Origin of the sequence: Bacillus sp. M6-12 (assembly GCF_002860285.1) — a bacterium.
Classification (GTDB): Bacteria; Bacillota; Bacilli; order Bacillales; family DSM-1321; genus Peribacillus.
The window spans coordinates 57,672-173,014 of the sequence record NZ_PGVF01000016.1 but is presented as its reverse complement, the minus strand read 5'-3'; the positions used below and the strand labels follow the sequence as shown (position 1 = coordinate 173,014).

Annotated in this window: 99 protein-coding genes and 6 pseudogenes (2 of these 105 cut by a window edge); 21 read left to right on the top strand and 84 right to left on the bottom strand. The window is 39.4% G+C overall.

Annotation, left to right across the window (positions count from 1 at the left end; genetic code table 11):
* From murQ to CVD28_RS19040, 9 genes are all read right to left on the bottom strand, one after another.
* Positions 1 to 255, bottom strand: partial view of an N-acetylmuramic acid 6-phosphate etherase gene (gene murQ / locus CVD28_RS19080; protein ID WP_101595236.1) — the start only. The gene continues 636 nt to the left of window position 1, outside the view; only the first 255 of its 891 coding nucleotides appear in the window; the start codon lies at positions 253 to 255; its stop codon lies off the left edge, out of view.
* A 20-nt stretch (positions 256 to 275) separates the two neighbouring features.
* Positions 276 to 1,127 carry a MurR/RpiR family transcriptional regulator gene (locus CVD28_RS19075; RefSeq protein ID WP_101595232.1) on the bottom strand — a complete coding sequence of 284 codons (852 nt, stop codon included), beginning with the start codon at positions 1,125 to 1,127 and terminating at the stop codon, positions 276 to 278.
* A gap of 29 nt (positions 1,128 to 1,156) precedes the next feature.
* On the bottom strand, positions 1,157 to 2,161 hold the full coding sequence (locus CVD28_RS19070) for an ABC transporter ATP-binding protein (RefSeq protein ID WP_101595228.1): 1,005 nt from the start codon (positions 2,159 to 2,161) through the stop codon (positions 1,157 to 1,159).
* Positions 2,133 to 3,131, bottom strand: a complete 999-nt coding sequence (locus tag CVD28_RS19065; protein ID WP_101595224.1) for an ABC transporter ATP-binding protein — start codon at positions 3,129 to 3,131, stop codon at positions 2,133 to 2,135. The genes CVD28_RS19070 and CVD28_RS19065 overlap by 29 nt, the downstream gene beginning before the upstream one ends.
* Before the next feature lie 12 nt (positions 3,132 to 3,143).
* The gene (locus CVD28_RS19060) at positions 3,144 to 4,355 is read right to left on the bottom strand and encodes a serine hydrolase domain-containing protein (protein ID WP_101595221.1); all 1,212 of its coding nucleotides are present in this window, start codon (positions 4,353 to 4,355) and stop codon (positions 3,144 to 3,146) included.
* Between the two features lie 21 nt (positions 4,356 to 4,376).
* Positions 4,377 to 5,210: an ABC transporter permease gene (locus CVD28_RS19055; protein ID WP_101595217.1), complete on the bottom strand. Its 834-nt coding sequence runs from the start codon at positions 5,208 to 5,210 to the stop codon at positions 4,377 to 4,379.
* A gap of 14 nt (positions 5,211 to 5,224) precedes the next feature.
* Entirely contained in the window at positions 5,225 to 6,166 is a 942-nt protein-coding gene (locus tag CVD28_RS19050; protein ID WP_101595214.1) for an ABC transporter permease, read from the bottom strand.
* A 65-nt stretch (positions 6,167 to 6,231) separates the two neighbouring features.
* On the bottom strand, positions 6,232 to 7,770 hold the full coding sequence (locus tag CVD28_RS19045) for an ABC transporter substrate-binding protein (protein WP_101595210.1): 1,539 nt from the start codon (positions 7,768 to 7,770) through the stop codon (positions 6,232 to 6,234).
* 61 nt (positions 7,771 to 7,831) lie between these two features.
* Complete coding sequence (locus CVD28_RS19040) at positions 7,832 to 9,052, bottom strand: anhydro-N-acetylmuramic acid kinase (RefSeq protein WP_257985920.1); 1,221 nt, start codon at positions 9,050 to 9,052, stop codon at positions 7,832 to 7,834.
* Between the two features lie 935 nt (positions 9,053 to 9,987).
* Here CVD28_RS19040 and CVD28_RS19030 point away from each other — a divergent pair.
* Positions 9,988 to 11,208 (top strand): DUF418 domain-containing protein, encoded by a 1,221-nt coding sequence (locus tag CVD28_RS19030; RefSeq protein ID WP_101595203.1) that lies wholly within the window; start codon positions 9,988 to 9,990, stop codon positions 11,206 to 11,208.
* A gap of 144 nt (positions 11,209 to 11,352) precedes the next feature.
* Here the strand turns inward: CVD28_RS19030 and CVD28_RS19025 are convergent.
* A pseudogene (locus tag CVD28_RS19025) lies at positions 11,353 to 12,740 on the bottom strand (IS1182 family transposase).
* A gap of 758 nt (positions 12,741 to 13,498) precedes the next feature.
* Between CVD28_RS19025 and CVD28_RS19020 the strand changes: the two are divergent.
* Positions 13,499 to 14,557, top strand: a complete 1,059-nt coding sequence (locus CVD28_RS19020) for a glycoside hydrolase family 88 protein (protein ID WP_101595201.1) — start codon at positions 13,499 to 13,501, stop codon at positions 14,555 to 14,557.
* A 167-nt stretch (positions 14,558 to 14,724) separates the two neighbouring features.
* Here CVD28_RS19020 and CVD28_RS19015 read toward each other — a convergent pair whose 3' ends face one another.
* From CVD28_RS19015 to CVD28_RS18945, 15 genes and pseudogenes are all read right to left on the bottom strand, one after another.
* A complete protein-coding gene (locus CVD28_RS19015; protein WP_101595199.1) occupies positions 14,725 to 15,456 on the bottom strand; it encodes a FadR/GntR family transcriptional regulator in 732 nt (243 codons plus the stop codon).
* A 196-nt stretch (positions 15,457 to 15,652) separates the two neighbouring features.
* Complete coding sequence (gene gucD, locus CVD28_RS19010) at positions 15,653 to 17,116, bottom strand: alpha-ketoglutaric semialdehyde dehydrogenase GucD (RefSeq protein WP_101595195.1); 1,464 nt, start codon at positions 17,114 to 17,116, stop codon at positions 15,653 to 15,655.
* Positions 17,117 to 17,232: 116 nt separating this feature from the next.
* Complete coding sequence (locus tag CVD28_RS19005) at positions 17,233 to 18,153, bottom strand: carbohydrate ABC transporter permease (protein WP_101595192.1); 921 nt, start codon at positions 18,151 to 18,153, stop codon at positions 17,233 to 17,235.
* A 70-nt stretch (positions 18,154 to 18,223) separates the two neighbouring features.
* Positions 18,224 to 19,645 carry an ABC transporter substrate-binding protein gene (locus CVD28_RS19000; RefSeq protein ID WP_101595188.1) on the bottom strand — a complete coding sequence of 474 codons (1,422 nt, stop codon included), beginning with the start codon at positions 19,643 to 19,645 and terminating at the stop codon, positions 18,224 to 18,226.
* A gap of 73 nt (positions 19,646 to 19,718) precedes the next feature.
* Positions 19,719 to 20,549 carry a carbohydrate ABC transporter permease gene (locus CVD28_RS18995; RefSeq protein WP_101595185.1) on the bottom strand — a complete coding sequence of 277 codons (831 nt, stop codon included), beginning with the start codon at positions 20,547 to 20,549 and terminating at the stop codon, positions 19,719 to 19,721.
* Between the two features lie 54 nt (positions 20,550 to 20,603).
* On the bottom strand, positions 20,604 to 22,307 hold the full coding sequence (locus CVD28_RS18990) for an FAD-binding protein (protein WP_257985924.1): 1,704 nt from the start codon (positions 22,305 to 22,307) through the stop codon (positions 20,604 to 20,606).
* Between the two features lie 89 nt (positions 22,308 to 22,396).
* A complete protein-coding gene (locus CVD28_RS18985; RefSeq protein WP_180954225.1) occupies positions 22,397 to 23,323 on the bottom strand; it encodes a dihydrodipicolinate synthase family protein in 927 nt (308 codons plus the stop codon).
* 57 nt (positions 23,324 to 23,380) lie between these two features.
* Positions 23,381 to 24,109: a FadR/GntR family transcriptional regulator gene (locus CVD28_RS18980; protein WP_101595176.1), complete on the bottom strand. Its 729-nt coding sequence runs from the start codon at positions 24,107 to 24,109 to the stop codon at positions 23,381 to 23,383.
* Positions 24,110 to 24,137: 28 nt separating this feature from the next.
* Positions 24,138 to 24,767: a dihydroxyacetone kinase subunit L gene (locus tag CVD28_RS18975; RefSeq protein ID WP_101595172.1), complete on the bottom strand. Its 630-nt coding sequence runs from the start codon at positions 24,765 to 24,767 to the stop codon at positions 24,138 to 24,140.
* A gap of 2 nt (positions 24,768 to 24,769) precedes the next feature.
* Entirely contained in the window at positions 24,770 to 25,780 is a 1,011-nt protein-coding gene (locus CVD28_RS18970; RefSeq protein WP_101595168.1) for a dihydroxyacetone kinase subunit DhaK, read from the bottom strand.
* Positions 25,781 to 26,156: 376 nt separating this feature from the next.
* The gene (locus CVD28_RS18965) at positions 26,157 to 27,149 is read right to left on the bottom strand and encodes a transposase (protein ID WP_101595165.1); all 993 of its coding nucleotides are present in this window, start codon (positions 27,147 to 27,149) and stop codon (positions 26,157 to 26,159) included.
* Positions 27,150 to 27,254: 105 nt separating this feature from the next.
* Positions 27,255 to 27,956: a transposase gene (locus tag CVD28_RS18960; protein WP_101595162.1), complete on the bottom strand. Its 702-nt coding sequence runs from the start codon at positions 27,954 to 27,956 to the stop codon at positions 27,255 to 27,257.
* A 299-nt stretch (positions 27,957 to 28,255) separates the two neighbouring features.
* On the bottom strand, positions 28,256 to 29,476 hold the full coding sequence (locus tag CVD28_RS18955) for an IS110 family transposase (protein ID WP_101595158.1): 1,221 nt from the start codon (positions 29,474 to 29,476) through the stop codon (positions 28,256 to 28,258).
* 316 nt (positions 29,477 to 29,792) lie between these two features.
* Positions 29,793 to 30,854 (bottom strand): annotated as a pseudogene (locus CVD28_RS18950) (transposase).
* Positions 30,855 to 31,181: 327 nt separating this feature from the next.
* Positions 31,182 to 32,381, bottom strand: coding sequence for a sensor histidine kinase (locus CVD28_RS18945; RefSeq protein ID WP_180954224.1), 1,200 nt, complete (start codon positions 32,379 to 32,381; stop codon positions 31,182 to 31,184).
* A 191-nt stretch (positions 32,382 to 32,572) separates the two neighbouring features.
* On the opposite strand from CVD28_RS18945, the gene CVD28_RS18940 reads away from it, so the two are divergent.
* On the top strand, positions 32,573 to 32,851 hold the full coding sequence (locus tag CVD28_RS18940; RefSeq protein ID WP_101595150.1) for a hypothetical protein: 279 nt from the start codon (positions 32,573 to 32,575) through the stop codon (positions 32,849 to 32,851).
* A 236-nt stretch (positions 32,852 to 33,087) separates the two neighbouring features.
* On the opposite strand, the gene CVD28_RS18935 is transcribed toward CVD28_RS18940, so the two are convergent.
* The 5 genes from CVD28_RS18935 to CVD28_RS18915 form a co-directional block, all read right to left on the bottom strand.
* Positions 33,088 to 34,248 carry an ABC transporter permease gene (locus CVD28_RS18935; protein ID WP_101595147.1) on the bottom strand — a complete coding sequence of 387 codons (1,161 nt, stop codon included), beginning with the start codon at positions 34,246 to 34,248 and terminating at the stop codon, positions 33,088 to 33,090.
* Between the two features lie 12 nt (positions 34,249 to 34,260).
* A complete protein-coding gene (locus tag CVD28_RS18930; protein WP_101595143.1) occupies positions 34,261 to 35,463 on the bottom strand; it encodes an ABC transporter permease in 1,203 nt (400 codons plus the stop codon).
* Between the two features lie 12 nt (positions 35,464 to 35,475).
* Positions 35,476 to 36,411, bottom strand: a complete 936-nt coding sequence (locus CVD28_RS18925) for an ABC transporter ATP-binding protein (RefSeq protein ID WP_101595139.1) — start codon at positions 36,409 to 36,411, stop codon at positions 35,476 to 35,478.
* Between the two features lie 149 nt (positions 36,412 to 36,560).
* Entirely contained in the window at positions 36,561 to 37,232 is a 672-nt protein-coding gene (locus tag CVD28_RS18920) for a response regulator (RefSeq protein ID WP_101595137.1), read from the bottom strand.
* On the bottom strand, positions 37,229 to 38,419 hold the full coding sequence (locus tag CVD28_RS18915) for a sensor histidine kinase (RefSeq protein WP_101595134.1): 1,191 nt from the start codon (positions 38,417 to 38,419) through the stop codon (positions 37,229 to 37,231). Before CVD28_RS18915 ends, CVD28_RS18920 begins: the two co-directional genes overlap by 4 nt.
* 340 nt (positions 38,420 to 38,759) lie before the next feature.
* On the opposite strand from CVD28_RS18915, the gene CVD28_RS18910 reads away from it, so the two are divergent.
* Positions 38,760 to 39,068: a hypothetical protein gene (locus CVD28_RS18910; protein WP_101595131.1), complete on the top strand. Its 309-nt coding sequence runs from the start codon at positions 38,760 to 38,762 to the stop codon at positions 39,066 to 39,068.
* 261 nt (positions 39,069 to 39,329) lie between these two features.
* Here the strand turns inward: CVD28_RS18910 and CVD28_RS18905 are convergent, their stop codons facing one another.
* From CVD28_RS18905 to CVD28_RS18875, 7 genes are all read right to left on the bottom strand, one after another.
* The gene (locus tag CVD28_RS18905) at positions 39,330 to 40,298 is read right to left on the bottom strand and encodes an ABC transporter permease (RefSeq protein WP_101595127.1); all 969 of its coding nucleotides are present in this window, start codon (positions 40,296 to 40,298) and stop codon (positions 39,330 to 39,332) included.
* Complete coding sequence (locus tag CVD28_RS18900; RefSeq protein ID WP_101595123.1) at positions 40,291 to 41,217, bottom strand: ABC transporter ATP-binding protein; 927 nt, start codon at positions 41,215 to 41,217, stop codon at positions 40,291 to 40,293. The genes CVD28_RS18905 and CVD28_RS18900 overlap by 8 nt, the downstream gene beginning before the upstream one ends.
* A 238-nt stretch (positions 41,218 to 41,455) precedes the next feature.
* On the bottom strand, positions 41,456 to 42,118 hold the full coding sequence (locus tag CVD28_RS18895; RefSeq protein WP_101595120.1) for a response regulator transcription factor: 663 nt from the start codon (positions 42,116 to 42,118) through the stop codon (positions 41,456 to 41,458).
* Positions 42,115 to 43,299, bottom strand: coding sequence for a sensor histidine kinase (locus tag CVD28_RS18890; protein WP_101595117.1), 1,185 nt, complete (start codon positions 43,297 to 43,299; stop codon positions 42,115 to 42,117). The genes CVD28_RS18895 and CVD28_RS18890 overlap by 4 nt, the downstream gene beginning before the upstream one ends.
* 183 nt (positions 43,300 to 43,482) lie before the next feature.
* Complete coding sequence (locus tag CVD28_RS18885) at positions 43,483 to 44,751, bottom strand: amidohydrolase family protein (RefSeq protein ID WP_101595112.1); 1,269 nt, start codon at positions 44,749 to 44,751, stop codon at positions 43,483 to 43,485.
* 135 nt (positions 44,752 to 44,886) lie between these two features.
* Positions 44,887 to 45,327 carry a hypothetical protein gene (locus CVD28_RS18880; RefSeq protein WP_101595108.1) on the bottom strand — a complete coding sequence of 147 codons (441 nt, stop codon included), beginning with the start codon at positions 45,325 to 45,327 and terminating at the stop codon, positions 44,887 to 44,889.
* A 335-nt stretch (positions 45,328 to 45,662) separates the two neighbouring features.
* Complete coding sequence (locus tag CVD28_RS18875) at positions 45,663 to 46,265, bottom strand: hypothetical protein (RefSeq protein WP_101595104.1); 603 nt, start codon at positions 46,263 to 46,265, stop codon at positions 45,663 to 45,665.
* A gap of 488 nt (positions 46,266 to 46,753) precedes the next feature.
* On the opposite strand from CVD28_RS18875, the gene CVD28_RS18870 reads away from it, so the two are divergent.
* Together CVD28_RS18870 and CVD28_RS18865 are read left to right on the top strand one after the other, a co-directional pair.
* The gene (locus CVD28_RS18870) at positions 46,754 to 47,326 is read left to right on the top strand and encodes a DUF2087 domain-containing protein (protein ID WP_101595100.1); all 573 of its coding nucleotides are present in this window, start codon (positions 46,754 to 46,756) and stop codon (positions 47,324 to 47,326) included.
* A 66-nt stretch (positions 47,327 to 47,392) separates the two neighbouring features.
* Positions 47,393 to 48,616: an MFS transporter gene (locus tag CVD28_RS18865; RefSeq protein WP_101595096.1), complete on the top strand. Its 1,224-nt coding sequence runs from the start codon at positions 47,393 to 47,395 to the stop codon at positions 48,614 to 48,616.
* A gap of 75 nt (positions 48,617 to 48,691) precedes the next feature.
* Here CVD28_RS18865 and CVD28_RS18860 read toward each other — a convergent pair whose 3' ends face one another.
* The 5 genes from CVD28_RS18860 to CVD28_RS18835 all read right to left on the bottom strand — a co-directional run bounded on the left by CVD28_RS18860 (position 48,692) and on the right by CVD28_RS18835 (position 55,005).
* Entirely contained in the window at positions 48,692 to 49,327 is a 636-nt protein-coding gene (locus tag CVD28_RS18860; protein ID WP_101595092.1) for an NUDIX hydrolase, read from the bottom strand.
* A gap of 194 nt (positions 49,328 to 49,521) precedes the next feature.
* Entirely contained in the window at positions 49,522 to 51,288 is a 1,767-nt protein-coding gene (locus tag CVD28_RS18855; protein WP_101595088.1) for an FTR1 family iron permease, read from the bottom strand.
* 30 nt (positions 51,289 to 51,318) lie between these two features.
* Positions 51,319 to 52,563, bottom strand: coding sequence for an iron uptake transporter deferrochelatase/peroxidase subunit (efeB, locus tag CVD28_RS18850; RefSeq protein WP_101595505.1), 1,245 nt, complete (start codon positions 52,561 to 52,563; stop codon positions 51,319 to 51,321).
* 57 nt (positions 52,564 to 52,620) lie between these two features.
* Entirely contained in the window at positions 52,621 to 53,475 is an 855-nt protein-coding gene (gene efeO / locus CVD28_RS18845) for an iron uptake system protein EfeO (protein ID WP_101595084.1), read from the bottom strand.
* Positions 53,476 to 54,021: 546 nt separating this feature from the next.
* Positions 54,022 to 55,005 (bottom strand): Gfo/Idh/MocA family protein, encoded by a 984-nt coding sequence (locus tag CVD28_RS18835; RefSeq protein ID WP_101595077.1) that lies wholly within the window; start codon positions 55,003 to 55,005, stop codon positions 54,022 to 54,024.
* A gap of 155 nt (positions 55,006 to 55,160) precedes the next feature.
* Here CVD28_RS18835 and CVD28_RS18830 point away from each other — a divergent pair, with 155 nt between their 5' ends.
* Positions 55,161 to 55,943 (top strand): SDR family oxidoreductase, encoded by a 783-nt coding sequence (locus CVD28_RS18830; protein ID WP_257985919.1) that lies wholly within the window; start codon positions 55,161 to 55,163, stop codon positions 55,941 to 55,943.
* A gap of 74 nt (positions 55,944 to 56,017) precedes the next feature.
* Here the strand turns inward: CVD28_RS18830 and CVD28_RS18825 are convergent.
* Positions 56,018 to 56,549 (bottom strand): annotated as a pseudogene (locus tag CVD28_RS18825) (DUF523 domain-containing protein).
* Between the two features lie 253 nt (positions 56,550 to 56,802).
* Here CVD28_RS18825 and CVD28_RS18820 point away from each other — a divergent pair.
* The 3 genes from CVD28_RS18820 (at position 56,803) to CVD28_RS18810 (ending at position 59,872) form a co-directional block, all read left to right on the top strand.
* On the top strand, positions 56,803 to 57,492 hold the full coding sequence (locus CVD28_RS18820) for a response regulator transcription factor (RefSeq protein ID WP_101595074.1): 690 nt from the start codon (positions 56,803 to 56,805) through the stop codon (positions 57,490 to 57,492).
* Complete coding sequence (locus tag CVD28_RS18815) at positions 57,489 to 58,724, top strand: sensor histidine kinase (RefSeq protein WP_101595071.1); 1,236 nt, start codon at positions 57,489 to 57,491, stop codon at positions 58,722 to 58,724. Before CVD28_RS18820 ends, CVD28_RS18815 begins: the two co-directional genes overlap by 4 nt.
* A gap of 116 nt (positions 58,725 to 58,840) precedes the next feature.
* Entirely contained in the window at positions 58,841 to 59,872 is a 1,032-nt protein-coding gene (locus CVD28_RS18810; protein ID WP_257985918.1) for an alpha/beta hydrolase, read from the top strand.
* Positions 59,873 to 60,631: 759 nt separating this feature from the next.
* On the opposite strand, the gene CVD28_RS18800 is transcribed toward CVD28_RS18810, so the two are convergent.
* Positions 60,632 to 61,180 carry a 2TM domain-containing protein gene (locus CVD28_RS18800; RefSeq protein WP_101595064.1) on the bottom strand — a complete coding sequence of 183 codons (549 nt, stop codon included), beginning with the start codon at positions 61,178 to 61,180 and terminating at the stop codon, positions 60,632 to 60,634.
* Between the two features lie 86 nt (positions 61,181 to 61,266).
* On the opposite strand from CVD28_RS18800, the gene CVD28_RS18795 reads away from it, so the two are divergent.
* Positions 61,267 to 61,857: a TetR/AcrR family transcriptional regulator gene (locus tag CVD28_RS18795; protein ID WP_101595060.1), complete on the top strand. Its 591-nt coding sequence runs from the start codon at positions 61,267 to 61,269 to the stop codon at positions 61,855 to 61,857.
* A gap of 592 nt (positions 61,858 to 62,449) precedes the next feature.
* Here the strand turns inward: CVD28_RS18795 and CVD28_RS28230 are convergent.
* The 6 genes from CVD28_RS28230 to CVD28_RS18770 all read right to left on the bottom strand — a co-directional run bounded on the left by CVD28_RS28230 (position 62,450) and on the right by CVD28_RS18770 (position 68,727).
* Complete coding sequence (locus CVD28_RS28230; RefSeq protein ID WP_180954223.1) at positions 62,450 to 62,596, bottom strand: hypothetical protein; 147 nt, start codon at positions 62,594 to 62,596, stop codon at positions 62,450 to 62,452.
* Between the two features lie 302 nt (positions 62,597 to 62,898).
* Complete coding sequence (locus CVD28_RS18790) at positions 62,899 to 63,609, bottom strand: type 1 glutamine amidotransferase (RefSeq protein WP_180954222.1); 711 nt, start codon at positions 63,607 to 63,609, stop codon at positions 62,899 to 62,901.
* 34 nt (positions 63,610 to 63,643) lie between these two features.
* On the bottom strand, positions 63,644 to 64,990 hold the full coding sequence (locus CVD28_RS18785) for a glutamine synthetase family protein (RefSeq protein WP_101595053.1): 1,347 nt from the start codon (positions 64,988 to 64,990) through the stop codon (positions 63,644 to 63,646).
* Positions 64,984 to 66,183 carry a M20 metallopeptidase family protein gene (locus tag CVD28_RS18780; RefSeq protein ID WP_257985917.1) on the bottom strand — a complete coding sequence of 400 codons (1,200 nt, stop codon included), beginning with the start codon at positions 66,181 to 66,183 and terminating at the stop codon, positions 64,984 to 64,986. Before CVD28_RS18780 ends, CVD28_RS18785 begins: the two co-directional genes overlap by 7 nt.
* 13 nt (positions 66,184 to 66,196) lie before the next feature.
* Complete coding sequence (locus CVD28_RS18775) at positions 66,197 to 67,561, bottom strand: APC family permease (RefSeq protein WP_101595049.1); 1,365 nt, start codon at positions 67,559 to 67,561, stop codon at positions 66,197 to 66,199.
* Positions 67,561 to 68,727, bottom strand: coding sequence for an amidohydrolase family protein (locus tag CVD28_RS18770; protein WP_101595046.1), 1,167 nt, complete (start codon positions 68,725 to 68,727; stop codon positions 67,561 to 67,563). Before CVD28_RS18770 ends, CVD28_RS18775 begins: the two co-directional genes overlap by 1 nt.
* A 307-nt stretch (positions 68,728 to 69,034) precedes the next feature.
* Here CVD28_RS18770 and CVD28_RS18760 point away from each other — a divergent pair, with 307 nt between their 5' ends.
* Together CVD28_RS18760 and CVD28_RS18755 are read left to right on the top strand one after the other, a co-directional pair.
* The gene (locus CVD28_RS18760; protein ID WP_257985916.1) at positions 69,035 to 70,801 is read left to right on the top strand and encodes a sigma 54-interacting transcriptional regulator; all 1,767 of its coding nucleotides are present in this window, start codon (positions 69,035 to 69,037) and stop codon (positions 70,799 to 70,801) included.
* A gap of 13 nt (positions 70,802 to 70,814) precedes the next feature.
* Positions 70,815 to 72,143, top strand: coding sequence for an aspartate aminotransferase family protein (locus CVD28_RS18755; protein WP_101595040.1), 1,329 nt, complete (start codon positions 70,815 to 70,817; stop codon positions 72,141 to 72,143).
* Positions 72,144 to 72,554: 411 nt separating this feature from the next.
* Here CVD28_RS18755 and CVD28_RS18750 read toward each other — a convergent pair whose 3' ends face one another.
* From CVD28_RS18750 to CVD28_RS18740, 4 genes and pseudogenes are all read right to left on the bottom strand, one after another.
* Positions 72,555 to 73,589, bottom strand: a complete 1,035-nt coding sequence (locus CVD28_RS18750; protein ID WP_101595037.1) for an aromatic acid exporter family protein — start codon at positions 73,587 to 73,589, stop codon at positions 72,555 to 72,557.
* A 157-nt stretch (positions 73,590 to 73,746) separates the two neighbouring features.
* On the bottom strand, positions 73,747 to 74,556 hold the full coding sequence (locus tag CVD28_RS29340; protein ID WP_374702553.1) for a methyl-accepting chemotaxis protein: 810 nt from the start codon (positions 74,554 to 74,556) through the stop codon (positions 73,747 to 73,749).
* A gap of 132 nt (positions 74,557 to 74,688) precedes the next feature.
* Positions 74,689 to 75,699 (bottom strand): annotated as a pseudogene (locus CVD28_RS29335) (HAMP domain-containing protein); the annotation flags it as partial.
* Positions 75,700 to 76,589: 890 nt separating this feature from the next.
* Positions 76,590 to 76,853: a hypothetical protein gene (locus CVD28_RS18740; protein WP_101595030.1), complete on the bottom strand. Its 264-nt coding sequence runs from the start codon at positions 76,851 to 76,853 to the stop codon at positions 76,590 to 76,592.
* A 506-nt stretch (positions 76,854 to 77,359) separates the two neighbouring features.
* Here CVD28_RS18740 and CVD28_RS18735 point away from each other — a divergent pair.
* From CVD28_RS18735 to tatA, 3 genes are read left to right on the top strand one after another with little or no spacing between them, the layout of a single operon-like run.
* Positions 77,360 to 78,124, top strand: a complete 765-nt coding sequence (locus tag CVD28_RS18735; protein WP_257985915.1) for a gluconate 2-dehydrogenase subunit 3 family protein — start codon at positions 77,360 to 77,362, stop codon at positions 78,122 to 78,124.
* 18 nt (positions 78,125 to 78,142) lie between these two features.
* Positions 78,143 to 79,861, top strand: coding sequence for a GMC family oxidoreductase (locus tag CVD28_RS18730; protein WP_101595025.1), 1,719 nt, complete (start codon positions 78,143 to 78,145; stop codon positions 79,859 to 79,861).
* Between the two features lie 36 nt (positions 79,862 to 79,897).
* Positions 79,898 to 80,107: a twin-arginine translocase TatA/TatE family subunit gene (gene tatA / locus CVD28_RS18725; RefSeq protein ID WP_101595022.1), complete on the top strand. Its 210-nt coding sequence runs from the start codon at positions 79,898 to 79,900 to the stop codon at positions 80,105 to 80,107.
* Between the two features lie 644 nt (positions 80,108 to 80,751).
* On the opposite strand, the gene CVD28_RS18720 is transcribed toward tatA, so the two are convergent.
* From CVD28_RS18720 to CVD28_RS18705, 4 genes are all read right to left on the bottom strand, one after another.
* Positions 80,752 to 81,759, bottom strand: coding sequence for an aliphatic sulfonate ABC transporter substrate-binding protein (locus tag CVD28_RS18720; protein ID WP_101595018.1), 1,008 nt, complete (start codon positions 81,757 to 81,759; stop codon positions 80,752 to 80,754).
* A 54-nt stretch (positions 81,760 to 81,813) separates the two neighbouring features.
* Positions 81,814 to 82,569, bottom strand: a complete 756-nt coding sequence (locus tag CVD28_RS18715) for an ABC transporter permease (protein WP_101595015.1) — start codon at positions 82,567 to 82,569, stop codon at positions 81,814 to 81,816.
* Positions 82,502 to 83,344 carry an ABC transporter ATP-binding protein gene (locus CVD28_RS18710; protein WP_101595011.1) on the bottom strand — a complete coding sequence of 281 codons (843 nt, stop codon included), beginning with the start codon at positions 83,342 to 83,344 and terminating at the stop codon, positions 82,502 to 82,504. The genes CVD28_RS18715 and CVD28_RS18710 overlap by 68 nt, the downstream gene beginning before the upstream one ends.
* A 201-nt stretch (positions 83,345 to 83,545) precedes the next feature.
* Positions 83,546 to 84,925 (bottom strand): DL-endopeptidase inhibitor IseA family protein, encoded by a 1,380-nt coding sequence (locus CVD28_RS18705; protein WP_101595008.1) that lies wholly within the window; start codon positions 84,923 to 84,925, stop codon positions 83,546 to 83,548.
* A 237-nt stretch (positions 84,926 to 85,162) separates the two neighbouring features.
* On the opposite strand from CVD28_RS18705, the gene CVD28_RS18700 reads away from it, so the two are divergent.
* On the top strand, positions 85,163 to 86,914 hold the full coding sequence (locus CVD28_RS18700; protein WP_101595004.1) for an alpha-glycosidase: 1,752 nt from the start codon (positions 85,163 to 85,165) through the stop codon (positions 86,912 to 86,914).
* Positions 86,915 to 87,081: 167 nt separating this feature from the next.
* Here CVD28_RS18700 and CVD28_RS18695 read toward each other — a convergent pair whose 3' ends face one another.
* The 4 genes from CVD28_RS18695 to CVD28_RS18680 form a co-directional block, all read right to left on the bottom strand.
* Positions 87,082 to 87,423 carry a DUF962 domain-containing protein gene (locus CVD28_RS18695; protein WP_101595493.1) on the bottom strand — a complete coding sequence of 114 codons (342 nt, stop codon included), beginning with the start codon at positions 87,421 to 87,423 and terminating at the stop codon, positions 87,082 to 87,084.
* 277 nt (positions 87,424 to 87,700) lie between these two features.
* Positions 87,701 to 88,027 (bottom strand): hypothetical protein, encoded by a 327-nt coding sequence (locus tag CVD28_RS18690; protein WP_101595001.1) that lies wholly within the window; start codon positions 88,025 to 88,027, stop codon positions 87,701 to 87,703.
* A gap of 449 nt (positions 88,028 to 88,476) precedes the next feature.
* Entirely contained in the window at positions 88,477 to 89,979 is a 1,503-nt protein-coding gene (locus CVD28_RS18685; protein WP_101594998.1) for a malate:quinone oxidoreductase, read from the bottom strand.
* Positions 89,980 to 90,480: 501 nt separating this feature from the next.
* On the bottom strand, positions 90,481 to 91,365 hold the full coding sequence (locus tag CVD28_RS18680; RefSeq protein ID WP_101594994.1) for a DMT family transporter: 885 nt from the start codon (positions 91,363 to 91,365) through the stop codon (positions 90,481 to 90,483).
* A gap of 145 nt (positions 91,366 to 91,510) precedes the next feature.
* Here CVD28_RS18680 and CVD28_RS18675 point away from each other — a divergent pair, with 145 nt between their 5' ends.
* Positions 91,511 to 92,911: an aminotransferase-like domain-containing protein gene (locus CVD28_RS18675; protein ID WP_101594991.1), complete on the top strand. Its 1,401-nt coding sequence runs from the start codon at positions 91,511 to 91,513 to the stop codon at positions 92,909 to 92,911.
* A 350-nt stretch (positions 92,912 to 93,261) separates the two neighbouring features.
* On the opposite strand, the gene CVD28_RS28225 is transcribed toward CVD28_RS18675, so the two are convergent.
* Entirely contained in the window at positions 93,262 to 93,417 is a 156-nt protein-coding gene (locus CVD28_RS28225) for a hypothetical protein (RefSeq protein WP_180954221.1), read from the bottom strand.
* 234 nt (positions 93,418 to 93,651) lie between these two features.
* Between CVD28_RS28225 and CVD28_RS18665 the strand changes: the two genes are divergently transcribed.
* The gene (locus tag CVD28_RS18665) at positions 93,652 to 94,749 is read left to right on the top strand and encodes an L-dopachrome tautomerase-related protein (protein WP_101594984.1); all 1,098 of its coding nucleotides are present in this window, start codon (positions 93,652 to 93,654) and stop codon (positions 94,747 to 94,749) included.
* A 180-nt stretch (positions 94,750 to 94,929) separates the two neighbouring features.
* Here the strand turns inward: CVD28_RS18665 and CVD28_RS18660 are convergent, their stop codons facing one another.
* From CVD28_RS18660 to CVD28_RS18620, 9 genes and pseudogenes are all read right to left on the bottom strand, one after another.
* Positions 94,930 to 95,229: a spore coat protein gene (locus CVD28_RS18660; RefSeq protein ID WP_101594980.1), complete on the bottom strand. Its 300-nt coding sequence runs from the start codon at positions 95,227 to 95,229 to the stop codon at positions 94,930 to 94,932.
* A 17-nt stretch (positions 95,230 to 95,246) separates the two neighbouring features.
* A complete protein-coding gene (locus tag CVD28_RS18655) occupies positions 95,247 to 95,441 on the bottom strand; it encodes a hypothetical protein (RefSeq protein ID WP_101594976.1) in 195 nt (64 codons plus the stop codon).
* 18 nt (positions 95,442 to 95,459) lie between these two features.
* Positions 95,460 to 96,596: a zinc-dependent alcohol dehydrogenase gene (locus tag CVD28_RS18650; RefSeq protein ID WP_101594972.1), complete on the bottom strand. Its 1,137-nt coding sequence runs from the start codon at positions 96,594 to 96,596 to the stop codon at positions 95,460 to 95,462.
* A gap of 15 nt (positions 96,597 to 96,611) precedes the next feature.
* Complete coding sequence (locus CVD28_RS18645) at positions 96,612 to 96,983, bottom strand: spore coat protein (protein ID WP_101594968.1); 372 nt, start codon at positions 96,981 to 96,983, stop codon at positions 96,612 to 96,614.
* A gap of 16 nt (positions 96,984 to 96,999) precedes the next feature.
* Positions 97,000 to 97,245: a spore gernimation protein GerQ gene (locus tag CVD28_RS18640; RefSeq protein WP_101594966.1), complete on the bottom strand. Its 246-nt coding sequence runs from the start codon at positions 97,243 to 97,245 to the stop codon at positions 97,000 to 97,002.
* A 791-nt stretch (positions 97,246 to 98,036) separates the two neighbouring features.
* Positions 98,037 to 98,384 carry a DUF805 domain-containing protein gene (locus tag CVD28_RS18635; protein ID WP_101594963.1) on the bottom strand — a complete coding sequence of 116 codons (348 nt, stop codon included), beginning with the start codon at positions 98,382 to 98,384 and terminating at the stop codon, positions 98,037 to 98,039.
* 268 nt (positions 98,385 to 98,652) lie between these two features.
* Positions 98,653 to 98,913: a hypothetical protein gene (locus CVD28_RS29125; protein WP_101594960.1), complete on the bottom strand. Its 261-nt coding sequence runs from the start codon at positions 98,911 to 98,913 to the stop codon at positions 98,653 to 98,655.
* A gap of 31 nt (positions 98,914 to 98,944) precedes the next feature.
* A pseudogene (locus tag CVD28_RS18625) lies at positions 98,945 to 99,241 on the bottom strand (amino acid ABC transporter ATP-binding protein); the annotation flags it as partial.
* Between the two features lie 67 nt (positions 99,242 to 99,308).
* A complete protein-coding gene (locus CVD28_RS18620) occupies positions 99,309 to 99,731 on the bottom strand; it encodes an Lrp/AsnC family transcriptional regulator (protein WP_101594957.1) in 423 nt (140 codons plus the stop codon).
* A gap of 161 nt (positions 99,732 to 99,892) precedes the next feature.
* On the opposite strand from CVD28_RS18620, the gene CVD28_RS18615 reads away from it, so the two are divergent.
* A complete protein-coding gene (locus CVD28_RS18615; protein WP_374702552.1) occupies positions 99,893 to 100,447 on the top strand; it encodes a cysteine hydrolase family protein in 555 nt (184 codons plus the stop codon).
* A 265-nt stretch (positions 100,448 to 100,712) separates the two neighbouring features.
* On the opposite strand, the pseudogene CVD28_RS28875 reads toward CVD28_RS18615, so the two are convergent.
* From CVD28_RS28875 to CVD28_RS18560, 12 genes and pseudogenes are all read right to left on the bottom strand, one after another.
* Positions 100,713 to 100,879: pseudogene (locus CVD28_RS28875) on the bottom strand (IS3 family transposase); the annotation flags it as partial.
* Between the two features lie 237 nt (positions 100,880 to 101,116).
* Entirely contained in the window at positions 101,117 to 102,397 is a 1,281-nt protein-coding gene (locus CVD28_RS18610; RefSeq protein ID WP_101594949.1) for an MFS transporter, read from the bottom strand.
* Positions 102,398 to 102,912: 515 nt separating this feature from the next.
* Complete coding sequence (locus CVD28_RS18605) at positions 102,913 to 104,076, bottom strand: Gfo/Idh/MocA family protein (protein WP_101594946.1); 1,164 nt, start codon at positions 104,074 to 104,076, stop codon at positions 102,913 to 102,915.
* Between the two features lie 76 nt (positions 104,077 to 104,152).
* The gene (locus CVD28_RS18600; protein ID WP_101594942.1) at positions 104,153 to 104,959 is read right to left on the bottom strand and encodes a sugar phosphate isomerase/epimerase family protein; all 807 of its coding nucleotides are present in this window, start codon (positions 104,957 to 104,959) and stop codon (positions 104,153 to 104,155) included.
* A 441-nt stretch (positions 104,960 to 105,400) separates the two neighbouring features.
* Positions 105,401 to 106,372, bottom strand: coding sequence for a sugar phosphate isomerase/epimerase family protein (locus CVD28_RS18595; protein ID WP_101594938.1), 972 nt, complete (start codon positions 106,370 to 106,372; stop codon positions 105,401 to 105,403).
* A complete protein-coding gene (locus CVD28_RS18590) occupies positions 106,369 to 107,541 on the bottom strand; it encodes a Gfo/Idh/MocA family protein (RefSeq protein ID WP_101594934.1) in 1,173 nt (390 codons plus the stop codon). Before CVD28_RS18590 ends, CVD28_RS18595 begins: the two co-directional genes overlap by 4 nt.
* A gap of 370 nt (positions 107,542 to 107,911) precedes the next feature.
* Positions 107,912 to 108,712, bottom strand: coding sequence for an SDR family NAD(P)-dependent oxidoreductase (locus tag CVD28_RS18585; protein WP_101594930.1), 801 nt, complete (start codon positions 108,710 to 108,712; stop codon positions 107,912 to 107,914).
* Between the two features lie 25 nt (positions 108,713 to 108,737).
* The gene (locus tag CVD28_RS18580; RefSeq protein ID WP_101594927.1) at positions 108,738 to 109,031 is read right to left on the bottom strand and encodes a putative quinol monooxygenase; all 294 of its coding nucleotides are present in this window, start codon (positions 109,029 to 109,031) and stop codon (positions 108,738 to 108,740) included.
* A 456-nt stretch (positions 109,032 to 109,487) separates the two neighbouring features.
* On the bottom strand, positions 109,488 to 110,480 hold the full coding sequence (locus CVD28_RS18575) for an ABC transporter permease (RefSeq protein WP_101594924.1): 993 nt from the start codon (positions 110,478 to 110,480) through the stop codon (positions 109,488 to 109,490).
* On the bottom strand, positions 110,461 to 111,969 hold the full coding sequence (locus CVD28_RS18570; protein WP_308315104.1) for a sugar ABC transporter ATP-binding protein: 1,509 nt from the start codon (positions 111,967 to 111,969) through the stop codon (positions 110,461 to 110,463). Before CVD28_RS18570 ends, CVD28_RS18575 begins: the two co-directional genes overlap by 20 nt.
* A 167-nt stretch (positions 111,970 to 112,136) precedes the next feature.
* Complete coding sequence (locus CVD28_RS18565) at positions 112,137 to 113,309, bottom strand: substrate-binding domain-containing protein (RefSeq protein ID WP_101594920.1); 1,173 nt, start codon at positions 113,307 to 113,309, stop codon at positions 112,137 to 112,139.
* A 414-nt stretch (positions 113,310 to 113,723) separates the two neighbouring features.
* Positions 113,724 to 114,731, bottom strand: a complete 1,008-nt coding sequence (locus CVD28_RS18560) for a LacI family DNA-binding transcriptional regulator (RefSeq protein WP_101594917.1) — start codon at positions 114,729 to 114,731, stop codon at positions 113,724 to 113,726.
* 483 nt (positions 114,732 to 115,214) lie between these two features.
* Here CVD28_RS18560 and CVD28_RS18555 point away from each other — a divergent pair, with 483 nt between their 5' ends.
* A protein-coding gene (locus tag CVD28_RS18555; protein WP_180954219.1) for a cation diffusion facilitator family transporter crosses the window boundary here: on the top strand, positions 115,215 to 115,343 show its 5' portion. Its footprint extends 711 nt past the window's final position; only the first 129 of its 840 coding nucleotides appear in the window; its start codon is at positions 115,215 to 115,217; its stop codon lies beyond the right edge, outside the window.

The following is a 115,343-nucleotide window of genomic DNA, read 5'->3' as shown; positions in this document are numbered from 1 at the left end:
AGGGCACTCTGATGCGTCTAATATTCCCAGCCTTCCGCTCGTTCCAGCTCCAATATAGAATAGCCGTCCCCCATTATTAAGTTTCTCTGTTATTAAATCTACAGCTTTTGCAATTTTGGGCAGCTCTTTTTCTACTGCAAATGCAACCTTTTTATCTTCTTCGTTCATATACTTAACTATTTCAAGAGAAGACAAAGTATCTAACTCGATATCTTCCATTCTCATTTCTGTTGTAAGCTGACTTAGGTTTTCCAATCATAACATCCTTCCTACTATTAAGCTCGTTTGGTGTTTTTAACAATAAGGCGTGTTTTTTCTAAAAGCGGAATCACATCATGATGTTTATGGCTGGCGATTGAAACGAAAAGAATATCGATTACGTTAAGCTGAGCAATCCTGGAAGCCATAGCACCGCTTCGAATACTTTTCTCAACAGAACTTGTAAATAATTTTATATCGGAAAGATCAGCTATTGGTGAAGGTCCAAACCTCGTGAGTGTGATAATTTGGGCACCCTGTTTCTTTGCTTCAGTTAATGAACTGAAGATTTCTTCTGTTTGGCCAGAGTATGAAACTCCAAAAGCAACATCCTGCTCAGTTAAAATAGTTGCAGAAGTCATTTGAGAATGGTAATCGGAATAGGCATCACACCACCAGCCTATTCGGGTAAATTTCTGCTTTATATCTTCTGCAATTACAGCAGAAGCTCCTACCCCGTAAACAGCAATTTTTCTTGCAGAACACAAGGCTTTCACCGCTTTTTCAACTTCAATTGGTGACAATACAGCCACAGTATCCTCGATAGACTGTTTATTATTACTGCTTACAGCCTGGATTAATGATTCTGTGGATCCACCTATATTAATATCCTGATATTGTTCATCTTTCAGGTTATTGGTCAAATCACCCATCAATCGAAGTTTAAGTTCTTTGTATCCTTTCATATTTAGGGACCTTGTCAATCGAATGATTGATGCCTCTGACACACCAGTTAATTCTGCTAACCTCTGAATGGATAAATCGACTACCTTTTGAGGATTAGCTAAAATGAATTCTGCTACCTTCCGCTCAGAAGGATTTAAACCCTCCATTAATTCCCTAATACTAACTAGTCCGCCATTAAACATATCAAACAATCTCCTTCAATACATTCCTTCTAATTTACAATTTTTTTCATTGCGGATTCCGCATTATCGTGTGCCAAGTGACAAGAGACTTTATGCTGGTTAAAGTTTAATTCCAGCAAATCAGGCACAGCCGTTCTGCATGCTTCAACAGCAATGGGACAGCGCGGATGAAACTTACAACCTGAAGGAGGATTGGAAGGACTCGGCAGGTCACCCTGCAAGATGATTCTTTCCTTTATATGCTCAGGATCAGGCACAGGCACACTTGATAACAGCGCCTTGGTATATGGGTGTGCAGGGTTCTCATATAAACTTTTTTTATCAGCCACTTCCACTATTTTTCCCAAATACATGACTGCTACACGGTCAGAGATATGCCGAACAACACTAAGATCATGAGAAATAAACAAATAAGTAAGTTTAAATTCCTTCTGTAGGTCCTGCATGAGATTTAAGATTTGAGCCTGTATTGAAACGTCAAGAGCAGAAACCGGCTCATCTGCAATAATCATTTTAGGTCGTAATATCAGTGCTCTGGCAATGCCGATCCGCTGGCGCTGCCCCCCTGAAAACTGGTGAGGATACCGCTCTAACTGCTGTTTAGATAAGCCTACAATCTCAATCATCTCTTCTACCATTTTTCTTCTTTCCTTCGGAGTCTCTATGTTGTGAACTATTAAAGGAGTCATCAAGATTTCCCTTATCGTTTTTCTAGGATTTAAAGAAGCGAACGGATCTTGAAAAACAAACTGCATTTCACGGCGCAGTTTTCTTAATTCTTTATTATTTTGGGCCATTACATCTTTGCCCTGGAAAAGAATCTTCCCTTCTGATGGCTCAATTAACTTTAAAATGCATCTTCCAGTTGTTGATTTCCCGCATCCCGATTCTCCAACTAAACTGACCGTTTCCCCTTCATAAATCGTTAAATCTACACCGTCGACCGCATGGACCATCTTCGATTGGCCAAAAAAACCACTTTTGACAGGAAAATGTTTCTTAAGATTAGATATTTCCAGCAAAGGCTTCTTCACGTGCTTCTTCCTCCTTCATCAGCCAGCAGCGTACTTGATGCTTTTGTCCAGACGAAAATAAATCAGGCATTTTTTCTTGGCAGATATCCATAGCGTGGGGGCAGCGTGGAGCAAAACGGCAGCCTTGTGGCATTTCATGAAACATTGGAACATTGCCTGGAATGGCTTGAAGCCGTTCATGGTCGTTAATGATATCAGGCATTGAGTTCATTAAACCAATCGTATATGGATGCTTAGGGTTTCTAAACAAAGTGAGTACATCTGTATTTTCAATAACTTTGCCTGCGTACATGACAATAACACGGTCACACATTTCTGCAACCACACCGAGGTCGTGGGTGATTAGCATGATAGCAGTGTTGTTTTCACTTTTAACTTTTTTCATTAAGTCTAGTATTTGTGCCTGTATCGTTACATCAAGAGCTGTTGTCGGTTCATCAGCAATAATTAGTTTTGGCTGGCATGCCATGGCGATTGCAATCATGATACGCTGGCGCATTCCCCCAGAAAGCTGATGGGGGTAAGAGGAGAATACCTCTTCGGCTCTTGGAATACCTACCTCATTAAGAAGCTGGATCGCTCTTGCTTTTGCCTTGTCTTTTGAATAATTCAGATGTTTTCGCAATGGCTCTGAAATTTGTTTACCCACTTTATGGAGGGGGTTGAGTGAAGTCATAGGTTCTTGAAAAATCATAGCAATATCATTGCCGCGTATTTTCCTCATGTCTTTTTCATCTAGCTTCAGCAGGTCATTTTCTTCGAACAGAATTTCTCCATTAATTTCGGCTTTTTTTCCCAAGAGCTGAATTATCGACATACTGGTAACACTTTTTCCGCAGCCGGATTCTCCGACAATACCCAATGTCTCTCCGCTTTTTACATAGAAATCTACTCCATCAACCACAGTTACAATGTCATTTCCCTGTTTAAACTTAGTTTTAAGATTTTTCACTTCTAATAGCTGTGCCATCTCTTACTCTCCTTACTTTTCTGTAAAACTGCTGTTAGAAAAAACCGTATTACAGAACTTTTTTCTCCAAGTGAAAAAGGATCGGTTGCTATCTGAGTGGACACGGTTGGTTAGAATGATTAAAGAGCTTTGCCGAGCTGGATCATGCCACATGAACGTTCCTGTAAACCCTGTGTGTCCAAAAGCTTCCGGGGAAATTACTTCTCCTCCAGAACAGGAATGCAGCTTTTGCTCCATTGTGCCGCCTGTGGAAGAAGCCTCCCAGCCTAATCCCCTCGTAGGTATCATTGAACTGGTTTGGAGCCCTGCAGATAAACGCTTTAATACGGGATCAATAAAGTCTGAATTCGGCTCAGACCAGACCTGCATATAACAGTGCAAATCATTGACGGTCGAAAATAGACCTGCATGACCGCTCACCCCGTCTAATCCGTAAAAAGCGTTACAGTCATGAACGGTACCAACAATAACTTCTGTTCTCCACTTTAATTCCTTTAATTCCTCAGGTGTAAAAGCATAAGCGCCTTTAGGAAGAGTGTTTTGCTTAATCTCTTCTAAATAAGAGAGACCCATTTCCCTTTCGATTCTGTTGCCTTGTTCTGTAGCTACAATAGAATCAATTGGTGTGCCTCTTTCAAGTGGAAGATATCCTGTTTGGCTCATTTTCAATGGTTTATAGATTAACTGCTGTGTTAATGAAGTCAAATCCGTATCCCATACTCTTTCCAAAATGAACCCGAGCAGCATAAAACCTAAATCACTGTACACTACCTGTTTTCCAGGCGATCCTATCAGCGGTTCTTGCGATATAGCATTTATATACTCAGATCTGCCCTTATAGCTGATATAGTAAGGCCGCCATCCCGGAAGACCTGAGGTATGTGTAAGCAGATGAAAAATAGTAATTTGTTTCTTGCCCATGGCATCTTGGCCGGTGCAAAACTCGGGAATATATTCTTCCACGCTATCAAAAAGGAGCAGCTTCCCCTCTTGAATACTAAGTAATATTGCCGGTAAGGCAGCTGTAACTTTTGTAAGTGAAGCAAGATCAAAGACGGATTCAGAAGTAACCTGCTTGGCTTTTGTGCCATAGCTGTGATTTCCCGCTGTGGCTGTTTGAATCTCCAAACCTGCCTTACTTACACTCGCAATACCGCCCGGAAAGAGCTTTTCCTGAATGCCGTTTTTAAGTCCATCTTCCATTAAGGCTGTAAGCTGATTCACGATTCTTCCCACCTAACTTCCCTATTTGCTCTGTTGATTTGGGTCGAGCAGATCCCGAAGAGCGTCTCCAAATAGATTAAATGCCAAAATGGTCATAATCATCGCGACACACGGCCAAATGAGGAGACCTGGAGCCAATTCCATATATTGTCTTGCTTCAGAAATTAAGCTTCCCCAGGAAGGATCAGGCGGCTGAATGCCGAGTCCAAGAAAACTCAGGGCTGATTCAGTCAGGATCGCTCCAGATATGGCCAGAGTAGATTGAACAAGCAGAGGTGCATTTACGTTAGGAAAAATTTCGCGAAAGAGTATCCATCTGGTGCTTGCACCGATAGATTTTGCGCTCTCTACATATTCTAAATTCTTTATACTTAAAACAGCGCCTCGTACAAGGCGTGTAAATACCGGGATATTAACAATTCCAATCGCTAATATAGTGTTTAAGGTACCAGGTCCCAATGCCGCAATGACTGCCAACGCTAGTAAAATTTCCGGAAAGGCAAATAAAATGTCCATTACACGCATGATCGCGCTATCTATCCATCTGCCAAAATATCCGGCAATCAGGCCTAATAATGAACCAAAAAATACACTTATTGCCACAGAAGTCAGACCGACCAGCAATGATACCCTCGCCCCGTAAACAATTCTGCTAAGCATATCTCTGCCAAATTCATCTGTACCAAGCATGAAGCTGGCTGAACTTGTTTCAAGACGATTCTCATTAAACATTTTATTTGGGTTATGCGGGGCAATTACTGGAGCAAAAATAGCCATAAGTATAATCAATAGAATAATAATTAAACAGATGACTGCTGTTTTATTATTAAGCAGGCGCTTCCCTAAATCTGCCACTGTAAGGCTCCTCCTCAATATTTGATTCGTGGATCAATCCATGTATAAATGATGTCTATTAAGAAATTTACAAATACGAAGACAACTGCAATAAACAGAACGCCCCCTTGAACAACTGGGTAGTCCCTCTGTTGAATGCCTTCCAGTACAAATTGACCAAGTCCCGGAAGAGAGAATAACTGTTCAATTATGACTGCTCCTCCCAATAGATAACCAATCTGCATGCCGGCGATGGTTAGGACTGGTATCGCCGAGTTGCGCAATGCATGGCCAATGACGACTGCTATTTCACTGTTGCCTTTCGCCCTGGCAGTGCGAATGAAATCCTTGTTCAATGTCTCCAAAAAAGCTGAACGCGTCATCCTCATAATACCTGCAGCAAGGACGATGCCCAAAGTGATTGCTGGAAGAATCAGAACTTGAAATGCCGCGATCGGGTCTTCCCAGACATTGACAAAGTCAATTGGCGGGAACCATCCAAAATAAAGAGATAATCCAAGCAGCAGCAGAGTTCCTACAGCAAAATTCGGTACGGAAATTCCCAGCATTGCCATTAATCTGCCAACAATATCAAACACGGTGTTTGCTTTTACTGCTGATATTATGCCAATTGGGATAGCTATAGCCCATCCGATAATAGCTGCAAAGAATGTAAGCTGGACTGTAACTAAAAACCGACTTATAATTTCAGGCAGAACTTCGCTGCCAGTATTAACTGACACCCCAAAGTCACCTGTAAAAACTCCGCTAATCCATTTAAAATATTGAACTACTAAAGTATCATTCAAACCCATACTTTCTCTTAATGCCGCAATGGCCTCCGGTGTAGCGCTGGTACCCAGCATGATTGAGGCCGGATCTCCAGGAACTATATGCAGAATCAGGAACACAAGTATAGAAATGCCAAAAACTATGGGTATGAGTGTAAGTAAGCGATTGATAATATAACGCCCCATTCATTTCCCCCCTGTAATGGAAAACACAAGCGGGTAGTTTTTTATTTCTACCCGCAATGTCTTACTTATTTTAATGAAGCATTTAAAAGGGCAACCGATTCTCCGGCAACCGTTGGTTCAAAACCTTGTACCCTGCCGGATACAGCGTAGAAATTCATCGGTGATGCAAGGAATAGATTAGGATTTTCTTCAGCTAGAATAGTCTGAGCCTGGTCATAGTAAGTTTTCCGCTGATTTTCATCATTAGTCTCTAATGCTTTCTGAACGATAGAATCAAACTCTTTGTTTGAGTAGTTCCATACATTTGCAGAACCTTCCGTTGAGAAGAAATATCTTGTTGAGCGATCAGGATCAGTTCCTGATGTGTTACGGCCTACCAGTAAATCTGTGTTTTTCGATTTCCACATTTCAATATACGCGCCCCACTCAAGCTGTTTAATTTGCGCATTAACGCCAATTGCTTTTAATTGTTCTTGAATAACCTGTGCGGAATCAATCATATCCGGGTATGTAGATGCAGTGTAGATTGTTGTATCAAATCCATCCGGATATCCAGCTTCAGCTAGTAAACTCTTTGCTTTATTAGTATCTTGCTTGTAGCCTGGAAGTTTGCCGGCATCCGTAGCCCACTGCTCGGCAGCTGGTGAAATAGGTCCAGTCAATGCTGCCTTCCCTTTCCATACAGTATCGACAATTGCCTGCCGGTCGATCGCAAAACTGATAGCTTGTCTAACCTTTACATCATTAAAGGGCTTTTTAGCTGTGTTAATTCCTAAATAGCTATATTCCATTGATTGATACCCTTTAACTTCTACATTTTTAGCTTTTTCCAATAGGGAGGCCGTGTCTGCACTGATTGATGCAACATCAACTTTCCCTGAACGTAATGCTGCTGTACGCTGAGACTCGTCTTTCATAATGTTAAACTTTATTGAATCTACTTTTACTCTATCTTTATTGTAATAATCCGGGTTCTTCTTTAGGGTAACAAACTGTCCTGCTTCCATCTTGTCCAGGATAAATGGCCCTGTACCTACAGCTTCAGTGTTTAAGTCTTTAACTTCCTTAGGAACAATGGCCGCAGAGGCAACAGATGCATTATTAAGGAATGCTGCATCAGGTGCTGATAAATGAAACACAACAGTCTGAGCGTCCGGTGTTTCAATCTTGGCAATACTGCTAAAATAGGATTTTACAGTTGAACCAGTGTCTGGATTTAATATTCTTTCAAAACTGAATTTTACATCTTCTGATGTCATTTCCCTTCCATTATGGAACTTGACACCTTTAACCAAGTTGAAAGTAATTGATTTTCCATCCTCACTGATATTCCATTTTTCGGCCAGTGCAGGTACAATTTTCATTTCTGAATCCATATGAACCAATCTGTCATAAATCAGTGAATACACTCTGACGCTTGAAGCGGCTGGAGTTTTGTGTGGATCTAATCCGACCGGATCCTGATCAGAAGCAACGATTAGCTGTTTTTCGCCATCTTTACTTTTAGTTGATGAAGATGAGGATGATTCTTTACTGCCTCCCGTACATGCAGACAAAATGAGCATTAACGTTAACAAAATTGCCAATCCAAGTTTTTTTCTCATAAATCGGACCCCTTTTTTTTAGTAAAAACAATTTTTCCAAAAGATTAATGTATTTATAAGATTAAAAGCAGATATTGCCTAAAATAACCGGGTGTTTTGCTCCGGTAACTTCCGGCAGGTTGCTGGGACGGCCCATCAAGGTTTCATGCCCCAAAACTGCGAAGGCAACGGCTTCTTTTGCATCATCCGGCACTCCGAAATCACCGGCTGTTTTCACTTCTATCGAAGCTGGAAGGTATTCTTTAATCATTTGCATTAATGTTTTGTTGTACGTTCCGCCGCCTGAAATAATAAGCTCTGAAATCTCTGCTGTGGGATAGACAAATTGCTTATAAGAATTAGTAATGCTTTTTGCCGTCAAAGCTGTGGCAGTTGCTATAATGTCATAGAATGAAAGATTCCTTCTTTCTCCCTCGGACAAAAATTTCTTCGCATACAATACCCCATAGTCTTCACGGCCAGTACTTTTAGGCGGTAATTTTTTGAAAAAGGGATCTTCCAGCATTGAATCCAATAGTTTATTATCTACTGCTCCCAACGCTGCTATTTCCCCTTCAGAATCATACTTTTGCTGCCCAAGTGAATGAAGGCTGACAAGAGTATCGATCACCATGTTTCCAGGCCCTGTATCAAAAGCAAATACTGGTTGTTTGGATGTTTTGGCCGGTAAAATGGTAGCGTTTCCAATTCCGCCTATGTTTTGCAATATTCTACCTTTATCATCCGAGCTAAATAATAAGGCATCCATGTAAGGGACTAAAGGGGCACCTTCTCCACCTGCAGCCATATCCCTCGCTCTGAAATCACCAATAACCGGGATCCCCGTACGCTCTGCCAGAACCGATAAAGAGCCAATTTGCAATGTAGATTTCACATTAATGTCACCTTCAGGCCCGGGAAAGGAGACCGGAGAAGGAGCATGCCAAATGGTTTGTCCATGACTGCAAATAGCATCTACATCAGAAGCAGATATATTGTGCAAAGAAAGTAAGCGTTTTACCGCAAACGCATACCATTCTGAAATCCCTGAATGCATGATAACTAAGTCGTCTAATTTAGCCGTCTCGACTGAACAAAGATTCAATATTTGAGTTCTTAACTCTTCGGAGAAGGGCACATAAAGAAAGGCCTTTAATTTAACTTCTTTGATTTCTCCAACATCATTTGTACAAATTCGAACTAACGCTGTATCGATTCCATCTAAGGACGTACCTGACATGATTCCAATTAAATTGTGCTCATTTCTTTCTTGATAGGAATTCAAAGGGTGAGCTTTATACAATATTGAACCGTCCTTTCTTTAGATTGATTAACATATCCATTGTTGTTAATTCTTGTTAGCTGCATCAAAGCATGTAATATAATTTCATAATTACATAATAAAACGTTAAACTTTATTACATCCTTACCATCAATTTATAAAATGTTTTGAAAATTGTCAATTACTTTTTTAATAGTACGAAAATTTTTGCCACAGCATTATAAAATAGCGTTTTACTTTAACTTAACAGTCTAATTCATCAAATTTGTAATCATACATTTATGTTCCCAACACAACACTTGAACGGACATATGAAATAAGCCATTAGCACTTATTGACACAATAAAAGGCGGAGTGAACGAGGGCTAATTCCTAAGATTTTACATATTACTCAGATAATTTTTCTTATACTGAAAGATTGATGCAGCCACAGAAAAGAGCAGAAAATCAAAATGATTTCCTGCTCTTTTGAACTTATAACACGGATTGATAAAACCAAAATCTTTTATCAAGAATTGAAGCAATTCAGTTCCATTATTCAAAATTAAAGTCATATCGATAAGTGAGTATTGGCTAAAATTAGCGATGAAAAAGTCGTTTTCAGCTGCATGATCAAGTTTTCAGCTGAGAAATCGCTGCAGGGAATATTATTTTGCCCGTCACATGGGTGTTAATTATAGCCGCCATGGACATATTCGAATTAAACTATCAGAAACTCAGAATAATTGAATTACATTTATCCATTCAAAAATTTACTTTATTTAATTCCTTGTCCGCGGAAAATTCTAAAAAGCAATTCGCCAATTTTAAATATATTAACCGACCGGTTTGTTATAAAAACTGTGTACAGAACATATTAGCAAATTATAAGATTCTCTTAGAGAGAAAATATAGATAGGAAACAAGCCCCTCAAATTAGTACATACCAGATTCTTTAATATAAGGGAGATAGAGATATGAAATCAGCACCGATTTCCGCCAAGGAAAGGATAGTGACAATCGATATTATCAGGGGTTTTGCATTATTGGGAATTTTCCTGGTCAATATGCCCGCCTTTCATTCACCTGTTTTTCTTGTGACTTATCCAGAATATACAGGAGTGGATTATTGGCTGGACCTTTTCCTTCAATTATTTGTCCAAACTAAATTTTATACTATGTTTTCTTTTTTATTTGGGCTAGGGTTTTACATTTTTATGAGCCGGGCAGAACAAAAAGGGTTGAAGACTAAGCGTCTATTTTCCAGAAGATTATTTGCCTTATTTTTATTTGGAGCACTTCATTTAGTTTTTTTATGGTTTGGGGATATATTGCTAACCTACGCTTTAACCGGCTTTTTCCTGCTATTATTCTATAAACGTAAAACGAAAACACTGCTGATCTGGGCGTTCAGCTTATTATTTCTGTTCCATGCTTTTGTTTCGATTCAATTTTTTTTGCCCGAAGAAATAATGAAGGATTCAGAAGCAGCAGCGGAACAAGAATTAAAGAGCCAGCTCCCGGAATACGTTGATTTTTATCAGCATGCACAATACACAGAACTTGTTCGCTTTCGGTTCAAGGAAGAAATTATTCCAATTTTAGAGAATCAGCCCTTTGTTATGATTACGGTGCTGGGAATGTTTTTGTTTGGGCTTTATGCAGGAAAAAGGGGTATCTTTCAGCCAGGTACGACACACCTTCCTTTGATAAAGAAAATTTGGCGGGTATCCATAACCCTTAGCATTCCGCTTGTTATTCTTTTAGCCGCCTTTAAGTTAAACGCGATAGAGTTAGGACTATATAAAGAACCCGCCGTTTTTCTATTTACCAGCTTAAGCGGGTTAACATTGTGCTTTTTCTATATTGCTTCATTGACATTGCTTTTGAAAAAGAAAAAGTGGCAGCAGCTTCTCCGTCCAATCGGTTATACCGGACAGATGGCTCTGACCAATTACCTTTCCCAAACGATTGTATCCCTTTTTATTTTTCTAGAACTAGATCTTTACGGGAAAGTCAGCCTTGTCACAGGAACATTCCTGTGCCTTCTGATATATGCGTTACAAGTGATCTTTAGTTATATATGGATGAAGAACTTTAGATTCGGCCCTTTTGAATGGATATGGCGCTCATTAACATATGGATATTTTCAAACTATGAAAAAAGATAATAAAATAACGCAAAATAATATTTCCTAATGTTAAATAACCCGTTTAAAACTGAGGGTGCTGAAAAACTTACGTTTTTTTAATGGCAATAGTCTTAACAAAAAAAAAGACGACTCACATTCAGATTTTTGAATGGAAAGTCGTCCCTTTTTCACTTATACCGTGCGAGATTTTTCAACTCATTAGCTTAAATTTTCTTTTCACGTTAATTGTGAAAATTGCCATGGCCCCTTGTAATTTCATGCCAATTAGACCCGAGGATGACGCAACATCATACCCGTGCCGGTGTTTTAATTCGCTATTTTTTGCTTCTATTTTGTAGCGTGTAATCATTAAATTAGATGTACATAGGGAACAAGTAAAATTTCAAGAAAGTGACTATTTTAAAGAGAAAGCAAAAATAACTTTTACTCTTCGCTCCTTCTTTATAACAACCATCTTTGAAAGGGCAATATTTGCATTTTTCTACATCAAAATAATAGTGTCAACTGATTTTTGCCTACACTTTTTTACCTTGTCGAGCTCTCCTTATAGCCATATGGCCTGCCTTACAGACATCACATACATTCCAGCATCTTTATTAAATTCAAATTTATCTTCTTTTTTTCGAAAGCCTTGTGTTACAGAAGGATTTAATTTCTCCACTAATGTTATCTCATTATTTGTAGTGTATTCAATATTTCCCTTTTCGGAGTATGCTGCATCACCGATGACTGTTTTAACTTCCATTCCAGCTTGGATGCTTTTACAATTAGCGTTTCTGATTGCATTCCATCATTCTTTGCACCTGTCGTTACCGTGGCGGCAGTGATAATTCGCTCTTCACTCATGGCAAGGTGAGTTTTATATCCTAAAAATGCAGAATCCGCACTTTTATGTCCTACTTTTGCATCTTTATCTTTTGATAACTGTAATTGATCAACATCGTCCGCAACCGTCTCTTTTAGAAGGTTTAACTGTTTTTTAACTTTTGGATACTGAACAAGAGCTTCTTCCTTTTCAATAACATCAATGAGATCTTGGCAATAAATAATTTCATCTCCAACACATCAGTTGTCGTTTTGGAAGGGAACTACTTTTTCATCCCTTGTCTATTTTATAGATCGTTTTTCTCAGCTTTTTGGAACAGTCCATAAGGACCTCTTTAGGAGACTGATGATTATTGCGTGCTTTCGTATGGGTGGCATCCACAATTATGGAATTACTTTTGATGATTTCCTTTTCAATAGCTATTTCAACGGTTTTATTAATGAGCAGGTCTAAAAGATTGGTATCCATTAATCGGAGCTTTCGAAATTTAGTTAATGAGATTGGATCAAATACTTCCTCTTCCGGAGCCATGTGAAGAAATTATTTAAACGACATATCATATTTAGAACGTTTAACCAAGTCAACACCGGATAGGTCATGTACAGACTTGAGGAATGGATATTTGAACATGCGAATAGGATCGATAGCATTTCGACCGTTATCATGACAATAATTATCCATAAGTTCATCATAAACAAATGATAAATCAATCAGCTCATTAACTTTCGTAACATGTTATCTTTGGGAACAATTTAACCATAGAGTTGCATAAATGGACTAAAGTTTATTGATGTCTGTTCTTGTATCACCTTAAAACCACCCAATCAATTTTGATAATGTAATTATAAAACAAAAAGAGTAGGATTCCTCAAAATATTTGAGAAATCCTACTTTTATTTTTTTAAGGACTTTTTCAGTGCCGTCGTAAAATTACATGGTTTTTTTATTTTTAATCATAATAAAAAAAGAATTTCTAGTTCCCTAACCATGCCCAAAACTCTTCTATTATCTCAGTAAGGGAGATTACAATCATGAATCTCATAATGTTCATCAAATTAAGCAAATGAAAACATTTAATTTAGGAAAAGCCTCTCTCTTTTTCCCTTATTTTCTTTTGTTTTTTAATTAAGTCTCCTTAACGCATCATAGTTGTCAGTATTACAAAAAATCAATTTCACTATTGTTGCGACTAGAATAACCATGTTTAACACTCTTTTGCACTTTTGGTTTTCTTAGAAAAAAAGAATTCTGATAATTCAATATTTATTGACTTTTTAATTTTTAGGTTATACAATTGAATTGTAAATGTAGGTTGTTGGACATCATTAGTTGGACGTATTTTAAATATGTTTTTAGTTTACAGTGGAGGTGTTGAAAAATGTGTTACCAGAATCAACAATTCGGAGTTCAAGATTTAATCATTCATTTAGCAACCTTTTAGTAAGCGATTACATAACGGAAGTAATCGTTACATTAGCATTAAAATTGGGTAAAAATAGGAGGAATATAAATGGTCAAAGTTTATGATAAAAAAAGAACATTGAATGAAATTATTACAGCGGTAGGTCAATATTCAATCAATCTAAACCATTATAAAAATGAGAATTGGGAGAATGGAGTATTAATTGATGGCTTGCTCTTTAATGCTCGTCCAGAATATCAGGACACCGTATTAAGTATCGTTAATCACGCTGTTGCTACCCAGGATTCTGATGGCCAACTGGCATTCAGTCTCATTATTCCTGGTGATCCTGGTGATGCGGTTGGTCGTTGGAGCGGTCGTTCTACCATAACGGGTACCGTACATTCAACTCCGCTTGGCCGTGGAGTTCTTTGGGCATACAAACATACTGGCGACAAACGTTATCTTGAAGCGGCTCAAAGACAATGGGAATATTATAAGAAAGTTGAACGAACTTCCAATGGAGCTTTCGTACATCGGGAAGAAGCACCTGAGCTATGGTTAGACACAGTATGGTTTATTTGTCCGTTTTTTGCCGAATACGGTAAGATAACAGGTGATACGTCAGCAACCCAAGAGGCCGTGCGACAAATTGTTACTCATGCGGAATGCCTACAAGAAAATAACGGTCTGTTCCGTCACGTCTGGTGTGAACGGCCAAATTATTTCCCTCAAAGCAAATATTGGGCTCGGGGTATGGGCTGGGTCACAGCAGCTATTGTAGATGTTTGGGAACAGCTTTCCCCTGAAGACGCATCACGTGAACAAATTGGAAAAATATTACTAGATTGTCTTGAAGCATTACTTAAATACCAAGATACTAGTGGGTTTTGGCGTAATATCCTTGACGACCGTCATGAGTCACTAGAAGCTTCCGGAACTGCAATGTTTGCTTACTCTATTAAAAAGGGTCTTGATTTAGGCATATTCCAGGGTATGAGATTTGAGGAAGCTGCTAAACGAGCTATGAACGCTATCTCGGCCGTTGTACAGCCTAACGGTGCGGTTGGTATGGTGGCGCTTCCGCCTGGAGGTCCAAATGCCCGTATTGGAACAACAACTTATGGGCAAGGATGGTTTCTTCAAGCAGCAAGCAGATTCAACTAGAAATTAACTTTGTTAATATTTAGTGTTATTAGTATTTTGAAGAATTCTCTCAATTTAATAACTTTAATGAGATAAAAAAAAGCCGGTCTCCATAATAATTGGAAAGATCGGCTTTTGACATTTTCCTAGAAAAAGCTAGTTTTTACTATGTTGCTGGTTTATTAAAATTAATTATCAGATCTATTTTTAGGGGATGAAGCAATTTTTTGTGCGACACCGGTTACATTTAACTTCGCCTCTTCGATATGATCCCTCATTGCTCCGAAGGCCTTTTGTGAATTTCTCTCTTTAAGTGCATTGATGATATTAGAATGAGCTTCTACGGACGTTTGTGGATTGGTAGTAGGTGAAAAAACGTTCTTACGATAATCTTTGAGTGCAGGGACAATACTTGTATAAAACAATTCTAATATTTCGTTCCTGCTAACCTTAAAAATTTTAAGATGAAAACTTTCATCTAATATGACAATATCATCTATTTTTCCTGAATTTACAGCACCTATATATTCTTCATGAATTTCCTCGATTTCTTTAATCTCATTCTCCGTTATTTTTTGAGCTGCAATAAATGCCGTATATGGCTCTAAAGTCATCCTTGCCTCAAGTAATTGATGAATTTGAAATTCATTTTTTTGAAACCATTCTAAAAAAGTCCTTTCATAGAAATCAGTAGGGTCAATTACAAATACTCCTTTACCTCTTTTAATCTCAATATACCCTTGTGCTTGAAGAGTAATAAAAGCTTCTCTAACTGTATTTCGACTAACTCCCAGCATCGAACTTAATTGAGTTTCTGTCGGTAATTGTTCTCCGACATTTACTTTACCTGACGTGATAAAATCTTTGATTTGTTCTAATACCTCTTCAGAAACAGAAGGTCGAGACAATTGATTGAACATATACTCACCCGTGTTTATTATTTATATTTTTGGTAAGGCATTTTGATATATTATTATTCACATATAGGATGTCCAATAACCATTCTATTTAATAATATATTAAACTTACATCCCAACGTAGTCAAATAACTTCAGTTAAGTGTTCTTAGTAAAGAAGCCGATTTTCTAGATGTAGAAAATCGGCTCAAATTGATTTTTATCGTTTAATAAAAATGGTTTTGATAGCAGTAAAAAATTCTTTTGCAGCCTGGCCTTGTTCACGAGAATGCGAACTGGATAGCTTCATTCCACCAAATGGGGCTTGAAGTTCCACCCCAGCTGATTCCGAATTAATGCGAAGAAGTCCAGCATCAACTTCATTAATAAAAGATAATATATTACTGATATTTGTCGTGAAAATTGATGCACTTAATCCGTATTTAACATCATTCGCAATATCTAAGGCATCCTCAAGTGAATCAACCTTAATCAGAGCAAGCACGGGCCCAAAGATTTCTTCCTGAGCGATCTTCATGTTGCTCTTTACATTGTCGAAAACAGTTGGTTCAACAAAAAAGCCATTTCTTAATTCTTCTGCATCACACTGCTTTCCACCATGGAGGATTTTCGCTCCTTCTTGTATTCCCTTTTGAATAAAGGATAGTACCGAGTTTAATTGGTTTTCACTTGCGCAAGGACCCATCCATGTGTCACTATTTAGTCCATTACCTACTTTTAATTCCTTTATTTTATTCAGAAGCTTCTGTTTAAATTCGTCATAAATACCGGAATGTACTAGGACTCTGCTGGTGGCAGTACATTTTTGTCCAGTAGAACGAAGCCCTCCCGATATGGTTGCTTCAACTGCAAGATCCAAATCTGCATCTTCTGCAACAATTACTGGGTTTTTCCCTCCCATCTCTAGTTGATACTTTGCACCGCGGGCCAATGCTCCCTCTCCAACAAGTTTTCCAACCTCATCTGAACCTGTGAAGGTGATACCATTAATATAAGGATGTTCTACTATCCCTTGCCCGATAATAGCTCCACTGCCGGTGACCATATTGATAACACCTTTAGGCAAGCCTGCTTCTTCAAAACATTGAATAACTTTTGTTGCCGTGACAGCAGTCTCTTGAGCTGGCTTAAACACAACAGTATTTCCATAGACAAGAGCTGGAGCAATTTTCCAAAGAGGGATAGCAACCGGAAAGTTCCAAGGAGTGATGACTCCGACGACACCTATAGGTACCCTAGTAGTAAACATTAATGCTTCATTGTCTGTAGATGGAATTACATCACCTATTGATCGCATTCCTTCACCCGCAAAATAACGGAGGATTGCCACTCCACGTAGAGTCTCCCCCTTTGCCTCAGATAAGGTTTTACCCATTTCTCTTGTCATTACCTCAGCTATGTCATCAGCATTCTTCTCAAGTTGACTAGCAACTTTATATAGATATTCTCCTCTAACAGGAGCGGAAAGTTTTTTCCACTGCTTATGGGCTTCTTTGGCTGAGTAAGTAGCTTGCTCTAAGTCTACTATTGAGGATTTTTGTACGTAACCAATAATATCAAACTTATCAGCTGGATTTATGCTAGCCTCAACATGCTCTGTAGTAGCATTTTTCCATTCTCCATTAATAAAGTTTTTATACGTTTTTATTAAAGTTGATACGATAAAGCAACACCCCTTACAAGTTTTTTCTTGCCGTTTTAAATAAAATTTGGTCCTTATAAATTTTTTTATTGATCAAAGATTTAATATACTACTTGGATCGCAAGGAGCAAAATGGTTTACTCCATCCGCATCCGCTTCATATATCCGATATACATCATGACTGTGAAAATAAGAAGCACGACAACCATAGCACTTGCATAACCAGTCTCAAAAAACTTAAAGGCATTCTTATGTATTAAGAGACTAGTGGTTTCCGTACTATTCCCAGGTCCTCCTCCAGTCATAATCATTATTTCATCAAAAATACGAAATGCATCCATTGATCGTAGGATAATAGCAGCAACTATTGTGTAACGCAGCATCGGCAGTTTGACATACCATAAAATATGGTACCATTTTGCCCCATCAACACTAGCTGCCTCATACAAATCACGCGGAAATACTTGCAGTGCGGAAATAATTAAAAGAAACATAAATGGTGTCCAGTGCCATATATCAGTAAGTATTATGCTGTATATCGCCCTATCTGGATCTGTAAGCCAACCTTCCCCGAATATATAAGACATTGGACCGAGAGTATCGTGAAAGAGAATATACCATATAGTCCCAACTACAGCGGGGGCAATGACCATAGGAATCAATAATAGTGTTTTATAAATGTTTTCCCCGCGAAGGCCTTCGTCTAAAATCAACGCAATACATAAACCTAACATGAGTTCAATTAACACAGCCACTACTAAAAAGAACATGGTCGTAGTTAAGGAATGTAAAAAACTTTTATCTTGAAAAATATATAAAAAGTTTTGGACACCAACAAAGGTGATCGGTTCGCCCTTTAACGGATTCCAAGAGGTAAAGCTTAGAAAAACAGTGAATAGAAGCGGTATAAATTTCCAAACAGTAAGATAAATTACAGCGGGTGCCAGGAACAGCCACAAATATAGCTTGGAATTATCACGAGAGCTCTTTGTTCGCTTCTTACTAACGACCGTATTTAATTCTTGTAGATTTTGGATGCTGTCATTTAACTTCGCCATCTTAATCTAATCCCACCTTTTTAGAGAGGGCAAATTGCCCAGCCCTCTCTTCTCTTTCTTGGATATTTAGCTATTTGGTATATCCTGATTGATTAAATAGCTCCTCAAGTTTTTCCTGCGCTTCATCAAATGACTCCTCAACAGGTTTACCAGCGAAGGCTTCTGATAGGCTTGTTGCACCAATGTCAATAATTTTAGAGTATTCAGGGAGACGAATATGTTGAAATGCATAGACGCCTTGGCCACTTAGAGTCTGCTCTACAGTTTTTAACCCTGGGAATCTGCTTAAAACTTCAGGATTTTGCATTACTGATTTAGTTGGAAATAGAGGATTACCGGCTTTGAATAGGTTGTCAGGACTATGAAGGGCCCATTTTTCCGTTACCGCTTTATCAGTGATCCGTTTTAAAAACTCATATGCAACTTCTTGATTCTTAGACTTTGAGTATACACCCATAAAATTAGTTGAAAGCACGGTTGCATTAGGACGATCAGCTTGTTCCGTAGGTAGAAGAGCAAAGTCAAATTTCCCTTCAATTGCTGATGATTTCGGATCACCTAGATACAAAGTTCTACTATAGAATTCAATAATCATTGCTACGCGTCCTTTGTCGAATTCGGCCATCGACTCTCCACTAGTCATATTTATGTGACCGGAAGGCATGAAATCATTCAATCCCAAGTAGTACTTTCCTGCAGCGATGTTTTCTGGTGAATTCCAAAGTGGTTTCATTGTATTTGGATCATAGATATCACCACCGAAAGCAACCATATAATTAAGGTAATCATGCCAGAGAAAATCTGCTACCTTATTGGAGTGGGACGTTCCGTAAAAATCGGTTTTAAGCACTTTCCCTGCTAACTTTTCTCCTTTTTTCCTAGTGAAGAATTCTGCTATATCTCTAAATTGTGTATAGGTCTTTGGCACAGCAAGCTCATATCCATACTTAGCTTTAAAGGCAACCTTTTCAGTAGGGTCATCAAATAAATCAGAACGGTAAACTAAACCATTTGTATCCGCCATAATAGGAATGCCGTATTGTTTTCCTTCAAACTTTGATTCTTCCAATGGGTTCTTAGTAAAATCATCAGGATTATATCCCTCTGATCCAAACTTCTTGTTAAGGGATTCTATAGATTCAAGGGCCCCTACTGTTGCAAATTCAGGGATTTGTTTTGTATCAATATAAATAAGATCCCAAGTCTTTACACCAGCCATAGTATCCGAGACAATTTTGTTTCGATGGTCTGCATACGTATAAAATCCAGTATTTAGATTGATCCCCATTTCATCCGCTACTTCTTTGGCGTATTTTCCCAAGTATGTTTCCATGAAGTCCCATTTAATACTTGCTATGTTTAAGGTGACTCCCTTATATTTGCTATCCCCTTTCTTCTCTTCCCCAGATGAAGAATTTGAGCAAGCTATCACTGAAAAACAAAATACAATGGTTAATATAAGAATTAAGAATCTACTAAACACCTTTTTCATTAGTACTCCCCCTTAATATAAGTAGTTAATTTTTCACTTTGAACTTTAAAGGGCTAATAGAACTGACTAGTGATTATCCCTTTACAGAACCTGCCATCATCCCTTTTACTAAAAACTTATTTAATAGCAAGAAGAAAACTAGCACAGGAAGTAGAGTAATTATTCCGAGCGCTGCGACCGACGCCCATTGAATCATTCCTTCTGATTCAGTAAACGCCATTAGCGCTACTGGTAATGTCTTTGCTTCAAACGATGTCAATGTTAGAGCAAACAGCATCTCGTTCCAGTTATAAATAAAAGCTAAGATACCGCTTGCTATTATTCCAGGTGTAGAAAGGGGTACAACAATTTTTGTGAACATCTGCCATATTGAACAGCCATCCATTTTGGCTGCTTCTAGCAATTCTTGTGGGATTTGTTTCATGAAGTCATTTAATATCCATACAATTAACGGTATCTGAAAAGCAGTGTATGGCAGTATTAAACCTGTGAGAGTATCAGACAAACCCGCTTTACTTACCGCCATATAAACGGGTATAAGTGTTGTAATAGGAGGAAACATTCGTGTTAGTAGTATAAGAAAAAGTAATGTTTTTTTCCGCCGGAATTTAAAATTAACAAAAGCGAAGGACAGCATAGTCCCAAGAATCAACGAAGCGATTGTAGAAACAGAAGCCACTATCAAACTATTCATTACATTGTCGGGAATGGAACTGAAAAGAAACATCTTTTTATATTGATCAAAATTTGGCTCGAATATAAATCGTGGAGGCACTTCGAGAAGCAACGCCTCTGGTTTTACCGAGGTTAGAAACAAGTAAATAATTGGGAATAGTGTCCAAAGTAGTACAGACCATATGGCAATATATTTAATTCCTTTTAGTGACCATGTGTACTGTCTCACAGTCGCACTCCTTTCCTTTTTGAATGCAGCCAGTTACATATTTTCTTTGGGTAGTCAAACTTGCTTTGCAAATTGAGAGAAATTTTTATTCTCGGATACTCTTAAGTTAATTCCGTTGTCACTCTTAGTAACAATAATCCAATTAAGCCAGTTTTCATCATCCTTTTGCGGTTTATCCTCGCGATAATGACTTCCTCGGCTTTCCTCTCTGGTAAGAGCTGCATTTGTAATTATCTCTCCAACCTCTAGCATATTTTCCATCTCTAATACCTTACGAATATCTGAACTGTTTTCCACTTTTACATATTTGAGCTCCCTTCGAAACTCTTCAACTGCCTTTAAATTACTATTTAAACCGTCCTTGCTACGGTTAACTATTAGGCTCTCCCACATTACATTTTGAATTTCCTTAAATAACGCTTTAGGTCTTACTGAACCATTCTGCTTTGATATAGCATTAATCCTCTGTTCTTCCTCCATTGCCAATTGCATTGCATCTTCAAACGCAAGAGTTTTAGTCCTTCTCCCCGCCTGTTCCCCGGCAATCCGTCCAAAAACCTGCGATGTCATTAACATTTGCCCTCCAGGACGATCAGCTCCATGAGGTCCAGCAGCACCTTCTCCTGCAGCAAACAATTGTTCTACCTTTGTCTCAGCAATTTCATTAATTCTCATGCCCCCATTGAAAGCGTGGCCAAAAATAGATATTTCCAGAAGTTGTTTATTCACATCGATATTTCTTGAAAGAAGCCAGTGTTTAAGATGTGGCCAAAGGCTAGACAACTCGGTTCCAGTGCCAAAATCTCTACTTTCACACCTGCTATAATCTAAATAAACTCCTCCTCTTTTAGTACCACGACCCAGCATTATCTCTTTTTTTATTGCGACATCCATATGAAAAGAGGAATGACTGGTTGAAAAAGGGAAATATGTTCCTCGATCTGTAAAACATTGCTCTACAGTCATGCCAGTAGGCAAATACTTTTCAATGAATTCTTCGTTGTTGCCGTTAAGTATTCTTGGCATCACAGGCCAAGCCCATGGATGCAGAATGTTTCGGAATGGATGGATAAAACCGGCACCTGCTTGAATATACTCCATATTCATGAGTTCTGCACCGGCGCGGTAACCCAATGAGTAACCATCACCTGTCATTTCAACGGTATTCATATTAAATTTAAACAGTTGTCCTGCTCCACCTGTTCCTAGGATAACTGCCTTAGCTTGAATGTATATCAGTTCGTTTCTATTTGTATAAATCGTTGCACCTATGACCCTGTTTTCTTTTACCAATAATCTAGTCACCATACTATGATCAATCACACGGACACCATTCTTTAAAACATGTTCCATAAGAGACCTAACGATTGGGATACCATGCTTTTTTAGAATGTGCATACGAGGCTTACTGGTAAATTCACTATGCACCTGTTGATAAGATCCATCCTCATTTCGTTCAAATCTTACTCCATAGTCTTCAAGTTCTTTAAAAGCCCGAACACTATTTTCTACTAAAACCCGAACAATACTGGGATCAGCCATTCCTCTTGATGATGAGACAATGTCCTGAAAGAAAACATCTGGATTATCCTCCGGATCTGTATAGCCGTTCGCTGAGAGAAACCCACCTAATTCAGCTATGCCTGAAGCAGTAGCTCCACAATAACCAAACTTGCCTTTTGTAACCAATAGTACGTCTGCACCTTGGTCCCGTGCAGCCAATGCTGCTCTTAAGGCAGCACCTCCACTACCTACAATTAAAACGTCACATTGTAATTTCTCTATGATTATCCCCCCAAGGTATTGTTAATTAGCAATATTTAAAAATAATAATAGTCTTATAATTATTAATAAACTACGCTATTTATAACTGAGAATCCTGCTTCAACAAGACGTTGGCGAATAAGCGCTTTCTTTTCCTCTGTCGGTGGTAATATAGGGCTACGAGCTACACCGGCTTTTCTTCCAAGTAATTCGATTGCTGTTTTCGCAAGATAAGGCATATCTGGTCCTTGTATTGACCTCCAAACCGGAAGCAATCTATCGTGAACAGCCTTTGCTCCCTTATGGTCTCCGGCTTGAACCTTATAATATAAATCTAATGTAGCTTCTGGTACAACAGCTAACATACAAGAAATAGCTCCATCGACACCAAGACAAAATGTGGGATACAAAAGATCATCAATTCCCGTAGTGATAGGAACCTGTTCATGCAATTCTGCCATCATATCAGCCACTTTATGCATATCCCCTCCGCTTTGCTTAATTCCCAATACCCAAGGCACACGATTTATGATTTCTTTCATAGATTGAACATCAATGTCTACCCATGGAATTACGTTATAAATTAAGATTGGAAGCTGAACTGCTTCGCCCACTCTTTGAAAGTGCTGAACTAAACCGTCCGTTGTAGGTGACCATAAATAATGAGGTGGTGTCAATTGTAGAGAATCTACACCTGCGTCTTTTGCTGCTTTTGCTTTCCGAATTGCCTCCGCTGTTGTATCAGCGATAATTCCACCAATTACTTGCACTCGGCCCTGTACTTGATCTACGACAGTTTTGCATAGCGTAAAAATCTCTTGCTCAGAAAGCCCTGCTCCCTCACCTGTACTTCCACCAACGCATATTCCATGGACACCTGCTTGGATTAAATATTCGGCTTCAGATTGAATAGCCTGAATATCAAGCTCTTCTGTATGGGGGATAAAAGGGGTGACCATCGGGGGAATAATTCCATTAAGATTTAATTTAATACCGTTATGCGTTTTCATTTTCATCTCTCCTTAAAATCTGATAATAAGTCTTTGGTACATATAACAAAGGTTCTTCTATTTCTGTTGATCTAATGATATTGCAATTTTTGCAGCTACACCATGAATGTCTGACTTGGCACCTTCAATGTGATTCATCATGGCTTTATAGGTCTTACTTGAATCTCTTTCTCTTAATGCCTCTACAATACGATTATGAGCATCTATTGAGGCCGATGGATTGGATGGTGGAGAAAAAACCTTCATGCGATAATCATTAAGAGCTGGATTTACATTTGTATAAAAAAACTCCAGCAATTCATTTCTGCTAGCTTTAATTATCTTAAGATGAAAGATTTCATCGCCTGCCACTATATCTTCAATATTTGCTCCAATTTGAATCAGCCTTTCATAATCATTTGAGAGATTTTCCAACTCTTTGATTTCTTCATCTGTGATTTTTTGAGCGGCAAGATAAGCTGAATATGGCTCCAGGGTCATTCTAACTTCAAGCAATTGTTGAATTTTAAACTCATTTTTTTGAAACCACTCAATAAATGCTCGTTCGTATACATTGGTTGTATCTACAACAAAAGCTCCTTTGCCCCTTCTAACCTCAATGAACCCTTGTGCTTGTAATGTAATAAAAACCTCTCTGACCGTATTACGGCTAACGCCTAACATTGAACTCAACTGGGTCTCCGTAGGTAATTTCTCACCCACTTTCACGTTGCCTGAAGTAATGAATTGTTTTACTTGCTCCAATGCTTCTTCTGTTACAGGGGCTCTAATTAATGGGTTAAACATGCGAGAGTGCCTCCTGATATATTTATTTTTAACAATTCTGCTTCAAATCTTGATTGATTTTAGAGATAAAATCATAGATTTGGTAGCAAACCCAAGCCCCACCATCAATATTTCCTTGCGACCTCTTCCCAAGCCAGCTAGAACGGCCAATTTTGGATATCATAGAGGATGTTCCTTCCGCTGAATTTTTGGCAATTACAGTCGTTTCATTAAGTATTTGGCTAAGGTCATCCCCTCTTTTTACACCATCACTAAATGCATGTAACGCGGGTATGAAGGAATCTAATATTGTCTTGTCTCCCAACTTCGCACCCCCGCGTTGTTGAATCTCAGCTGCCATGTTCTCTTGAATGGTGATCCAGTCTTCCAAATTTAATTCTTTTTGTTGATCCTTAATGGATCTCCCAGCAGAGATAAGGGCCGAGGCGATCAAAATCCCCATAGTCGATGGCGCCGCTTTCCGTATTTGCTTCCCTCCAACCTCCAACCACTCTTTAACTGAATTGCAACGTTCTGCACTTTCTGCTAATGCTTGCGCAGCTAAATGCATTGTTACTCCTAAATCGCCATCTCCTTGTGCGCCATCCAATTCATTCCACTTATCTTTATTTTCCTCAGTAAATTTGACCATTAATGTACTAATTTTATTAATATTCATTTTTAAATCCCCCCAAATTGTTTGAAAAAAGGAGAATTTGCTTCTGCATCCAAATACTTTTTTAATTCTTCATCTATTTTCAGTAATGTTATTGAACATCCCGCCATATCCATTGAAGTTGCATATTCCCCTACATATGTTTTATAAATATTTATGTCACGCTCTTGCAAAAGGAGGTGAACCTCCCGATTTACAATATACAATTCTTCTAAAGGAGTAGCTCCAGAGCCATTGACAAGTACTGCTACTTCATCACCTGCGCTCAGAGATAAATCATCAGTTAGATAGTGGATAATTTCTTCAGCTATTTCGTTAGCGGTCCTTAACTTTGTCCGTTTAATACCTGGTTCGCCGTGAATTCCCATCCCCATTTCCATTTCATCTTCATCCATTGAAAAAGTAGGCTTACCTGAAGCTGGGATTATACAGGAAGATAGAGCTACACCCATTGTAGCTAGATTAGTAACTGTTTTCTCGGCTATTGTATACACTTTATCTAATGGCTCATTCGCCTCCGCGCAAGCTCCAGCAATCTTGTAAGCAAAAAAGATTCCTGCAACTCCCCGTCGATTTTTCCAACTTTCCCTTGGGGCAGACGCTACATCATCGGAGACTCTGATGCTTTTTACCACAATCCCTTCTTCCTCCAACATTTCAGAAGCTAAATCAAAATTCATTTTATCGCCAAAATAGTGGCCATATAGCAGGAGAACCCCTTTTCCCCCATGAATTTCCTTCGCTACATTGAACATTGCATCAGCACTAGGCGAACTAAAAACATTCCCAACTGAAGCACCATCTGCAAGCCCTTTGCCAACATATCCAAGGAACACAGGAAGATGGCCCGAACCACCACCTGTTGCAATAGCTACTTTACCATTGACAGGTATATCAGCCCGTACAATTCCCCTCTTTTCACCCTCAGGAAATCGAAACTGGTCGGGATAAGCTAAGATGATTCCTTCTAAAGTTTCATTTACAAAATCCATGGGGTTATTAATAATTTTCTTCAATTAAGTTACCTCCCGGTTATTGCCTAAGTAAGAATTCTTCCTCTTCACTTTTATTATTTATGTATGAACCCATGTAGTAAGTAAGCGATTACATACCAGTCTACTAAAATAGATTTTTGAGGTGGACCACAACTACCTTAGTCGAATAAACCTCCCCCCCCCTTAACATTTTTAGAATGTCTTATGAATTACATCCAACCAATGATGTCCAACAACCTACATTAACTATGACTTATTTTAATTAATACTTTTCGAATTGTCAATATATATTGAATTATCTGAAATAATTAAGATTTTCTAAAACTTTTAATTGAGGAGTTTTAGCAATGCACTTAAAGCAATGAAAATAAAAAAACACTAACCATAATAGGTAAGCTCAGATTGTTGTCAAAAGGGGGCTGTCTAAAAAGTCCCTAAAACAGTAAAGAAGCTGGAGAAAAACAACACTTTTTCTCCAGCTTCTTTTAGTTCGGATTAGTTTGATGAAAGTGGCTAGGCGGATGCCCGTCACTTTCATCATATTGTGGGCGAGTGCCACGATACCGAACTCGACATGCACCTTGTCGAGTCCCCGCAGAGAAAATCTGCGGAACGACCGATTGCCCTTGATGTGGCCAAAAACGCTTTCCACCTCGACCTTCCGTCGGCCATAGATAGCGGTTTTTTCTTCACACTCAAAGGCTGCTTTTGCCTTTGCCTTCATTTCTTCAAAGACTGTATTCCAATGAACCTGACGGTTTCCTTTACCTTTGGTACATTGCGGTTTCAAGGGACAACCTGTACAATCCTCGCATTCATAGATTTTGTAGCTTTGTTCATGTCCGGACGCATTTTTCTTCATTTGATATTTCTTAAATGCAACCTTCCGGTCATTCGGGCAGATAAAACAATCATCCTGTTCAACGTATGTCCAGTTCTTTACGTTTTTTATGTCTTTCCTGGCCTTCCTTGTCTTGTCTTTCAGATAGGTTCCGTATGGAATGAGGAAATCGAACCTTGGCTCTTTTTCTTCCCCGATTGCATACAGATAGTTTTCCTCACTCCCATAACCCGCATCGGCTATGACGGTTTTGGGCATCGGCAAAGAAGAGGAAGCCAACTTCTCCAGGTGAGGGATGAAGCAGCGCGTATCCGTCGGACGTTGATGAATAGTATAAAATAGGATGAACTGATTTTCCGTTGCCATCTGTACATTGTAGCCAGGTTTAAGCTGACCATTTTTCATGTGGTCTTCCTTCATCCTCATAAAAGTAGCGTCAGGGTCGGTTTTGGAATAGCTATTGCGGTCACCGAATGTCTTGTTCTGTACCTTGTATTTTGCCAGCCTCGGCAAGAAATCTTTCCTGATCAGTTTGAGGGGTTCTTCCATTGACTTCGCTTCTTTCTTTTTTCCTTACGGATCTCTGTATCTGCTTCTTTTTCAATATCCTGTGTTATGCGGTTATGTGTGTTTCCAATCCGGATGCAAGCTCTTTCAACCGGAAGGGTCTGATTCTGCTTTCTCCAGGCTTTCCTTTAAAATGTCCAGTTCCTCCGCCTTTGTCATCTCCTCAATATGTTGGAGAGTGTACTTGATTTTCTCCTTTAATGATTCTTCGGATCGGACTGTTGATTTTTTCCATACAAAAGAATACTTGTTGGCGTCCGCTTCAATCTTCGTCCCATCCAAAAAGTAATGTTCCATCGTGATATGGTTGTCCTCGATCAGCTTCAGGATCATGGTTTCAAATAATTCATCCATCATGGACTTCATCCGTTTTCCACGGAATTCGTTGATGGTGCGGTAGTCGGGCTGTTGCATGGCTGCCAGCCACATAGTCGGGAGGTTTTCTAGCGTCAGCTTTTCGATGCCGCGGCAGGAGTACACCTTTTGGGAGTAGCCAAACAAGATAACCTTGAGCATCATTTTGGGATGGAACGGAGGCCTTCCGCCTCCTGGATAATGGGAGAATAACTTTTCATCCGGTATGGATTCCACCATTTCATCTACTACCCGTGCGACATGGTGAGAGGGTATCATTTCCTGGATATCGAAGATAACCTGGACCTGATGGTTATTGTAAGGTTTGAATGTAGGAGAGTATTGCTTTTGGGAGACCATATTTTCTTCTTTCACCTCTAGAGTCAGGCTGGTTTGCATGGTATAATTCTCAATAGTAGTCGAAAGATTGCTCATAAAAAATCGTCCTTTCTAGAGTGTTGGTGTGGTAACTTACATTTTACTAGAAGTGACGATTTTTTTGTGTTTTTTTTGAATAAAAAAGAGGCCGTCCGAGAGTCGGTTAAACCGACTTTCGGGACAGCCCCCTTCTTACCTACAGTCAAGTTGTTTATTTAAACTTTCGTGCGAGAAATGAGTTTATTTTGAGTGGGAGGGGTACCCCTCCCACTCAAAATAAACTTACGCATGCCAAAAAGACCTGACGAAATTGCATTTTTTCGCAAGGTCAACTATGTTATAGTAAAAGTAACCATTTACGAACAGGTTGATGCTGTTTCGTAATCATAGGTGATGTTGTGTGTAATAAGGTGAAATGCCACTTTCAAGAACTTATTCACACAAGCGATCGACGCAACTTTGTGGGGTTTCCACTGAGGTTGCGTTTTTAATTTATCGTAATAATCCACAATATGATTATTCGTTTTTTTACAAAGTGTAATCATCGTTTGAATCATATAGTATAAGATTTTTCGTAGTTTGTTATTTCCTCGTTTATTAATTTTGTCTTTATAATACGTATTGCCAGACTGATAACGCATAATATCAATACCAACATATGCATTTAATTGTTTAGGATTTTGAAAGCGTCGCATATCTCCGATTTCACCAATTAGACGTACAGCTGTTACTTCTCCAATGCCTGGGAACGACAGTAGTACTTGGTATTCAATTCGCTCTGTTGAAAGTTCCACCATCTGTTTTACAAGCTGTTCTTTTTTGTCTCTTAATTCTGCGATACGTTTGGCGTACTCGCGTACTTGTTCACATCGTACATCCTCTTTCGAAATGGCTGGATAGGATTCTTTTGCAGCCTCAAGTAAAGCTATTCCCTTCGCTTCCGCACGTGCAAGTGATAAGTTCTTTCGAGTGTTTGCTTTCAACCGGTTACGAATCACGGTTTTGGAATGAGCTAATACTTCATCTGGATGAGGATAAAGTTGTACGATGTTTAAAAAGAGCGCAGAGCGTGAGGAAAAAAGACGCTCAAGTTCAGGGAAGCATAGTTGTAAAATGGCGTGCATGCGATTGTAGAGATGGGTGACTTCATGATCTAATTCATCATAATATCGTGTGAGCGCACGCATTTGTTTATAATAGTATCCTTCTTGATAAGTCTCTTCACGCTCTACTCGAAAATGAGATTTAGCGAGCTCGTGAGCATCACTTTGATCTGTTTTATTGCGACGCATAGAAGCTGTTTGAAGATTCGCTTCTAATGGGCTAAGCCGATGATAGGTATAGCCTTCTATTTGGAAGAAGCGCTCTAATGGTGCTGAATATACTCCTGATGCTTCGATTACAATTTCAGGTGCTTGCCCATCCTGTTCCATGATTTTGCAAATCTTTTCATTCAAAGCTTTAAATGATGATTTGGCATGTGTGATTTCTCCTTCAAACTCACATTGCCGATAGCCATTGTAAATGACCATTGTACTTCTCCCCATACTTACATCAAAAGCTAAAACATGTTGCATAATCATTTCTCCTTCTTAACCATTCATAGAAGTCTTCACAGTGCCTTATCGATTCCATTTTCTTTTACACGATCTCTTGGATCCAACATACTAAACTGATTCAAATAAGGTTGTGAAGTCGGTCGGTTTTTAAAACGGACTCTAAATCGTCCCAGGGGCTGTTCGACCTTCCTTCACTTCTACTAAAAAAATAGTAGCACAAACCATGGCCGTGGTCTGTGCTACTAATGTTAGTATGTTTTTAGATCTTTTTCCTTTTTATCAAGAAAAGGACAGGAGAGACTTCTCTTGGTCTTTAGGCCATTTGGGGACTTCTTTAAGTCCAGTTGGCCATCTTCTTCAATTCAGGGCAGCGAAGGTAAGCATCGCCTGCGTCGACAATTTTTTAAGTTCCCTTAAAGTTGTCCAATGCATGCCATGCTTTTTAATGCATTTGCGAATACGCGTTCAATCGTTTCTTTGCGTTTCACATAGATTGGTTTTACATCCTTGTGGTGTCGCAGATGATCTGTTTGCACTACATAATCCTGCCAAATATGCCTTGTCACCACTTTTTGATGGTCCTTACTTCCTGTACATTGGGATTGGAATGGGCAGCCAGCGCAAATGTGCTTAGGTGATTTATACTCACAATAGCCTGCCTTGTTCGTTGTAGACTCATTCAGGACCTGCCTGGAGGGCAGAGGTAACGGTCGAAGTGTTCATCATAGACATAGTCATGCTTTTTTGAAATACCCATCTTTTGTGCGAGGTTAAGGCATCGCAAGTATGATTTCGTTATCAGTTAAATACTCCCTGTAGAACTTATCAGGAGGAAAAGGTTTTTTTCCGTGATCTTCCCGGTCCTGATTGATTTCCTCCTGGAGCTTCTCCTGATAAGCACGTGTTTCCTTCCGGACCACTTTCTTCGCAAACTTATGCTCTTATTCGCCCTTGCCTTTACGTGAGTTGAATCAATGAAAACGTGCTCGATACTGATCAGCTTCCTGTCGGCTGCCGTCGTAAAGATTCATTAGAAAATCTGTTCACACAAATCTGTATCTTTAAAACGGCGCTCATAGTTCTTGCCGAAAGTGGAGAAATGGCGCACCTTGTCACGGAACCCATAGCCCAGAAACCATCATTGGCCATATTAGTTTCCGTGTCCTTGATCGTCTGCCGCATGGAGCGATTGCCAAATGTAAGAGAGTTTAATCAGGATGACAGGGTCAATGCTTGGCGGCCCACTTCGGCCGAATAGACATCCTTCACCAAGTCATAGATAAATGAGAAGTCAAGGCTGCTTCCACTTATGGACCAATTGGTCCTGTCGGACAAGCTGGTCTAAGGTAACCATCTCTAATTGATCTCGCTGTATAGGATTGTTTTTCGAAAGCATCTTCGTCACCTCAATCATTTTATGTATCAATTTTAAAAAAGATTTTAGGAACGTTCCATAGTAAACGTTTAAAAGCCTGTTGATTGGAGTGGAAGGCGCGAAGACTCCTGCGGGAGCAGCGGGACAGGTTAGCCCCCGCAGGGGCATGCGACGAGGAGGCTTACCTCCCGCCCCGCGGAAAGCGAAGCGCCTGGAACGGAGATCAACAGACTACATTAACAGGCCAAGTAAAAAAATAACTGCAGGCATACTCAATTTAATAGAGTTTGTCTGCAGTCTGAACTAACCATAAAGGTTAGCTGCCTTTAGATTGAGAGAAATGCTTAATTATACAACTATTGGTTCATCCTTCTGCAGCGGAACGGCACATGTAATAATGGTTCCCTGATTCTTTTTTGATTCGATGTGAAGTGATCCTCCCAAGGTGATCATTCTGTCTTTCATGGAACGCAGTCCAAAACCAAGAGAAATTTGGTCAGTTCCTGTGCCATTATCCTTTATTTCCAGAATGATCAGATCATTGGTATAGCTCAGCGTGATTATAATATGAGTTGCCTGGCCGTGCCTTTTTGCATTCGTTAAAGATTCCTGAAGGCAGCGGATAATTGTATATTTCGTCAGTTCACCTGTTTCACTTTCCTTCCCTTCCAGCTGAAATTCAACTATGGTTCCCGTATGCTTCATGAAGTCTTCAATAAGCCGGATGCAGCTTTCCTTCAAAGGCTGATTCGCACCTGACGGAGACAGCTGGTAAATGGAAGTCCGTACATCGTCAAGTCCATTTCTTGCTAAATCAGTTATTTCTTTTATGTACATCTTTGCTTCCTTTCTACTGGCTTTAATCAGAAAAGGCAAAGCATCAAGACTTGTAATCACGGAGGTAAAAATATGGCCAACTGTATCATGCAGGTCCTGGGATACACGGTGGCGTTCCTCGATAATGGTCAGTTCCTCAATTTTTTTAGCATATTGCTCCAGGGTTTTATTTTTTGCTTCAATGGATTCAATCAGCTTTTTTCTGCTTATACTGGTTACCGCAATATTTCCTATTGCATAGCCAAATACGTAAAATATGAAAATATCCGTCATTTCAATAATTATATCTGCCTCATGAAAGAAATTTCCAAGAACTGATCCGGTGATTAAGATTGCTATAGCTATTATAGGGGAGATCCAGATTAAAGGAGCCGTCTGACTGACAAAGGCAATTATTACAAGCGGAAACATCAAAATCTCTAACACATCAAACCCTGCTTCTTTAAATTCCATCACCGAAAATAAAAACATGCTTCCGGATAATAAAAATTCTAAGACTACATATCTTCCAATCTTAATATACCCTGGCCTGTAAAAGAAATAGGGTACAAAAAGCGTACATAAAAACGCCAGCAGGAGGATCATTTTATGGAAAGTGTCTGAATAAACCAGTATTACATGATAACCAATAAATGCCATCCATGATGTCCGGATGATAAACAAAAACGTATCGAGCCAATGCCATTTTCTTTTTTCCATAGTTATTGCCATTTGCCATCTTCCTTCTAATGTGCTTATTCCATTATCCTCTTGCAAAAATCTTACGGTCAAGATATTTTTTGGCATTTATTTCATCGAAATGGCTTTACGCTACTTTCAAGCATATATTTTGGCTGGAAGTCACTTATCAATATGACTCTTAAAAGATATATTGATGGTAACAAAACGAGAGGCTGAGGTTGATGCTGGTAAAACAAAAGATTCTAATACCCTGTCTGCTGCTGAGCGTTTTGTTATCCGGCTGCTCTCTGGAATCCGATTTTGCTCCGGCAGCCGATCATTTGGATTCGGCATTAGAACAATTAAATGAGGAAATGAATCTGCTTGATGACAAGGACACGTTAACTATAAAAGATCAACAGATAGTTATAACCGAATTGGATAAATTTCATGAATCTGTAGCCGAATTTAATAACTACTCAAGAGGATGTACAAATAATTCAAAATGCAATTTCAGATGATTTTAATATCAATGTGTTTAATAAATAATTTTATAAGAATGTCTTCTTTGAGAAATGAGTTGCATATAACAAAAAAAAGGCCAATTAAGGCCTCAGACTAGAGCCAGGGAGCAGTTCACCCTGGCGATCTTATTAACTATTTAGTTTTGCCTTATCTAAACGGATTGTGAGAGATACACAAATTATCTGCCCCCGTTTCGGGGCAGACCGTTATTCCTAATTAGGTCAGTTATCCATTATTCAAACTTTATTTTTCTCATTCCCAGCACCATGAACAAAGCGGCAAATGCGAGCAATATTCCCACATTATCGAGTACATCTGTCAGCGAACCCCCGTTTGCCACCAAATCAGTAAAACCTCTCATCGCCCAAGTCTGGGGAAGGAAGTCAGCCATCTTTTGCATAAACATAGGTTCAATTTCGAGCGGCCAATAAACACCGCTTATCATGCAGGTAGACACGACGACCAAATTCCCGATCGAAGCCTGCTGTTCTACCGTTTTTACTAACGCGGCAATGAACAGCCCCAACCCGACAACAGCACAAAGCATGGCTGACACTAATAAGATATTAGCTAATAAATTTCCCCAGTTTACGCCAAACATAAAATGAGTTGCAGTCATTAATACTCCAAATTGAATCCAGCCAATCAGGAAAAAGGATAAAAGATAGCCAGCAGATAGTTGCATCCTTGATGATGGCGTAGTCAGCATCCGGTACCACACACCGTTTTTCCTTGCTTCCAAAATCGTGCCAGTTACGCTCATCATCACAATCATCACAAACATAATGGAAAACCCAGAAGCTCGTGCTGACATGCCATTTAGTTGAGGAACGGAACTTTTTTCGTCTATGTTCCTTTTGTTTATATTTAAAGCTGCTGTATTAGTTTCGGCCGAAACCTTGTCATACATTGCCTCCCAGGATTCTCCGGTATAGCCGCTCCACTTTTCTGATCCAGATACTTCAATTGTTGTTTTCGCAATTTTATTTGATATGAATTGGATAATCGTCGAGCTTGAAGTGAACTCGGGAATTCTTTGAAATTTGACTTCAGGTGCTTCACCGGCCAGCACTCCTGCTTGAAATCCTTTAGATAGGATGAGCGCGCCCGATACCTCTTTTTCCTCAAGCATTTGTTTTGCCTGTTTTATAGAACTCTTCTGTACGTCGAAGAAAGTATTTTCCTCAATTATCTGTTTGTAAAGTGATTGGGATAAGACCGATTTATCTTGATCAACCACCAATATCTTTATTTTTTCCTCGCCTTCTTCACCCAGCAATGATCCAAATATGAGAGTGAACAATAATGGCATAGCAAACATAAGCAGATAGCTTTGCGGTTTTTTCAATAATCGCAGCAATTCCATACTGCACAGAGCCCAAGTAGTCCTCATGGCATTTTCCTCCTATCTTGCCTTTAATCTTAACGTGCCAATGGTAAGTGACACTGAACCCATCAGCAATAATACTGCAATTGGCATTGCTAATTCATTCCATGTTGTTCCTGACATGATCTTAAGAAATGAAGTTAATGCCCATTTATTCGGCGTAATATTGGCAAATGTCTGAAGCAAATCCGGAAACAGATATATCGGGAGCATCGATCCACCTAAAATAGCGAATACCTGAATGCCGATACCGCTGATCAGATCCGTTGTTTTCTCATCAGAAATGAGTGCGGCAATAATCATGGCAATTCCGGATACAGCTATGGAATAAGAAATGCCTATCACCGATAACTGAAACAGATTATCTCCCCATTTCACATCAAAAAATAACGCAGTCGCTGTATAGAAAATCAGCAATTGTATAAGCGCAAAGAGCAGCGTTCCCAAAAATTTCCCGATTAAGATGGATGTATTGCTCGTGGGTGATACCATCAGACGGCCCAATGTTTCCGTTGCCCGCTCCTGGATAAATGATTTAGCACCTACTGTTGCATTAAAGAGCAAGAACATTGCAGCCATTGCCGCAGCGTAATATTGCATGGAAGAAACATTTTTTTTGCCGACTGATTCCTCTGCAATTTTATACTCCTTTTTAACTGATTCCGTTAAATCGGCTGTTATTTCTGCTGCTGCAGACTGCATTTTTACTTGTCCAGAGACTACAGCTGCTGATTGTGTCAAATCTTCCATGACCATTGAGGTTGTTATGGACATTGTCTGGATGCGTTCGCTGAAAGATTGCAGCAGTGATTCAATTACAGAACTTTTCAGCTCACGGTCTGGCAGCGATAAAATGGTCACATTCTTGAGTTCTCCATTGTTCATGCCGCTGCTCCACTTTATGGGAAACATGATGGCCGCATCGATTTTTTCATCTCTTAGTAACTCTTTCAGTTCTTTTTCATTTGCAGCAGGTTTCACTTTTATAAAAGAAATCTGGGATAATACTTCTTTTCTAAACATCTCGGCCATTTGATCATCATCTGCCTGGTAGAAACCGACTGTTGTTTCGCTAAAGCTGTCATCGCCTCCCATTACCGAGTCAAGAGCAGCACCAAGTATAGCGGTTAGTACTAACGGCATTAATATCATCGTTAGGAATCCTTTTCGGTCAGTGATCCGAATCTTAAAATCCTTCCATGCAATCAGCAAGCTTTTCATCTCTATTCCTCCTTAGTCTCGCAGAGAGCGACCGGTTAATGATAAAAATAAACTTTCCAAATTAGGCTCCTTTACTTCAAACGACAGCACTTGGAGTTTGTTCTTTATCGCGCAGCCCATAATATCTCCCATGACTATCTGATGGTTGTTAACAAATACTTCAAGTGTACCGTCCTCTGGATTTGCTATGATTCGCTCTACATTGGATAACGCTTTTATACTTTCAATAAAACTATCATCCAACGAATTCAAACTCATTTTGATAGCAGTACCTCCAGCAAGGCGTTTGCATAAGTCATCTTTCGTCCCCAATGCAATCATTTTCCCTTGATCAACAATACCGATCCGATTACATAAAAAATCGACTTCCTCCATGTAGTGGGAGGTGTAAATAACGGTCATTCCCTGCTTATTTAGCTCTTTAACAGTTTCCAGAATATGATTTCTTGATTGCGGATCAATCCCCACTGTCGGTTCGTCCATTATTAATAATTCAGGCTCATGCATTAAGGAAGCTCCAATATTGATCCTTCGCTTCATGCCGCCCGAAAATGTTTCGATTTTGTGTTTTGCCCGATCAGCCAATCCAACAAATTCAAGCACTTCATCTGCCCGTTTTCTAGCTTGAGCTCCAGAAAGTCCGTACATTTTGCCCCAGAAGAGCAGATTATCTTTCGCTGACATTGTTGGGTATAGGGCTATTTCCTGGGGAACCACCCCAATTTTCCTTTTTATGTCCATGGGCCGTCTTTTCACCGAGCTGCCGGAAACAGTAATTTCTCCTGAATCGCAGGAAAGCAAACCGCAGATCATGCCAATGGTGGTTGATTTCCCCGCACCATTTGGCCCAAGCAGTCCAAAGGATTCACCCTTTTGGACAGTAAAAGAGATTCCTCTGACAACCTCCATCTGTGAAAATGTTTTCTTGATATCCTCAACAATCAGCATGTGTGCCACTCCTTTTTCTTATCTTTGTATTAATCTTATTTCATAATGAAAATTTTTCCATATATCGCAGGGAAGATTTTTTCCAAAAAAAAAAGACCTGTTCAGGCCCTTTGAAAGTTTGTATATGCCGAAAGTAATATGCAGAATTGCTATTCAAACACAGTGATTCCATAACGTACGGCAAAGATGGCTGCTTGTGTACGGTCGCGGATCCCCAGCTTTCCAATCAGATTTGATACATGATTTTTCACAGTTCCTTCTGTAATAAAAAGAATGTCTGCAATTTCTTTATTGCTTAACCCATACCCCAGCTGGCGGAGGACCTCTATCTCCCGTTCTGTAAGCTCTTTTACTGACTGTGGTATCCCTTCCGCCCGCTCAGGCGCTGTTTCCAGCTGTTTTGTTTTCTTTATTTCCCGGAGCATTTGTCCAGTAATATCAGGCGGCAGAACTAATCCGCCAGAATGCACAGTCAGGATGGCTTTGACGATGGTATCTGTAGGCATATCCTTAAGCAGATATCCGCTGGCCCCTTCTTCTAATGCTTCAAAAATGAGTTCACTGTCCTTAAAAGTCGTTAACATAAGCACTTTAGTTCCAGTTGAATGCTTTGTGATTAAACTTGTTCCTTCTACTCCGCTTGTACCAGGCATCCTGATATCCATTAAAACAATATCAGGGTGCAGTTCCTGTACTTTTTCAAATGCTTCCTGCCCATCACCCGCTGTTCCAACTATTTCAAGCTCTGCCCTCAGCCCTAATAGGGTAGCCAGCCCATCCCTGATTAGAGGCTGATCATCAACAATCAAAATTTTTATCATTTGCTTCCTCCTGCCACCCACTTTTTCTGGAGAAGCGGGAATTGCACTTTCATTTTAAATCCTTCTCCCTCTTGACTTTCAAAAGCAACAGACCCGCCATGTTCTTCAATTCTCTCCTTCATATTGATAAGTCCGAATCCAGGAATAAAATTGCTGGCTCCTTTGCCATTATCCTTTGTGATAATCGTAATTTCTTCGGAACTGCATTCCATTTGCAGCTGAAAATGTGAAGCCGCACCGTGACGCTTCGCATTTGTTAATGATTCCTGTATTGTTCTGATAATCGTTGGCTGAAGTGAAACTGGAATGACAGCAGGATCACCATTTAATTCAAAAATGGTTTCTAATTGAGCCTTTTGGTAAAATTCCTCCAGCATGTTCCGAATTGATTGATTAATGGTAAGCTGAACGCCCTCGTCATGATGAAGCGTCCGGACCGATAAACGTATTTCCTGAAGGGCATCTCTAGCCAATTGATTACAAACCGAAATGGCTTCTTCTGTCTTATGTATATCCAAATGCAATAATTCCCGGCCCAGTTCCAATTGGACAAGCAGTGCTGTCATTTTATGTCCAACGGTATCATGAATTTCCCGGGCAATCCGGTTACGTTCGCGAATGGTTGTAAGTTCTTCTACTTGCTTTGAATAGACTTGAAGCTGCTGATGTACTTCTGTTAACGCATCATGTGAAGCATTCATTTGCTTATATTGTTCATTCATTGTTTCCTGTGCTTCCAGCAATTTTCGGATAAGATTACCTACAACTGACCCGAAAACCACAAACGAAACACTTATGATATTATCCAGTAAATCCAAACTCCCTGTCTTTTCTTGCCAATAATACATAACAACTGCCCATATTGCCAAAAAAATCCCGACACTCATCTTAATAACGTTTTTGTTTGAAGAATGAATAGTTAAAGTTACTGCCACTACACCAAGTAAAATTAAGTATAAAGTCGAGCCAGGAAACAAAAATCCAAACGAAACACTCAGCAAAGTATCGACAACAATAATAGTCATCAGCAGCCGGTCATTTATTTGGGTAAAGATAATAATATGATTGATGGAATAAAGTAAAGCAACAGCAATAACATAGCCTGTTAAAAAGGGATCATCCGGCACCTTAGAATAATAAACATAGCTTATCAGCAGAAACATCACTAACCTAGTATTTTTTAACAAGCTCTCACACCTGATCTATTGAAATTTTTAACTGCAGCAATTTCAAATTCGACAAAACATCTGCGTTCCCCTGCCAAGCTGAAAAAAAGAAAAGCGGAAGCTCCTCATAAAAAATAAAGAACTTTACTTTCCCGAAAATAAAGCTGATTTTTTTACAAAAAACCTTACTTTTATATCAAGTGATATATTAGGAAAGGTAACTTAATATGAATATATATATTCTATTAGTGGTTTCATTAATTTTATTATTACTGGGTATAAATCAGACTTTTAAAGAAGGAACATAACGGGTAAAGAAAATAGAGACAGGAACAAACCATTCTAATGGAGGGATAATACCATGAAAAAATCAACCATGAACTTTGTTTTAGGATCTATTCTTTCAGCCGGCGGCGCCGTATGGGCTTTTCTCGCTTATAGGAAAACACTGAAAGCATCATTTAACGTGATCGAGGATTTGGATATGAGAAACAACACAAAGCTTGACGAAATGGAAAGCGTGGATGCAGATAAAGATCCGCGAGAAAAAGGACTTACACAATATGATTCCGTTTTAAAAGCAGATTGGGTTGCAAATGGTTTTCCACAGACAAATCAGGAACTGAAAAAAGGGAAAGAAATAAGCAAAATTCATGTACAAACAAAATAAAAGATGTTGAAGGACTTAATCTTCTCACTTAATAAATAAAATTAATTAAAACAAAGTCTTTGATTTTCCAGATCAGAGACTTTGTTTTTTTATACTGGATTAGATTAAGGGGATATCTCTGTTTAACAATTGAGTGTGCAAAAATCCACTTAAACTAAATTGCTTTTCTTCAATAATCAAGACCTTATTTGAGAACTTGATTTTATTCGATTAACAAACAATACTATTAATAAATCCTTTTTTAATGAAAGGCCTTTCCTTTTAAGCAATGACATCTCTTTTTTTGAAAACGAAATAGGCTAGAAATTGGAATAATATAAAATATACAGCGAGCATGGTGACTGAAAAGGACAACGTCATGCCATCGACCGCAGGCATACCTTCGAAATATTGGGTTAAATCTGTATTGGCAAACAGCACATATTTTGCCCAGTCAAACTTTGCAGCCAAAAGGTTCGTTAGCTCTCGTCCTGTAAACATTAAGAAGATGGATAGTCCGATCGCAAGAGAACTGTTCCTGAATACTGCCGAAATCATGAAGGCCATTGTTGCTAGCATAATCATTTGAATAGATTTTAGTCCGTACATAATCACCAAATGGAATACCATGCTTTGTTCAGTAACTTTTCCATTAAAATAATTTAAGTACGGGACAGCTGTCTCTGGTGTCCCAAAAAGGATCACTCCTAAAATAGAAGAATAAACAAATGCTATAACAAGCATTACTATTGCAAACAAGAGTACGGCACTGTATTTAGCAGCAAGAATTTTCCCTCTGCTTATAGGCCTGATTAATAATAATTTAATAGTTCCCCAATTAAACTCCGAAGCTACTATGCCCGCAGCAACGATGATTACGAATAACCCGGCAAACTGTATCATATTAGAAGCATCGCTTACAAAACTCCACACAGAATAGTCTTCAGATGAAACTTGATGTGCAAGCCGATATTCTTTAACAGCAATATCTCTTTTTACAAACTGCTTTTGGTTTTCAGGAGCGTTTTCCATTGCTTCCAGTTCTTTTTTTGAAGCAGAAATTTCTGTTTGAAGCTGTTGTTCCCACTTTTGCTCACCTTCACCTTTTTGATTAGCCGCTGTATCAGCATTTCCTTCCTGGTACTTAACCGCACCCATCACTGAAACCATTAGCAGCATCATACCAATCATCACATATGTTCCTGGCCGCCTAAATAATTTCATTAACTCATTTTGAAGTAAACTAAACATGTACTGCATCCTCCTTATTTTCAGTAACCTCCAGAAATCTATCTTCAAGGGTTTTAATAATTTCCTTAACTCCATAAATCTGTATATCAGCATTGGCCAATGCGGTTACGACGGCAGGTATTTCTTCCTTTTTTAAAGGCGCTGCAATTCCATCCTCCACCAGCTGAAATTCTATTCCCGGGAAAATAGCTTGCACCAATCTCATTGCTTTTTGGTTAGGAGAAACTTCAAATTCATAAATTTTTTCTGTTCCATGGACAAAGTCACTAACCAGCTGCACGTCAATAAGCTTACCGCTTTGGATAATCCCAATCCGATCACACATCATTTCCATTTCAGAAAGCAAATGGCTTGAAACGATAACCGCCATATCCCGTTCTCTTGCAAGCATTCTTAGATGATCCCTGATTTCCCGGATTCCAGCAGGATCCAATCCATTTGTTGGCTCATCGAGTATAAGAACTTTAGGATCATGCAGCAGGGATTGGGCAAGCCCCAGCCTTTGCCTCATACCGAGCGAATAAGTTTTTACCTTATCATGAATCCTGTCCGTAAGACCAACCAGCTTAATTACCTCATCGATTTTTTCTTTCTTAACTCCTTTTGACATCCTGGCAAAGTGAACAAGATTCTGATATCCGCTTAAAAATTTATACAGCTCGGGATTTTCAACGATCGCCCCTACCTGAGAAACTGCTTTTTCAAAGTTATTTTTTATACTGTAACCTAAAACTTTAATATCACCTGAAGTAATCCCAATCAGGCCAACCATCATCCGAATGGTTGTCGTCTTTCCTGCACCGTTCGGGCCAAGGAAACCAAACACCTCTCCTTTATTCACCGAAAAGCTGATATCTTCAATAATTGTTTTACCTTTAATCGTCTTTGTAACATTTTGAATTTCTACAATCCTGCTCATCTTCTATCTCCTCTCACTTATGTTTGTGTCAATATTTTAATCAGTCTAATCCCACGGTTTACCGAAAAAAGAATCTTCAGTTCCCTCTCTTGCATCTATAATTTACAATCTGGAAGTCATGAAGTATGGTGCCATAAGTCATTTTAAACAGTCAGATTTAGTCATGATCTTTCACTAAAACAGAAAAAGGCCGACTCATAATCAATATTATGAATCAGCCTTAAATAGCTTAACTTATTTACTTTTCGCGGATTAAGCTTTCATCCATCACTTTCATAATAGCGGAAGAGCGGTTTTTGACATTCAGCTTGGAATAAATAATAGAAATATAGTTTTTGACAGTTCCTAAAGACAAAAACATTAATTCAGAGATTGCTTTGTTTGGCAGCCCCTGAGCAAGATACTTAAGTACTTTTAATTCTTGATCATTCAAGTCATAAGGATTGGAAGCTGACTGCTGCTGTTCACTAGGATCGGTTTCACCATAATTTATATTTTGGAAAACTTCTCTTGCCAGATGCTGAGGCACAAGTGAACCGCCATGAAATACCAATTCAATTCCTTTTATTAAAAATTGAGGGTCAACTGCTTTTAAAATATAGCCTTCCGCACCTGCATTTAATGCATTCCTGACATGGGTGATATCCTGAAAGGTGGTCAGGATAATAACTTTCACTTCCGGCCACCGCTCTTTTATTTGCTTTGTTGCCTGTACCCCATCCATAACTGGCATTTGAATATCCATTAATACAATGTCCGGAATATTTTTTTCACATAGCCTGATGGCTTCTGCTCCGTTTTCCGCCAGACCGATAACCTTGATTTCCGAAATGCTTTCCAGAACTATCCGCAAGCTTTTTCGGATGAGTTCCTGATCTTCAACAATTATCGTATTGATCATATGCTAATAGCCTCCTCCCTTCCAAGCGGGATAGTACAGATAACTTGTGTTCCCTTTCCCTCATTCGATTCAATTTTTAGAGTCCCTCGTAATGCAGCGACTCTGTCCTTCATGGTATGCAGACCGAAACCTGGAGTTATAGTGCTTGAACCAATACCATTATCCTTTATATGCAGTATTAAATAATCCCTGTTAAAGAAGATCTTGATTCTGACTTGACTCGCATGCCCATGCCTTTTTGCATTCGTTAATGATTCCTGTAAACAACGGATCAGAGTAAGCTTAATCCTTTGCCCAACTTCCCTCTCGTTCCCTTCAATGAATAACTCCACTTCTGTATCTGTGTGATTCATAAACTCTTCAATAATTTCATGGAAGGAATCAGCTAATGTTTTCACCTCGTCATTGGGGGATAGCTGATGGATTGTATTTCTCACATCATTTAATCCTTTGCGGGTTAAGGCGGAGATTTCCTTAATACTTTTTTCTACCTCTGCATCCTTATTGGCATCAAGCAGATAGGGGAGTGCATCCAGATTGGTTATCATTGAAGTAAAAATATCGCCCACCGTATCATGCAAGTTCTGAGATACCCGATTCCGTTCCTCTATAATGGTTAGTTCTTCAATTCTTTTAGAATATTGCTCCAGTGTTGCATTTTTCTCCTGAATGGATTCGATTAGCTCGTGTCTTTTATTATTAATAACAGTTACCCTTCCCAAGGAAAAGCCTAATCCATAAAAAACAGCTAAAATCAGTATGAAATTTAATGAACTCTCAGAATAATCTTTACCGGCAGAGATTATTCCCATAGTAAAAATACTTACAGCAATGAAGGGACCGACCCATATTAATGGCCTTATTTGACAGACATAAGCGATTGTTATCAGGGGAAAACAAATAAAACCATTAATAGCAGGCAAATGAAATTGATTCATCATAAATAAATACATGCCGCCGGTTAATAATGTTTCTGCCGCTAAATAGTAATGGAGCTTTTTATATCCCGGCCTGTAAAAGAGATAAGGGACTATATAAAGCAGAATAAACCAAATCAAAATAAGCAACTTCGTTGAAGCATTACTGAATAATACTAAAAACGATCCACCGTTAAAAATAACCCATAAAGTCCGAACACAAAATAAGAGGGTATCCTGCCAATTCCAGCTTCTTTTAGCCAATCGTTCATCTTCCTTCAACTTTCATATATGTATATATTATCCTATTTCCAAAATCGGACGGTCAATATAATTTTAGTGTAATTTAAAAAGGATAAGCTGTTTATAAAGGCCAGCGGAATTAAATTATTAATTCTTCTGGCCTTTGCTTGAACTATTTTAAGGGCACTCAATTAGGAAAAGTCCCTATTTCATCGATTCGGTTATCCCGCTATACAGCTTCTCTACTATAATCTGATACTCCTGATTTATTGTTTCTTCGTCCACTTTCTTCAGCTCCCGGTTATACATGATCCACTCACCGTCAACCATTACATGATGAATCCGTTCCTTATTGGTTTCCATCATTAAATTATGGACTGCGGTGGAAAAGTTACCAGTCTGGATATCTGGGATAAATGAGTCCTTTTTAATAAATACCATGTCCGCAGCAAAATTGTCCTCGATGGAGCCATGAGAACTAAGCTGGTAGGCCGCTGCCCCATTTTTTGTAGCCATTTTGAAAATATCCTCCGCGGTAAAACGCTGAATAGGAGCGCTATTCTTTAATAAAAAATAAGATATCTTCATCGTTTCCCATATATCAACACTGGCAAAATCAGTACCTAAGCAAACATTGACCCCTTTTTCAAGCATCTTGCTGACTGGTGCTATTCCAGCAGCAGTCCAATAGTTAGATACCGGACAATGGACTACCGATGCACCTGTTTCTGCAAGGAGAGTAATATCCTTCTCATTTAAATGAACTCCATGGTATAAAACTGTTTTGTGATCAAGGAGGTCCCGCTCCTTGTACAGTTCCACCGACGATTTACCATAACTTGAGAAAATAAGATCTTTCCGCCAATCGTTTTCCATGCAATGTGTTAAATGAATAGAATCATATTTTTGTTTAATTGTCTCACAGTTTGCTAATGTTTCATCCGTGATATCTTCCTCTTCAAGCAGATGGGTTCCAAACGAAATATTATGTATCTTTTTATTATGATAGTCGGCAATTTTATCGTGGGTATCTATCAGCCCCTTCAGCCCTACTTTATTTATGCTTTCGGCCGCCAAATCAGGCCACTCCTGTGGTTCCGATTCGCTGGTAAATACAATCCCCTGCTTTACCATTTCGATATACGCTTTCATTAGGACAATTTGATAATCACTGCTTGATAAATTATCCAGTTTATCAAAATATCTCTTTTGAATTTGTCCCTGGCTGCTGTCATTACACCAATCTTCTATTTTAATGTCCCGTGCTATCCCTTTTGCTGAAAGAGAATATCCATGAAAGTGGGAATTATATAACCCTGGTATTATAATAAATTCCCTGCAGTCCATCGTTTGTTCATCTGGCTGAGTGGAGCTAGTGTCCTCTAATACAATGATTTTTCCTTCTTTTACCAATAAATTGCCCTGGACGACATTATAGTCTGCATTCAGATAATTTGCATTTTTTAATAACACGCTGACCACACTCTTCCTTGTTTTCTAATACTCTTAATATTATTTTAATTCACAAAATAGAAATAAGCCATCTTCTAATAAACAGGCAAAGAAAGCCGGCACCTCTGCCCGCTTTCTTACTTACTTTAACATAGCCTATTTTTTAAAAAGGTTAAAACTGAAATCATCTGACAGCGCATCCTTCACCTGCTCTAAATCCTTCTTAGAAGCCTCGCCCTGTTCAGCCTTCTCTTGAACCTTAACCAATGTTTCTTCTTTTTCCTGGAATTTTTCAAATGCTAAGTCCTTTATTTTATTCCCTAAAAAAGGGGCTTCCACTTTTTTAAAGTCATTTATTGCACTTATTACATTTGCTAGTTGTCCAGCAACTCGTTCCTGATCATCTGCCGTTATTTTGTTTTGATTCTCAAGTTTTTCTAACGTATCCAAAGCTTCATTAACTTTATCTTGAAGGGCTTCTGCGGCAGAAACAATCTTCTCTGATTTTGAGTCGGAAAATCCAGTGTCAATCTCAATCGAGCAACCAGTTAACATAAAGGCAAAAGCAACGATAAACAAACATAACATTTTTTTCACATAAATCATCCTTTTTCAGTTATTAGTGAACGCCGGTAGATTTAGGCAGCACATTCTCCCGTGTTCATCTGAGTTTATTATGAAATAAAAAAGTCATGTGAATAAGTGAGTTATGGCTAACTTCAAAGATTGATTAGTCATGAAAAAGTCATAACATAATTATTCTTCAGCAAGTTTTCATGAGTTTTAACTCACAGCCTATCTATGAATGGAAAGAAAGCATAAAAAAGGACTGTACCTCGCAGGTATCAGTCCAATATTTCTTTATAAATTTATCTATCTACACAAAAACGGTGGCAGCTTGTCCAAGTCTGCTCCTCTCTGCTTATTTATGTTTACAGGTTTTCGTTGAACCAAGGCCGCGGAGCTTCCTCGTTATTGGTGTAATCCCGCTGATCCCGATTGTTTCCTCTTTGGTCACGGTTATTTCTTTCCTGATCACTATTGTTTCTTTCCTGGTCGCGGTTGTTCTTCTCCTGATCTCTGTTGTTTCTTTCCTGGTCGCGGTTGTTCTTTTTCTGATCCCTGTTGTTTCTTTCCTGGTCGCGATTGTTCTTCTCCTGATCCCTATTGTTTCTTTCCTGGTCCCGGTTGTTCTTTTCGTGATCCTTGTTGTTTCTTTCCTGGTCTCGGTTATTTTTTTCCTGATCCCTGTTGTTTCTTTCCTGGTCGCGATTGTTCTTTTCCTGATCTCTGTTGTTTCTTTCCTGGTCGCGATTGTTCTTTTCCTGGTCGCGATTGTTCTTTTCCTGATCCCTGTTGTTTCTTTCCTGGTCCCGGTTGTTCTTTTCCTGATACCTGTTGTTCTTTTCCTGATCCCTGTTGTTCTTTTCCTGATCCCTGTTGTTTCTTTCCTGGTCGCGGTTATTTTTTTCCTGATCCCTGTTGTTTCTTTCCTGGTCTCTATTATTTCTTGCTTGAGCTCTATTGTTTCCCATAAGATCTTTTCCTTTCAAAATGTATTTTCTAACGCCCGCCGCTAACGCAGCGTAAAAACAGTATTCAAGTTTGCATTCGCTGCAAACAATTGAGTGTAATTTAACTTCGAGCTTTTCATACAATACTTAGAACTCTGATATATATTCGTTCCGCTAAAGCTATCCCTCATTGCATCAAATGCAATGAAGGCGTAAACTACACCCGGAATATACATTCAGACCTCCTTCCCTATTACTTTTTATGATATGCTCCGTAAATCAAACAGCTTGTACAATGTCTAGGCAATAGAGCATTTTGAGCGGAAGTTTGAAAAGATAGGAAATTTCATTAGCTAAATAAACCTAGCTGAATTGGCAATTAATCTAACAACTCCCCGGCTCTCTTTATAAATGAAAAAGTAATGAAAAACTTAAATTGGTTATTGTACAAAAAACGTAATTAGATTATTATCTAATTAGTTAATCATAAAATTAGAGGTGAACACTTGATGCAGTTAAATAAATTGGTGGAGTTTCATAAGGCTTTAGGCGACTTGACCCGCATCCGAATTATCGCCTTATTGCAGCATGGCCCCCTTCATGGGCAGGCCATTGCAGGAAAGCTCGGGCTGAAGCCCCCAACCATTACCCATCACATTGCTAAACTTCGGGATGTCGGCTTAATTAAAGAGCGCCGGGAGAAAAATACTATTTACTTCTCGCTCAATACAAAAATCCTTGAATCCAGTTCAGCGGCAATTAACTCAGTCGGAAAGGGGACGGCAAATGAGATGAATGTAACGGCAGAGGAAAGAGAAAGCATCATTAAAAATTTCTTTACTGCAGATGGCAAACTTAAGAATTTCCCTGCGCAGCGAAAGAAAAAGCTTGTGGTTTTGGCCTATATGATTAAAGGGTTAAAATTCGGCACAGTGTACCACGAAAGAGAAATGAACGAATATCTTAAGCAGTATTATGATGATTACGCAACCTTGCGCCGAGAGCTTATTATGTGCCAGTTTATGTACAGAGAAAATAACCAATATGAATTAAACCCGGAAGAATTATGGTGGTTAAGCTAATATTTTTTTACCTAAGTAATTAGATATTCTTCAAATTAGATAAACGTTAAAGGTGGCGGTCTCTTAATGTGGGGAGCTCTTTTCAGGCAGGAAAATCAGTATGGGAAACTATTTTATGCTGGAGTGGTCAATGGGATTGGTGACCGGTTCAGCTCAGTAGCTGTTTATGCCATGCTGCTGCAAATAACAGGTTCAGGTTTTGCAGTTGGTGTTACCCTGGCCATAAGGCTTTTTCCTTTCCTGTTCTTTGGCCCAATTGGCGGGATTTTGGCAGACCGTTACTCCAAAAAGAACATTTTGATTATTACCGATTTATCGCGTATTATTTTCGCATTGCTTCTGCTTTTCGTCAATGGTAAGGAAGACATCTGGATCGTTTATCTTGTGTCTTTTTTTCTGGCAGCAGGTGAAGCGATATATTCCCCAGCTCGAAAATCATCCATACCCAGGCTTTTGAAAGACAAAGGAATCCTCCTAAAAGTGAATAGCCTGGAGCAGGTTATGGTTGGGATTGTACTAATTGGAGGTGCGTTTTCCGGGGGAATTGTTTCGTTTTTCTTTGGTCCTCAATTTACATTTTGGCTGAATGGATTTTCCTTTTTGGCCGCTGCATTCATCATTTCAACCATTACTTTTCCGTCTGAAGAAAAAGTAATGAAAAGTGTTCACCGGGAAAAACTTCCTTTATCGACAGTGAAAAAAATCATCCTCGCCTCGGCACCGTTACAACTTGTACTGCTGGGCCAAATTTTTGTGGCGTTAGTGGCAGGGATTGATAATGTATTAATAAGTGTGTATGCCGTAAATGTTTTTAATTTGGGAGGTTTCGGTGTCGGCGCTTTTTATGGAGCACTTGGAATCGGGCTGATGGTAAGCTTCTCTGCTGCCAACAGATTAAAAAAGAACTTGCTGGTAATCGGAATTGCCTGTTTAATGCTGGAGGGAGTTTTTCTCGTTTTACAAAGCCAAATCTATTTCGTAATCACTGCCTTTTTTATTTTTACCGGTGCAGCTTTTATGTCGGGCATTGGAAATGCTTGTTTCGATACAGTGCTGATGGAGGAAATTCCTGAAGACCACCATGGAATGGTGTTTGGCCTAACAGAAACCATATCAAACACTCTTATAGGAGTTTCCATGTTCTTTGCCGGCCTGGCTACAGAATTTATCCAGCCTAGAACAATGGGATTAGCGGGCGGTCTTTCTTACATCTTTATTGGAATATTTCTATTAATTGCTTTCTGCCTTTTAAAATCAAAATCTTCTGTACCAGAAAACGTCAATCAGTAACTGGCAGCACTCTTATAGTTTTTCCATTAATCCATCCATATTAAAAATCTTATAATGGATGGGTTGGCTTTACCTTCAGCCTTTTGACTTGTTTAACGCAGTTTGTATCGCTGTTGCCACTTTTAAAAGGTACGATTCTTCATGGGGCACAATTCCGCTCTTGCTTACCATTTTGCTAAATGGGATTTTATTTGAATTTTGGTCAATTTCAAAGCCATCCATGCGGATTTCATCCGCCTTTCCTTTGCATAGAGCAAAAAAACTATTTAACTCAGCTCTAGCAATTCCCGAAACTTCTTCCTTTTGAAAACTAAACTGACTATTTAATCCTTCTGTCCTATACAAAAACACATGAGCTAATTCATTATCTATAAAATGTTCTGTAGTGTTAGCGTCTTTAATAACCCCCAAATACTCCAGTTCATCCATGGAAACATCAATTCCCAGCTCTTCATGAACTTCCCTTATTCCATCCGCAACTGATTCATGAGAAAGGATATGACCTGCTGCCGTAATATCAAAAAGGCCTGGAAAATCCTTTTTCTCTTTACTTCTAAGCTGGAAATACACATAATCTTTATTTTCCTCCCTGCTAATAAACCAACAGTGGAAGGTCTCATGCCAATATCCGAGATTATGAACTTCCTTCCGGGAGGCTGTCCCCGCCTGGATATGATTCTCATCAAAAATTTTCAGCATTTCATCATTCATATTAGTCTCCTCCAAGTCCGCATTTGATAGTTTTATTATCTCTTATGGAAAGGCATGAAAAAAAGGGAAAAGAACTTTATTTTCTTTCCCCTTTTAATAATTTGGCTAGTTATTATTTTAGATTCTCAAAGTTAATGATCATTAAAAAAGATTGCAGAGAAAATACGTTTTCTCTGCAATCTCTAAACCGTCTGTTAAACAGGTACTTCTTTTGTAAACTTACTATTTCTAAGCTTTATCCAAGCTGAAAGAATGAAAACAATAGCCAGCAGCAGCACTTGAGCTATGAGCGTTTCCCAAGTTGGATATAACCCTATCCATTCAATGAATGGGAAAGGGTGAATTGTATGTGTCGCAAGAATCTGAGAAACTTGCAGTGAGTGGATGCTTATTCCAAGAATCTTAAAGGATAAAAAATATATTAAGATTGTTGCAGTTGTAAAGAACAGGTGAATTGGAATTTTTGGGCTGTAACGAATCAAGATATATCCTGCGGCAACCAGGATAGCTACTGCTACGGCAATTCCAATTGCAAGGCGATTCAGGCTCATATATGGTGCCATGCCTGTATAAAAAATAATCGTTTCTGCCCCTTCTCTAAAAATAGAGAGAAAAGCAATGAATGCAAATGAGTAAAGACTTCCCTTGGCAAGTGCTTGGCCCATCTGCTGGTTAATATAGCGGTTCCAGCTCCCGATATTCGCTTTACTGTGGAGCCATGCACCCACAGTCAGCATCATAATGACAGCTACAATCCCCGTATACCCTTCAATATACTCACGGCTGGAAGAGGCGGTCAATTGGGAGAATACCAGGTTAATAACTAGTGCCAGAATTGCACTGGCAATTACTCCTGCACCAACCCCAATCCAAATCCATCTTTGCTTATCTGCCTGATTTACCTTTTTCAAAAAGGAAACTAAAGTAGCGACGATAAGTAACCCTTCCAGACCTTCGCGCAGCAATATTAACGCTGCGTCCCAGATAGAGTAACTGGTATCCTCCAATACCTGGCTTAACCGATTCTTTAAATCCTGAATTATCTTATTTGCTTCACTAGTTTTGACCTTCTTTGACTCCAGCAGTGAAATAGCTGCAGGGACCTGTGTTTCTACATCACTATATAGTTTGCTATCCCTTGTCTGTACTTCACCTTCCACCATTGGCCATATGGTTAAGATTTCATTTAATTTCTTGGAAGCTTCCTCATTTTGGCCTGAAGCAATATGCTTTTCACTTTTTGATAAAAGAGCGGTAACGTCTTTTAACGAAACATCCGTGACAGCAGACGCTTTTACTTTTCCTGCTAAAAGGTTATTAATAGATGTTTGGAGTGCTACTATGCCCTCTTTCGCTTTTTGCAGGTCAGCCGGTTCCTGTGTGAGTGCAATCCTGATGAATGCCATATTTTTTTCGATTTCGCCATAAGAAACGACGCTTTGATTTCGAACAATTTTCTCAACCGCAGTCCATTTATTTAGTAATACAGGATACTGCTGCATCGCCTTTTTTGCATCCTCAGCAAGTATGGCTTCTTTCATTTGGTCTACATAAGGAAGCAATCCTTTAATTTTGGTTTTTTCCTGCTCTTTATCAACAGGATTTTGTTCCTCATCATAAGCTACTACAGAACTGGAAAGCTGTGACAACAGCGTCTTTATTTGTTCCTGGTCACCTTTTCCCTTCTTCAGTTCAGTCTTTAGCTGAGCAAGATTTTTATCAACATTAATTGCCTGTTTACTATTTGGTTTCTTAATGGTGGTCCATACTGTTTCAAATTCGTCTAAGTTGGCGGAAACTGAGTTAATATCTCCCGATTTTGCCTTCATAAGACTATCGCCAATCAAAACGAAAAGTTCATCTTGATCTGCTGCTGCATTAGCAGAAGAAATGTTTAATGTTAAAAACAGTATGGCCAGTAATAAACATAACAGCACTTTTGCCTTTTTCAATGCAATCATAACTCCTTCCTATCCTGAGAATACAAACCATCAGGACAGCAATCCCTCACCAATGTAGCCGTTCTCTTTAATTCCTGGGAGGCATGCAAAAATTGCACTGCCTTTATGGACAGTATATTCATTTAACTTGTCATTTTTTGCCAGTCGCTCCTGCATCGGGATAAATTGTTTCCTTGGGCTTCTCTGAAAGCAAATGAATAACAATCCAGCGTCAAAACTCCCGGTTTGCGGATCCATTCCACCCGTATATGAATATGCCCGCCGCAAGATCTGCTGGTTTCCATCACCATGGGCAACCCTCATATGCGAAAAGGAAGGAATCATCAGTTCCCCATTTGCATCCTTTTTGCTGTAATCCGCTTTTTCAAATTCTTCCTTATGGCCGAGTGGAGCTCCGCTGTCACGATGTCGTCCGAATGTTTGCTCCTGGTCCATCAGGCTGGAACGATCCCAAACCTCAATGTACATTTGTATCCGGCGAACAACCATATAGCTGCCTCCAGTTAGCCAATCAGGGCCGTCCCCCGCCTGTACCCATACATGTTTTTCCATGTCCGCGTTCTTATTTACATCAGGATTTACTGTGCCATCCTTAAATCCAAACAGATTTCGCGGTGTTTCCTGCTTGGTATTTGCCTGCTTAGTGCGCTGAAATCCTTCCTGTACCCAATGGATTACAGCCTTGCCTCTGGCAATTCTAACAAGGTTTCGGACAGCATGAAAAGCGACTTGCTGATCGTCGGCACAAGCCTGTATACAAATGTCTCCGCCTGACCATTTTGCTTCTAAAGAATCCAGCGGAAATGAAGGCAAATCAGAAAGCTCATCTGGTCTTTTATTTTTTAAACCAAAACGGTCAACGCCATTTTTCTCAAATAAACCTGGCCCGACCCCAAATGTGATAGTAAGGTTAGAGGGCGCAAGGCCAGCTGCTTCCCCCGTATCTTTAGGAGGAAGATATTGGTTCTCAGAGTGTTCACCGACAGCTTTTCCTTCTGTCATCGCTGCTGAAGCTTTCGTCCAATCCTTAAAGAGCTTTACGAGCTCTTCACGGGTAGAAGCTGTGACTTCTAAAGCTGCAAAATACACGTGATTTTGTGCTGGGGTAGTAATACCCGCTTGTTTTTCCCCATAAAAAGGAACTACATCATTAATGCTTTTACCCTTAGTCGTTTTGGAATTAGTTGCCGCCAGCACCCCGCCGATGCCGCTTGCACCAAGGAGCAGGCCTACTCCACCTACTCCTGCTGACTTTAACATCGATCTTCTTGACATCTTAGCAGATAAAAACGGAGGCACTTCTCCGCTCTTTTCATTTTTGCTGTTCAATGATTATCCCTCCATTACAATGCCCAGCTGAGAAAGCGGTTCAGCAAGGGCATCAATTGCCTGGCTTAACTCCTTAACTTCTTCTTCCTTCAGCTCAGTATAAGCCTTGTAGCCATTGCCTTTCTTGTGTTTTTCCAAAAGTGTGTATACTTGGCCGAATTGTTTTTCTATATCAGCAGAAACTGCTTCATCCTTTTCCTTTAAAGCTGGATTTAACAGCTGGTAGATTTTCTCTGCTCCCTCTACATTTGCAGCAAAGTCGTATAAGTCTGTATGTGAATAGCGGTCTTCTTCACCAGTTACTTTTGAAGTAGATACTTCATTTAATAAGTCAACTGCTCCAGTTACCAACAATTGCGGAGTAACCTCAACTGTCTCTACTTTGGCTCGAAGGAGGTTAACGTCCTTCATTAGCTGTTCTGCATATTGTTCATAGCCCTTTGTTGTGTTTTCAACCCATAATCCTTTTTCAATGCGGTGATAGCCGCCCCACTCGGCTTCCGGAACATCGCCTTCACGAGCATCAATTTTTGGATCCAAATCTCCAAACACCTCGGCTATTGGTTCAGCACGTTCGTAATGCATTCTTGCTGGAGCATACGCTGCTTTTGCTTTGTTAACATCACCTGCAATTACTGCATCCGTGAAGCTTTGTGTAGATACTACAAATTCTTCAATTTCACCTAATGCATAGGCCCGATATTCTGCAGAAACCCCCTCCAGGTTACTGGAAGCAGGCTCAGCAGCTGCCTCCTTTTTTTCTTTTGGTGTGGCAGCTGTTTCTTCCTTTGACTGAGTGCAGCCAACCAATAAACTTGCAGATAATAAGATTGCTATAGATGCCTTCATTGTATTCATAATAAAAATCTCCCTTATAACTATGTATAATTTCATAACTATTCTAACAGACATTGATAATCATTTTCAATTGTATTTTATTACAATGTTGTGAAAACTGATTAATTATCAATCTATTAATGTCCTGCTAAAGGTGAGCAGCATAGCTTGTTTATTAGGAATAAACAAATGACGGTAAACATTATGATTCGTTAACGATAAAAAAGGCTGCAATCTTTTGCAGCCTCAGACTATAGACAAACTCGATGAAATCAAGTTTGCCTGCAGTTATTATTTTATTTAGCCTATTAATGGGGTCTGCTGATTTCCGTTCCAGGCGCTTCGCTTTCCGCGGGGCGGCCGGCGACCTCCTCGTCGCATACTCCTGCGGGGTCTCACCTGTCCCGCTGCTCCCGCAGGACGTTGAATAAGCATCCTCGAATAAACACCGCACGAAGGAAATGCGGATGCATTTTCGAGGATCTCGCGCCTTCCACTCCAATCAACAGGCTTTTACACGTTTACTATGGAACGTTCCTAAAATCTATTTTAAAATTGATACAAGGTTTACTTATCACCGGGAAATTTAAGCCCAATCTGTGCTCTAGCCTCATCCATAATCTCCATTACCGCCATCGACATTTCATAGGAGTTTACGTCTGACTCGCGCTTCCCTGACTTGATTAGTTCGATAAATTCCATCGCTTCATACATCATAGTATCTTCAGCCTGCGCTGGTGTAATATCTTCTTCTGTGCCGTCGCGGTATACGATCTTTACGTTTTTAGGGTTTGAGATTTTATCAATAAGGATACTTCCGTTCTCCCCTTGAATCTCAGAAGGAACAGGTGAATTCGTTATTTTTGAATGAGAAATGATGGCTTCGCTGTCATTGTAAGAAAGAATAATGCTCCCTTGTCCATCAGCTCCCGATTCAAGCAGATAGCCATTCGCCTGAATTTTAACTGGCCGGCCCATAAGCATCACAGCTGGATAAATGCAGTAGATGCCGATATCCATCAGCGAGCCGCTTGCAAAGTCAGGATTGAAAGCATTCAGCACAGTACCTGCTTTATAGGCATCATATCTGGACGAGTACTGGCTCTGGGTTGCTGTAAAACGTCGTATTTTCCCTATTTTATGAAGGTTTTTCTGAACGCTTTTAAAGCTAGGAAGAAAAGGGGTTTTCATGGCCTCCATAAGCAGCACGTCATTTTCCTTAGCCGCTTGAATCATTTCTGCTAATTCAACCCTATTGGCCGCAATTGGTTTTTCACAAATTACGTGCTTCTTATTTTTAAGAAAAATTAGCGCCTGTTCCGCGTGCAGTGAATTGGGAGTAGCAATATACACTGCATCAATTGCTTCGCTGGCAGCCATTTCTTCCAGATTCGTGAATGCTGCTTCCACTCCATATTTCTCGGAAAATTCCTTTGCTCGTTCCAAAGTTCGTGAATATACCGCCGCTAATTCGAAATCTTCAATATTGCTGGCGGCTTTAATAAATGCCTCTGTTATCCAATTGGTTCCTACAATACCAAAACGAATCATAGTCTATTCCTCCATGCTGTTACATTCTGATTTCTCTATAGAGTACCAAATATCATCACCTTTTTCCAGAAACCGAATAGCCGGTTGAGATTGGAGGTTTTTAGCTCCGCTGAAAAGGGGATAGTAAGGTATTAATAAATGAGGAGTGAAGTTAAGTGACGTCTGTGAAGGATAAGGTAGCACTCGTAACAGGGGCAGGCTCCGGAATCGGCCTAGCCTCCGCTGTTAAACTGGCCAAAAACGGAGCAAAGGTAGCTCTGGCCGATGTAAAGGCAGAAAACGCAGCCGAAGTAAAAACGCAAATCGAGGAACTCGGCAGTGAAGCAATAATCATTGAAACGGACGTTTCCGATCCCGCCCAGATGGAATCTTGCATAAAAAAGATAGTTGATACATGGGGGCAGCTTGATATAGTCTTTGCAAACGCCGGCATTAATGGGGTTCTCTCACCGATTGAAGATTTAGATCCGGATGACTGGGATAAAACCTTGAGCATCAATTTAAAGGGAACCTTTTTAACCGTAAAGTACGCCATCCCTCATATGAAGCAAAATGGCGGCAGTATCATCATTACCAGCTCCATCAATGGAAACCGCATTTTCCGCAATTTTGGTTTTACTGCCTACAGCACCTCAAAAGCGGGGCAGGTAGCCTTTGGAAAAATGGCTGCCCTAGAGCTTGCAAGATACAAAATCCGCGTTAATACGATTTGCCCTGGCGCCATTGAAACGAATATAGACAACAACACCTTCCCCGAGGAAGAGAATCTGGAAAAAATCAAAATTCCGATTGAATATCCTGAAGGCAGCCAGCCATTGAAGAACAAGTCCGGATCAGCTGATCAAGTGGCAGATTTGGTCCTGTTTTTCGCTTCAGACCAGTCATCCCATATAACTGGATCAAAAGTTTATATCGATGGGGCGGAATCGCTCTTATAATATTGCTTCAGTAAAACAAAACTGGCAGAGCCATCTGCCAGTTTTTCGGTTATAAAATTAAATCATGAAGATTGTTAAATCGAAGCAGATTTTTCAAAATATCCGCTTCTCTTTTTTAACCCTGCCACCCGTTCGTTGATAAGATTTAAGTTCTCCTGATGAAAAAGTAATCCTGTTTCTGAGACTACTTGAATTCCATTTCTTTTATGCAAAGCAGTTGTCACTCCATTTCCCAATCTTCTTACCAATAAATTCACCATTATAGATCATGGAGCTTCCACAGGAAGGCTAAATTCTTTAAGAATAATAACTGTTGCTTCAACCTCTTGAGCTTTTTTAGAAAAGCGTAAGCTCCTTTTAAATACAGTGCTGTAACATCTCTTCCGGATTTCTCGACCACTTTAGGCTTACCATCAAAGACATCTTCCCCTGTACCCCCACTATCTATCTCAGCTGGTTCTCTTGGGATTAAAAAGCCACCAAGTAATTCCGCATACGGTTATTGCCTGGTTTTCGTCCAAAAGTTGGAGTATCTTTTTTATCTAAACAATGCGTACCATAATCTTTTACCTCTAACCCTGCAAAACAAGAGCTAACTAATATCATTTATTATCACCTCAATCTAATAGACTGAATTCCTTATTCGGATAAACTGCCCGTTAGACTAAGTTCAGCAAAAAGAATGTAAATCCTTTTACAGATTCACGAATTTGCTAGTTTATTTCAGATTATTCATAAACGGTTTATCTATCATGTTTTGAATTGCATTCTTTCTAAATGTATGGAAGTATAGATTTCGAATGAATTTCAATTCATTGAACTGACAAATGAACTTTAGATATTGAAAGGAAATCGGCTTATGGACTATAAAGTGACGGTTTTAATCTGCGATGACAATCTTGCTGTTCACGAAAGTATCAATGCATACCTGCAAGCTGAAAACATGAGTAGCGTTTCAGCTTTTGACGGAGAGCAGGCACTTGAGCTTCTAAAAGAAAACAAATTCGATTTAGTAGTGCTTGACATAATGCTGCCAGGACGTTTTGGGACTGAGGTTTGTAAAGAAATACGCAAAACGAGTGATATTCCAATCATAATGCTTAGTGCAAGAGGGGAAGAAATGGATCGAATCATTGGCTTGGAAATCGGTGCAGATGATTATTTGACAAAACCTTTTTCTCCACGTGAAGTAGTGATTAGAATCAAAACAATTCTTAAACGGGTACAACCCAAACAAGAAGCCCCCACTTACTTGAAAGCAGCCAATCTCTCAATTGATATAGACGGATACGGTGTTATCATTAATGATCAGGAGATTGAACTTACGGCCAAAGAGGTTAAGTTATTAGCATACCTAGTTAAAAACATAGGCAAAGTGATAAATCGTGAGGAGATGCTGTACAAAATATGGGGATATGATTATGCCGGCGATACACGTGCAGTAGACACCTTAATTAAACGTATACGGCAAAAAGTTGCAAAGGCATCTCCACATTTTTTAATAAAGTCCGTGTATGGAGTGGGCTATAAGTTCGAGGAAATCATATGAAAAGATTTTTCTTTAGTAAACTCTCAATTGCACTAGTGATTTTATTTATATTTATTTTAGGGCAGATGTTAGGTGCTTTTGCTATTAAACACTACTTTATACAATCAAAGATTAATGAACTGCAACCTCATCTCACTTTAATTAGAGAACATGTTTCTAATGGAGAAAAAATCAGGAGGAACGATGATTTCCTTATTAAAGCATATAATGTCCACGGAAATGAAATCGATATAATTAAAGAAGACGTTTCCCCATCTTTTCCAGAAACCAAAATGAACAACGTTTTAAAATCGTATTTACCCAAAATTGTTAGTGGCAAAACCGTGGTCGAAATTAAGGAAATACCCGACTTTTCTTCAAAAGCAATTGTTATCGGACAGTCTATCGTCCAAAACAATAAAGTAACAGGCGGCATCTTTCTTTTAAAACCGGCACGTGCTTACAAGGCTGCACTTTATGGTTTTTACCTTGTATTTTTTACTACATTAGCAATTGGAACAATAATAATTCTGGTCTTTCTAACTTTGTTTATTAAAGAGAAGAATCAGCTTGAACAAATGCGAAAAGATTATATTGCGAATATAAGCCATGAATTAAAATCCCCTCTTGCGTCTATAAAAGCCTTGACTGAAACACTATCAGACCACGTAGTTAGAGACCAATCAAGAATCGACCAATACTACAGCATCATATTAAGAGAAAGCGCTCGCCTTGAAAAACTCATTTCTGATTTACTAGAGTTATCGCGATTACAAAGCAAGAAAATTGCATTTACTAAATCAGCTATTAATACAAATCAATTAATTGAACGGGTGTCGGAGCCCTTTTCTGTTCTAGCAGATGATATGGATCTACAATTTCATATAACTGAGCGTGCAAAAAATCTGCCGCAAACCTATTCAAATGAAGATCGGATTATACAAGTTCTTACTATATTGCTGGATAACGCGTTTAAGTTCACTCCGGAAAATGGGTTCATTACAATCGATGCAAAAAGTATTAGCAAAAAAGTGGAGATAATGATTACAGATAACGGTCCAGGAATCTCTAGGGAATTTCTCCCTCACATATTTGATCGATTTAATAAAGAAGACCTCTCACATAATAGCGCGGGCAGTGGTCTTGGACTTTCAATAGCACATGAAATCATGGCGCAGCTTGGGGAGAAGATTAGTGTTATAAGCCAATTAAATTTAGGAACAACATTTACTATTACCATTAAAAGAGGATAGTATTCTCGCCAGAAAAATGTACGCTTTATCTCGTTTTTCTGCCATTTTTGTGCCACATTGTTTTGTTACGATTTTCTTGTAGAAAAAACATACAAAACAAACAGGAGTGATACGAAATGAAAAAATCCATACCATTATTATTATCCATGTCCCTAGCGGCCACTTTATTTGCAGGTTGTTCAACGAGCAGTTCAGAGGATACAGCAGCCGCAAAAAATTCATCAGCTAACGTATCAACTGAAAAGCCTGTATCTACGGAACAGTCTGGCAGTGCTGGACTTGGTGAAGCAAGTATTGATACATCAAATATCAACACAAAGTATACAGATGTTGCCTATGGCAGCCAATCCGAAAAACAAAAGCTGGATATTTATTTGCCGAATGAAGGTGAAGGTCCTTTTCCGGTAATTATTGCTATTCACGGCGGCGGATTTATGAAGGGAGATAAAACAGGTGCAGACCTTTCTCCTACGCTGGAGGGTGTGAATCGCGGGTATGCTGTTGTGCCGGTTAATTACAGACTATCCGGTGAAGCTATTTTTCCTGCAGCGATAAATGATGTAAAAGCAGCTATTCGATATATTAAGAAGAATGCCAAAGATTATAACTTGGACCCTAACAACATTGCTGTATGGGGAAATAGTGCTGGTGGAAACTTAGCAGCTTTAGCTGGCACAAGCGGGGAGGATAACTCGTTAAATGGTAAAAAAACCGAAAACCCAGAGTATTCCTCTGAAGTAAAGGCTATTATTGATTGGTTTGGACCACTTGAATTCTTAAAACTGGACGAGCAATTTGCAGAATCAGGAATTACCCCTAAGTTGGGAGAGAGAAGTTCAGATACATCACCAGAAAGTAAATATATTGGAGGTAATATTACAGAAAACGTTGAACAAACCGAAAAAGCGAATCCAGCAAGCTACATTACTAAAAATGATCCGTACTTCTTTATTCAGCACGGCACTGCTGACCAAAACGTTCCAACACAACAATCAATTGATTTTGCAGAAAAATTAACGAGCGTTTTAGGCAAAGAAAAAGTCACTCTATCCCTTATAGAAGGTGCTGGTCACGGTGGAGAACAGTTTAATTCTAAAGAAAACCTTGAAGAAGTTTTTAACTTCCTGGGTAGTGTATTGAAAAAATGATTTTATGGGTGGTATTTTCACCACCCATTTTCTTTTGTACCTTTGGCGAGTTTTAATGGAATTAGGGAATTTCTTAAACAGTCTACTGACTCAACTTCTCCCGCGAACACATTTCTCTACAATTTTGCAGCTTTATATGTAGGATTTATTTAAAGTTTGGCTTAACTTTACTAAATCTTCCTGTTCTTATTAAATCCATTGAGCTATAACAATAAGACCCCTTCGCGGAACAGTTTATTTCCTCCCTTGCAGGAGCTCCCGGCAAAATTTTTTCAATTTTGTGGCCTTCCGGTACAATATAGCCAGTCAAATACCAAATGGCGCGTTGATTATGATGTCCTGATAGCTGACCAAATTCCTTCAATATCCTGTAGTAGAAAATTATAAGGAACTGTAATACATATGGAGGTGCCTGCACCCAAGACGTTTGTTCCTAAAAGAAAGGATTGGCCAATATGAGTAAATACGTACAAAAAAGGACCAAGTTGAATCCCAGCAACTTCCATAAATCAGTTGTTCCACCGCCAGAATGCAGACAGTATATATAAAATGAACTGCATTAGTACTGGGATGGGAAATTGGGCGGCTTTTTTTTTGGACATATCTTGGAAGGTACCTGCCATCCTTTAGGAACTTTTTGTAGCACCTTTGAATAGTTTTCGGCTAAACCATTACTCAACAAAAATTATCTCCTCAAAATCATGAAGCAATAAGGTAATAGGAAAAAGATAAATCACAGTTGGTTAAGGCATTCTATCATTATAGACTTTCTCCTTTTGCTTTCGACTTCGGAAAAATGGTATAGCTAAAGCTTATAGCAAAATCAATAGAGAGAACTAATCCCCACAGCTTAATTACATTCCAAAGCACTTCTGTTCGGGTTTTATCTCCTACAAAATAAATGATCCCCAACAGTAGCACATTGCCGATTACCCAGCCCAATAAATGGCGGTACCAGCCTTTTCTTTCGTTTTTTGCATATTCAGCACCGTATTTAGCTTTTTTCATCGGTTTCGGTCCATTTGAATATCGATAGGCGAAACGCTTGTCAGCCCAGTCAATTAACTGATGTCCAAAGGCGGCAGTCATTCCAATGTAATAAGCGGCCAATCCATGAAAGAAAGTGGCCGTTTGGCCATTCTGCAAATCAATTACCGTTGCGATAATTAACAGTAAATCAATTATGGGCGTGCTCCATAAAAAAATAGCACCCAGCTTCTTCCGTTTTAAAATATATCTTGTAAATAAACCAATCAGAATCAAAACCCAAAAGCCAATTTCACATGCAACTATCAGCCATCCAATCATATCCCCGCTCCTTTTTTTAGCACAACCGTGTTAAAAAGATAATAACACGAGTGTATTAAAAAAACAATACATGATATAATAAAAGCATGCCAAAAATTGTAGATCATGATAAACAAAGAGAAAAAGTCGCAGAAGCTGTCTGGAGAATTATTCTTAGAGATGGTTTTGAAGGGGCCACTGTAAGAAAAATTGCGGAGGAAGCCGGTATATCGACAGGATCGATGAGGCACTACTTTTCAACGCAGTCCGAGTTATTTGCTTTTTCAATGAAGCTTGTCTCCCAGAGAGTTAAACAGCGGATTGAACTGGTCCGCTTTACCGGAGATCCTCGTTTGGATCTTCAAACGATACTTCTTGAATTATTGCCAATGGATGCGGATAAGAGTGCGGAAATGGAGGTCTGGATTGTTTTCTATATTAAAGCACTGTCCGACTCTTCCCTTCACTCGCTTGGAAGGGAAATCTATCTTGAAATGAAGAAAAGTTTTACCTTTATGATTGATACGCTTATCCAGCACGGCATTGCTAAAAAGGATTTAAACCGTGATGAAGCAATAGAAATTCTATTTGCACTAGTTGATGGGCTGGCACTTCATGGAATCATGCAGCCTGACCTGGTTACTCCGGAAATTTTGAAACGGACTATAGCTCACCACATTGAGTCAATATGCCGGTAAAAGTACAAAAGCGCAAGCGCCAATAAAGAAGTAACTTCGACTAAGTTCTGCAGGGTTGAAACCTAAGGCTCTTTCAATCCCCGTCCTGTGCCAAATGTCGACTCCAGCACATCCTACTGAGGAAGAACGGCTAAGATCGCCACGTCCTCACAAAGCTGTCGCTTTGTTTAGTGCGATGAATCGCTCCCAAAGAATTCCTTGTCCTGTGGCAGCGCCGTTCTGACCCATATCCTGACAATGGAACGTCAAACGCCAGCACATCCTCACAAAGCTGCCGCTTTGTTTCGTGCGATGGGTCGCTGCCGTAGCGTTCCTTGTCCTGTGCAAGTCCGACAAGCATAAGACAGGTGCTGACAGAAGGCGCTTTTTTCCTTCCGAAGCGCTTGGCTTATGACCAGGGCTGCGATGGCACTTTATCACAACAAAAGGTTGTGACGGTATTTGGTCACAACACCCGAGGGCTTTTTTTCTATAAGAAAAAAAGTTCCTGGGCGCTGAAGCAGTGTATGAATGAACTACTTTCGTTATCCACAACTTTTATCTGCTAGTGATTTCCTAAAAAAGAAAAAAAGCAGCCGCCAGCTGCTTTTTTTCACTCTGAGTCCTGAGTAATCCGTTCACCAAAACCATGAGGATCAGGAACATAATCCAAGTGGGTTGTTCCTTTTGATGGAGCACTGTTTTCATATGAATTATTTTTTAATGTCTTATCCTTTGGCTCTTGCTCATTTTTTTTCAAAACTAATCACCTCCATTGATATAGCGTTTCAGAAAGAGGTTTAAAGGAATGATATTTTTCTTATTGGGTGAAAATTTTCTCCACTTAATCCTGTGGTTCCACACTAACCTAATTCGTAAAACAACTCTAATAAGGTTGCGGGATTATTTTCATATATCACCCCGTTTATATTCCCTCCTTTTCATCAGTGTTTACAAATTTCTGTAAATTAACCCAAATAAAAAGGGATCCTAGTTCAAGATCCCTTAATACCCTATAAAAATTTTGCATCAAAAATCCTTGATGGATGTTACAAACAGAGCTTAAGCTCCTGCCCTAAAAGCTGCCTCTTCCATATTGTTAAGTATCGTAAACAAAATCGATTTAGCTTCTTCTAATAAAGCAGCTTGGGTTATCCAAAAGGCCGGGTCCTGCACAAAATCTCCAGATGGCATTTGTTTACCAGTTATCTTGAGAACACTATTAATTACCTCCTCAGTAAATTCCGGGTGGAATTGCAGGCCAATGACACGCTCACCATATGAGAATGCCTGGTTGCTGCAGCCCTTACTTGTTGCAAGACAAAGGGCTCCCTCTGGCAAATCAAAGGTGTCCCCATGATGTTCGAATGCTGCAAAGGATTTAGGTATCCCTTTAAACAGTTTAGTTTGCTCAGCTTTTTCTGTAAGTTCAATCGGCCACCAGCCTATCTCCTGGTGAGCGTGAGGATACACCTTGCTTCCTAATGCACTGGCCAGCATTTGAACACCCAAGCATATCCCGAGCACCCATTTTTTCTTGTTGATTGCTTCATAGATAAATCGTCTTTCTGCTAAGAGCCAAGGAAATTTCTCTTCCTCATAGGCCCCCATCCTTCCACCTAAAATGATAAGCATTTCGAAGCTATCCAATGAAGGAAGTGTTTCGTTCTCATATATTTTCGTACAAGACAGCGAATGATTTCTACTGCTAACCCATTCCTCAATATTTCCCAGAGTTGCAAGAGGGTCATTCTGGATATAATGGATTTTCATAATGGTTTCCCCCCAACTCTTAAGAACCTTTTTTTTAGAATCTCGATGTGAAGACATTTCGTTCCCAGTTACTGACATACCGGGAGTACTTGTTCCACTCCGTCCTTTTAATTTTAATAAATTCTTCCCAAATCGTTCTGCCAATTGTCTGTGCCAAGACAGAATCCTCAGAAAGAGCATTAATCGCTTCAGTCAGGCTTCGCGGCACCCAGCTGATTCCTCTTTCCTTTAATTCGAATTCACTGGCACTGCTTACATCAAAGTCAACAGGCTCTCCTGGATCTATTTTAGTCTGGATGCCGCGTAGACCAGCTGCGACTAAACAAGCAGCTAAAAGATAGGGGTTGCTTGTGCCATCCGCTCCCCTGTACTCAAACCGTCTTGCTCTTCTTTTTTCAGGAATTCGCACCAAAACAGAACGGTTACCGGACCCATAGCAGATATGGGCAGGTGCCCAAGACCCAGGCTGCATCCGTTTATATGAATTGATACTTGGAGCTCCAATCGCGATGAGCGATGACCCATGCCTTAGAAGCCCTCCAATGAAATGATATGCCTTTTCGGACATATCCAGTCCACGCTGATCCGTTGAATCTTCAAATAAATTTTCTCCATCCTCATCGTATAAACTGATATGAACATGCAGCCCGCTTCCGGATAGATGCTGAAAAGGCTTTGGCATCAGGGTACCGACAAGACCTTTATCACGAGCAATTTGCTTATATAAATGCATGAACGTTACTTGATCATCGGCAGCCTTGAGAGCATTCGTATATTTTAAGTTGATTTCAAGCTGTCCCGGGCCATATTCACTTGAAATTTGCTCGGTTGTAACACCCATTGCTTCAAGTGAGTAAACAAAGTCCTGAATGAAATCCTCTTGAATATCTGCTCCTTCTGTTGAAAAGCAATGACTGTTATCGGCTGGAACAAGCTGGCCATCCACTTCCTTCAATAAGTAAGCCTCCTGTTCAAAGGCCATATTCATTTTCCCGCCAAGAAGTGATTCCACTTCGTTCAATAATCGCTTTAATGCGCTTCGCGGGCAGCCATGCCATGGATCACCATTGATGTCCACCAGGTCACAAATCATGCGAGCCGTGTTTTTTCTATATGGAAGAATGGCAAATGTACTTGGATCAGGCACAGCAAAGAAGTCACCGTCATTTGGCCCAAAGGCAGGGTTCGGGATATATTCATCAAATACATCAAAGCTCATGATTGCTGTACTGAAGTTGACCCCTTTTTCCATGACATCCTTCAACTGCGCCGGCCGAATGGTCCGTCCGCGGGTCACCCCGGCGTAATCCAGAAATTCTACCCGGATAAACTCAATATTTTCCTGATTAACAATGTTTAGTACGTTTTCTTTTGTCAACATGATTTCTCAACCCCTTTTTGCAGTCTGCTCAATATCGCATAAGTGAATATTTCGATTCCAACAGGAATAATGGATTCATGAAACTCAAATTGCGGATGGTGAAGATCATAAATGGGCTTTCCGTCCTGCGCTGTTCCTAATCTGAAATATGTGCTCGGAACCATTTCCGCAAAAGAGCCAAAATCATCGGCTCCCATCGATGGCTCCTTGATATGAACAACCTTTTCAGGACCAAGAATTTCTTTCGCACTTGTTTCCAAAGCTTGTGTTACTAAATCATTGTTGAATACTGGCGGATGGCTCTCGTTATACCGGACTTTCGCCTTCCCTCCAAAAGCTTTTGCGATATTTTCACTAAGCTCTATAATCTGGGCTTCCAGCCGTTTTCTAGCCTCTCTAGTTACCGCCCGGGTGGTTCCCTCTAACACCACCTTATCTGCCACAACATTACTTGCAGTTCCCCCCTGAATTTTGCCAACATGAACAACGACCGGTTCAACCGGGCTGCTTGACTTTGTTATCAGAGTAGGCAGTGCCTGGAGAATCTGCGAGCTAATTGTGATTGCATCAATTGCCTGATGGGGCCTTGCGCTATGCCCGCCCTTCCCCTCGATGGTGATTATAAAATCATCACAGGATGCTGTAATCGCTCCATATTTAACACCGACTGTTCCATGTGGCAAATGCGGCCATAAATGGAGTGCGAGCATCGCATCCACAATAGGATTCTCCAGGACTCCTGAGTCAATTAGCTGCTGTGCAGCCCCATCTGCTTCTTCACCCGGCTGAAAGATACAGCGTACCCGGCCGGACAGCAGATTCTTATTCTGATAAAGCAGATTGACTGTTCCAAGAAGAATCGTTGTATGTCCATCATGGCCGCAGGCATGCATCACACCTGGGTTTAACGAAGAAAATGGAAGATCCGTCTTCTCTTGAACCGGAAGGGCATCTATGTCTGCCCGAATACCGATGTTTGGCCCTTCCCCGTTTTCGCCAATAATATCAACGAAGATTCCGGTTTCTCCTATTCTAGTAAATGGGATTCCCCACTCCTCAAGGATGGACGAAATATATGCACATGTACTAAACTCTTGAAACGACAGCTCAGGGTGTCTGTGAAGGTGCTTTCGAATTTCATATAATTGTTCTGAAAGATCTTGTTTTACTCGAATCTCTTCCTTAGTGATCACCTTTAAATCCCCCTTACATTGTTGTTCCTTTTCCACTGGTATTTGAGAGATTATTAGATTTATTAAATACCCGGAACAAAACATATAAGACCGCCATCCATATCGCACCGCGTACAAGTGTCATCGGCGAACCTACAAATGTACCGTAAAAAACAATCCCAATGCCTGCAAATCCAAGAATCGGGAACAAAGGATATAATGGCTGTCTCCATGGCAGCTGCTGAATTTCCTGCATAGCATTTTTCCGGTACAGAACTGCGGCAATCAATGCCAATGTCCAGGAGACCAGCCACGCTAAAACTAGCTGTGTTGATAGTTCCACATAGAGAAAATCTGGATTGACAGATCCTAAAATGACTAATCCAATAGATAAAGCCCAAACTACTGCAATCCCGTATACAGGAGTACCTGTCCTTGGATGAATGTACCCAAAGAATGATGGCAGGAAGCCATTCTTAGCCTGCGCGTAAAAAATGCGGGAAGCTGCATATAAGGTTCCCATTAAAATACAAGTTGCAGCGGCAATCCATGCTGTCATATTCATGATATAGGCACCAGCGATACCAAATACCATTCCGGCTGCATCTGTGAACGGCGAGCCATCCATTGTGATTTTATCCCACGGGATTAATCCCTGGAGGACAATTTGAGCTGCAGAATATAAAACTAAGAAAGTAATGCTGGACCAGATCAGCGCCTTTGGCAGATCCTTTGGATTTCTTACCTCACCGCCAGCGGTTGCCAATGTTACGGCGCCAAGGTACGCATAGGTTCCCAATGGAACAGCTGCCCAGAAGCCATCAGCACCATGCGGAAGGAATGGAGTAAAATTATTAAAATCGATATCCTTTAAGCCTATGATTGAAAAAAGGGCCATGACAAGCGTCATAATAATTACAAGTAATAGCTGAGTCTTTGCTGCAATCTCGGTACCAAGAATATTAAGAACAGCAAAAATGGTAATAAACAGTATCGCAAAAAATACCGGCCAAACATCACCTTTGAGCTGCGGGAAAAACCACATCGTTAGCTTCCCTAAAGCAAGCCCGACACTTCCGCCAGCAATTACCCACCCGGCCGCAAAGGTAAATCCAGCGAGGAATCCCCACCATCTGCCCATAAAGCGGTCAACCCATTGAGACATAGCTCCGGCATTCGGCATTCCCACCGCCAATTCACCAAGAGCAACCATTAAAAACAACTGTGAAAGCCCTGCTACCAAATAGGCAAGGATTGCACCTGGTCCTGCAGTCGCGATCCCCTGCCCCATAAGAACAAAGATACCATCTCCGATAACAGCCCCTACTCCAAGAGCCCATATTGACCAATATCCAAGCTTTCTTTGAGGCTCAATCTCTAATTGAATCGGTTTGCTCATTATTTAGCCTCCTTTAAATAATCCTGGTACACATTTTCAAAATTGCGGTAAAGTACCATTTCTCCAATTGTCCGAGCTGTTTCAGCATCCATATAATCTGATTCTACCCAGCCATTAAGGACTTCCTCAAAGCACTCTTTAAATAAGCGGACCCCAAGCCAGTTCATTTCCGGCATCGTAAAAGCGTCGGAACCGTACATCACCTTATCGAAAGGTGCAAATTCAAATATTTGGGATAAAATGCGCTTAACCCCGTGTCCGGCAAACGGGTTCTGCAGGGAGATGTCCATATACACATTAGGAAGGATACTTACGATGAACGCCGCCTCTTCCACCCATGGATAGCCGCCATGAACAAGGTGCACTTTTGTATCCTGATATTTCTCCTCCCTAAGCATATCGAGCAGAAAGCTTGGGCTTGCTTTAGGAAGAACTACTTCCCCATCACCTATACCAGTATGAATATGCATAACTTTATTTGTTCTTGTACATTCCTCCATTGCGACGTGAAGACAATAATCGCGAAGGTTTTTTGTTGTTGCACGGGTGTCAGCTCTAAAATCCTCGTACTCTTCAGCTGCTAAGCTTTCATTCATTGGAGTAATCTCAAGTCCGCTGCGGTAAGCAATGATTGATTTTAAACCAACCATTCCTTCTTTCTGGAGTGCTTCAGCCAAATCGGCACGATATTTTTCACTGAACTCAGTAAAGTTTTCGCATTCCTGGCTGAGCTTCACCATGACCGGTTCAATTCTGTGAATCTCCCATATTCGCGCCCCGCATAAATTCGCGTATTCCTCTTTGCTGAGAGGAGGCTGAGGATAACCAAAGTCAGCCACAATTCCCGTTAAGTTCGAATCCTCGAAAAGTTCGCGGGTATACTTCCTGAAGTCAGCAGCTCGGTTATTCCGATGCTCCACTACTGCTTCAAGAGTCGGTTCACAGGAAAAATATTTTGCGAGTCTTTGGATAAGAATTTGAACCCACATATTGCTTCCAGGATACGGCTGCTTGTATGCCCTTTTATAGTTTTCTTGTATTTGAGTGGGTATGACTGCTAACGACAGCTTTCTTACAAACTCTGCTTCAGTATACGGCTCTGTGTTGGCTAAATATGGATGAGCGTGAACATCTATCGCTTGAACATCTTTTAATGATACTTTCATTTATTTGCGTCCCTCCTTCTTATGATTAAAATTTATCAATGCAAGTTTCATGCCAATTCAATAAACAATAAAAATCCTTTTAAAACACCGTTCCATTTTCAAATAATAGGAAGTTACCTGCAAAAAACCTTTCGAACGAAAAAATTTTTTCACTAAAATTTTTTCGCTTTCCTTTATTTTTAAAAAGAATAAAAATTTTTGTTTTCAACTTATACGTAATTATGGTAATATTTCGAAAAATAAATATTTGAAAATTGGAAGAAAAAATTTTTCGGAGATTTTTTTTCATTAAGAGAAAGGTGATTATTTGAACGCAATATTTCCCCTCAAATTAGAAGATATATGGAACACCTCCTTCGACTCTATGATTCTGGTAAACGAAGAGGGAATTATTTTGTCACTAAATCGGCCAGCCACGCGTCTCTTTAAAAGCAGTCCTATTACCCTAATCGGAGCATCCATATTTGAATTAATTCCTTCAGAGGAAATTAAAAAAAATCTGAACAAGAAGCAAAAATCGGGTGTTTCGATTTCATTGGGCACAAAACAATTAGTCGGAAATATTTCTTTCCTTGAGAATGATTCTTATGGGGGAATATACCTTTTGATTCTTAAGGACCTCTCCCAAATACAGCTTCTTCAGCATCAATTACAGGAATTGAATAAAACAAAGCAGCTTTTTGATTTAATCCTGGATCAGCTGGAGGAGGGAATCTGTGTCATTGATGAGCATGGGACCATTCTTTTTTATAACCGGAAAGGCGGGGAAGTGGATACGTTAGAGCCAGAGGCTGTTCGTGGAAAGCGGGTTCATGATATTTGGAATGTCGATGAAAACACAAGCACTCTGCTGACCTCCCTCCGTACTGGCCGAACCCTGAATCATAGGGAAACCCAGTTTACATCACACGGAAAAGCGGTAACTACACTATCCCGTACTGTACCATTATTTTTAGGGGATCGCCGAGCAGGCGCCATGGAAATTTCAAAGGACATTACGGATCAAAAACAGCTTGCTGAAACGATTATGCAGCTTCAGAAACAGACAAAAGGAGATACTGCCCCCCTTCCTTCTCTTCCATCACAGAAAAACAACACGAGGTTTCAATTTGAAAATATTATTTTTTCCAGCCGAGAAATGGCCCAAACTGTTGAACAGGCCCGCCGCTCCGCCAGGTCAAAATCAAATATTCTGATCGTAGGAGAAACAGGTACTGGAAAAGAATTGTTTGCACAAAGCATACATAATGAAAGCCCGAGAAGAAACAGCCCATTTATCGCCCAAAACTGCGCTGCCCTGCCGGAATCCTTACTTGAAAGCTTACTGTTTGGAACAGCTGTAGGAAGTTTTACTGGTGCCGTTGATCGCGCTGGATTGTTCGAACAAGCGCAGGGGGGAACTCTTCTGCTTGACGAAATTAATTCAATGGGCACAAGTCTGCAGGCAAAGCTCTTACGGGTTCTTCAGGAGCGTAAAGTACAGCGGTTAGGTTCTTCAAAGGTAATTGATATAGATGTTAGAGTCATCGCTACATTAAATGAGGAACCACTTCTTGCGATAGCAGGTGACCGGCTTCGCGAGGATTTATACTATCGCCTTGGTGTCGTCAATTTGGAAATCCCCCCACTTAGAAATCGCAAAGAAGATATCCGTGTGTTAATTGACCACTTTATTGCAAAGCATGCTGAGCTTTTGAATGTATCAGTGGATGGACTTGAGTTTGATATTTATCATCTTTTTATGAACTATCATTGGCCAGGCAATATCCGTCAGCTCGAACATGTAATTGAGGGCTGCCTTAACCTTGTGTTTGATGAGAAAACAATTAGCTATGATCACTTACCTCCTATCCTTAAAAACAAAATGCGGCAGCAAGAACAAACTTTGCTAACAGAAAAGCCCTTCCAATATGCAGGCAGCCTGCCGGAACAGATTGAAAAGCTGGAACGCATCATGATTGAGCAGGCCATGAAAAAAACTGAGGGCAACATTACAAAAGCAGGAGAACAGCTTGGCATCTCGCGGCAGAATCTCAATTACAAGCTCAAAAAATATTTGATCTACTCTTTATGAGGGGGAAACGCTTTTGTCTAAACATTTTCTTGAAACAGAAAATAAAGTAATCGCGGATAGTTTAAAAATTCGCTTTTACCCGATTGCCGTGAAATCTGCCAAGGGAACGCGTATCACAGACCAAGTTGGAAAGGAATATCTCGATCTGGCAGCTGGTTGGGCTGTCGCAGGAATCGGCTATGGCCACCAAAGGGTCAGCAATAAAATTAAAGAGCAATATGAAACCCTTTCCTTCACCTCTCAGCTTTCTGCTCCTGAACCAGCAATGGTTTCACTTGCGCAAAAACTGCTTGATATTACACCGGGTGATTTTGCAAAAAAGGTCTGGTTTGGCCATTCTGGATCCGATGCGAATGATTGTATTGCCAAGCTGGTCCCGCTTGAGAAAAACCGGTCCAGAATGATTTCGTTCATGGGTTCGTACCATGGGCAGACAATGGGATCCCTTTCCCTTTCAGGTCATCCTGCCCAATCCCGTTTTATCGGGAGTGGAAACGTCGTGAAAATTCCCTATCCAAATCCATATCGTCCCCTTTTTGGTGACACTGGACGCCTAACCGATCAGGTCATCGATTACTTGAAGAATGAGGTTTTTAAGACCGTTTCCCCTCCGGAGGATACAGCAGGTATTATCATTGAAGGAATCCAAAGTGATGGCGGCCTCATAGTTCCCCCTGCTGACTTTTTGCCTCGTCTTCAGGATATTTGCAGGGGCTATGGCATCAATTTAATATTCGATGAGGTGAAAGTCGGTCTAGGAAGAACTGGCAAGTGGTTCTCCTTTGACCACCATCACATCGTACCGGATGCCGTTGTTCTCGGGAAGTCTCTCGGAGGCGGGCTGCCAATCAGCGCGGTGGTTGCAAGAAAGGAAATCCTTGATGTTGGATCAGGAATTCATTTGTTCACTACAAGCGGCAACCCTGTAAGCAGTACAGCTTCTCTCGAAACCATAAAAATTATTGAGGATGAAAAATTAATAGACAATGCCCGGGATAACGGTCAGTATTTCATGAATCTTCTAAAACAGCTGCAAGAAAAATATGAATGCATTGGAGACGTTCGCGGGAAAGGCCTTGCTATCGGAGTTGAATTAGTGGAAGACCGGATAACTAAAACCCCTTCAGCCGAAAAGACAGCTGCCATCTGCTATCGCTGCTACGAACTTGGAATACTGGTGTTTTATGTAGGGATTCATAGCAATGTAATTGAGATCACACCACCTCTGACCATCACGAAACAAGACATTGATTTAGCGATTAGCGTTCTAGATAAAGCTTTTTCTGATTTAGAGGAACAACTAATTAACATGGACCGTGTGAAGGAATATGCAGGATGGTAAAAACCTCCGTTAAAATCAGTTACTCAGTCACTGAATCAGGAAACTCCATTCTTTTTTTCATTCTTTAAAACCTATAAGTCTCTCCTTTAATGTTAAAAACAACGGAATAATGTAACGGTCGATCTAGGATAGCGTTATTAAAACACATCCCTAAACATTTTCCCTAATCTCAATAAAGATTTGTTGGCTGGTAAGAGCATGGCTCCATTTTCATAACGTTTATATACAATCTGAAAAAAGAAATGGGTGAAAGGGAAGCACAACAAATTTATCGAATCCGCAGGCTAATTAAGTAAAAAATTGTACCGACAGCAGCCGACCGAGGCAGCAGGGATTCAAAAGATATGCAAAAAGCGCCGCTGCCGGCGCTTTTAGTTGTGCTGAAATGCTTTTCTATGACGCGCTCTCCCTCTACTGATGATGGGCCGCCTTGTTATACTGCTGGACCACCCGGTTTAGCCGCTTCAGCTGAAAGGTGTATTCCACAATGGATGAAGCAATGATCAGCAAGCGGAGCTTTCTGTCTTTATCTTCCGGATATTGCTCAAGGATCCGTTCAAAAAATGCAGCGCTTGATTCCATTATTTCATTTTCAAGATGGTCATCTGTTTCTTTCATTTTCCCTTCATATTTTAATAAAAAGTATTCATGGCTTTTAATTAATTGTTCAAGATGGTGATCAAAAAGCTGGTCTTCCTCTTCGTTTGCATTGCTTTGGAAATAATGCTCTTCAATGTTTTCCAGCACTTCTTCCCCATGCTGAAGTGCTTTCAGCATTTGCTTTAAGACGACAATTTCTCTGACATCCAACGGGTTAAGCTTTGACATTTTACCCCGTTCTTCATCAAAGATCTTGTACAGCTCCTCCAGCCGGTCAATGTCATTCCGCAGCTGAAGGATGAGTTCCTGATATGATTTTTCCTTCATCTCATTAGAAATGGCAGTCCGCAGCAGTAATGACATATTCCGGAAAACAGAATGCACTTGTTCCAGATAATTTTTTTTATATTTGGGCGGTAAAATCAAGAGGTTTATCAGTAATGCAGAGCCGATGCCAACCAAGATGATTAAAAATCTGTTTACCGTAAAAAGAATACTTTCATTCTCAGGGGCACTCATAATGGCAAGCACTGTAACCAACGTAAGCGGAATGGTGCTTTCCATTTTCATTCTTAAGCTAAAGGATATGACGATGATCATAATTAATCCGATTGTGATCGGATTATCTCCAAGAAAATGGATGGCGAAAAGCGCAATTGCGGCCCCCAATGTATTGGTTAACAGCTGATCGGAAAGCTGCTTCCATGATCGATATATAGAAGGCTGGATCGTAAAGATTGCAGCAACTCCAGCAAACACGGCGGGTTTTAAATCGAAAATAGCACATATGTATAACGCAATCGTGACAGCAATCCCGGTCTTCAGTACGCGCGGGCCAAGTACCATAAAATGTTTCCCCCATTAGGCAATCTATCAAAAAACAAACTAATCGTCCTTCTAATAGTAGAGAATATTCCCGGAAAAATAAAGACCTTAACCAAGCGGGAAAGGTCCAGATTCTATATTAGTCTAGAGAATAAAAAGTAATAAAAGCTATAAATGATTAAAACTTAAATTTCACCAATAATGTTTGCATCTCTTCTGCCAATACGGATAAAGATTGGGCAGCGGACGAAACTTCTTCGATCGTGGCCAACTGTTCCTCACTGGTTGCAGAGTTCTCCTGGCTTGCGCTGGCTCCTTCTTCAGCGTGTTGTTTGACAACATCAATCGCCTCCACTATTTTTTGGCTCCCAGCTGAAACCTGATGAATCGAAACAGCAACTTCCTGCACCTTTCCACTGACATTCGACACGCTTTGTTCGATTTCCTGGAAAAGTTCGCCGAATTTCTGTGTCCTGACAACTCCATCTGCAACCTTCTCTGTACCGGTGTTCATGGAATGTACTGCCTGGATGGTTTCATCCTGAATGGAGCCAATTAATTCAGAAATCTGCTTAGCTGAAGCGGAGGATTGCTCAGCTAATTTCCTTACTTCATCTGCAACCACTGCAAAGCCTTTTCCATGTTCACCCGCCCTTGCCGATTCTATGGCTGCATTTAAGGCAAGCAAATTTGTTTGGTTCGAGATATCAGTGATAATTGATACGATACTTGCAATCTCCTTTGAACGTTCCCCAAGGTTTTCAATAATTGCTGAAGTATCCTGGACGGTTTGTTGAATTTCATTCATATGGACTATAACATCCGCAACACTGTTTGCACCGTTTTTAGAGACATCCAATGTAGATTGGGTGAGTTCAGATACTTCTTCACTTCGGGCAGCTATTTGCTGAATCCCTGCAGACATTTGGTTAATGCCTGCCGCAGCCTTATTTATGCTATTTAATTGCACATCAGCACCGGAGGCCATCTGTTGGGATGCTGCAGCAACGTGCTGGGCCGACTGGATGCTCTGTTCAGCAGTAGCTGTTAATTCTTCTGATGAAGCAATCAATGTATTAGCAGAAATATTTACTTGCCCTAAAACCGAACGAAGTGAATCGACCATAAGATTGAAACTTTTCCCCAGCTGTCCTAACTCGTCATTAGATTTAATTTCAATAGTTTCCTCAAGGCTCCCCTTATTGATTTTCTCTGTGGCTGATATTAACTTTTTCAAAGGAGTTATTATAGTCTTCAAAATAAAATAAACAACTATAGCAGCAACAAACAATGCTCCTATTATTACAGCCAATGTAGTCATTAAAATTGACCGGGCTTCTTTATCAATTTCAGATGAATACATAGTTCCTGAAATTTTCCACCCAGTCTGTTGATTGGTTTCAAACATCAGCTTCTTTTCTTCACCATCCAGCATATAAGCCGTTGATCCTGAATCACTCTTGAACATATACTTATGCTCTGGATTAGAAGCATCCGCCCCTACTGGCTGCTTAGGATGAATTAAAAACTTGCTGTTTTTATCGATTACCTGCGGATATCCTTCTTTCCCGATTTTTGCCTTATTTACCATTTCGGCAAGGGTTTTAATTTTCACATCAAAGGCCACTACCCCGCTGTTATCTTCCAATATTCTTGCTACAGTAACAATGGCATCCCCTGTAATTTCATCTTTGCTTGGGTCGGTAATGACTGCATCGCCTGAATGTTCAATGGCTTGTTTAAACCATGCTTCTTGTTCAGGGTTACCTTTAAGATCTGCCCCTGCAGAACTCAGTAATTCCCCGTTCTTCTTTCCTAAATAAACAGTCTGGATTTCCGGATATATCTGCTGGAAATCCATCAGCTTGGAAATGGAAGCTGTGTCAGCGTGCATGCTTGTTAGAGACTTGGATAAATAATTGACTAGTTTTATCTTGTCTTCAAAAAAAAGATTAATATTTTGATTGATTAAGTTTACATTTTCATTTGCTGCATTAAGAATTTGATCTTCAACCTTATCCTTTGCGGAACTATAAGATATCAGTCCAATCAGCAAACTTGGAACTATCAAAATTAAAGAAAAAGAAATAATGAGTTTACTCTTAATAGTGGGCTTTATAAAGACCTTCATGTTATATGTATTTCCCTTCTATGCTGTTTTTCAGCTTTGCATTGTTAAAGATTGTGTCCAGAGGACCAAGATACTGTTTAAACCTGCAAACTGCTGTCCATCACAATTTCTACTCAGACCGGCACTATTCAATTCACTTCATCATTTGAGTCTTCCTTGAAAAATTGTATTTTGGAGTGACATTGCTTAGCTTTTTTAAATCAATGCAGCATGAACTTCAAGCTCCATTCCAAACGCAAATAAGAAAACGCTTCCACATCTAGCTATCAATGCCAGACTCAGGAAGCGTTTTCGATTTTTTTAAATTCAATTTTAGTTACAATATACGGTTTTATAATACACTTTTTTCCATCTAACATACACTATTACCTATCCTTGTTTTATTCTATGTGTAATTTTTACCATAAAGATGATTATAACAAGAGTTATAAAACTTTCAATATTTTTTTATAAATTATTGTTTTCGGAGACTTTTCAGGAAAGTTTTCAAGAGGTTTAACCCCCAGCCTATGCAATCTGGTTTTTTCTGCGGAAAAAGGGTGGAGCTGGACCGATTTTTATGGTAATAGAATGAGGGAATTAATAGCGAATTAAATGTAAGTATTAATTGAATGAATCGGGAAAAATGTTTAAATAGAAGAATGGTCTTTTTAAAATTCAATTTATTTACTCATCTTTAATGATAACTCGCTTATAAAAGCAGTGACGCTGATCAGCAGTAGTGTAATAAGAAATTGAGGTTCCGAAAGTGTCGCCCAACAGGGAAAAAGGACTTCCCATATACGGAAAGTCCTTTTTAAGGTTGTTTGTTTGTTTGTATATAATTCACAGTGGTTAAACATAGTTAATTTTTTTTGAATTTTCTCTAACAAAATTAACAATACCTTTGATTAATGAGAAGGGAAAAGAGCCCCCCAGTTAAATGCTATCGAATAAACTGCTGTTGCCGCCAATAAGGCAATGTTGAACAGCAAGTATTTTTTTCCAATCCAGCAAAATAGAATGATTGCTAAACCAACCGGTGCGCCCAAAAATGCGAACCATGGAAACGGCGTATTTTCTAAGGACAGAAAATAAGCGTAATTGACAGCAATAAATAAACCTAATAGAATTTGGTTCATCATTCTGATTTCTGATTTATTATATTCACTCACTTCCATACCCCCCTCTCTATTACAAAACAAATTTCCAAAAAAATCTATTTACAAATAATTTTTTAGTAGTAAAATGTTACGAGTATTGAAATTGTCAATTAATATATTACTACATTTGTGTCGAAAAAGGTAAAGATTTTTTAGGTTTCTATGAAAAAATATTCGTTTTTTTGTCGAAAGGTGCGGTTTTTCTCATCTAAGGTTTTACGTACATAATTATAAAATTATTTCCGAAAAACTTTTAGTCTTCATTAGGTGATATATAAGGAAAGCCGTCCGTTCATGGGGCTGGAGATCTATTGGTTTTAACAGATTTTAATTGCTGGGCCATTGAAACCGATTTTAGTAAGCGGTTTATCAAATCTTCATTTTTAGGCTTAAAGGAAGAGTACTTTCATCCTTTCCTGTAGCATTTGGCCTGCTTTCTAAACATTGTCCCTTTTAAGAATAATTTGAGATTAGGATCTAACTGGACATTTAAACGAACATAGATGGAGGAGTTATCATTGTCTGAAAAAGAAACAGCACCAAAAGAAAAAAATATGACAAGACGTACCTTTATCCGGAATTCCGGTTTGACTGTTGGCGGCCTTGTTCTTGGTGGAGCACTTGGAGGTTTATTGAATAAAAAGCCTGCAGCACCGGCTTCAGCGCCTGCAGCTGGTCATGTAATGGAAGCGTCAAATCATAATCAAGCGCTAATGTATTTCACTCCGGATCAATTCAAAGTAGTTGATGCAGCTACAGAAGCTATTTTCCCGAAAACTGAATCTGGCCCCGGAGCGAAAGAACTATTAGTAGCCTATTATATTGACCACCAGATGGCTGGCAGCTTTGGATTAAATACAAAGGAATATATGACAGGACCATTCTATCCTGGAGAAGCCGTTCCTGAGCAGGGCTATCAAACTCACCTGAAGCGCCAGGAAGTATTCGACCTTGGAATTGCTGCGCTGGAGTCTGAAGCACAAAAACGTTACAAAAAAAGATTTATTGAAATAAGTGAAGAAGAACAAGTTGCTATTTTAACAGATTTTGAGGCTGATAAAGTTAAGGTGAACGGATCCGTATCCTCCAAGTTCTTCTTTACCTTACTTCGTAAGGTAACACTGGAAGGTGCTTACGCAGACCCAATGTATGGCGGCAATAAGGACATGGCTGGCTGGAAGATGAAGAACTTCCCTGGACATCAAGGTTCATATACTAATTTAGCAGATGACAAGTTTGTAGCAATCGCACCAAAAGCTTTGAATTCTCAACACAATCATTAAAGCAGGAGATGAAATATTATGGCTAAAACATTGCCAAAAACAGATATAGTTACAGTCGGTGTAGGCTGGGTCGGAGGCATTATTGCAGCTGAGCTGACTAAAAAAGGTTATAAAGTGGTCGGTATCGAACGCGGAAAAGAACGCTCAACTGAAGACTATTTTATGGCTCACGATGAGCTTCGCTATGCTGAACGCAAAGAAATGATGCAGGATATGTCAAAGGAAACTGTTACATTCCGCCACAACATGAAACAGCGTGCTCTTCCATACCGTGAATGGGGCTCTTTCCTGATTGGTGACGGTGTCGGCGGTTCAGGGATGCACTGGAATGGCCAGACATTCCGCTTCCTTCCTTACGATTTTGAAATTTTTTCAAAGACAGTAGAGCGTTATGGAAAAGATAAAATCCCTGCTGGAATGACTCTTCAGGACTGGGGTATCACTTATGACGAATTAGCCCCTTATTTTGATAAATTTGATGAAATGACAGGTTTATCTGGTGAGCCCAATCCATTGCCGGATGCACCACAGGTTAAATATCCAACACCGCCGATGATTGAAACTCCTGTAACTAAGCTCTTTAAAGAAACAGCTAAGAAAATGGGCTATCATCCATATCATATGCCATCAGCTAACCTTACAGAGAACTATACAAACTCTGATGGTATTCAACGTGGTGCATGTCAATACTGCGGATTCTGTGAACGTTTTGGCTGTGAATACGGCGCGAAGGCTTCACCGGTAGTAACTGTTCTTCCAGTTGCGAAGAAAACAGGCAAGTTCGAAGTCCGCACACACTCTGTTGTTAGAAAAGTATTGCATACTAACGGCCGTGCATCAGGTGTCCTTTACGTTGATACACGTACGGGAGAAGAATTTATCCAGCCTGCTGATGTAGTTGTTGTTTCAGCGTACCAGATGAACAATATTAAGATTCTATTGAACTCTAAATTAGGTAAACCTTATGATCCGAAAACAGGAACTGGTGTTGTTGGTAAGAACTATGCCTACCAGACATACCTGGGCCGTGCCCGCGGATTCTTTGATGACAAAGAATTCAACTTATATGGCGGCGCAGGAGCGCTAGGAGCTCAAATTGACGACTTCAACGGAGATTTCTTTGACCATTCTAAACTAGACTTCTTGCATGGTGCTACTATGCACATTACCCACCTTGGTGACCGCCCGATTGCGAACAACTGGGTTCCGCCTGGCACACCAACATGGGGTAAAGAGTTCAAAGAAAAATCTACTTTCTATGCTAACAGAAACCTTATCCTTGCTGCTCAAGGTGCAAGTATGCCATGGCAGGACAACTATATTGATTTGGACCCGACTTATAAGGATGCATTTGGAGATCCATTGCTGCGTTTGACTTTCAACTGGAAAGATCAGGACCGCAATCTAATGAAGTTCATGGGTGATAAATCTGAAGCAATTATGAAAGAAATGGGTGCAACTCACGTCCTTAAAGGCGGAGATGATATTAAGGATTACGATATCCGCAACTATCAATCTACCCACAACACTGGTGGAGTTATCATGGGTGCCAGCCCTGAAACAAGTGTGTTAAACAACTATCTTCAAATGTGGGATTGTGAAAATGTATTCGTTCCGGGTGCTTCTGCATTCGCACATAACTCAGGCTATAACCCAACAAATACAGTTGGTGCATTGGCTTACCGTGCTGCAGAAGGTATCGAAAAATACCTGAAACAAGGCGGATCACTAGTTTAATACAATAAGTATTTAAAACAATAAGGAGGGAAAAACATGGCTAATATCGGAGTGCCTGGACTAATATTAATTCTGATTCTGGCATTAATCGTTTTCGGCCCTGCCAAGCTGCCGCAGCTAGGCCGCGCAGTAGGACAAACCCTTAAAGAATTCAAACGTTCCACAAAAGATATTGTGGATGACGTAACTGAAGAGTTCACGCTAGAGGATAAAAAAGTTGATGTAAAAAAGAACACAAACGCATAATTTTCCACAAAAAACCCGAATCTAATTGATTCGGGTTTTTTCCTGTAGGGTTGATATTCATTACTGATAATTGAATTTGAAAAAATTCAGCCTGGTGAAAATAGTACTTTGTCATTTTGGCCAAATAAAATGAAAAACGGCGAAATTATCTTCCTGTTCGGCTAAATAAATTCGAAATCGGCCCAAAAATTCTTCATTCCCGCTAAATTAATTAAATGGAATGGTTACAATAGCCCGAAGGGGGTGTGTTATACACGATAATTAATATAAAAAACCTGAAATTACTTCTGGTTTCAGTAATTAATATTTATTTCTGCCAAAATTATTACTCTTATCGGCACTGCCTATCGTTTTATTTGCTGATCAATTTGATTTTATTGACTCTATTAGTATTAGCTATTTTCGATTCTCTTCATTTTGAAAAAGCTAATACTTCAAATAAAGGAATAAAGTGAGCAAATGTTATCCGTTCCTGATGTAGCAGCTGTTTAACTGCCCTTTGATTTTATTTTTAAGAAAATCCTTTATAAATCCCCCTTCTCTAAATATAGTGCCACCCATAAAAAGACACAGCAAAGGGGAGTCCAAGGACTCCCCAAAAGATCATTATTACTATTAAAATTTAATCGCTGACCTTAATTATCTTATTTACCATCTTCAAGATATTTCAAATTAACTAAGCCCTTAATATCATTGCTTGGGATATAACCTGCATCCTTGCTGATATCGGCCATTTCCTGCAGAACCTTTTCATTTACATCTGTAGTCACTTCTAAGCGTGAAAACGCAGCAGCAACTTCATCCTTTTTCAATTCTTTCCCTGTCAGCTTTTTAAGATGGGCAATAACCACTTCCTGGGCTTCTTCAGGGTTGCTTTGAATGAATTCGACCGCTTTCTTATGTGCTTTCAAATAAGACTCGGCAAGTCCGTCTTTTTCAAGAAAATCTTTACGCGCGGCAACAACTGTATTTGTTGACTCTTTCCCCCAGGCAAATTCATCCCAGTTCAGCAATAGCTTTCCTTTTGCCTGATTTTCAAGGACATAGCCCCATGGCTCCTGTGTTGCAGCAGCATCTACTGATTTTTGAACGAAAAGAGAAGCCGTATCAGCAGGTGCAGCAGCATATAGCTCAACTGTTCCGCCGTTTGTTGTTGGCTTTAATTTTGCTTCCTGAAGAGCTTTTCTCAGCATTACATCCTGCGTGCTTCCGATTACCGGAATCGCAACCTTTTTACCATCCAAGTCTTTAATATCTTTAATATTGGTATCTCCGCCAGCGACTAATACAGCACCGCCATTAACTGCGCCTGAAATAAGATTATATTCTTTATTTTTCACATAAAAGTTAAGCAGCGGACCAGGTCCTACTGTTCCAACTTCAATTGCTTTTGTGGCCATAGCTTCCATAAAGAGCCCGCCATTGCTGACCGTTTTTGTTTCGATTTTGACATCCTTGCCAAACTCATCCTGAAAATATCCCTTTTCAAGAGCAACAATTGTAGCGATATGAGTTAAATTTGGGAAGTAACCGATTTTTACAGTTTTATCCCCTGATTCTTTCCCCTCTTCTTTCCCAGATTGGGCACAGCCGCTTAAAATTCCTACTAATAAGATGGAAAGCAAAAAGAATGAGATTGTTTTTTTAAGCATGAGTTTTCCTCCAATATTCTGCAGATGTTTAAAAAATTTTAGAGTCAGCCAGCATTACCGGCTTACACCCCATTTAATCTGAACGTTGCGTTCTATTCTTGAGAATACTACATTATCAACAATAGTACCAATGACCGCAATGATGATCATGACTGAGATGACGAGATCCATTTGTCCCAACGATCTTCCCATTTCAAGCAATTGGCCGAGACCCCCTCCGCCTCCCAGCAATTCTCCCGCCATTAAGGCACGCCAAGAAAATGCCCACGCTACCCTTAAACCGGAAATAATTTGGGGGACTGAGGCTGGCAGGATTACGGTCCGCAGAAAATGGTACCCGCTCGATCCCAGCGTTTTTGCCACACTCTGATAAAGCCGGGGGACGTTTTTAAAGCCGCTTGTTGCATTAACGGTCATAGTCCAGGTTGCCCCGATTGTGACAATGAACAAAATAGAAAAATCGTTCAAGCCAAACCAGATAATTGCCAGCGGAAACCAAACGATACTTGGAATCGACTGAAGTGCTGTAACGATAAAGCCAAGTGTATCTTCGACAAGTTTAAAACGCCAAATGAAATATCCCAAAACAAGGCCGACAATTGTGGCAATCGCAAAGCCCAGCAGGATCCGGCCCAAACTTTTTCCGATCGCTGCGGTGATTTGCCCGCTTATCAGGCCATTAAACAATGTTTCAAACACTTGTGTCAAGCTCGGAAACATGAATTCGGGAAGGCCGGAAAGTCTAGATGTGATTTCCCATATCACCGCTATCATCGCGATGAATATGACCCGTCTTAAAGCTGTAGTCATGGCCCATTTCCTCCTTCAGTACTTTTTCTATTTCCTCTTGCAAGATTGATAAAACTTTTTGTTCTGTAGTCATTGTTACGCTGTCCGGCATAATCCCATCCTTCATAGTCGGCACAGAAATCGTATCCTTGATTTTGCCTGGACGTGTAGCAAAGACAACAATCTTTTCTGATAGGAGAACGGCTTCCCGAATATTATGCGTAACAAAGAAGATCGTAACCTTTGTTTTCCTCCATATTTCCAGCAGCTCTTTGTGAAGTACCATTCTCGTCTGTTCATCCAGAGCAGAAAACGGTTCATCCATTAAGAGTATGTCGGGCTCCATTACCAATGCTCTGGCGATTGCAACCCTCTGTTTCATCCCTCCGGAAAGCTGATGCGGATAGGAATCAACGTAGCGGCTAAGGTGTACCATTTTTAAAATATCAAGAGCTTTCGCTTTCGCTTCTTCCTTCGGCATTTTTTTCAGCAGTAAGCCATATGTGACATTCTCCAGCACCGTTAGCCAAGGAAACAAACCTGCCTCCTGAAACACAACAACCCGGTCCGGACCCGGCTTGGTTACTTTATTCCCGGCAATCCGGATTTCACCCTGGTCTGCCTTTTCAAGCCCTGCCACCAAATAAAGCAGGGTAGACTTTCCGCATCCTGAAGGACCGACAATCGAAACAAAACTGCCCTTTTCAACATCAAGATTTATATTATCAAGTACCTTTACTTTTTCTTTTTTATCATTTAAAAAGCTTTTTTCGATACCATCTATTGTTAAGTACACAAATTCACCTCATCCTTAAATCCGAGTATATTTATATGTTTTATGAATATTATAATGAATCTGTTCAGGGTTTTTGTCAACATAAAAATAAATCAAAAAATAGTGTTTTCTTTTCCTTTATCATCATACCCTTTTTTTTCCATTTAAAAAGACTCTCATTAGAATGAAAGTCTTCTTTTATTTCATATAGCACTTATAACATTATTTCTTAATTAGATATGGCTTATCTCCGGCAGCGGCAATTTTAAACTGCATTTCTCCTGCAGGCTGGACTGTGAAATACATTTGATTAATGCCATTTTTAAGTGATCCTTTATATCCGCTTTCCAGCTCTACATAAAATGCAGCTGTATATTCTACTTGCAGTCTATTTCTTGCACGTTCGTTTAATGCCCGGATTTCCAGTTTCTTTATTCCAGTTTTAAATTGCTCTACGTTAAAGGAGGCAGGGTCCAGAAATTGATCCTGTGATACCTTGGAATCCACAAGCAAATACTTGAAAAAAATGAACGCCGGATTAATATTGCCGGGTATATCAAGATCCCGGTAAGGCTCTTTGCTTATCCTCCATCCGCTACTGGAAACATATTGAAATTCAGTAATGAATACTGCCTTCTCCCCTGTTTCTCCAACAGGAACAGTCATCCGGTAAACTTTCGTGTTCTTTTCCGTCTTCACCAATTTAGGAGCGGCCAGGTTCCACTGCAATAAAGAACCTCCATCCGCTTCAGGCTGCGCCAATTTTCCCTTGTATTCAATTATTCCGCTCTTTTTCAAAAATTGCTCAGCTGCCAGATTGGTCATTGTGTTCATTAAATAACCCATCATTTCCTTCTTTGTATCAATATCGCCTGATAAGTAGCGATACGTTTTGCCATTATATAGGAAGGTTTTATATTCTCCGGGTTTGTTCGCTCCGCCTGCCTGGATATAGCTTGTTGCTTTCGCCCATTCAGCAGCCAGGTACACAGCCTGACTGTCAATATTCTCGGCGTAATGGTCACGAACCGGCTCCTTGCTCAATTTCCAGCCAATTTTCTCAATATATTGATATTCTGCCAAGAATGCTTGCTTCTCCTTAGTTTCTCCTAATGGAACAGAAAGGCGATATATCTTCTTACTTTTCTCTGATTTTACAAGTGAGGCTGCTGATTTCTCCCATTGCAGCAGAGAACCTCCATCCGCTTCCACTTGAGCCAGTTTCCCTTTGTATTCAATGATGCCGCGGGATTTAATGAACTGTCCTGCCGCAGCGGATGTTAAAGACTTTTGAAGGTAAGCCAATAACTCCTTTTTCGTATCAATAGCGGCAGATAAATACCGATAAGTTTCCCCCTTATAGCTAAAAGTTTTATATTCTCCAGTTTTATAAGAGCCTCCTGCCTGAACATAGCTTGCCGACTTCGCGAATACCGCGGCTATTTGTACCGCCTGCTTTGCGGAAAGGTCATATTTTATTAGAGAAGACTGTGTTTTTACAGCTGGCTGTCCCTTAGCAAAAGCTGTATCAATATGCTGTATATAAGGAGCATTTAATAAAGTAATGGCTAACCCTGAAATCACTAATTTTTTTGCATTCATATGTTTTTCCTCCAAGTTTTCGTCTTCAATTCTTAGACGCAGGTTTAAGGAAAATGTTACACAGTCAAAAAAATAAGAACATATCTAAGACTAATAGTTTATCTTGAAATATGTAATGGGTATTAAGGGATAGGTATGTTGGCAAATCTTTGTTAAGGGGACAAAACGTCCTATTACATACAATTCGATTCCTCTTCCTTTTTAACGATACTTAAGGACTTAAGGAGTGTGAACACTTTGCTGAAAGAAGCCGTGTACCACAGGCCAAAGAATAATCTTGCATATGCATATGACGGGGAAACGCTTCATATCCGTTTACGGACAAAGAAAAGTGATGTGAAATCAGTGGACCTTGTTTTCGGTGATCCCTATGAATTCAATGATCAGGGATGGATAACGAAAAATTACCCGATGGCTATCACCGGGTCAGATGATCTGTACGATTATTGGTTTGCCCCGATAAAGCCGCCTTATAGAAGGCTGCGATACGGGTTTGTACTGAAAGACGGGGAGGAAACCTTTGTTTACACTGAAAAAGGTTTTTTTGAGGAAGCCCCTCTTGATGATACGGCCTATTATTTCTGCTTTCCTTTTATCAATCCAATAGACGTGTTCACCCCTCCGGCATGGGTTAAGGAAACTGTTTGGTATCAAATTTTCCCCGAGCGGTTTGCCAATGGAGACAAGACACTAAATCCGCCTGGCACATTGCCTTGGGGAAGCGCAGAACCGGAAACAGATAATTTTTTTGGCGGAGATTTTCAAGGAGTGATTGATCATATCGGCCATCTAGTTGAGCTTGGAATTACTGGAATATATTTCACCCCCATTTTTAAAGCCTACTCTAACCATAAGTACGATACCATTGATTATATGGAAATCGATCCGCAGTTTGGTGATAAGGAAACGTTAAAGAAATTAGTTGATATCTGCCACCAAAACGGGATAAAAGTGATGCTAGATGCGGTCTTTAACCATAGCGGCTATTATTTCCCGCAATTTCAGGATATTCTGAAGAATGGTGAAAAATCCGAATATAAGAATTGGTTCCATCTGCACGGATTTCCGCTTGAAACTGAGCCAATCCCCAATTACGATACATTTGGATTTGTTCATACTATGCCGAAATTGAATACAGAAAATCCTGAGGTAAGGAATTATCTGCTGGAAGTCGGAAGGTACTGGGTGCGGGAGTTTAATATCGACGGATGGCGCCTTGATGTGGCGAATGAAGTAGACCATCATTTTTGGAAGGAATTCAGGAAGGCTGTAAAGGAAATAAAGCCTGACGCCTATATCCTCGGAGAAATCTGGCATGATTCAATGCCATGGCTGCAGGGTGACCAATTTGACGCAGTAATGAATTATCCATTTACAACGGCCTTAGTCAACTATTTAGCAAAGAACGAAATCAAGGCTTCTGAATTTACAAATGTCATTTCAGAAGTCCTGCATTACTACCCAAACAGTGTTAATGAAGTTTCCTTCAATCTGCTAGGCAGCCATGATACTCCAAGAATATTGACGGTTTGCGGGGAAAACAATGAAAAAGTGAAGCTTTTAACGCTATTTCAAATGTCCTTCACAGGGACTCCGTGCATCTATTACGGTGATGAAGTTGGCTTGAGCGGCGGTCAAGATCCGGGCTGCCGGAAATGTATGGTTTGGGATAAGGAAATACAGGACCAAGATTTATTCCATCACATAAAGAAGATGATTCAGCTTAGAGCACAGCATCCTGCCTTCCGAAGCAACGATATCACTTTTATAGAAGCAAATGATGAAACAAACCATCTTGTGTACTCAAAAACAGATGGCAAAACAAATTATGTGTTTGTTTTAAACAACTCTGACAAGGATTTGGACATTGACGTCCCTGTTAACAGTGACACCGTACTGGACTTATGGAGTAATGAAATAATTTCAACTGGCCAGAATAAAATTAAAGCCACATTGCCGCCTTATGGATTTAAAATTTATCAGTTATAGAGTTAAGGGGGTACGTTCGCTCCCTTATTTTTTATGCCAGGAGAATCGCACCTTTAGATCCTTTGAGGGATTTAAAACCATCTAAAATGTTACTTTATTTTGCCGGCATCATTTTTACCGGGTATACGTTTAAAGGCAAAAAGGACAGTATAAATTGAAACTGTCCTTTATTTTGCTATTTTATTTTGAGTTTCCAGCTTCGGTAATTCTGTGTTAAGCTTCCCGGACAGTATATAGAAATACATTTGAAAATCAGCTCGCAGCGACCAGACCGGATGGCCAAATGTTGCAGGTTTGTTGCCTTCAATAAAAAAGTGAGAAATCCAGGCAAATCCGTATGCAATTACGGGAGCTAATAGTAGGAACCATGCATTCCCAAAAATAATTGCTAAAGCTATACATACATATACGAATGAGGTCCCGATAAAGTGCCATAATCTAGTCGAGCGTTTGCTATGCTGCGTCAGGTAAAATGGCCAAAACTCCTCATAATTTTTAAATTCTTTCATCATAATCCTCCTCCTGCATTAAGTATACAATTTTTATCAGAATTTTCCATATATTTTCGTTCGATAGTACTACTGTATTAGTAAGAATAGCATTAAACTTCTTTGCTTTACATCATTATCATATTTCCGAAATCTAGTTGATCAATTTTCAATACAGGGGGATTTGGTAACTATAAACGAAACCTTATTAAAACAAAAATAAAACCCGTAACACGTATCTAGTGTTTACGGGCATTGATTTTAGATAAACTTTTCAGGAATTCTCTCTTTAGTATCATTATTTTGTATATTGTACTTCTTTAATTCTACCTGTGCTGTTTTTTTCCTGTACTCGTTCAGACTGTTCATTCATTGTATCGGCCGTGGATAATGCCTGGCTGTTTGGTGCTGAGAACTCTCCGGGTGTATGGTGCTTGATTGTTGTGGAACCAGCGTTCGAGCCTTTAAAAGACCGGACTTTATCCATAACCGTATCACGGGCACTTTGCGGTACTATAGATGATACTTTATTCATCACCTTGTCACGGGATTCCTTATTTCTAAATAAATAAGCAGCTGCTCCCAATGCCACTACACCTAACAAACTATTTTTTGAATTTCTCATATTATCCCCTCCTTAGTATATCCTTATTATTCCCCTTTATAAATCAAGTAAACGGATTTTCAGCTGGTTAAATCTCACAGGAACTTGCAGGAACCCTAACGAAAGACGCTATGAAAAATTGGACATACTAACCAAAATAAGGAGGGAGCAGAATGAGTTTTTTACTGAGTATGGATTTCTTTAAAATGTCAGCCATTGTTATTGGATATGGATTATTTATATGGTTACTCCTAAAATTGGCGAATAAGTGGGATGACGATGTGTATCCATGACCATGATTAATTACTCTAGCTTTAACCATAACAAAACAGGCCGGAAATTCCTCCAGCCTGAAAATATTATCTATTAAGTTCGTTCCAAATTCTATCCATTTGCTGCAGCATAAACTTCATTCAATCATATCGTCCATGATGAATAATATTAAATACCTTTGTTTCACATCAAAAAGATTAACTATAAGAAAGTTCTTTTTGGTTTAGGCCAAGAGTTTGCGCTGTTGAAGTATGAATTTCATCTGCAAGCTCCGGGTTTTCCATTAGTGACACGCCATAGGAAGGAACCATTTCTTTGATTTTCGTTTCCCACTCTGGCAAATGTTGCGGGAAGCATTTTTCTATTACCTCAAGCATGACGTGAACGGCAGTAGAAGCACCTGGAGAAGCACCAAGCAATGCAGCTATTGAGCCATCAGCGGCACTAACGACTTCCGTACCAAATTGAAGTGTACCTATACCGCCTTCCTCAGTATCCTTGATAACTTGCACACGCTGGCCTGCTACTACTAAATCCCAATCCTCGCTTTTTGCATTCGGGATAAATTCCCGTAACTCTTCCATACGCTTTTCTTTTGATAGCATAACTTGTTCGATCAGGTATTTTGTCAAAGACAAGTTCTTTGCACCTGCCGACAACATAGTTACGAGATTATCCGGTTTTACGGAAGTTACCAAATCAAACATTGAACCGGTTTTTAAAAACTTTGGTGAGAAGCCGGCAAACGGTCCAAATAGCAACGACTTTTTATTGTCGATAAATCTTGTGTCAAGATGCGGAACAGACATTGGAGGAGCTCCAACCTTAGCTTTGCCGTATACTTTTGCATGATGCTGCGCTACAACATCCGGATTGTTACATACCATAAATATTCCGCTTACCGGGAATCCTCCGATATGCTTTGATTCAGGAATACCGGTTTTTTGCAGTAAATGCAGACTTCCGCCCCCACCGCCGATAAAGACGAATTTTGCAGTATGATATTCGCTTTCACCGCTATCGATATTATGAACCTTCACTTTCCACGAGCCGTCGCCAGTACGTTTAATACCCTTAACACAATGCTTGTAGTTTATCTCAACGTCTTTACTCTTTAAGTGGTCAAATAACATGTGTGTTAAAGCACCAAAGTTAACATCAGTTCCAGAATCGATTTTTGTTGCCGCTATCGGTTCATCCGGTGTACGGCCTTCCATTATTAGCGGAATCCATTCCTTCAGTTTTTCAGGGTCATCAGAATATTCCATCCCTTTAAACAGAGGATTGTTTGATAGCGCTTCAAAACGTTTTTTCAAAAACGTTACATTTTTTTCTCCTTGTACTAAACTCATATGAGGTAATGGCATGATAAAGTCCTGCGGATTACTTATTAGCTTTCTGTTTACAAGATAAGACCAAAACTGTCTTGAAAGCTGAAATTGTTCATTAATTTTTATAGCTTTGCTAATATCTATAGATCCGTCAGATTTTTCGGAGGTATAGTTAAGCTCGCACAATGCAGAATGCCCAGTACCCGCATTATTCCATTCGTTAGAGCTTTCTTCTCCTGCGTTTGCCAGCTTCTCAAACACTTTGATTTCCCATTCCGGTGCTAACTCTTTCAGTAGTGATCCCAAAGTCGCGCTCATGACTCCGGCACCAATTAAGATAACGTCTGTTTTTTTCTGTACGCTGCTCATTATAACCTTCCTTATCCGCTATATTTGCAAAAAAGATGTAGGCGCGACCTAGGAACACACCTTTTCTGTCTGAATTAAAAACATATCATATACTATTATAATTATTTATTGATAAAAATATCTACTATTATTCTGATAATTTTAAACTATTTATGGCCGTTAAAAGCGAGAAGTCCGTCCCAAAGGCCTCAGCAATACACAATTCCAAGAATTAACTCCGCCTCTTGCAAGGGTTAAGGCTTTTGTTTTCCGTTACCAGTGAACAGGCACCCTCTAATTTCCGCTGTTACTTATGGTATGGTTTTCCTCTAAATAAGATTTTAATATTTAACCATAATAATCCTCAATTACCATTTATAAATTAAAAAACTTTTTCAGCCTACCCCCAAAATCTTTACATGATTACCTAAGCATTTGTTGTTAGTCAAATTACGAGAAAACAAGAAGTTTATGGTTTTATATTAACTGGGATTAAAACAGCGGATTTTTTCTTGATAACATTTATGTTGGTAAGGTTTTCTTAGATATTGTGGCATTTTTACCAATGAATACAGAAGTAACTACAAAGATTGCCGTCAATATTGTCACCATAGTGATAGATTCTCCTAAAAAGAGCGCAGCAAACAAAATCATCAGAAACGGCTGCAAATATTGCAGTTGGCTTACTCGTGCAATTCCGCCTAATGCCATCCCGCCATACCAGGCAACATATGCTAAAAACTGGCTTACAATCGCTAAATAAAGTAAACTAATCCAAGCTTTTATTGGGGCATTTAACATTTCCATAGAAATATTCATCCCTACAGGAATCAGAAAGAAAGGTGCTCCTATCACAATCGCCCATGCGATCACTTGCCAGCTTCCTATTTCTTTTGATAGCTTTCCTCCCTCAGCATAACTAAGCCCTAAAATAATGACTGCAGCTAAGAGTCCTAAATCCTCAAATTGCAGTTTTCCAAAACCTAAATTTATCGCATATAAAATGACAGTTCCTGCACCAATGAAACTTGCAATCCAAAATCTCAAAGAAGGTCTTTCCCCCGCTCTTAACATCGCGATACCTGCTGTTGCTAATGGTAACAATGCTAATTCAACTGCTCCGTGTGAAACTGGTAATGTCTTCATTACCCATGAAGTTAGTAAAGGAAAACCTAAGACAGCTCCTGCTAAGACAATTAAAATACTTTTAAACTGCTGCCGATTAGGTACTTTTTCCTTTCGAACAATCAGTATTACTCCAACCAATATTGCTGCAATAACTGTTCTTCCTAATCCAACTACTGTTGTCCCGAAATATTCAACAGCTATACTGGTAGTTGGCAAGGTTAGACTAAAGCAGATAACACCTGCTAAACCTAGAAATAACCCCAATTTTTCTTTTTCCACTTAGTTTCCTCCCCAACTATATTTACATTGTCTTAAAAAACCGAAGACACTTTTGGTATAATCACATAATACTAGATACAGATACTGGATATGATTGCTGTTTTCTGCATCTGTCAGGGTACAGTTTAAGGAGGTTGGAAAGATATTGAATCCAAAATACATGAAAATTGTAGAAGAAATTAAGCAGCAACTTACAAACGGAGATTTAGTGGCTGGTCATAAACTTCCCTCTGTTCGACAACTATCTGAAAAATTTAGCTGTAGTAAAAATACGGTCATTAAAGCTTACAGTGAGTTAGAAAAAGAGCACTTAATTTATGCGATACCTCAAAGCGGCTATTATATTGTCAATGAATTCAAACTGCCTGATGATCAGCCAGATGTAATTGATTTCTTATCTGCTGGACCAGATAAGCATTTGTTACCATACATTGAATTTCAACATTGCTTAAATCAAGCGATTGAAAAATATAAAGAAGAAATTTTCACATATTCAGATCAACAAGGCCTTCATTCATTACGTACAGAAATCGTGAAAAACCTTCAAATTTCACAAGTATTTACTGAACCCGACCGTGTAGTCATAGTCTCAGGCTCACAACAAGCTATTCATTTATTAACCGCCCTCCCTTTTCCAAACGGCAAAAAAAATATCCTTATTGAACAACCAACCTATTTCGGGATGATTGCATCTCTCGAAATAAACCAAGTTACGACCTTTGGCATCGAATTATCAATGAATGGAATCGATTTAGAACATCTTGAATATATTTTTAAAAACAATGATATTAAGTTTTTCTATGTCATTCCAAGGTTTCATAATCCTCTTGGACATTCTTATACAAATAGTGAGAAGAAAAAAATCGTGCAGTTAGCGAATAAATATGATGTATATATTGTAGAAGATGATTTTCTAGGTGAATTAGAGTGCGATAAAAAAGCTGACCCGTTTTTCGCTTTTGATACGTCTGGAAGAGTCATTTATATTCAAAGCTTTTCAAAAGTATTTCTTCCCGGGCTACGGATTGCTAGTGTTGTATTGCCAAAAATAATGATTAACAGCTTTTTACGTTATAAATTCAGTTCTGATTTCAACAGCCCTGTCCTTTCACAAGGCGCATTAGATATTTATTTAAAAAGCGGGATGTATCACAGTCATTTGAAAAAGATAAAGGAAGTATATTTTCATAAAATACACTTACTAAAAAGTGCTTGTGAACAATTACTTCCTGAAGGCACACAATTTACGAAGCCGGATTCAGGATTTTATCTTTCAATTTATTTACCCGATCACATATCAGCAAAAAAACTTGCTCTTCTATTATCTGAACAGCAAATATTAATAGATGATACGGGTAGAATGTTCTTATCCGATTTTAATAAAGACAATCTTATTCGTTTATGTATTTCTCAAGTGCATGACCATCAAATAAAATACGGCATAGAAAAGATATCTCAAACCATTACCGTATTGGACAATAAAAAGAGCTACCATTTAAATAAAAATCTCACTCATTTAAACAGACCCCCATATAATCAAAAGTAGCACCAAGCCTAGACAGGAGTAGTTCTTCATTATTTCATCGAAAAATCGCACTTACTTATGAGACGGTTCTCCCTAATTCACTTTCTGGTAAAGCATCTTTTAAGGATAAAGCATTGTCCTCTAAAAACCAGAAGACAATGCTTTTTATATCCTTTCTATTCGGTTCCATTTTAATTTTTTTATAAGTGACTTTATAATAACCTTCTAGTGTTTGGGACCTAATCACCGCAATTTCATGTAAAAATTCTTCCGATGTTATTTTTTTTAGTTTCTTTATTATGGAGAAAATCGGCATAAAACAAACTGGTGAACCCTACTAGCGGTGTACCAGTAGGGTATGTACAATCGATTTATTGATTTAGTCCTTCGTCAGTTGTGATTGGATTAATCTCATTCGTACTGCCATTTTTATTTTTCTCATTTGTGGCATTTTGTGACTCAAGTTGATTAAGCTGGTTTTTCACTGATTGTGAGTTTGTTAAATTATTTTGAACGTCTTTTTTCATTTCTCCATTACCTCCTTTCTTAATTAGGATTAGGAGACTAATCTAATTTTATTCAGGTTAATATTTTGAAATTTCCAGTGATAGTAGTACCTTTAGGCAAAAAAAATTTTACTTGAATGGGTTTGGATTTAATTTGCAATTTTTAGATCGAAAACCAAATTAAGAACCAGGCACTAGAAAAAATTTTAATCATATATAGGTGATATCCCGTGCAAAATTTTTGAGGAGGATATCATGAAACCTATGTTACCTATGGAAAAATATTTCGGTAAGTTTGAACTAGTTCATGAATTTTATGGAGCTATGCCGACAGGTGTTAGTGTATCAGAAACCGGTCGTATTTTCGTTTGCTTTCCGAAATGGGGAGACGACGTTAAATTCACAGTGGCGGAAATTGTTGGGGATACTTTGCAGCCTTATCCTAATATTGAAACCAATTTGGGTAATCAAGGTAATATCACAATGTCTTTCATCAGTGTCCAAAGTATAGTTGCGGATGGAAGGGGAACTCTTTGGGTATTAGATACAGCGGCACCGAATTTTTCTGTACCAATTAAAGGAGGGGCAAAATTAGTCGCTGTTGATTTAAAAACCAATACAATAAGAAAAGTTTATACCTTTACAGAAGATGTTGTCCTGCCAACAACTTATCTGAATGATGTCCGATTTGATTTTCGTGTTGGAAAAGCGGGTTATGCATATATAACGGATTCATCTTCCAAAGGACCAGGAGCTATTATCGTTGTAGATTTAGAAAATGGAAACGCGTTTAGACGGTTAAATGGAGCAAATTCAACTTCACCCGATCCATATTTTTTACCGAAAGTAGAAGGTGAAATTTTGATGAACCGAAACAAAGATGGTTCAACATCTCCATTTAGATTGGCGTCTGATGGTATAGCGATTTCTCCCGATGGAAAGATTTTATTTTTTTGTCCACTTACCAGTCGCCATTTGTTTTCGATCTCAACAGAAGCTCTAAGGGACAGAACGATACCGGACATGGATTTAGCTTATCAGGTGAAGTACTGGGGAGAAAAAGGTGCGTCTGATGGAATGATCACTGGTGCAAAAGGAACGATTTATGCCGGAGACTATGAAAACAACAGTATTCGAAAGATATTGCCGAATGGCACAATGAAAACAATCACTCATGATCCTAGAATTTTATGGCCAGATACTTTTTCAATTGGGCCGGATCAATACTTATATGTCATTGTGAACCAATTACATCGGCAGGCAAGGTTTCATTATGGAAAAGACCTGCGACAGAAACCTTATAGTTTACTTCGTATGAAAATTGACGAATTCCCTGCTCCTACCTTTTCGTAATAAAAAAATAGTTGAATATTTTTTTACATTACGTCAGGAGAGGTTTAATCTGTTATTAGTTTTTATCCGGGAATTAGCTGACGATTCTGCCTTCATATTAAAACTGATATATTACCGACCATTTCACAAAATCGTTTTTAGGAACAGTTTTGTCAATGTTAAACTGTTCCTAAAAATTTTCTATAAATTAGGTAGGTTTAATGCTGTATTAATATTATTCAGATCCAAATTGATTTGCTCGTTCGTATCCCAAGCGTGGTACCATCCCTTTTCTACCATATAACTAGAAATTTGCTCATGCATATCAATAGCTTCCACCAAGTGACGAGTTAGAATCTCTTTAACTTCAGGTGTTCCTGATTCGGTAACTGCCATTGCATAATTTCTAACTCCACTTTTAGCTGAAATCAACAAATCCATGGCAACTACTTGATCAGATAGTGCATTCATGCCAGTTATGTTTTGAATTATCGGATTCATGTTTATTCATCTCCTAATTAATGCCTTGCATTGGATAAAATAGAGGTAAATTCCTGTAACTGTCTTGTTGATAAATCAATGTCCTGCTGCATAATATCTTTTAACTTCTGATCCGAAACTAGAGCCTTCAATGTTTTGGACTTAGTCAAACAAGTGGTTTTAAATGCAGCCATTTCATGGACCTCAAGAACTTCATGTAAGGCGTAGTTCATTTTTAAAACCTCCTTTTCTTATGGTTTCAATACGACTTTGATACAATTATCTGTTCTTGTATCAAAGATTTCATAGCCACGTTTGGCTTCACTAAGTGGAAGTACATGACTCACCACATCACCTGGATCAATTTTACCTGTTGAAACTAATTCAAACATATAGGGCATATAGTGAATAACAGGGGCTTGTCCAGTACGGATGTTGACATTACGATTCATGATGTCACCCATTGGGAACCCATTATATTTTCCGCCATAAACGCCTGTAACTTGGATGGTCCCGCCTTTTCGAACGGCCTGTGTAGCCATGATAAATGGACCAAATGCTCCGCTGTGAAGTTTTAATCCGCTCGCAAGGAACTCTAAATCCGTCATTTTACCATCCATGCCAACCGCGTCAATGACAACATCAGCACCGCCCTTTGTCATTTCTTTCAGATGTTCGCCTGGATGTTCAAATTTTTCAAAATTAACAATTTCTACTTTATTCGTGCGTTTCGCGTGCTGCAAACGATAGTCAATATAATCTACGGCAATAACACGCTTTGCCCCTTTTAACCAGCAGAATTTTTGAGCGAAAAGCCCAACTGGACCGCAGCCAAGAACAATAACTGTATCTCCATCCTTTACCCCCGCATTGTCAACACTCCAAAATGCGGTGGTCATTGCATCAGCAATAACAGATAGCTTTTCATCTGGTTCTTCACAGGTCTCTGGAATTTTGAAATGAGTAAAGTTGGCAAAAGGCACTCTCAAATATTCTGCTTGCCCACCTGGGTAACCACCAGTCGTACCTGAATATCCGAAATAAGCTCCCATATCGCCATTATCGTTAGAATTATCACATTGACTCTCCAAATGGTTTTTACAGAAAAAGCATTCACCGCATGCGATATTAAATGGAATAATGACACGATCTCCCTTTTTTACCTTGGTAACTTCTGGTCCAACCTCTTCCACAATGCCCATTGGTTCATGACCAATAACATAGTTTTCCTGCAAATTAGGAATCATACCATGAATCAAATGTAAATCGGAACCACAGATAGCGGTACTGGTTACTCTAATAATCATATCATCAGGCTTTTGAATCTTCGGATCTTCAACTTCCTTAACCTCAACATTTTTGATACCTTGATACGTTACCGCCTTCATGCAATGAAGCCTCCTTTATTTATGTTCATCAGGTGTCCGATCAAACATCCCTTTTCGGTTCATGTCAGCGGGGAATAAATTCATGTTGCCAATCATGATCGTATTCTTCGCAGAGAGCTGATCTAGTTGATACTGTTCACTTAGTTCATATGGATGGAACCATTTTTTACTAATCATAAGTTCTGTAATTTCTTGATGCATGGCAATCCCTTGCATCAGCTGGTTCCTCAAAAGGGCCCTCACATCAGGAGATGCGGCCTCCGTTAATGCCACAGCAATATTTCGAACCCCCTCTTTTGCACGAAGGAGAAAATCCATGGCAAAGGTGGTATCTGCCAGCTCAGGTACATTTAACGAGTTTATTGGATCTAAATGGTCATTGTTCAATGTCTTTTCCTTCCTTTCAATTTACTATTGGTGTTGGGCGACTTTCAGGAACAGGAGCTTCAAAAGGTGCTCGTTCATAAATTTTCTGTAACTCTCCAAGCGCTTGCTTAGATTGATCAACATCTTTTTGCATTAATGCTCTAAGATCGTTATCAAAAACTAACCCTTGCATTAATTTAGACTTCGCTAAACAAAGTGTTTTAAAATTAATGACTTCATGCAAGTCTAAAGATTCATGGGCAGCTAATTTTTGATTATCCATTCTTATTCACCCTCCATGTATTGAATTATTACATTGGTAGTATGCTGAAAAACAGAGGTTTCATTCCCTGAGTTCACCATAAAAAAGATAATTGAGGTATGGTAAAAGCGTGTAAGGTGCATCTTGTAGTCCAAAATTGCCCTTAAACATAATAAAAAGACGATTTTAAATCACAAATCGTCTTTTCCATGCACAAAAAGTTAAATTCTTTTTTCTGCATTTTTTTTGCTGTTTTAAATGAAAAAGCGCATTACCTGACATGCTATCAGTCTCCACATAAAAAAAATTTCTCGGCACGTGACTTCTAAGCTAAAATTTCATTACTATTTTTGAAAAGTTAAACCGGTGAATAATATGCGCATGGTATCAGTTGCAAATCTCATCCAGGGATGGTTATAGCAAAAACCAATACATACCGTAGATGTTAGATGAAAATAGCAGAACAAGCAGACATTCCGAATAGTACCTGCAGAAGGTATTTATCAGCGTTTGAACTAACATTGCTGCCAGGGATTTAGATATCAATGACAGCATCCCATTTGAAGTCCGTTTGCAGGCGAATCAGCTATCCAAATATTTTCCCAGCATATCAGATAATGCCCTAAGTGTTCCCAAATGATGATATTGAAACGTTTTACTTTAACTTATCCTGTTTGATCCTCTAATATCTTTATTGGGAAACCAATTATTCCATATATTAAATTCCCCATGATCTTTTTTATCTTCAATTTAGTAAAATAACCCTTATAAGTAAAAAAGCTCATAAATTTAATATGAGCTTTAACCTGTTTCTATTCAAATTTAGGATTTTGTCCGTATTGATTAGATCCACTCTCACTGTCCATGAAAGTGTATATAAGAATAAGTAAAGATCCTAATAGGGGAATTAAACTAACCAGCAGCCACCATCCACTGCGTCCGGTGTCGTGTAATCTCCGAACCGTGACAGCGAGAGACGGTAATAAGATAGCCAGAGAAAATAGTCCTGTTAATACTGCTGGGATACCTAAAATTAACTCAATTACTGTAAGTACGAGAGAAATAATGGCACTGAATAGGATGAACATCCAATATTCTTTTCTCCTGGCTCGACCTTTAAATCCAACATAATTTTTTAAGGCTTTTAAAAACCACTGCATAGATGAACCTCCATGATAGCTATTAATAACCAAAGTATTATAGCATGAAGGTATTCACTTTGTTTATAGTTAAATATTCACATATATGAAGTAGTTCAGAAAAAAATTAGAGAACAGAACTATGGATAAATAGAGTTTAGCTCCAACTCAAAGGAATATACCTCAAACCATTAGAAGCACACTTTTTTAAAATTACTGACCTCATTTCAGAGTTACATAATGAATCAGATATCCAATCTGCTGCGAGTGACGAAATGGCGCCCCTAACTTATGCCCAGCAACCTGCTATTGTTCCAGCGATCAGCAAAATCCCTGCTGCAATTGTTCCTGCTGTATTAAAAACCGCTAATATACTTACATCAGCACTCGGAGTTGTGACGGTAAATCCGCAATGCTGGGCAAAAGGGATAAGATGTGTATCCATTAATCCAGTCGTTGTAAAACCAAAAACAAAGAATGGAAGGATAAGTTTAAATTTCTGAATTAAATTATACCCTTCCCCCTGCCTTTTGGTGTTAATCTCTCTCATGTTTCTTGATTATCTTGGTTTTTCTTTTTCGTTAAACATGATATATATAATCCTCTGGTATGACTCGCTTTAAAAAATGTTGTGTTCTTTCTTCTTTTGGCCTTGGTAAAATTTCCTTAGGAGAATTCTCTTCTACAATGACGCCGCCATCCATAAATATGACTCTGTTTGCTACCTTCTTTGCAAAAGACATTTCATGCGTGACAACTAACATGGTTGTTCCCTCTCTTGCAATATTCTTCATTACGGTTAATACTTCACCGACTAATTTTGGATCAAGCGCAGATGTTGGTTCATCGAATAAAATAATATCTGGTTGTAATTCCAAAAAATTAATGCATTAACTTAACCTTTAATCTAGTATCAAGTTTTTTAAACTTAGATTTCTGCATTGTTTACACGTTTTCTCTTTGCTCAACTGGAGATGAAAGAACTATTAACGTCGAAGACTTTCCATATGTTATTGTTTGATCGATAAACGATTCAAGTGTAGTTACATCATTAGTAATAAGTTTAACCAGATAACTGTATTGACCTGCAAGTCGATGGCATTCAGCAACGTCTTTATATGATTCACAAAACTGGACAAATTGTTTACATTTGTGAGTATCGAATAAAATGTAAGCCATAATATTTTTCCCAAGCTGCTTGTGGCCTACTTTTGCAGTGTAACCTTCTATTACACCTCTTTCTTCCAACTTTTTGATTCTTTCGGTAACTGATGGAGCCGACAGTCCAATACTCTTTCCTAAATCAGTCATTGATATTCTTGAGTTTTTAGTGATGCTTTGTAAAATTAATTTATCAATTTCATCCATATTAGTGCCTCCTTAAAAATTTAGGTAAATCACTAAAAAAACATTAGAAAAAATTGTATTTTATTGTTTTTGCTTACATTATCCGATGTTCGAAACAAAATTTCAATTGTAAAATATAATTATCAATTTATTAAAGGAGAATCAATATGGAAAATCAAAAGCTGGCACAAAATGTTCCGCTCATTATTATTGATGTACAGAAGTTCTTCTTAAATCCCAAGTGGGGAAAGCGCAATAATACTAACGCTGAAAAAAATATGCTTATGCTTCTGAGCAAATGGAGAGAAGGAAAACGTCCGGTCATTTTTATACAACATATCTCTAACACACCTCCTGAAACATGGTCAGATCATGAAAGAGAATCAAGGGCATTCAAGGAAGGGTTTGAGCCGCTTCCTCATGAACCAGTCTTTCAGAAAACAGTTAATAGTGCCTTCATTGGAACGGAATTGGAGAAATGCCTCCGTGAAATGAATGTCCCTCAAGTAGTTATTGTTGGTTTAACCACTAACCACTGCGTTGAGACAACTACAAGGATGGCTGGAAATCTTGGTTTTTCCCCCTACCTTGTATCTGATGCAACAGCTACCCATGACCGTGTTGGTCCGGACGGACGGCTCTACCTAGCTCAAGATATTCATGACATGACAATGGTAAATCTTCATGAAGAATTTGCATCAATTATAAACACCTCGGACTTGTTGGAACTTCTTTAAATAGTAAAGGGGCAAAATTAGAATTTGCCCCTTTTCCCTCAACTATATGGATTTAACATTCAAATTAGCTTCTTCTACTTAAATTCTTACAACTTTCCCTCTTGTACTAGCAAAAAATTATTTTTGAAATCAATATACTTCTACCCTTTCAACAACGAGTTGTTCATTTTAATTAGACAAAACTAGTTCCTCTGAGACTTCCTTTTACTATCAAATTTAAGAAAAGATTCACAATTTGAGTGGTTTGGTGTTAACACTCTTGGAAATAGTGCCAGCCCTGAACCGAATGGAGGATGGGTGAATCATCAATTATCAATTGTTCATAGCTTGATCCAGCACTCTTTGAAACAAGAGGAAATACAGGCCTTTTTTCAATGTTATATGCAATAATTTCACCACTAAAAGGTCAAGAATAGGTGAAAAATAAAGCTTTTAGTACCTGAATCCAATTTAAATGACTTATTGCATTAGAAACTGTGTTAAATCGTTTCTTTTGCATACTGCTTATTGTCAGTAATGCCACTAAAGTGCGATTCTTCTTTTTGTGCAACGTACAAGAGGTCTGACTCACTGTTATTATCCGAACATGAAGTTTCATGTTTTGGATTAACTGAAAGCCAGACCCCTGCTTTTATATTTACAATAAACAATTTACATTAAGAATACTTTTTACACGTTTTGTTCCTTTAATGCAACTTTTCTCTCCATTTGTTCCTCTTCTTCGGGCAGTTTCATGAATTTCATTAAAACGGCTCCGCTAAAATATAGGATAGCGAATATCCAAATTACCCCTTCAGCACCAATACTATTGATGAACAAACCAACAATTGCCGGAGCGATGAAGTAAGACATCCCTGCGCCAAAGCTTACAATCGCCATAGCTGATCCTTTTTGATCGGGTGCTAAAGCAGTTACTAGCGCGGAAAGTGGTACGAAGCCACAAAGAACAATTCCAAAAATTATTGCCACCAATGTCATGACCCAGAAATTATGGCCAACGATCTGCGGTGTATAAAATATTACCAATGTCATGACACCGCAGCCGACACTGCCGAGCCACTGAACTGTCCTGCGCCAGCCGAACCATCTGTCACTGATGTATGGGATGATCAGGTTAAATATAATGTTCGCAAACCAAAAGGTTCCCCAAATTGTCAGCCATTCTCCAGTAGTATAATTATATTCGGAAGCCAAATAAATAGGGAAAAAGATAGGAAGTGCCCCTACTCCGACTGAATTGATGATACGAACCAGTCCGCCAATTGCCACTTTTGGCTTTTCAATGCAGATCGTAAATCCGCTCAATAGACTTTTAAGTTTATCCTTTGCGTCACCCTTGTTCTCGCTAACTTTGTCATTGCCGACAACTAAAAGCCCAGCAATTCCGCCAACCAGAACCCAGATAACCGCACTCCACAACAGTCCCATATATCCAATGCGATCAGTCATGAAAGCAGGGAAATAACTTCCTACCACATACAGTCCGCCGCTCCATGCAGCCCAGAACAGGCCGACTGCTGTAGCCATAATTCGCTTCGGACTGCGATACGTTACCCACACTAAAAACGAATAACAAAAGAAAGGATAGCCAATCCCACGGAGCGCATAGGTTGGAAGCATCGCTGCAAAACTATGCTGCTTTAAACCTAATTCAATGAAAAGGATTTGGCCAACCAGCCAGGTGACCAGCCCGATAAGCATAACCTTTCTTGGCCCCCACATTTCCGTAAGTACTCCAGAAAAGTAAGCTGCAACCGCCAATACTGCTCCATAGGCTGTAAAAAGTGTTGCTGCCTGTTGAACGGTCAACCCCTGTTCAATTAAATAAGGAGACAGCCATGCATGTTCGAGACCATCACCAGCCATAAAAACAAGCATTGCGACAAAGCCCCAAACCATTTTTGCAGGCAGGCCGCCAATCGTACGTGTATTGTCTAAGCCTGGGTTCATTTCTTAACACCTCATTGTAGTTTATTCCTTAGTTGCCAGGGACCCCTCATCGAGTGTCTACATTCGGTATAAACAAGAATTTATCAATTGCGTTACTATATTAATTACTGCTTGAATCCATTTCCCGCTTGTTTTTCATAGATCTTCAAGATCGCATCCGGTGCCACATTGGGATATGACAGATATATTGAAAATTCCGTTTAGGCGGGACATATATTTGAACGGAAATACCAGAAATCAAAGCTTCCATTACATTCGTTTTGAAAAAAGCACAAATCATTACATAATTTTTTTCTGGAAGACAAGGGAATGTTCCTTTGCTCCGTGACATACTGTTTTGTTTTTTAATTTCACTGGAAACCTTGTATAATAGCAAATTATTATGATGCATATCATTGTTTTTTGTGAGAACGTTTTCTTAAGTAAATAAAAATTGCCGTTCTACATCAAAATCTTAAGGGAGGCTGCTTGAAAGCAGCCCCTAGTACATTAAAATCTGCCCACTTTGTTTCTATTTACAGCTTTACCCATTGACCTTTTTCAGCTGATTCAAGGATGGCATCTGCAATCAATTCGATTTGATATCCATCATTGAAGTTTGGAGAAGCTTGCGTGTCTTCTACAATCGCTTTAAAGAAATCGTGAGTTTCAATGATTTTTGTTTCTCCGTAACCAATACCGAGTGCAGGAATTGGCCATAATGCTTCTCCATATGGTGTAGCCGGACCAGTATATACTGTTCTAAAACCTTTAGCATCGCTTGGATCATCAGCGAAAGACACTTGAAGCTCATCTCGGCGCTCATAGTTGAAAACGAGGGACCCTTTTGTACCATGGATTTCAAACGTAAGGAAGTTGTTGCGTCCCCATGCATTACGTGTTGCTTCAATCGTTCCGATTGCTCCGTTATCAAACTTAACCATTGTGATGAACTCATCATCTACATCTACAGTTCCTTTTGGAGTATCTTCTGCACTACTCTTAACAGTACCAAGCTTGTCTACTCCGCCGGATTGTAGTGGACGTTCAGGAATCCATGTTTTAGTCATGGCATTTACGTCTGTAATTTCCCCAACAAGATAGCGGGCAAAATCAACTACGTGTGTTCCGATATCACCTAAAGCACCGGACCCGGCAATTTTCTTCTGGAAACGCCATGAAAGCGGTGAGTTTGGATCAGCAGACCAATCTTGCAGATATGTGCCGCGGAAGCTGAGGATTTCTCCGATTCTTCCTTCTTCAATATATTTTTTAGCAAGTGCAACAGCAGGGGTTCTTCTATAATTGAAAGCAACCGCATGTTTTACGCCTGCAGCTTGTACAGCTTCCAGCATAGTTTTTGCTTCTTCCGCACCGAGGGCAAGCGGTTTTTCAGAAATAATATGTTTGCCGGCTTTTGCCGCGGCAATTGCAATTTCAGCGTGAGTATTATTTGGAGTACAAATGTCAATGATATCGATTTCAGGATCGTTGACTACCGCTCTCCAGTCAGTTGAGTAATTATCAAATCCTAATTTTGCAGCTGCATCTTTTGCCAATTCTTCATTAACATCCACGACTGTATGGCGGTGCGGGATTGCCGGTGCCGGCCAGAAAAACATTGGCATTGCTGCATATGCAAGTGCATGCGCTTTCCCCATAAATCCTCCGCCAATCATACCTACGTTCAATTTTTTCATGATTTTATCCTCCTTTAAATTAACTGATAAGTATTTATGTTATTCGTCATATATCTGAAACTTCCGGATTATTTCCCTACACAAGGTCCGCCAAAAACTTACGGCTAATTTCAGCGCCTTTTTTTGGATCCGCATAGCTGTCTAACTCTACAGTAATCCAGCCGTCATAGCTTGCTTCATTTAGAACTTTCAGCATTTCATCAAATTTTTGATTTCCTTCGCCTAACGGCAAGAACTCACCGTCTTTATAATCTTTAAAATGTACGTATTTAATACGATCTGCGTATTTATTAATAACCTCAACCGGATCTCCGCCGCCTGCTTCAATATGAGCAGTGTCCGGCACTAAATTTATCTTTGTTAATGGCATAAGTTTATCTAGCTGTTCTGGAGCTTGGACACATGTACCAAGATGCGGATGATAGCTTGGTACAAGGTTGTATCTTTCAGCGATCTCTATCACTGTGTTAAGAGCGTCCCCTAATGCTTTGTAATCGCTCTCTTTAACGCCATTGGCGCGGATGGCTCCACCGCCGATAACAAGATGTTCTGCACCTAATTCAGAAGCAAATGCGGCAACGCTTTCAATTTTGGCCAATTCTTCTTCTAATATGTCAGGAAAAATAAAGTTTCCACCGGTATACACGCCAACAAATTTCAAAGAGAGTTCATTCATTAGTGACTTGAATTCTTCTTTCTTATCTATATACTGCATTAGGTTTCCATCAAATAGTTCGAAACCTTCATACCCTGCAGCTGCAATATCCCTTAGTGCTTCTTCTGTAGAACCAGGAGTAAGATAATACAGATCCTTTACTGAAGTAACGCCGGCAGGATGGCCAACTACGCCGCCCCATGTATTTGTTTGATAGCCTAGTTTCATTATTTATCCCTCCACTATTCTTTAAAAAGGTTCTGTTATGAATTGAAGCTGCGTTCCGCTTCACCTCCTAAGGTCTTCATAACATCACAGGTTGTTATTCACCTGAATGTATCTTGAAACATGTAATCGATTACATCAGCTTTTAAAAAAAGATTGATAATATTTACAAACGCATATCATTCATTTTATTGTCTTTTAGTCTTTGTGTTTTGATCAACCATAGTGACTTACTAAAAATAATGATACCGTTTTCAACCTTCATATCAATTGAATATTATTTAAACAATTAATACTGTATGAACTATTGTAATCGATTACATTAATAAATACAATCTTTTTATCTTACTTTTTATATTCATTTTTTGGACAAATTACAATTCTATCAATCTATAAATAACACTGCTTCATTTTAGCAGCTCTGTTGTTTATAGATGAAGAACCTTACGCCCACCACATTTCTGTCATTTGCTCCTTGAACATTACGCTTTTAAGCAAGCTGATTGCCTTACCTAGGCCTTCATCAACGGAAGCAAGCATATCCTCATGCTCAATTGATATCACATAGTCATAACCTATAGCCCGAAGAGTACTGACGATATCCTTCCATGCCTTTTCATCCTGGCCATATCCTACTGACCTGAATGACCATGAACGGTTTACAATATCACTGTAATGCTTGGTATCCAAAACACCGTTAATTTGAATATTAGCTTGATCCAAATACGTATCTTTGGCGTGAACATGAAAAATTGCTTTTTCCTGCCCAAGTTTTTTTATGGCTTCTACCGGATTTATTCCCTGCCAAATAAGATGGCTTGGATCAAAATTCGCACCAATTACTGGTCCTACATTCGCTCTTAATTTCAATAATGTTTCAGGATTATAAACCACAAATCCCGGATGCATTTCAAACGCAATCTGGTTGATTCCATGAGACTCGGCATACTTTGCTTCTTCTTTCCAATAAGGTATTACTACCTCATTCCACTGCCAATTTAGAATTTCTGTGTATTCAGGCGGCCAGGAACACGTTACCCAGTTTGGAAATTTTGAACCAGGATGGTCGCCAGGACATCCCGAAAAACCATTAATTACTGGAATCTCTAACCGTTCTGCCAGCAAGACAGTTTTTTTCCAGACTTCATGTGAATCTTTTGCTACCTTTTTATCTGGATGAAGAGGGTTGCCATGACAACTTAAACCACTAATCGTCAAACCCCTGCTATTGACTGCTTTTTGGAATAACTTTAATTTTTCCGGACTGTTTAATAACTCATCCGGGTTACAATGGCTGTTCCCCGGATAATTGCCTGTCCCCAATTCAACTGCCTCTACTCCCATTTCAGCAAGCTTATCCAGCATGGCTTCAAAAGGCAGATTCTGATAAAGCGGAGTAAATACACCTAGTTTCATGATTGAACCTCCTGTTGAACTTTTACCCATTTTTGCTGTTGATGGCTTTCCAGAATCGCATCCGTGATGCACATTGAAATATGACCATCTTCAAATGTCGCAAAATTTGTTTTATCCTTCGCCGGATCTTTGCCTTCTCTAATGAAGGTATAATAATTCAGCATCATATTTTTTAAAGCATCTGGCCAGCCTTCATTATGGCCGCCAGGATGATGGATCGCTGATCTTGCTCCCGGTGAAAACAGAGCAGCGTCGGCGAGAAGCAGTTCATTTGGATTGTCTCTATGTCCAATCCATAGCTTTTCAGGTTCTTCCTGATTCCAGAATGCAGAGCTTTTGCTTCCGGAAATTTCAAAGCTAAGCCTGTTTTTCCGTCCAGCACTTACTTGTGATACTGTAAATACACCTTTTGAACCATCTTCAAAGCGGACAAGCACGGATGCATAGTCCTCTGTATTAATCGGAACATCTTCATATGTGACTTCTTCAGTGTTCTGTGCGCCAAATGTATCTACATTCGACGTTGGCTTCTTTCTTACTGGAATCACTGTGGCTAAATCGGCAAATACCTCGACTATTTTTTTCCCGATCACATATTGAACGGTGTCGCACCAATGGGAACCGATGTCCGCGACAGCACGTGTTTTGCCGCCGACCTCAGGGGCTAAGCGCCAATTAAAATCTGTTTCATACAACAGCCAATCCTGCAAGTAGCTTCCGTGGACCAAGTACACCTTGCCCAGATCTCCGTGTTCGATTTTTGCATGAAGGTTTTGCACGCTAGGGAACTGTCTGTAATTAAAGTTAACACCGTGAACGACACCATGCTCTTGTGCCAATGCCAGTAACTCGGCTGATTCTTTGCTATCCATAGCGAGCGGTTTTTCAGATAGCACATGCTTGCCTGCCAAAATAATCTCTCTATTAATCTCAAAGTGCAAATTGTTCGGCGTACAATTATGGACAACCTGAATTTCACTGTCGTTCAGCATGTCGCGGAAATCGCCATACGCCTTTGGAATTCCAAGTTCAGCCACCTTTTTTTCCGCTGATTCCTGGCTGCTCCCCGCCAGAGCCACTACTTCTACAAAACCAAGCCTTCGGATCGCTTCAATATGAGTTGGTCCGATAAAACCGGTTCCGATAACTCCTACCTTAATTTTTTCCATTGGTTGTCCTCCTCATTACCATACTGGTACTCTACGATACGTATTCGCCGTGACACATGTTAGTTATTCTATTTCCAGACAAAGAATTATTGTAATCGATTACATTTAAATTTAAAATTTTTTCACTAGTGTTATATTGTTGCTTGATCAATCTATATGTTTATTGTAATCGATTACATTAAATCTAGCAACATTTTTGCATTGTTTTTTAAACACTTTTTCTCTTATTTCCGGCAGACATAACATAAGGCTGACCAAGAGCAATGTATTGGTCAGCCCACATTAGCGTATTCTTTTTAATTTGTATATAAAACGACTTAATAACTACACAAAAACCCACCATGCGAGGAGATTTTTAAAACGTCTATTTTTATTGACTTGCTACAGAACCGCCATCTACACGGAGGTTGACTCCATTAATAAAGGAAGCTTGACTTGATGCCAGATACACTACTGCGGAAGCCACTTCTTCTACTGTTCCTGGACGTTTTACTTCAACATGAGGCCTATTTTCCTTTAAAAATTGCAAAACCGCGTCCTCATAGGTTATGTTCTGTTTTTCGGCGTTTTCTTTTAACAGGTTCTCCAGCATTGGAGTCATAATGAAAGCCGGAGAAACGGTATTTACTAAAATTCCCTGTTCGGCATATGCTTTGGACAGGCTTTTCGTAAAATTATTAAGCGCCGCTTTTGAAGCATTATAATGAGGCATAAAGGCATCGGGCTGTATGCCAGATTCCGAAGATATATTAATAATCCGACCGTATTTTTCTTTTTTCATATAAGGGATTACCGCTTTTGTTATGCGCACCGCTCCAAATAGGTTAATATCAAAAAGCCTCTGCCAGTCCTCTATTTCCAAGGATTCAAAATCATCAAAGCCACTCGCGACACCTGCATTATTGACAAGAATATCAATTGTTTTGTAGTGTTCAATGGCTGCTGAAACCAGTTTGTCCACTTCATCCTGTTTGGATAAATCCGCTTGAATTGAAAGGATATTTCCACCGCTCTGCTTTATTTCAGTTTCTGCTTCGTTCAAAGCTTCAATGCCCCGGCCACAGATAACAACATTGGCTCCTTCAGCTGCCAAAGCCTTTGCAATGGCTTTACCAATTCCCTTGCTGCCCCCGGTTACAAGGGCTGTTTTGTTCTTTAAATCCAGCTTCACTCGTTATCATTCCTTTCATGATTCTTTATTTCAAAGCGGATGCTTCGAAAGATTCTACATGTATGGCTTCAAGCAAAAAGCGCTCTATATCCTTTACGAAAGATTTAAAATGAGCAGTTTCTTCATGTACCTGAATAGCTTCTTGATCTTTCCACTTCTCTACAAAAACAAAAGAATTTAACTGGTCCGGTTTCTCAAAAAATTCATATCTTAGATTTCCCTCTTCAGCTTGAGATGGCCCCATTACCTGTTTAACATGTTCAAGAAATTCTTGGCGCTGTTTCGGATCAACCTTGAAATATGCGTGAATGATTATCATGCAGGGTTCCTCCTCCTGAGTTTCATATACGTAATACATATTATCTCCTAATTTCTAAATAAAGTCTTACATTCAGCTTGATGCCTATGCAGTTTATCCGTTTCTTAGTAAATTGGCAGAAAAGCGCAAGCGCCTGACTGAGGAACGTCGACGTCAGCAATCCTGTGCAAGTCTGACAAGCATAGGACAAGAGCTGAGAGAGGGCGCTTTTTGCCTTCCGAAGCTATTGTTTATGACCTCGAAGGGCTGGGCGCTGGAGCTAGACATCATCCGATATCCATTTATGAGGAGAATCCTTTGCGTCTTCACTGGCCATTTGTATCACAACATTTATCTAATTCAATTTAGCACCAAGTAAAAATCGAGCGTGAACCAGCAGAAACAGAGGATGTTCCCAAATAGGGCACCCTCTGTTTGAAAATCCATCCTATTCTATGCGCATTCCACAGTCAGTCTTTATCGTTTAATCGTTTTACGACCGATAGCAACTGCTAGGATAATAATTAAACCTCTGACAATCATTTGTTGGCTAACGTCAAGTCCCATGATGATTAGCCCGTTATTTATCGTACCTATCATTAAGGATCCAATAACTGTCCCTACAACTGTTCCTACTCCGCCAGCAAGGGCCGTTCCGCCCAGAATGACAGCAGCAATAACAGAAAGCTCATCGCCTTCTCCAAATGTATACCGGCCTGCCTGCATACGGCCTGCATATAAAATACCTGCGAACCCGGCGGCTAATCCTGTACCGATAAATACCATCAGTTTAACTTTTGCGGTTTTTACCCCAGAGAATTTAGCGGCGCTTTCATTACCGCCTGTAGCAAGAGTTTGTCTGCCAAATGAAGTTTTTCGCAGCAGAATATGTCCCACTAATGCAAATACAAAAGTCCAAACCAACAAAATCGGTATCGGGCCAAGATCACCGGAACCGAAAAAGAAATTGAAGTTTTGGTCAAGAATCGGTACAGGTGCTGTATTGGTGGACCACATCGCCAATCCCCGGACAATCCCCATCATCCCAAGTGTAACAAGGAAAGAAGGGATGGCTACTTTTGTAATAAGAAGACCGTTAATGAGTCCAATTAAAATTCCAGTTCCCAAACCAACAACAACGCCGCCAAAAAGTCCAAATCCGGCTTGTATGGCCAATGCTGTAGTCAAAGAAGCCAAGGCTGTGATGGAACCAACCGATAAGTCAATTTCACCGGTACTGATAACAAATGTCATAGCGACTGCCATGATTGAGATCATGGCCGTTTGACGGAAAATATTCATTAAATTTTGCGATGATAAAAAGCCTTCATCAAATAAACTAATAGAAAAATAGACGAGCACACCTATGAAGGCAATATATACAATATAGTCCCGCCAATCAAATTTTTTTCCGGATTTATAAGGTGCTGCATTTATGGAATCCTTCATTTTAATATCCTTGGATAGCATGTTGAAGTTCCTCCTCCGCTTGAATTTCTATTCTATTTAGTTCTTTAACCACTCTTCCATCGTGCAATACGATGACTCTGTCACTTACCGCGAGGAGTTCAGGAAGTTCTGATGAAATAACTAAAATCGATTTTCCGCTATCAGCAAGTTCACGGATGATATCAATAATTTCTGTCTTTGCACCAATGTCTACACCAATGGTAGGCTCATCCAATATCAGAACATCCGGATCATTTGCCAGCCATTTTGCCAGCACAATTTTCTGCTGGTTGCCGCCTGATAACAAACTGGTTGTTTTATAAATATTATCCGTCTTGATGTTGAGTTTTTTCACTAATTCATTGGATAATTCTATAGCCCTGCGATCATCAACAAATGGTCCTTTTTTAAGTTTGGAGAGGATTGGAAGAATCATATTTTCCTTAACGCTATGGGCGAGCACAAGCCCCTGCACCCTTCGATCCTCTGGAATTAAAGCGAGTCCTGCTGAAATGGCATCTGTCGGATTTTTAATCGATTGCTTTTCCCCATTAATAAAAACTTCACCGCTGTCAATTGGGTCTATTCCAAAGATTGAACGGGCCACTTCCGATCTTCCGCTTCCCATCAAGCCTGCAATACCCAGGATTTCACCAGGATACAGTTTGAAACTTATATCGTTGACCCTAGAACCGGAAGCTAGATTCTTCACTTCCAATATTGGGTTTGAACCGTGTGGATAAGACCGTTCCTGCCATTCAAAAGCTTTATCCATTTCCGCACCAACAATATGCTGGATCACAGTTTCTAAAGGAATATCCTTACAATTTTCCGTAACCATATTTTTACCGTCGCGTAAAATGGTAATTCGGTCACAAATCTCAAATATCTCGTCCATACGGTGTGATATATATATAATAGAAATCCCTTTTCTTTTTAGCTTGTTAATGAATTTGAAAAGTATTTCCGTTTCATTCTTGGTCAATGAAGAAGTCGGTTCATCCATTATTAAAATTTTAGCTTCTTGCGAGAGGGCTTTTGCAATTTCAGTCATTTGCCAATATCCAACTCCAAGATTTCCTACTAATTCATTTGGGTTGATATCAACCTCTAACTCTTTTAAAAGTTCCCTTGTTTTTTCAACACACTCTTTGTCATTGAGGAATCCTAATGAAGTTTTTGCTTCTCTTGTTAAAAAGATATTTTCTGCAACGGTCAATGTCGGAATTAAACTGAATTCTTGAAAGATCATCGATATTTTATTAGCTCTGGCATCTTTCATGTCATTGATTGTTACCGGTTTCCCCTCAATTAAGACATCTCCGCCATCAGCTGTGTACACACCGGTTAATATTTTCATCAATGTAGATTTTCCTGCACCATTTCCCCCCATTAAGGCATGGACTTCGCCTTTTACGACGGAGAAATCAACTGACTTTAAAACCTCTATCCCATTAAAGGCCTTTGAAATATTTTTCATTGAAAGCATCGTTTGTTCCAACCAATTCACCTTCTTTTTTGAAGAGGCTACCCGATCGACAGAGCAGCCTCTATGGTATTTGCAATCTTACTGTTATTATTTTTTCAAACGCTTTTTTTGTATGAACACGGCAACAGCATGAAATCAAATCGGTTGCGCTATCCAGCAAGTTTTATGCTATAAGTATTGCCAGCAAATTATTTTACGGCGTTCTGTACCGTTTCTGGAGCGTTCTTAGAGTAAACTAGTTTCCAAGAGTCAAGCACATTGTCTTTTGTTACTTTTAAAGCCGGAACTGCGACATAGGCAGGGGCTTCTTTGCCAAGCAAGCCATATGCAGCCAGAATGGCTTCTGAAATTCCCTGGTCAAACGGAAGCTGTGCACCCAAGCCTTTGATATTTCCACCTTGCGCGATATCCAAAGCTACATTCGTTCCAAGGTCAATCGTAGTGATAACAAGGTCATTCTTCCCTGCAGTACGAGCGGCTGCCAAAGCACCCTCAGCCGGAACATCCCATACTACAAACATGCCATCAAGATCAGGGTTTTTTGTCAGCATACCTGAAGCCACTTTCTCACCATCATTTGGTGCAGCAATTCCTCCACGTGCCACAATTTTCATTTCCGGATATTTTTCTTTTACTGTTTTTTCAAATGCTTCTGTACGCTGTTTAGTTACAAAATAATCAGCATCATGATAGATCACACCAATTTTCCCTTTTTCACCAAGCTCTTTTGCCATGATATCGGCAGCCTGTACCCCATTACCGTAGTTATCAGCAGAAACAACACTTACATAATCCTTGCCTGCTGTTAAGCCGCTTGGCGTATTGTCCATGAATACTACTTTAACTCCTGCATCTGATGCTTTTTTAAATGCTCCTGCAGTTGACACTGGGTCAACTGGGATCCCTACTATAATATCCGGCTTTTTAGCTAAAACAGTCTCGATATCTGAAACTTGTTTTTCAGCCTTGAACTGCGCATCGGTAACTGCTACAACTTCTATTCCAAGTCTTTTGAACGCTGCTTTTAACCCGTCAATTTGAGCGGTTGCCCAGTCATTGCCGGCATAGTGCATAACAATCGCAGCTTTATATTTGCCTTCCTTTACTTTGGCAACTTCTTCTTCGGTCAGCTGCAAGGTTTTTGCAGAAACAGCCGTTTCTCCATTAGGTCCCTTACTCAGGATTTCCTGATCGCCGGGAATATCCTGGTTGATTGTAAGCGGTCCGGTTGTTGAAAGCGTTACTTCCGGCTCTTTATTCTCCTTGCCTCCCGACGTAGACGCGCTTTGTTGACCGCAGCCTGCCAAAGCAATACTGCCAGCTAATAGAATCGATGCGAATTTAAAATAAGTTTTTTTCATGGTAACCCCCCGTTAATAGTTAGCGTGTATTTCAAATGTAAGTATTTGCTCATTTCAATGCTTTTTTAGGATTAGGATCACTGTTCAGTTCAAACATAAACCGATCTTCACAATTTGCTTTAGTAAGCACCTTAATCAATGCAGTAAACTGCAGTGCCCTCCTACTATGGTGTTTATCATTATAAAATTCATTTGATTAAACATATTTGATTAATGCCGTTAAAGATTCGCTAGTTCCACTGCTGAACAGCATCACCTCCTTTAATGGAAAAAGTGTAATCGATTACATTTTTTGGTACATTTTTTATTCCTTATATAGGTTTTTACTTTAATTATCAAAATTCCCAGAGTAGTTAAACTGTAATCGTTTACATTAATTCTGCTTAAAAAGAGAACGAAAGGCTTTTATCTCCTTTACATTTCTCTTTCTAACGCTTTGCAGGATTCTCGTACAACAAGCCTATCCTCCAGCATGTACTGCTTTTTTTTCAATTCATCGTTATTCATCAGCTTCAGCAATAATTCCATCGCTATTTTTCCGAGTTCAAATGTCGGCTGGGCTATCGTGGTGATGGCAGGTTCGAAAACAGATGCAAACTTGATATCATCAAAGCCCACAACCGAGATATCTTCAGGAACCTTTAATCCCTTGGATTTGATGGCTTTAACCGCTCCAATCGCCATCTCGTCATTTGCGGCAAACACCGCTGTTGGCGAGTGCTCTAAAGCCAAGAATTTCATCATAAGGTTGAAGCCGCTCTCAAATGTGAAGTCTCCCTCCTGAACAAGGAATGGCTCAACAGTCAGGCCATTCTGAATCATCGCCTGCTGGAATCCTCTTAACCGGTCCCGTCCCACTACTACTCCAAGTGGGCCGGAAATATGCGCAATCCGCTTGTGTCCTAATCCAATTAGATAATCTGCAGCCTTTCTGGCGCTGCTGATATTATCTATTGAAACGGTCGGAAGCTTCGAGCCTTCAATGTATTCGCATGCCAGTACTACAGGGTATTCTTGAGCTATTTCCTCCAATAAATTCTGACTGCTTCTCGCTGTTAAGAGGATCATGCCGTCCGCCTTTTTTTGGCGGATAATATTTAAGTAGCCGCTTTCTCTTTCAACAATATTCTCGGTGTCTCCAAGAAGAACCTGATAGCCGTGTTCACTTGCAATCGCCTCTATTCCTCTCAGGACATTGGAGAAAAAAGTATTTGTAATATCAGGAACAACCACAAGAATTGTTTTTGTTTCCAGTCTCCTTAGCTGTCTTGCAAGCAAATTGGGCTGATAGTTCAATTTTTGAATCGCCTCTAAAACTTTTTCTGCGGTACCGCTCTTTACACTCCCCGTGTTGCTTATCACCCTGGATACGGTTGCTGTAGAGACATTTGCCATTTTAGCAACATCAACTATTCTTACCATTTTGTATTTCCCTTCAAGATTACTATCTTATGAGATTATTGTAACCGATTACATTTCTGCATGCAATCTTTTGTTAAAAAATTTATTATAATTAGAATTTGATTAAAAACTCATATCTGTCAACATGAATATCCTCTTTTCCTGAAAATAAAAACACATGTCAGATTAATTAAAAATATGGTTCATCAAAACAGGTGGTTTAACCTGATAAGGCTGTTTCAATCTGGATTCTTCGTTCGAGATGATCCATTTTTCTATATCTATACGCCGTTCGTTTCATTATGGGGCAGCCCCGATCTTTTACAAAATTGGCTTTCCTTTCATTTGTAATTTTTTACCTTACGAAATTTTTTTGATAGGTATTAATTCTGTAGACAAACGACAAAAGATTGCTATAGACCCACCCGATAGCTGGCTGTTATCATGTTCAAGGGCTCAAACTGGGAGGGAATTATGGAATAACAGAGATACAGTGATTTAAAAATGGGTGAACGGGGAGTTATTCTTAGTATCTGCACTTATATATTCTTATCTGCTTTAAAATTATTCATTGGTTTCACAGCAGATTCTGAAGCGTTAAAAGCTGATGGATTAAACAATGCGACAGATATT

Excerpts from the sequence above, each read along its gene's own strand:
- CVD28_RS19075 (WP_101595232.1), bottom strand. The coding sequence starts at position 1,127 with ATGTTTAATGGCGGACTAGTTAGTATTAGGGAATTAATGGAGGGTTTA.
- CVD28_RS19065 (WP_101595224.1), bottom strand. The coding sequence starts at position 3,131 with ATGGCACAGCTATTAGAAGTGAAAAATCTTAAAACTAAGTTTAAACAG.
- CVD28_RS19050 (WP_101595214.1), bottom strand. The coding sequence starts at position 6,166 with ATGGGGCGTTATATTATCAATCGCTTACTTACACTCATACCCATAGTT.
- CVD28_RS19045 (WP_101595210.1), bottom strand. The coding sequence starts at position 7,770 with ATGAGAAAAAAACTTGGATTGGCAATTTTGTTAACGTTAATGCTCATT.
- CVD28_RS19030 (WP_101595203.1), top strand. The coding sequence starts at position 9,988 with ATGAAATCAGCACCGATTTCCGCCAAGGAAAGGATAGTGACAATCGAT.
- CVD28_RS19020 (WP_101595201.1), top strand. The coding sequence starts at position 13,499 with ATGGTCAAAGTTTATGATAAAAAAAGAACATTGAATGAAATTATTACA.
- CVD28_RS19015 (WP_101595199.1), bottom strand. The coding sequence starts at position 15,456 with ATGTTCAATCAATTGTCTCGACCTTCTGTTTCTGAAGAGGTATTAGAA.
- CVD28_RS19005 (WP_101595192.1), bottom strand. The coding sequence starts at position 18,153 with ATGGCGAAGTTAAATGACAGCATCCAAAATCTACAAGAATTAAATACG.
- CVD28_RS19000 (WP_101595188.1), bottom strand. The coding sequence starts at position 19,645 with ATGAAAAAGGTGTTTAGTAGATTCTTAATTCTTATATTAACCATTGTA.
- CVD28_RS18985 (WP_180954225.1), bottom strand. The coding sequence starts at position 23,323 with ATGAAAACGCATAACGGTATTAAATTAAATCTTAATGGAATTATTCCC.
- CVD28_RS18980 (WP_101595176.1), bottom strand. The coding sequence starts at position 24,109 with ATGTTTAACCCATTAATTAGAGCCCCTGTAACAGAAGAAGCATTGGAG.
- CVD28_RS18975 (WP_101595172.1), bottom strand. The coding sequence starts at position 24,767 with ATGAATATTAATAAAATTAGTACATTAATGGTCAAATTTACTGAGGAA.
- CVD28_RS18965 (WP_101595165.1), bottom strand. The coding sequence starts at position 27,149 with ATGGAAGAACCCCTCAAACTGATCAGGAAAGATTTCTTGCCGAGGCTG.
- CVD28_RS18960 (WP_101595162.1), bottom strand. The coding sequence starts at position 27,956 with ATGAGCAATCTTTCGACTACTATTGAGAATTATACCATGCAAACCAGC.
- CVD28_RS18955 (WP_101595158.1), bottom strand. The coding sequence starts at position 29,476 with ATGCAACATGTTTTAGCTTTTGATGTAAGTATGGGGAGAAGTACAATG.
- CVD28_RS18945 (WP_180954224.1), bottom strand. The coding sequence starts at position 32,381 with ATGGCAATAACTATGGAAAAAAGAAAATGGCATTGGCTCGATACGTTT.
- CVD28_RS18940 (WP_101595150.1), top strand. The coding sequence starts at position 32,573 with ATGCTGGTAAAACAAAAGATTCTAATACCCTGTCTGCTGCTGAGCGTT.
- CVD28_RS18935 (WP_101595147.1), bottom strand. The coding sequence starts at position 34,248 with ATGAGGACTACTTGGGCTCTGTGCAGTATGGAATTGCTGCGATTATTG.
- CVD28_RS18930 (WP_101595143.1), bottom strand. The coding sequence starts at position 35,463 with ATGAAAAGCTTGCTGATTGCATGGAAGGATTTTAAGATTCGGATCACT.
- CVD28_RS18925 (WP_101595139.1), bottom strand. The coding sequence starts at position 36,411 with ATGCTGATTGTTGAGGATATCAAGAAAACATTTTCACAGATGGAGGTT.
- CVD28_RS18920 (WP_101595137.1), bottom strand. The coding sequence starts at position 37,232 with ATGATAAAAATTTTGATTGTTGATGATCAGCCTCTAATCAGGGATGGG.
- CVD28_RS18910 (WP_101595131.1), top strand. The coding sequence starts at position 38,760 with ATGAAAAAATCAACCATGAACTTTGTTTTAGGATCTATTCTTTCAGCC.
- CVD28_RS18905 (WP_101595127.1), bottom strand. The coding sequence starts at position 40,298 with ATGTTTAGTTTACTTCAAAATGAGTTAATGAAATTATTTAGGCGGCCA.
- CVD28_RS18900 (WP_101595123.1), bottom strand. The coding sequence starts at position 41,217 with ATGAGCAGGATTGTAGAAATTCAAAATGTTACAAAGACGATTAAAGGT.
- CVD28_RS18895 (WP_101595120.1), bottom strand. The coding sequence starts at position 42,118 with ATGATCAATACGATAATTGTTGAAGATCAGGAACTCATCCGAAAAAGC.
- CVD28_RS18875 (WP_101595104.1), bottom strand. The coding sequence starts at position 46,265 with ATGGGAAACAATAGAGCTCAAGCAAGAAATAATAGAGACCAGGAAAGA.
- CVD28_RS18870 (WP_101595100.1), top strand. The coding sequence starts at position 46,754 with ATGCAGTTAAATAAATTGGTGGAGTTTCATAAGGCTTTAGGCGACTTG.
- CVD28_RS18865 (WP_101595096.1), top strand. The coding sequence starts at position 47,393 with ATGTGGGGAGCTCTTTTCAGGCAGGAAAATCAGTATGGGAAACTATTT.
- CVD28_RS18860 (WP_101595092.1), bottom strand. The coding sequence starts at position 49,327 with ATGAATGATGAAATGCTGAAAATTTTTGATGAGAATCATATCCAGGCG.
- CVD28_RS18855 (WP_101595088.1), bottom strand. The coding sequence starts at position 51,288 with ATGATTGCATTGAAAAAGGCAAAAGTGCTGTTATGTTTATTACTGGCC.
- efeB (WP_101595505.1), bottom strand. The coding sequence starts at position 52,563 with ATGTCAAGAAGATCGATGTTAAAGTCAGCAGGAGTAGGTGGAGTAGGC.
- efeO (WP_101595084.1), bottom strand. The coding sequence starts at position 53,475 with ATGAATACAATGAAGGCATCTATAGCAATCTTATTATCTGCAAGTTTA.
- CVD28_RS18835 (WP_101595077.1), bottom strand. The coding sequence starts at position 55,005 with ATGATTCGTTTTGGTATTGTAGGAACCAATTGGATAACAGAGGCATTT.
- CVD28_RS18820 (WP_101595074.1), top strand. The coding sequence starts at position 56,803 with ATGGACTATAAAGTGACGGTTTTAATCTGCGATGACAATCTTGCTGTT.
- CVD28_RS18815 (WP_101595071.1), top strand. The coding sequence starts at position 57,489 with ATGAAAAGATTTTTCTTTAGTAAACTCTCAATTGCACTAGTGATTTTA.
- CVD28_RS18810 (WP_257985918.1), top strand. The coding sequence starts at position 58,841 with ATGAAAAAATCCATACCATTATTATTATCCATGTCCCTAGCGGCCACT.
- CVD28_RS18800 (WP_101595064.1), bottom strand. The coding sequence starts at position 61,180 with ATGATTGGATGGCTGATAGTTGCATGTGAAATTGGCTTTTGGGTTTTG.
- CVD28_RS18795 (WP_101595060.1), top strand. The coding sequence starts at position 61,267 with ATGCCAAAAATTGTAGATCATGATAAACAAAGAGAAAAAGTCGCAGAA.
- CVD28_RS18790 (WP_180954222.1), bottom strand. The coding sequence starts at position 63,609 with ATGAAAATCCATTATATCCAGAATGACCCTCTTGCAACTCTGGGAAAT.
- CVD28_RS18785 (WP_101595053.1), bottom strand. The coding sequence starts at position 64,990 with ATGTTGACAAAAGAAAACGTACTAAACATTGTTAATCAGGAAAATATT.
- CVD28_RS18775 (WP_101595049.1), bottom strand. The coding sequence starts at position 67,561 with ATGAGCAAACCGATTCAATTAGAGATTGAGCCTCAAAGAAAGCTTGGA.
- CVD28_RS18770 (WP_101595046.1), bottom strand. The coding sequence starts at position 68,727 with ATGAAAGTATCATTAAAAGATGTTCAAGCGATAGATGTTCACGCTCAT.
- CVD28_RS18750 (WP_101595037.1), bottom strand. The coding sequence starts at position 73,589 with ATGGTACTTGGCCCGCGCGTACTGAAGACCGGGATTGCTGTCACGATT.
- CVD28_RS29340 (WP_374702553.1), bottom strand. The coding sequence starts at position 74,556 with ATGGCCTCCGGTGCTGATGTGCAATTAAATAGCATAAATAAGGCTGCG.
- CVD28_RS18730 (WP_101595025.1), top strand. The coding sequence starts at position 78,143 with ATGGCTAAAACATTGCCAAAAACAGATATAGTTACAGTCGGTGTAGGC.
- tatA (WP_101595022.1), top strand. The coding sequence starts at position 79,898 with ATGGCTAATATCGGAGTGCCTGGACTAATATTAATTCTGATTCTGGCA.
- CVD28_RS18720 (WP_101595018.1), bottom strand. The coding sequence starts at position 81,759 with ATGCTTAAAAAAACAATCTCATTCTTTTTGCTTTCCATCTTATTAGTA.
- CVD28_RS18715 (WP_101595015.1), bottom strand. The coding sequence starts at position 82,569 with ATGACTACAGCTTTAAGACGGGTCATATTCATCGCGATGATAGCGGTG.
- CVD28_RS18705 (WP_101595008.1), bottom strand. The coding sequence starts at position 84,925 with ATGAATGCAAAAAAATTAGTGATTTCAGGGTTAGCCATTACTTTATTA.
- CVD28_RS18695 (WP_101595493.1), bottom strand. The coding sequence starts at position 87,423 with ATGAAAGAATTTAAAAATTATGAGGAGTTTTGGCCATTTTACCTGACG.
- CVD28_RS18690 (WP_101595001.1), bottom strand. The coding sequence starts at position 88,027 with ATGAGAAATTCAAAAAATAGTTTGTTAGGTGTAGTGGCATTGGGAGCA.
- CVD28_RS18685 (WP_101594998.1), bottom strand. The coding sequence starts at position 89,979 with ATGAGCAGCGTACAGAAAAAAACAGACGTTATCTTAATTGGTGCCGGA.
- CVD28_RS28225 (WP_180954221.1), bottom strand. The coding sequence starts at position 93,417 with ATGAAAAAAGACGTTCAAAATAATTTAACAAACTCACAATCAGTGAAA.
- CVD28_RS18665 (WP_101594984.1), top strand. The coding sequence starts at position 93,652 with ATGAAACCTATGTTACCTATGGAAAAATATTTCGGTAAGTTTGAACTA.
- CVD28_RS18660 (WP_101594980.1), bottom strand. The coding sequence starts at position 95,229 with ATGAATCCGATAATTCAAAACATAACTGGCATGAATGCACTATCTGAT.
- CVD28_RS18655 (WP_101594976.1), bottom strand. The coding sequence starts at position 95,441 with ATGAACTACGCCTTACATGAAGTTCTTGAGGTCCATGAAATGGCTGCA.
- CVD28_RS18650 (WP_101594972.1), bottom strand. The coding sequence starts at position 96,596 with ATGAAGGCGGTAACGTATCAAGGTATCAAAAATGTTGAGGTTAAGGAA.
- CVD28_RS18640 (WP_101594966.1), bottom strand. The coding sequence starts at position 97,245 with ATGGATAATCAAAAATTAGCTGCCCATGAATCTTTAGACTTGCATGAA.
- CVD28_RS18635 (WP_101594963.1), bottom strand. The coding sequence starts at position 98,384 with ATGCAGTGGTTTTTAAAAGCCTTAAAAAATTATGTTGGATTTAAAGGT.
- CVD28_RS29125 (WP_101594960.1), bottom strand. The coding sequence starts at position 98,913 with ATGAGAGAGATTAACACCAAAAGGCAGGGGGAAGGGTATAATTTAATT.
- CVD28_RS18620 (WP_101594957.1), bottom strand. The coding sequence starts at position 99,731 with ATGGATGAAATTGATAAATTAATTTTACAAAGCATCACTAAAAACTCA.
- CVD28_RS18610 (WP_101594949.1), bottom strand. The coding sequence starts at position 102,397 with ATGAACCCAGGCTTAGACAATACACGTACGATTGGCGGCCTGCCTGCA.
- CVD28_RS18605 (WP_101594946.1), bottom strand. The coding sequence starts at position 104,076 with ATGAAAAAATTGAACGTAGGTATGATTGGCGGAGGATTTATGGGGAAA.
- CVD28_RS18600 (WP_101594942.1), bottom strand. The coding sequence starts at position 104,959 with ATGAAACTAGGCTATCAAACAAATACATGGGGCGGCGTAGTTGGCCAT.
- CVD28_RS18595 (WP_101594938.1), bottom strand. The coding sequence starts at position 106,372 with ATGAAACTAGGTGTATTTACTCCGCTTTATCAGAATCTGCCTTTTGAA.
- CVD28_RS18590 (WP_101594934.1), bottom strand. The coding sequence starts at position 107,541 with ATGGAAAAAATTAAGGTAGGAGTTATCGGAACCGGTTTTATCGGACCA.
- CVD28_RS18580 (WP_101594927.1), bottom strand. The coding sequence starts at position 109,031 with ATGATAATCATTCACGCATATTTCAAGGTTGATCCGAAACAGCGCCAA.
- CVD28_RS18575 (WP_101594924.1), bottom strand. The coding sequence starts at position 110,480 with ATGCTATCCAAGGATATTAAAATGAAGGATTCCATAAATGCAGCACCT.
- CVD28_RS18565 (WP_101594920.1), bottom strand. The coding sequence starts at position 113,309 with ATGAAAAAAACTTATTTTAAATTCGCATCGATTCTATTAGCTGGCAGT.
- CVD28_RS18560 (WP_101594917.1), bottom strand. The coding sequence starts at position 114,731 with ATGGTAAGAATAGTTGATGTTGCTAAAATGGCAAATGTCTCTACAGCA.